The organism is Sulfuritortus calidifontis (genome assembly GCF_003967275.1).
GTDB lineage: Bacteria > Pseudomonadota > Gammaproteobacteria > Burkholderiales > Thiobacillaceae > Sulfuritortus > Sulfuritortus calidifontis.
The window spans coordinates 437,524-547,886 of record NZ_AP018721.1 but is presented as its reverse complement, the minus strand read 5'-3'; the positions used below and the strand labels follow the sequence as shown (position 1 = coordinate 547,886).

Annotated in this window: 113 protein-coding genes, 2 tRNA genes and 1 pseudogene (2 of these 116 only partly in view); 44 read left to right on the top strand and 72 right to left on the bottom strand. The window is 66.0% G+C overall.

Annotated features, from left to right (window positions below):
* The 4 genes from EL388_RS03020 to ppa all read right to left on the bottom strand — a co-directional run.
* Positions 1–1,796, bottom strand: the 5' portion of a protein-coding gene (locus EL388_RS03020) for an FAD-dependent oxidoreductase (protein WP_126459394.1). Its footprint begins 448 nt before the window's first position; the window shows 1,796 of its 2,244 coding nt (coding positions 1–1,796); its start codon is at positions 1,794–1,796; its stop codon lies off the left edge, out of view.
* 3 nt (positions 1,797–1,799) lie between these two features.
* A complete protein-coding gene (locus EL388_RS03015) occupies positions 1,800–3,083 on the bottom strand; it encodes a CoB--CoM heterodisulfide reductase iron-sulfur subunit A family protein (RefSeq protein ID WP_126459391.1) in 1,284 nt (427 codons plus the stop codon).
* A 212-nt stretch (positions 3,084–3,295) separates the two neighbouring features.
* Positions 3,296–3,853 (bottom strand): metallophosphoesterase family protein, encoded by a 558-nt coding sequence (locus EL388_RS03010; RefSeq protein ID WP_126459388.1) that lies wholly within the window; start codon positions 3,851–3,853, stop codon positions 3,296–3,298.
* A gap of 70 nt (positions 3,854–3,923) precedes the next feature.
* On the bottom strand, positions 3,924–4,472 hold the full coding sequence (ppa, locus tag EL388_RS03005; protein WP_126459385.1) for an inorganic diphosphatase: 549 nt from the start codon (positions 4,470–4,472) through the stop codon (positions 3,924–3,926).
* A gap of 115 nt (positions 4,473–4,587) precedes the next feature.
* On the opposite strand from ppa, the gene EL388_RS03000 reads away from it, so the two are divergent.
* Positions 4,588–4,875, top strand: coding sequence for a DUF3579 domain-containing protein (locus EL388_RS03000; protein ID WP_126459382.1), 288 nt, complete (start codon positions 4,588–4,590; stop codon positions 4,873–4,875).
* 304 nt (positions 4,876–5,179) lie between these two features.
* Here EL388_RS03000 and rpsT read toward each other — a convergent pair whose 3' ends face one another.
* Positions 5,180–5,443: a 30S ribosomal protein S20 gene (rpsT, locus tag EL388_RS02995; protein WP_126459379.1), complete on the bottom strand. Its 264-nt coding sequence runs from the start codon at positions 5,441–5,443 to the stop codon at positions 5,180–5,182.
* Positions 5,444–5,558: 115 nt separating this feature from the next.
* Here rpsT and murJ point away from each other — a divergent pair, with 115 nt between their 5' ends.
* The 6 genes from murJ to ispH all read left to right on the top strand — a co-directional run bounded on the left by murJ (position 5,559) and on the right by ispH (position 13,237).
* Positions 5,559–7,097 (top strand): murein biosynthesis integral membrane protein MurJ, encoded by a 1,539-nt coding sequence (murJ, locus tag EL388_RS02990; RefSeq protein ID WP_126459376.1) that lies wholly within the window; start codon positions 5,559–5,561, stop codon positions 7,095–7,097.
* A 53-nt stretch (positions 7,098–7,150) separates the two neighbouring features.
* The gene (locus EL388_RS02985; RefSeq protein WP_126459373.1) at positions 7,151–8,071 is read left to right on the top strand and encodes a bifunctional riboflavin kinase/FAD synthetase; all 921 of its coding nucleotides are present in this window, start codon (positions 7,151–7,153) and stop codon (positions 8,069–8,071) included.
* A gap of 527 nt (positions 8,072–8,598) precedes the next feature.
* A complete protein-coding gene (ileS, locus tag EL388_RS02980) occupies positions 8,599–11,367 on the top strand; it encodes an isoleucine--tRNA ligase (RefSeq protein ID WP_126459369.1) in 2,769 nt (922 codons plus the stop codon).
* Entirely contained in the window at positions 11,354–11,863 is a 510-nt protein-coding gene (lspA, locus tag EL388_RS02975) for a signal peptidase II (RefSeq protein WP_126459367.1), read from the top strand. The genes ileS and lspA overlap by 14 nt, the downstream gene beginning before the upstream one ends.
* Entirely contained in the window at positions 11,860–12,321 is a 462-nt protein-coding gene (locus tag EL388_RS02970; protein ID WP_126459364.1) for an FKBP-type peptidyl-prolyl cis-trans isomerase, read from the top strand. Before lspA ends, EL388_RS02970 begins: the two co-directional genes overlap by 4 nt.
* Entirely contained in the window at positions 12,311–13,237 is a 927-nt protein-coding gene (gene ispH / locus EL388_RS02965; protein ID WP_126459361.1) for a 4-hydroxy-3-methylbut-2-enyl diphosphate reductase, read from the top strand. The genes EL388_RS02970 and ispH overlap by 11 nt, the downstream gene beginning before the upstream one ends.
* 64 nt (positions 13,238–13,301) lie before the next feature.
* Here ispH and EL388_RS02960 read toward each other — a convergent pair whose 3' ends face one another.
* Positions 13,302–14,105, bottom strand: a complete 804-nt coding sequence (locus tag EL388_RS02960) for a cytochrome C assembly family protein (RefSeq protein WP_126459358.1) — start codon at positions 14,103–14,105, stop codon at positions 13,302–13,304.
* Positions 14,106–14,164: 59 nt separating this feature from the next.
* Between EL388_RS02960 and ffh the strand changes: the two genes are divergently transcribed.
* The 5 genes from ffh (at position 14,165) to rplS (ending at position 17,652) form a co-directional block, all read left to right on the top strand.
* Positions 14,165–15,517, top strand: coding sequence for a signal recognition particle protein (gene ffh / locus EL388_RS02955; RefSeq protein WP_126459354.1), 1,353 nt, complete (start codon positions 14,165–14,167; stop codon positions 15,515–15,517).
* A gap of 181 nt (positions 15,518–15,698) precedes the next feature.
* A complete protein-coding gene (gene rpsP / locus EL388_RS02950; RefSeq protein ID WP_126459350.1) occupies positions 15,699–15,950 on the top strand; it encodes a 30S ribosomal protein S16 in 252 nt (83 codons plus the stop codon).
* Between the two features lie 13 nt (positions 15,951–15,963).
* Positions 15,964–16,443: a ribosome maturation factor RimM gene (rimM, locus tag EL388_RS02945; protein ID WP_232019164.1), complete on the top strand. Its 480-nt coding sequence runs from the start codon at positions 15,964–15,966 to the stop codon at positions 16,441–16,443.
* Between the two features lies 1 nt (position 16,444).
* Positions 16,445–17,221 carry a tRNA (guanosine(37)-N1)-methyltransferase TrmD gene (gene trmD, locus EL388_RS02940; RefSeq protein ID WP_197721812.1) on the top strand — a complete coding sequence of 259 codons (777 nt, stop codon included), beginning with the start codon at positions 16,445–16,447 and terminating at the stop codon, positions 17,219–17,221.
* Positions 17,222–17,283: 62 nt separating this feature from the next.
* The gene (gene rplS / locus EL388_RS02935; RefSeq protein ID WP_126459344.1) at positions 17,284–17,652 is read left to right on the top strand and encodes a 50S ribosomal protein L19; all 369 of its coding nucleotides are present in this window, start codon (positions 17,284–17,286) and stop codon (positions 17,650–17,652) included.
* 51 nt (positions 17,653–17,703) lie between these two features.
* On the opposite strand, the gene EL388_RS02930 is transcribed toward rplS, so the two are convergent.
* Positions 17,704–20,937 carry an EAL domain-containing protein gene (locus tag EL388_RS02930; protein ID WP_165919078.1) on the bottom strand — a complete coding sequence of 1,078 codons (3,234 nt, stop codon included), beginning with the start codon at positions 20,935–20,937 and terminating at the stop codon, positions 17,704–17,706.
* A 222-nt stretch (positions 20,938–21,159) separates the two neighbouring features.
* On the opposite strand from EL388_RS02930, the gene EL388_RS02925 reads away from it, so the two are divergent.
* A complete protein-coding gene (locus EL388_RS02925) occupies positions 21,160–22,167 on the top strand; it encodes an RNA methyltransferase (protein ID WP_126459338.1) in 1,008 nt (335 codons plus the stop codon).
* A 60-nt stretch (positions 22,168–22,227) separates the two neighbouring features.
* Here EL388_RS02925 and EL388_RS02920 read toward each other — a convergent pair whose 3' ends face one another.
* Positions 22,228–24,300, bottom strand: coding sequence for a methyl-accepting chemotaxis protein (locus EL388_RS02920; protein ID WP_232019163.1), 2,073 nt, complete (start codon positions 24,298–24,300; stop codon positions 22,228–22,230).
* A 102-nt stretch (positions 24,301–24,402) separates the two neighbouring features.
* Positions 24,403–24,495 (bottom strand): annotated as a pseudogene (locus tag EL388_RS14395) (hypothetical protein); the annotation flags it as partial.
* A 355-nt stretch (positions 24,496–24,850) separates the two neighbouring features.
* Here EL388_RS14395 and EL388_RS02915 point away from each other — a divergent pair.
* On the top strand, positions 24,851–25,183 hold the full coding sequence (locus tag EL388_RS02915) for a hypothetical protein (protein WP_126459333.1): 333 nt from the start codon (positions 24,851–24,853) through the stop codon (positions 25,181–25,183).
* Between the two features lie 70 nt (positions 25,184–25,253).
* Here EL388_RS02915 and EL388_RS02910 read toward each other — a convergent pair whose 3' ends face one another.
* The 7 genes from EL388_RS02910 to rpsU form a co-directional block, all read right to left on the bottom strand.
* On the bottom strand, positions 25,254–26,879 hold the full coding sequence (locus tag EL388_RS02910) for a tetratricopeptide repeat-containing response regulator (RefSeq protein WP_126459330.1): 1,626 nt from the start codon (positions 26,877–26,879) through the stop codon (positions 25,254–25,256).
* 22 nt (positions 26,880–26,901) lie between these two features.
* Complete coding sequence (locus EL388_RS02905; protein WP_232019161.1) at positions 26,902–27,534, bottom strand: sensor histidine kinase; 633 nt, start codon at positions 27,532–27,534, stop codon at positions 26,902–26,904.
* A 217-nt stretch (positions 27,535–27,751) separates the two neighbouring features.
* A tRNA-Ile gene (locus EL388_RS02900) sits at positions 27,752–27,828 on the bottom strand.
* A gap of 20 nt (positions 27,829–27,848) precedes the next feature.
* Entirely contained in the window at positions 27,849–29,858 is a 2,010-nt protein-coding gene (gene rpoD, locus EL388_RS02895) for an RNA polymerase sigma factor RpoD (RefSeq protein ID WP_197721847.1), read from the bottom strand.
* Between the two features lie 659 nt (positions 29,859–30,517).
* Positions 30,518–32,290 (bottom strand): DNA primase, encoded by a 1,773-nt coding sequence (gene dnaG / locus EL388_RS02890; protein ID WP_126459321.1) that lies wholly within the window; start codon positions 32,288–32,290, stop codon positions 30,518–30,520.
* 39 nt (positions 32,291–32,329) lie between these two features.
* Positions 32,330–32,773 (bottom strand): GatB/YqeY domain-containing protein, encoded by a 444-nt coding sequence (locus EL388_RS02885; protein WP_126459318.1) that lies wholly within the window; start codon positions 32,771–32,773, stop codon positions 32,330–32,332.
* 21 nt (positions 32,774–32,794) lie between these two features.
* A complete protein-coding gene (gene rpsU, locus EL388_RS02880; RefSeq protein ID WP_126459315.1) occupies positions 32,795–33,007 on the bottom strand; it encodes a 30S ribosomal protein S21 in 213 nt (70 codons plus the stop codon).
* A gap of 101 nt (positions 33,008–33,108) precedes the next feature.
* On the opposite strand from rpsU, the gene tsaD reads away from it, so the two are divergent.
* Complete coding sequence (gene tsaD, locus EL388_RS02875) at positions 33,109–34,122, top strand: tRNA (adenosine(37)-N6)-threonylcarbamoyltransferase complex transferase subunit TsaD (RefSeq protein WP_126459312.1); 1,014 nt, start codon at positions 33,109–33,111, stop codon at positions 34,120–34,122.
* A 14-nt stretch (positions 34,123–34,136) separates the two neighbouring features.
* Here the strand turns inward: tsaD and EL388_RS02870 are convergent, their stop codons facing one another.
* Genes EL388_RS02870 through plsY form a run of 3 tightly spaced genes read right to left on the bottom strand, consistent with a single transcriptional unit; the run spans position 34,137 to position 35,989 of the window.
* A complete protein-coding gene (locus tag EL388_RS02870; protein ID WP_126459309.1) occupies positions 34,137–34,553 on the bottom strand; it encodes an MAPEG family protein in 417 nt (138 codons plus the stop codon).
* A gap of 43 nt (positions 34,554–34,596) precedes the next feature.
* Positions 34,597–35,382, bottom strand: coding sequence for a hypothetical protein (locus EL388_RS02865; protein ID WP_126459306.1), 786 nt, complete (start codon positions 35,380–35,382; stop codon positions 34,597–34,599).
* A 1-nt stretch (position 35,383) separates the two neighbouring features.
* Positions 35,384–35,989, bottom strand: a complete 606-nt coding sequence (gene plsY, locus EL388_RS02860) for a glycerol-3-phosphate 1-O-acyltransferase PlsY (protein WP_126459303.1) — start codon at positions 35,987–35,989, stop codon at positions 35,384–35,386.
* A gap of 38 nt (positions 35,990–36,027) precedes the next feature.
* Between plsY and EL388_RS02855 the strand changes: the two genes are divergently transcribed.
* Both EL388_RS02855 and EL388_RS02850 read left to right on the top strand, forming a co-directional pair.
* Positions 36,028–36,384 carry a dihydroneopterin aldolase gene (locus EL388_RS02855; RefSeq protein WP_126459300.1) on the top strand — a complete coding sequence of 119 codons (357 nt, stop codon included), beginning with the start codon at positions 36,028–36,030 and terminating at the stop codon, positions 36,382–36,384.
* A gap of 22 nt (positions 36,385–36,406) precedes the next feature.
* A complete protein-coding gene (locus EL388_RS02850) occupies positions 36,407–37,150 on the top strand; it encodes a sulfite exporter TauE/SafE family protein (protein WP_126459297.1) in 744 nt (247 codons plus the stop codon).
* A gap of 26 nt (positions 37,151–37,176) precedes the next feature.
* On the opposite strand, the gene xerD is transcribed toward EL388_RS02850, so the two are convergent.
* The 4 genes from xerD to EL388_RS02830 all read right to left on the bottom strand — a co-directional run bounded on the left by xerD (position 37,177) and on the right by EL388_RS02830 (position 41,520).
* Positions 37,177–38,076, bottom strand: a complete 900-nt coding sequence (gene xerD / locus EL388_RS02845; RefSeq protein ID WP_126459294.1) for a site-specific tyrosine recombinase XerD — start codon at positions 38,074–38,076, stop codon at positions 37,177–37,179.
* Entirely contained in the window at positions 38,060–38,533 is a 474-nt protein-coding gene (locus EL388_RS02840; protein WP_126459291.1) for a methylated-DNA--[protein]-cysteine S-methyltransferase, read from the bottom strand. The genes xerD and EL388_RS02840 overlap by 17 nt, the downstream gene beginning before the upstream one ends.
* A complete protein-coding gene (locus EL388_RS02835) occupies positions 38,520–40,346 on the bottom strand; it encodes a L,D-transpeptidase family protein (RefSeq protein WP_126459288.1) in 1,827 nt (608 codons plus the stop codon). The genes EL388_RS02840 and EL388_RS02835 overlap by 14 nt, the downstream gene beginning before the upstream one ends.
* 67 nt (positions 40,347–40,413) lie before the next feature.
* Positions 40,414–41,520, bottom strand: coding sequence for an aromatic ring-hydroxylating oxygenase subunit alpha (locus EL388_RS02830; protein WP_126459285.1), 1,107 nt, complete (start codon positions 41,518–41,520; stop codon positions 40,414–40,416).
* 200 nt (positions 41,521–41,720) lie between these two features.
* Between EL388_RS02830 and EL388_RS02825 the strand changes: the two genes are divergently transcribed.
* From EL388_RS02825 to EL388_RS02780, 10 genes are all read left to right on the top strand, one after another.
* Positions 41,721–41,966, top strand: a complete 246-nt coding sequence (locus EL388_RS02825; RefSeq protein WP_126459282.1) for an exodeoxyribonuclease VII small subunit — start codon at positions 41,721–41,723, stop codon at positions 41,964–41,966.
* Positions 41,959–42,849 (top strand): polyprenyl synthetase family protein, encoded by an 891-nt coding sequence (locus tag EL388_RS14175; RefSeq protein WP_126459280.1) that lies wholly within the window; start codon positions 41,959–41,961, stop codon positions 42,847–42,849. Before EL388_RS02825 ends, EL388_RS14175 begins: the two co-directional genes overlap by 8 nt.
* Positions 42,846–44,687, top strand: coding sequence for a 1-deoxy-D-xylulose-5-phosphate synthase (gene dxs, locus EL388_RS02815; protein ID WP_232019160.1), 1,842 nt, complete (start codon positions 42,846–42,848; stop codon positions 44,685–44,687). The genes EL388_RS14175 and dxs overlap by 4 nt, the downstream gene beginning before the upstream one ends.
* Positions 44,688–44,755: 68 nt before the next feature.
* Entirely contained in the window at positions 44,756–45,595 is an 840-nt protein-coding gene (gene folE2 / locus EL388_RS02810) for a GTP cyclohydrolase FolE2 (RefSeq protein WP_126459273.1), read from the top strand.
* Between the two features lie 481 nt (positions 45,596–46,076).
* The gene (locus EL388_RS02805) at positions 46,077–46,784 is read left to right on the top strand and encodes a type 1 glutamine amidotransferase (protein ID WP_126459271.1); all 708 of its coding nucleotides are present in this window, start codon (positions 46,077–46,079) and stop codon (positions 46,782–46,784) included.
* A complete protein-coding gene (locus EL388_RS02800; protein WP_126459267.1) occupies positions 46,777–47,046 on the top strand; it encodes a hypothetical protein in 270 nt (89 codons plus the stop codon). The genes EL388_RS02805 and EL388_RS02800 overlap by 8 nt, the downstream gene beginning before the upstream one ends.
* Before the next feature lie 112 nt (positions 47,047–47,158).
* On the top strand, positions 47,159–48,391 hold the full coding sequence (locus EL388_RS02795) for a diguanylate cyclase domain-containing protein (RefSeq protein WP_126459264.1): 1,233 nt from the start codon (positions 47,159–47,161) through the stop codon (positions 48,389–48,391).
* Between the two features lie 7 nt (positions 48,392–48,398).
* Positions 48,399–49,436 carry a glucokinase gene (glk, locus tag EL388_RS02790; protein WP_126459261.1) on the top strand — a complete coding sequence of 346 codons (1,038 nt, stop codon included), beginning with the start codon at positions 48,399–48,401 and terminating at the stop codon, positions 49,434–49,436.
* Positions 49,433–50,143, top strand: a complete 711-nt coding sequence (locus tag EL388_RS02785) for a hypothetical protein (RefSeq protein WP_126459258.1) — start codon at positions 49,433–49,435, stop codon at positions 50,141–50,143. Before glk ends, EL388_RS02785 begins: the two co-directional genes overlap by 4 nt.
* A 22-nt stretch (positions 50,144–50,165) precedes the next feature.
* Complete coding sequence (locus EL388_RS02780) at positions 50,166–50,528, top strand: Mth938-like domain-containing protein (protein ID WP_126459255.1); 363 nt, start codon at positions 50,166–50,168, stop codon at positions 50,526–50,528.
* 12 nt (positions 50,529–50,540) lie between these two features.
* On the opposite strand, the gene moaA is transcribed toward EL388_RS02780, so the two are convergent.
* Positions 50,541–51,518, bottom strand: coding sequence for a GTP 3',8-cyclase MoaA (gene moaA / locus EL388_RS02775; RefSeq protein ID WP_126459252.1), 978 nt, complete (start codon positions 51,516–51,518; stop codon positions 50,541–50,543).
* Positions 51,519–51,587: 69 nt separating this feature from the next.
* Between moaA and mobB the strand changes: the two genes are divergently transcribed.
* From mobB to EL388_RS02750, 5 genes are all read left to right on the top strand, one after another.
* Positions 51,588–52,094 carry a molybdopterin-guanine dinucleotide biosynthesis protein B gene (gene mobB / locus EL388_RS02770; protein WP_126459249.1) on the top strand — a complete coding sequence of 169 codons (507 nt, stop codon included), beginning with the start codon at positions 51,588–51,590 and terminating at the stop codon, positions 52,092–52,094.
* Positions 52,088–53,290 carry a molybdopterin molybdotransferase MoeA gene (locus EL388_RS02765; protein ID WP_126459246.1) on the top strand — a complete coding sequence of 401 codons (1,203 nt, stop codon included), beginning with the start codon at positions 52,088–52,090 and terminating at the stop codon, positions 53,288–53,290. Before mobB ends, EL388_RS02765 begins: the two co-directional genes overlap by 7 nt.
* 185 nt (positions 53,291–53,475) lie before the next feature.
* Positions 53,476–53,733: a molybdopterin converting factor subunit 1 gene (gene moaD, locus EL388_RS02760; RefSeq protein WP_126459243.1), complete on the top strand. Its 258-nt coding sequence runs from the start codon at positions 53,476–53,478 to the stop codon at positions 53,731–53,733.
* Positions 53,734–54,186 carry a molybdopterin synthase catalytic subunit MoaE gene (gene moaE / locus EL388_RS02755; RefSeq protein ID WP_126459239.1) on the top strand — a complete coding sequence of 151 codons (453 nt, stop codon included), beginning with the start codon at positions 53,734–53,736 and terminating at the stop codon, positions 54,184–54,186.
* Between the two features lie 116 nt (positions 54,187–54,302).
* Complete coding sequence (locus tag EL388_RS02750) at positions 54,303–54,656, top strand: glycine zipper domain-containing protein (protein ID WP_126459236.1); 354 nt, start codon at positions 54,303–54,305, stop codon at positions 54,654–54,656.
* 63 nt (positions 54,657–54,719) lie between these two features.
* Here the strand turns inward: EL388_RS02750 and EL388_RS02745 are convergent, their stop codons facing one another.
* The 3 genes from EL388_RS02745 to EL388_RS02735 all read right to left on the bottom strand — a co-directional run bounded on the left by EL388_RS02745 (position 54,720) and on the right by EL388_RS02735 (position 58,395).
* Entirely contained in the window at positions 54,720–57,476 is a 2,757-nt protein-coding gene (locus tag EL388_RS02745; RefSeq protein ID WP_126459233.1) for a valine--tRNA ligase, read from the bottom strand.
* Positions 57,477–57,568: 92 nt separating this feature from the next.
* Positions 57,569–57,967 (bottom strand): hypothetical protein, encoded by a 399-nt coding sequence (locus tag EL388_RS02740; protein WP_126459230.1) that lies wholly within the window; start codon positions 57,965–57,967, stop codon positions 57,569–57,571.
* A complete protein-coding gene (locus EL388_RS02735) occupies positions 57,964–58,395 on the bottom strand; it encodes a DNA polymerase III subunit chi (protein ID WP_126463981.1) in 432 nt (143 codons plus the stop codon). Before EL388_RS02735 ends, EL388_RS02740 begins: the two co-directional genes overlap by 4 nt.
* A gap of 86 nt (positions 58,396–58,481) precedes the next feature.
* Between EL388_RS02735 and EL388_RS02730 the strand changes: the two genes are divergently transcribed.
* Positions 58,482–59,291 (top strand): ABC transporter ATP-binding protein, encoded by an 810-nt coding sequence (locus EL388_RS02730; protein WP_126459226.1) that lies wholly within the window; start codon positions 58,482–58,484, stop codon positions 59,289–59,291.
* 149 nt (positions 59,292–59,440) lie between these two features.
* Here the strand turns inward: EL388_RS02730 and sucD are convergent, their stop codons facing one another.
* Both sucD and sucC read right to left on the bottom strand, forming a co-directional pair.
* The gene (sucD, locus tag EL388_RS02725; protein WP_126459223.1) at positions 59,441–60,319 is read right to left on the bottom strand and encodes a succinate--CoA ligase subunit alpha; all 879 of its coding nucleotides are present in this window, start codon (positions 60,317–60,319) and stop codon (positions 59,441–59,443) included.
* A complete protein-coding gene (gene sucC, locus EL388_RS02720; protein WP_126459220.1) occupies positions 60,316–61,479 on the bottom strand; it encodes an ADP-forming succinate--CoA ligase subunit beta in 1,164 nt (387 codons plus the stop codon). The genes sucD and sucC overlap by 4 nt, the downstream gene beginning before the upstream one ends.
* Before the next feature lie 97 nt (positions 61,480–61,576).
* On the opposite strand from sucC, the gene wrbA reads away from it, so the two are divergent.
* From wrbA to EL388_RS02700, 4 genes are all read left to right on the top strand, one after another.
* Positions 61,577–62,173 (top strand): NAD(P)H:quinone oxidoreductase, encoded by a 597-nt coding sequence (wrbA, locus tag EL388_RS02715; RefSeq protein WP_126459217.1) that lies wholly within the window; start codon positions 61,577–61,579, stop codon positions 62,171–62,173.
* A 13-nt stretch (positions 62,174–62,186) separates the two neighbouring features.
* Entirely contained in the window at positions 62,187–62,885 is a 699-nt protein-coding gene (locus EL388_RS02710) for a HugZ family pyridoxamine 5'-phosphate oxidase (protein WP_126459214.1), read from the top strand.
* Positions 62,873–63,235, top strand: a complete 363-nt coding sequence (locus EL388_RS02705; protein WP_126459211.1) for a DUF2069 domain-containing protein — start codon at positions 62,873–62,875, stop codon at positions 63,233–63,235. Before EL388_RS02710 ends, EL388_RS02705 begins: the two co-directional genes overlap by 13 nt.
* Positions 63,236–63,328: 93 nt before the next feature.
* Positions 63,329–64,096, top strand: a complete 768-nt coding sequence (locus tag EL388_RS02700; RefSeq protein WP_126459208.1) for a hypothetical protein — start codon at positions 63,329–63,331, stop codon at positions 64,094–64,096.
* 74 nt (positions 64,097–64,170) lie between these two features.
* Here EL388_RS02700 and EL388_RS02695 read toward each other — a convergent pair whose 3' ends face one another.
* The 28 genes from EL388_RS02695 to EL388_RS02555 form a co-directional block, all read right to left on the bottom strand.
* Positions 64,171–65,736, bottom strand: coding sequence for a 2-isopropylmalate synthase (locus tag EL388_RS02695; protein ID WP_126459205.1), 1,566 nt, complete (start codon positions 65,734–65,736; stop codon positions 64,171–64,173).
* Between the two features lie 204 nt (positions 65,737–65,940).
* Positions 65,941–66,705: a CDP-diacylglycerol--serine O-phosphatidyltransferase gene (gene pssA, locus EL388_RS02690; RefSeq protein ID WP_126459202.1), complete on the bottom strand. Its 765-nt coding sequence runs from the start codon at positions 66,703–66,705 to the stop codon at positions 65,941–65,943.
* A 2-nt stretch (positions 66,706–66,707) separates the two neighbouring features.
* Complete coding sequence (locus EL388_RS02685; protein WP_172599378.1) at positions 66,708–67,367, bottom strand: phosphatidylserine decarboxylase; 660 nt, start codon at positions 67,365–67,367, stop codon at positions 66,708–66,710.
* A 102-nt stretch (positions 67,368–67,469) separates the two neighbouring features.
* Complete coding sequence (gene ilvC / locus EL388_RS02680; protein WP_126459196.1) at positions 67,470–68,486, bottom strand: ketol-acid reductoisomerase; 1,017 nt, start codon at positions 68,484–68,486, stop codon at positions 67,470–67,472.
* 39 nt (positions 68,487–68,525) lie between these two features.
* Positions 68,526–69,020: an acetolactate synthase small subunit gene (ilvN, locus tag EL388_RS02675; protein WP_126459193.1), complete on the bottom strand. Its 495-nt coding sequence runs from the start codon at positions 69,018–69,020 to the stop codon at positions 68,526–68,528.
* Positions 69,017–70,726, bottom strand: coding sequence for an acetolactate synthase 3 catalytic subunit (locus EL388_RS02670; RefSeq protein ID WP_126459190.1), 1,710 nt, complete (start codon positions 70,724–70,726; stop codon positions 69,017–69,019). The genes ilvN and EL388_RS02670 overlap by 4 nt, the downstream gene beginning before the upstream one ends.
* Positions 70,727–70,828: 102 nt before the next feature.
* Positions 70,829–71,191 carry a Rap1a/Tai family immunity protein gene (locus EL388_RS02665; RefSeq protein ID WP_126459187.1) on the bottom strand — a complete coding sequence of 121 codons (363 nt, stop codon included), beginning with the start codon at positions 71,189–71,191 and terminating at the stop codon, positions 70,829–70,831.
* A 73-nt stretch (positions 71,192–71,264) separates the two neighbouring features.
* A tRNA-Lys gene (locus EL388_RS02660) sits at positions 71,265–71,340 on the bottom strand.
* 88 nt (positions 71,341–71,428) lie between these two features.
* On the bottom strand, positions 71,429–72,697 hold the full coding sequence (locus EL388_RS02655) for a YeeE/YedE family protein (RefSeq protein ID WP_126459185.1): 1,269 nt from the start codon (positions 72,695–72,697) through the stop codon (positions 71,429–71,431).
* Between the two features lie 142 nt (positions 72,698–72,839).
* A complete protein-coding gene (gene queC, locus EL388_RS02650) occupies positions 72,840–73,547 on the bottom strand; it encodes a 7-cyano-7-deazaguanine synthase QueC (protein ID WP_126459182.1) in 708 nt (235 codons plus the stop codon).
* A 54-nt stretch (positions 73,548–73,601) separates the two neighbouring features.
* On the bottom strand, positions 73,602–74,249 hold the full coding sequence (queE, locus tag EL388_RS02645) for a 7-carboxy-7-deazaguanine synthase QueE (protein ID WP_126459179.1): 648 nt from the start codon (positions 74,247–74,249) through the stop codon (positions 73,602–73,604).
* Between the two features lie 12 nt (positions 74,250–74,261).
* Positions 74,262–75,008 carry a tol-pal system protein YbgF gene (gene ybgF, locus EL388_RS02640; RefSeq protein ID WP_165919080.1) on the bottom strand — a complete coding sequence of 249 codons (747 nt, stop codon included), beginning with the start codon at positions 75,006–75,008 and terminating at the stop codon, positions 74,262–74,264.
* 34 nt (positions 75,009–75,042) lie between these two features.
* The gene (pal, locus tag EL388_RS02635) at positions 75,043–75,594 is read right to left on the bottom strand and encodes a peptidoglycan-associated lipoprotein Pal (protein WP_126459173.1); all 552 of its coding nucleotides are present in this window, start codon (positions 75,592–75,594) and stop codon (positions 75,043–75,045) included.
* 49 nt (positions 75,595–75,643) lie between these two features.
* Positions 75,644–76,924, bottom strand: coding sequence for a Tol-Pal system beta propeller repeat protein TolB (tolB, locus tag EL388_RS02630; protein WP_126459170.1), 1,281 nt, complete (start codon positions 76,922–76,924; stop codon positions 75,644–75,646).
* Between the two features lie 15 nt (positions 76,925–76,939).
* On the bottom strand, positions 76,940–77,755 hold the full coding sequence (locus EL388_RS13795) for an energy transducer TonB (RefSeq protein ID WP_165919081.1): 816 nt from the start codon (positions 77,753–77,755) through the stop codon (positions 76,940–76,942).
* Entirely contained in the window at positions 77,752–78,159 is a 408-nt protein-coding gene (gene tolR, locus EL388_RS02615) for a protein TolR (protein ID WP_126459161.1), read from the bottom strand. The genes EL388_RS13795 and tolR overlap by 4 nt, the downstream gene beginning before the upstream one ends.
* A 5-nt stretch (positions 78,160–78,164) precedes the next feature.
* A complete protein-coding gene (gene tolQ / locus EL388_RS02610) occupies positions 78,165–78,854 on the bottom strand; it encodes a protein TolQ (protein WP_197721810.1) in 690 nt (229 codons plus the stop codon).
* Positions 78,855–79,259: a tol-pal system-associated acyl-CoA thioesterase gene (gene ybgC / locus EL388_RS02605; protein WP_126459158.1), complete on the bottom strand. Its 405-nt coding sequence runs from the start codon at positions 79,257–79,259 to the stop codon at positions 78,855–78,857.
* Positions 79,252–80,289: a Holliday junction branch migration DNA helicase RuvB gene (gene ruvB / locus EL388_RS02600; protein WP_126459155.1), complete on the bottom strand. Its 1,038-nt coding sequence runs from the start codon at positions 80,287–80,289 to the stop codon at positions 79,252–79,254. Before ruvB ends, ybgC begins: the two co-directional genes overlap by 8 nt.
* Before the next feature lie 49 nt (positions 80,290–80,338).
* On the bottom strand, positions 80,339–80,917 hold the full coding sequence (gene ruvA, locus EL388_RS02595; protein ID WP_126459152.1) for a Holliday junction branch migration protein RuvA: 579 nt from the start codon (positions 80,915–80,917) through the stop codon (positions 80,339–80,341).
* 10 nt (positions 80,918–80,927) lie between these two features.
* The gene (gene ruvC, locus EL388_RS02590; RefSeq protein ID WP_172599377.1) at positions 80,928–81,485 is read right to left on the bottom strand and encodes a crossover junction endodeoxyribonuclease RuvC; all 558 of its coding nucleotides are present in this window, start codon (positions 81,483–81,485) and stop codon (positions 80,928–80,930) included.
* The gene (locus tag EL388_RS02585; protein ID WP_126459149.1) at positions 81,485–81,841 is read right to left on the bottom strand and encodes a four helix bundle protein; all 357 of its coding nucleotides are present in this window, start codon (positions 81,839–81,841) and stop codon (positions 81,485–81,487) included. Before EL388_RS02585 ends, ruvC begins: the two co-directional genes overlap by 1 nt.
* 26 nt (positions 81,842–81,867) lie before the next feature.
* Positions 81,868–82,596, bottom strand: a complete 729-nt coding sequence (locus EL388_RS02580) for a YebC/PmpR family DNA-binding transcriptional regulator (RefSeq protein WP_126459146.1) — start codon at positions 82,594–82,596, stop codon at positions 81,868–81,870.
* A gap of 57 nt (positions 82,597–82,653) precedes the next feature.
* Entirely contained in the window at positions 82,654–83,223 is a 570-nt protein-coding gene (locus EL388_RS02575) for an NADPH-dependent FMN reductase (RefSeq protein ID WP_126459143.1), read from the bottom strand.
* A gap of 10 nt (positions 83,224–83,233) precedes the next feature.
* On the bottom strand, positions 83,234–83,935 hold the full coding sequence (locus EL388_RS02570) for a pirin family protein (RefSeq protein ID WP_126459140.1): 702 nt from the start codon (positions 83,933–83,935) through the stop codon (positions 83,234–83,236).
* 10 nt (positions 83,936–83,945) lie between these two features.
* Positions 83,946–84,515, bottom strand: a complete 570-nt coding sequence (locus EL388_RS02565) for a YceI family protein (protein ID WP_126459137.1) — start codon at positions 84,513–84,515, stop codon at positions 83,946–83,948.
* A gap of 26 nt (positions 84,516–84,541) precedes the next feature.
* Positions 84,542–85,111, bottom strand: a complete 570-nt coding sequence (locus EL388_RS02560; protein ID WP_126459134.1) for a YceI family protein — start codon at positions 85,109–85,111, stop codon at positions 84,542–84,544.
* Complete coding sequence (locus tag EL388_RS02555; protein ID WP_126459131.1) at positions 85,108–85,662, bottom strand: cytochrome b; 555 nt, start codon at positions 85,660–85,662, stop codon at positions 85,108–85,110. Before EL388_RS02555 ends, EL388_RS02560 begins: the two co-directional genes overlap by 4 nt.
* A gap of 101 nt (positions 85,663–85,763) precedes the next feature.
* Between EL388_RS02555 and EL388_RS02550 the strand changes: the two genes are divergently transcribed.
* From EL388_RS02550 to EL388_RS02540, 3 genes are read left to right on the top strand one after another with little or no spacing between them, the layout of a single operon-like run.
* On the top strand, positions 85,764–86,684 hold the full coding sequence (locus tag EL388_RS02550) for a LysR family transcriptional regulator (RefSeq protein ID WP_126459128.1): 921 nt from the start codon (positions 85,764–85,766) through the stop codon (positions 86,682–86,684).
* A 15-nt stretch (positions 86,685–86,699) separates the two neighbouring features.
* Positions 86,700–88,145 (top strand): helicase HerA-like domain-containing protein, encoded by a 1,446-nt coding sequence (locus EL388_RS02545; protein ID WP_126459125.1) that lies wholly within the window; start codon positions 86,700–86,702, stop codon positions 88,143–88,145.
* 10 nt (positions 88,146–88,155) lie between these two features.
* Positions 88,156–88,785 (top strand): class I SAM-dependent methyltransferase, encoded by a 630-nt coding sequence (locus EL388_RS02540; RefSeq protein WP_126459122.1) that lies wholly within the window; start codon positions 88,156–88,158, stop codon positions 88,783–88,785.
* An 85-nt stretch (positions 88,786–88,870) separates the two neighbouring features.
* Here EL388_RS02540 and clsB read toward each other — a convergent pair whose 3' ends face one another.
* The 15 genes from clsB to EL388_RS02465 all read right to left on the bottom strand — a co-directional run bounded on the left by clsB (position 88,871) and on the right by EL388_RS02465 (position 104,722).
* The gene (gene clsB / locus EL388_RS02535) at positions 88,871–90,073 is read right to left on the bottom strand and encodes a cardiolipin synthase ClsB (RefSeq protein ID WP_126459119.1); all 1,203 of its coding nucleotides are present in this window, start codon (positions 90,071–90,073) and stop codon (positions 88,871–88,873) included.
* Between the two features lies 1 nt (position 90,074).
* Complete coding sequence (locus tag EL388_RS02530) at positions 90,075–90,854, bottom strand: endonuclease/exonuclease/phosphatase family protein (protein ID WP_126459116.1); 780 nt, start codon at positions 90,852–90,854, stop codon at positions 90,075–90,077.
* A 26-nt stretch (positions 90,855–90,880) separates the two neighbouring features.
* Entirely contained in the window at positions 90,881–91,369 is a 489-nt protein-coding gene (locus tag EL388_RS02525) for a hypothetical protein (protein WP_126459113.1), read from the bottom strand.
* A 73-nt stretch (positions 91,370–91,442) separates the two neighbouring features.
* Positions 91,443–91,952 (bottom strand): O-acetyl-ADP-ribose deacetylase, encoded by a 510-nt coding sequence (locus tag EL388_RS02520; protein ID WP_126459111.1) that lies wholly within the window; start codon positions 91,950–91,952, stop codon positions 91,443–91,445.
* Positions 91,949–92,389, bottom strand: coding sequence for a dihydroneopterin triphosphate diphosphatase (gene nudB, locus EL388_RS02515; protein ID WP_126459109.1), 441 nt, complete (start codon positions 92,387–92,389; stop codon positions 91,949–91,951). The genes EL388_RS02520 and nudB overlap by 4 nt, the downstream gene beginning before the upstream one ends.
* Positions 92,390–92,510: 121 nt before the next feature.
* On the bottom strand, positions 92,511–94,316 hold the full coding sequence (aspS, locus tag EL388_RS02510; protein WP_126459107.1) for an aspartate--tRNA ligase: 1,806 nt from the start codon (positions 94,314–94,316) through the stop codon (positions 92,511–92,513).
* Positions 94,317–94,335: 19 nt separating this feature from the next.
* On the bottom strand, positions 94,336–94,956 hold the full coding sequence (locus EL388_RS02505) for a DUF502 domain-containing protein (RefSeq protein WP_126459105.1): 621 nt from the start codon (positions 94,954–94,956) through the stop codon (positions 94,336–94,338).
* A gap of 81 nt (positions 94,957–95,037) precedes the next feature.
* Positions 95,038–95,292, bottom strand: a complete 255-nt coding sequence (locus EL388_RS02500) for an FmdB family zinc ribbon protein (protein ID WP_126459103.1) — start codon at positions 95,290–95,292, stop codon at positions 95,038–95,040.
* A gap of 86 nt (positions 95,293–95,378) precedes the next feature.
* Positions 95,379–97,427 (bottom strand): TonB-dependent receptor plug domain-containing protein, encoded by a 2,049-nt coding sequence (locus EL388_RS02495; RefSeq protein WP_126459100.1) that lies wholly within the window; start codon positions 97,425–97,427, stop codon positions 95,379–95,381.
* A gap of 42 nt (positions 97,428–97,469) precedes the next feature.
* Complete coding sequence (locus EL388_RS02490) at positions 97,470–99,074, bottom strand: AMP-binding protein (RefSeq protein ID WP_126459097.1); 1,605 nt, start codon at positions 99,072–99,074, stop codon at positions 97,470–97,472.
* A gap of 17 nt (positions 99,075–99,091) precedes the next feature.
* A complete protein-coding gene (locus EL388_RS02485; RefSeq protein WP_232019159.1) occupies positions 99,092–100,282 on the bottom strand; it encodes an OmpP1/FadL family transporter in 1,191 nt (396 codons plus the stop codon).
* Between the two features lie 30 nt (positions 100,283–100,312).
* Complete coding sequence (locus tag EL388_RS02480) at positions 100,313–102,181, bottom strand: ATP-binding protein (RefSeq protein WP_126459094.1); 1,869 nt, start codon at positions 102,179–102,181, stop codon at positions 100,313–100,315.
* Positions 102,182–102,217: 36 nt separating this feature from the next.
* Complete coding sequence (locus tag EL388_RS02475) at positions 102,218–102,841, bottom strand: response regulator (protein ID WP_126459091.1); 624 nt, start codon at positions 102,839–102,841, stop codon at positions 102,218–102,220.
* A gap of 15 nt (positions 102,842–102,856) precedes the next feature.
* Positions 102,857–103,309: a single-stranded DNA-binding protein gene (ssb, locus tag EL388_RS02470; RefSeq protein WP_126459088.1), complete on the bottom strand. Its 453-nt coding sequence runs from the start codon at positions 103,307–103,309 to the stop codon at positions 102,857–102,859.
* Entirely contained in the window at positions 103,310–104,722 is a 1,413-nt protein-coding gene (locus EL388_RS02465; protein ID WP_420856662.1) for an MFS transporter, read from the bottom strand.
* Positions 104,723–104,829: 107 nt separating this feature from the next.
* Here EL388_RS02465 and EL388_RS02460 point away from each other — a divergent pair, with 107 nt between their 5' ends.
* From EL388_RS02460 to EL388_RS02445, 4 genes are all read left to right on the top strand, one after another.
* A complete protein-coding gene (locus EL388_RS02460) occupies positions 104,830–106,773 on the top strand; it encodes a TonB-dependent receptor plug domain-containing protein (RefSeq protein ID WP_165919082.1) in 1,944 nt (647 codons plus the stop codon).
* A gap of 2 nt (positions 106,774–106,775) precedes the next feature.
* Positions 106,776–107,309, top strand: a complete 534-nt coding sequence (locus EL388_RS02455) for a YfiR family protein (RefSeq protein WP_126459080.1) — start codon at positions 106,776–106,778, stop codon at positions 107,307–107,309.
* Between the two features lie 77 nt (positions 107,310–107,386).
* Complete coding sequence (gene uvrA / locus EL388_RS02450; protein WP_126459078.1) at positions 107,387–110,197, top strand: excinuclease ABC subunit UvrA; 2,811 nt, start codon at positions 107,387–107,389, stop codon at positions 110,195–110,197.
* Between the two features lie 25 nt (positions 110,198–110,222).
* Positions 110,223–110,363, top strand: the 5' portion of a protein-coding gene (locus EL388_RS02445) for an ORF6N domain-containing protein (RefSeq protein ID WP_126459075.1). Its footprint extends 411 nt past the window's final position; 141 of the gene's 552 nt are visible here — the first part of the coding sequence; the start codon lies at positions 110,223–110,225; its stop codon lies off the right edge, out of view.

The following is a 110,363-nucleotide window of genomic DNA, read 5'->3' as shown; positions in this document are numbered from 1 at the left end:
TGGGCGCCGACGGTGTTGACCGAGTAGTTCTCGAACGAGATCACCCGCACCGGGCAGGCGCCCATGCAGGTGCCGCAACGACGGCAACGCGACTCGTTGAACAGCGGGAAGCGTTTCTCGTCCTCGTCGATGGCGCCGAACGGGCACTCCACCGTGCAGCGTTTGCACTGGGTGCAGCCTTCCAGACGCGCGGTCGGGAAGGACAGGTCGCCGGCGCGCGGGTGCGCGGCCTTGCCCAGGCCGGCGTTTTCCATGGCCTGGATCGCCTTCATCGCGGCGCCAGTGGCATCCTCGATCGCCTGCACGGTGTCCATCGGCCGGCGCACGGGGCCGGCGGCGTAGATCGCGGTACGGCGGGTCTCGTAGGGGAAGCAGATGAAGTGGCTGTCGTTGAAGCCGTGCTTGAACTGCGGTATGTCCGGACCCTGGCGATAGTTCAGGTTCAGGACGGAGGTGGACATCATCTGCACGACCTGCTGCTTGGCACCCTCGTCGCCGCCCTCGGCCGCGCGATTGGCCTCGGCCAGGGCATCGAGGTCGGGGCCGGAGGTCGGCACCATGCCGGTGGCCAGTACCACCAGGTCGGCATCGGTCTCGGTCTCCTCGTTCAGGATCAGGTCCTTGAACTTGACCTTGCAACCGTCGCCGCTGCTCTCCACCTTGGACACCACGCCCTTGGAGAAGATCACGCCCTTGTTCTGGGCGGAGCGGTAGAAGTCCTCGCCGTTACCGGGGGTGCGCAGATCGGTGAACAGCACCACGGTGTCGATGTCCGGGTTGCTGTCCTTGAAGTACATGGCCTGCTTGATGCTGGTGTTGCAGCAGTGGCCCGAGCAGTACTGCAGGTGCTCGCCGGTGGTGTCGCGCTGGCCGGCGCACTGCACGAACACGACGGACTTCACTTCCTTGCCGTCGGCGCGCTTGATCGGGCCGCCGTTGGCCGCCTTCGCCAGTGCCTCGAGGCCGGCCTGGTCGACCACATGGGCCTGGCCGCCGCCCAGGTGCGGCAGCTTGTTCATGTCGTAGAGTTCGAAGCCACTGGCCTGGACGATGGCGCCGATGTCCTCGGTCGCGGTCGGGCCGCTCTCGATCGCGATCTCGACCTTGAACCGGCCGGGTGCGCCGGCGGTTTTGGCCACGGTCGCGTTAAGATAGACCTTGATGTTGGCGTCGGCCTCGATCTGGGCGACGAGGTCGGCGATGCCGTTGTCCTCCGGCGCCTTGAACGGCTCACGCGTGGGGATGCGCTTGTGCAGCTTGGCGGTCCAGCCGCCCAGGGCGCCGGTCTTCTCGACCAGCACAACCTTGTAGCCGGCCTTGGAGGCCTCGCGCGCGGCAGTCATGCCGGAGATGCCGCCGCCGACCACGAGCAGGGTCTTGACGCCGCCGGTGTTGGGGTTGCCCTTGGGCTGGGTCATGGCCTTCACCTCGGCGCAGGCCATGCGCACGTAGTCCTCGGCCATCTCCTGGGTGGTCTCGCGCGCCTCGTCGGTGTCGGGCCGCACCCAGATCACGCCCTCGCGCAGGTTGGCGCGGGAGATGGCGGTGGTCGGGAAGTTGAAGGCCTCGGTCTTGGCCCGGCGGGAGCAGGCGCAGATCGCGGCGTGAGTGACACCTTCGTTGTCGATGTCGTTCTGGATCATCGCCACGCCCTCGGCGGAGCAGAGGAAGTCGTGCTCGCGCACGAGGTTCATCTTGCCTTCCTTGGTGGCGACCTTCACGAGGGACGCGGCATCCAGGCGATTGCCCAGTTCGCAGCCCTTGCAGATGTATGCAGCGGTTTTCATATCAGCCATGGCTTAGGCCTCCGCACGGGCGACTTTGTTGACGACTTGGATGGCGCGCAAGGCGGCGGCGGTGGCGCTCTGCACCGCCCGGTTCACATCCAGGGCATTGGTGGCGCAGCCGGCACCGAAGATGCCGGCGTTCTGCGGGTCGGCCATGATGAAGCCGGAGGAATCGGCCATCACCTCGGCCGGGATGTCCACCCCCTTGACCGACGGCTGCATGCCGACGGCGAGCACCACCAGGTCGTGCGGGTTGGAGTAGCGGACATAGCCTTCGGTATTGACGCCCCAGCACACCGGGTTGCGGTCCTTGTCCTCGCTGATGCGCGCGACCTTGGACTTGACGAAGCTGACGTTGGGGTTGGCCTTGACCTTGGCGTAGAAGTCCTCGAAGCGGTCGATGGCGCGGATGTCGATGTAGTAGATGGTCGACTTGCCCTCGTCGCCGTAGGCCTCCTGCACATAGTGGGTCTGCTTGAGCGAGCCCATGCAGCAGAAGCGCGAGCAGTGGCGCAGATGGTTCTCGTCGCGCGAGCCGGCGCATTGGATGAAGGCGATGTTCTTCGCCTCCTTGCCGTCGGACGGCCGCAGGATCTTGCCGCCGGTCGGGCCGTGCGGGTCGGCCAGGCGCTCGAACTCGACGTTGGTGATGACGTTGGGGAACTCGCCATAACGATACGGGGTGATCTTCTCCGCATCGTAGGGCTGCCAGCCGGTGGCCCAGACGATGGCGCCGGCCTTGAGGCTGACGGTCTCTTCCTTCTGGCCGAGGTCGATGGCGTTGTACTTGCAGGCGGCCTTGGCCTTGTCGGCGTCCGGGGTGCCGATGATCGAGGCATCCAAGACATAGCGCTGGGGATAGGCCATGGCGTGCGGCAGATAGGCCGCCTTGATCTTGCCCAGGTTGTAGTTGAAGGCGTCGTCGATCTCGGCCGTCACCACCTTGGCGCATTCGCCGCAGGCAGTGCAGTTCTCGTTGACAAAGCGCGGCGTGGTCTTCAGGTTGACCGTGTAATCGCCCTTGGTGCCGGAGATGCCGGTCACCTCGGCCATGGTCAGGACCTGGATGCGCGGATTGGCCTTGAGCCGGCGCAGATTGATTTCCAGGCCGCAAGTGGGATGGCACATCTTGGGGAAGTACCGGTAGAGCTGCGCGGTGCGACCGCCCAGGTACGGGTTCTTCTCCACCAGTACGACATGCTTGCCGGTTTCCGCCGCTTCGAGCGCCGCGGTCATGCCGGAGATGCCGCCGCCCACGACCAGGATGGTCTGGTTGGTCGCCACAACTGACGTCATGAATCGCCTCCGATGGGTGAAGACAGAAAATCGGGCAGCCCAGAATATATCGGGCTGAAGATGTCTCGAATGTTACTCGCAATGGCCCTGCTATTGGCCGGACATCAAGATCGAATGTGCTTATATGCAAATAGATTGCATAAATTGGACTGATGCGGAGGGTTTAAAAACCCGGTGACGCCAGGTGGCCTTGGTGACGACCGAAACGGCTGTCAGGAGTGGACGCTGACCGGCTGCGCGTTGCAGGCCTCGCCCTGCTCGGTCGGCACCGAACGAATCTCGAAACTGAGATCGACCAAGTCGGCCAGGATATAGGTCGGCGGCTTGCCGACACCGCCCACGGTACCCGGATTGATCAGATGGGTGACACCGCCCTTGACGTTGGCGACGGCATCGATGCTGACCTTGTGGTCGTGGCCGCAGCAGACCAGATCGTAGTCGCCGGTCAGCGCCAAGGCGGCGGCGTAATGCGGGTAATGCACCAGAAAAATCGCGCGCCCGGCCAGGTGCAGCACGGCATCCTGGCCGTGATAGCGCACCGGGCTGTCCGGCTCGGCCGCCAACCGGGTCATGCTGTAGAGGTCGCCGGTATTGTTGCCATGGATGACATGCACCGGCAGGCCGTATTTTTTCAGCACCCTGAGCGTGGTCGGCGCCACGACGTCGCCGCAGTGCAGCACGGCCTCGGCACCGCAGCGCGCGGCGTCCTCCACCGCGTGATCAAGCAGGCGGCGGTTATCGTGGCTGTCGGAGAGGATGCAGACTTTCATGGGAGTCGGCAGTATGCAGTCGTCAGCCGTCAATATCTGACGACTGCCAACTGATGACTGAGCACCTGGATTAGAACATCGGCTTCTCGGGCGCCACCTTGTAACGCTCGACGCCGGCGATGATCTCGGCGCGGGCCGCGTCGGCGCCGACCCAGCCTTCCACCTTCACCCACTTGTTGGGCTCCAGATCCTTGTAGTGCTCGAAGAAGTGGGCGATCTGGTTGAGCAACAGCGGCGGCAGGTCTTCCGGCTTCTGCACCTGGGTATAGAGGTTGCACAGCTTGTCGACCGGCACCGCGATCAGCTTGGCATCGACCCCGGCCTCGTCGGTCATCTTGAGCATGCCCACGGGGCGGCAGCGCACCACCACGCCGGTGATCAGCGGGATGGGCGTGATCACCAGGACGTCGACCGGGTCGCCGTCGTCGGACAGAGTGTGCGGGATGTAGCCGTAATTGCAGGGATAGTGCATGGCGGTGGACATGAAGCGGTCGACGAACATGGCGCCGGTTTCCTTGTCCACCTCGTACTTGATCGGCTCGCCGTGGGCGGGGATTTCAATGATGACGTTGAAGTCGTTCGGCACGTCGCGGCCGGAAGACACTCGATCCAGATTCATGCTTTCCTCGAAACAAAAACAGCCTAACGGCTGCCGGTCAAAACCCATTCAGCTCGCCTGAAACCGCCCGGTTGCTGGTACAATTGCGCCCCCAGGGAGACTCGCCTCATCCAGCATGCCCAACCAGGAAGAACTCGTCATTCGCGGCCTGACCAACGCCGGCAAGAAATTCCGCCCCAGCGACTGGGCCGAACGGCTCTGCGGCGTCTTCGCCACAATCGGGTCGGACAACCGCACCCGCTATTCCCCGTACATCTCCCCCATCACCCGCGAGGGTCTGTACTGCGTCGTGGTCAAGCGCCAGCTGGAAGAGGCGGACCCGATGGCGTTCCGGTTCTTGATGGATTTCGCCCGGGACAACGACCTGCAAGTGGTGGAAGGCCGCCACGTCCCCCGGGACTAAGAATGACGTACCGCCCGTCGGAACGGGCGGCAGGCTCAGAGCCTGCCTCACAAAATCCCGCGGGCGCGACGGCGGCGATTTTGATGCAGGCCGCGAAGCGCAACGCGCGGTTTGGTCATTCCAAACAAGCGGGGCGCGACAAAGGCATGCGGCAAAATCGCCCCGTCCCGAAGGGCTGCCGCCAGAAACGGCGTCTGCCGCGTTGCGGCGCTTGGCAATGGAACAACCATTGCCGGCGCACCGCGCCTTGCATCCATCCGTTTCTGGCGGCAACGCGCTCCGCGGGATTTTGTGAGACAGGCTCTCAGGCCATCGCCTTGATGGCGGCGGAGAGACGGCTCTTGTGGCGAGCAGCCTTGTTCTTGTGAACGATCTTCTTGTCGGCGATGCGGTCGATCACGCTCATCGAGGTCTGGAACAGGGCCTGAGCGGCGCCTTTGTCACCGGCCTCGATCGCCTTCTGAACCTTCTTCACCGCAGTGCGGTAAGCGGAACGCAGGGCCATGTTATGCAGGCGCTGCTTGGCGCTCTGACGGGCACGTTTCCGGGCCTGGGCACTGTTGGCCATAATTCGATACTCCTGTTGCCTGGACGCAATTGAAAGGCGCGGATTATATTGCCTTTGTTTAGGGCAGACAAGCCTAAATCACAACAGCCAACCAACGAAAACCAACGATAAGCCCATGAATCTGCTCAAAGCCCTTGCCGCCGTCAGCTCCATGACCCTGATCTCCCGCATCCTGGGCTTCGTCCGCGACGCCGTGATCGCCCGGGTCTTCGGCGCCGGCGCCGCCACCGATGCCTTCTTCGTCGCCTTCAAGCTGCCCAACCTGCTGCGCCGCCTGTTCGCCGAAGGCGCCTTCTCCCAGGCCTTCGTCCCGGTCCTGGCCGAATACAAGCACAAACGCGGGGTCGAGGCCACCCACGTCCTGGTCAACAAGGTCGCCACCGCCCTGTTCCTGGCCCTGATCGTGGTGGCCGGCCTCGGCATCCTGGCCGCCCCGCTGGTGGTGGCGATCAGCGCCCCGGGTTTCCTCGCCTCACCGGACAAGTTCGACCTCACGGTCGACCTCCTGCGCATCGTCTTTCCCTACATCCTGTTCATCTCGCTCACCTCGCTCGCCGCCGGCGTGCTCAACACCTACAGCCGCTTCTCGCTGCCGGCGCTCACCCCCGCCCTGCTCAATGTCGCCATGATCCTGGCCGCCACCGTGGCCGCGCCCTGGTTCGACCCGCCGGTGCTGGCCCTGGGCTGGGGCGCCTTCCTGGGCGGCCTCTTGCAGCTGGCCATCCAGCTGCCGGCCTTGAAGCGCCTGGGCCTGATCCCGCGCTGGGACCTCGACCTCAAGGACGAGGGCGTACGCCGCATCCTGAAGCTGATGGGCCCGGCCGCGGTCGGCGTCTCGGTCGCCCAGGTGTCTTTGCTGATCAACACCCTGTTCGCCTCCTTCCTGGTCACCGGCAGCGTGTCCTGGCTCTATTACGCCGACCGCCTGATGGAGTTCCCCACCGGCATGCTCGGCGTCGCCCTGGGCACCATCCTGCTGCCCAGCCTGGCCAAGCACTATGCCGACAACGACGGCGGCGAATATTCCCGCCTGCTCGACTGGGGCCTGCGCATGACCCTGCTCCTGGCCGCGCCCTCGGCCGTGGCCCTGGCCGTCCTGGCCGTGCCCTTGATCGCCACCCTGTTCTTCTACGGCGAATTCACCGTGCACGATGTCGAGATGACCCGCACCGCCCTGGTCGCCTACAGCGCCGGCCTGGTCGGCCTGATCCTGGTCAAGGTGCTCGCCCCCGGCTTCTACGCCCGGCAGAACATCCGCACCCCGGTCAAGATCGCCATCTTCACCCTGCTCGCCACCCAGGCGATGAACCTGATCTTCATCTGGCCGCTCAAGCACGCCGGCCTGGCCTTGGCCATCGGCCTGGGCGCCTGCATCAATGCCGGCATCCTGTTCCATCAATTGCGCAAGCAGCGGATCTACCAGCCGCAACCGGCCTGGGCGACCTTCCTGCTCAAGCTCGCCCTCGCCTTGCTGGCGATGGCGGCCGTGCTCTGGTTCGGCATGGGCAGCGAGGCGCAATGGCTGGGTTATCGCGCTGGCGAACGGGTGGCCCATTTGAGCGGACTGGTCGCGGGCGGCGCCGGCAGCTATTTCGCCACGCTCTGGCTGCTCGGCTTCAGGCCCAGCCAGTTCCGCCGGCGGGCCGCCGAATAGACGCGAATCCCGCCCGGCGGCTAAAATTCCAGTTTTTTCATAAACATATTCCCATGCGCATCACCCACGGCTGGCCCCATGCCTTGCGTCCGAACGCGGTCACCATCGGCAACTTCGATGGCGTCCATCTCGGGCATCAGGCCATGCTCGCGCGGCTGACCGCACGGGCCGCCTCGGTCGGCGCCCTGCCCACGGTGCTGACCTTCGAACCGCATCCGCGCGAGATCTTCACTCCCGCCGCCGCGCCGACCCGACTGACCTCGCTGCGGGAAAAACTGGAGATCCTGCGCAACCTGGGCGTGGCCCACGTCCACATCTGCCGCTTCACCCGCGCCTTCGCCGCCCTCTCCGCCGAGGACTTCGTCCGGCGCATCCTGGCCGAGGGCCTGAAGGCGCGCTATGTCCTGGTCGGCGACGACTTCCGCTTCGGCGCCAAGCGCGCCGGCGACCTGGCCCTGCTCAAGCAGATGGGCGCGCAGCTCGGCTTCGAGGCCGAGGCCCTGCCCACCGTGGCCGCGGCCGGCCAGCGCGCTTCGAGCACCGCCGTGCGCGAGGCCCTGGCCGCCGGCGACATGGCGCTGGCCGCCCAGCTCCTGGGCCGGCCCTACTCGATCTCCGGCCGGGTGATCGGCGGCGACAAGCTCGGCCGCAAGATCGGCTACCCCACGGCCAACATCCAGCTCAAGCACAACCGCCCGCCCATCGCCGGTATCTTCGCCGTGCGCGTGCAGGGCCTCGACACCCCCGACTGGCCGGGCGTCGCCAGCCTGGGCACCCGGCCCACGGTGCACGCCAACGGCCGAGCGACGCTGGAGGTCCACCTGTTCAATTTCGACCGCAGCATCTACCGCGACCACCTGCGGGTGGAGTTCCTGCACAAGCTGCGCGACGAAGCCAAATTCGACAGCCTGGAGGCCCTGGTCGCGCAGATCGACAAAGATGCGCAGCAGGCGAGGGAGCTGTTGAATGTGTGAGTTGGGCTTGGCTAACGATCGCCGTCATACGGTTATTGGAGCGCAGTTGGCCGGGGGCGCCCGGCAGCGCGTTACTTTCTTTGCTCGTGCAAAGAAAGCAACCAAAGAAAGCACGCCCCGCTTCGTCGCCCTTCGGGTGCCCAATTTTCCCGCGCCTGTTCGGGCGGCTGCGCAACTCGCCCTGCGGGCTCAGACAGTGCTCGCCGACACCCCCCGAACAGCCGCGAGAAAATTGGCGACTCAGAGGGGACTAGAGGGGGTGCTCGGAGCGCTTTATCCCCCTCTTCCGGAGCCAAGGATTTTGGCTTTGACTGGTGAAACCGAAGGCCAGCGAAAGCTGTCTGAGCGAAGCGAGTTCTTTCGCTGCCCAGGCAAAGCCAAAATCCTCGGGGTTTCGACGGCAGCGGGGCGGCCTTCTTTGGGTTACTTTTCTTGGCCGAGCAAGAAAAGTAACCCGCTGCCGGGCGGCCCCCGGCCAATCCACGCAGCACAACACTTGACTCGCCATTTCTAGCGAACAGCGCACCATGCCCGACTACAAAGACACGCTCAACCTGCCCGACACGCCCTTCCCCATGCGCGGCGACCTGCCCCGCCGCGAGCCGGGCTGGATCAAGCAGTGGCAGGAGAAGAAACTCTACGAAAAGATTCGCGCCCAGAGCGCCGGCCGACCCAAGTTCATCCTGCACGACGGTCCGCCCTACGCCAATGGCGACATCCACATCGGCCACGCGGTGAACAAGATCCTCAAGGACATCATCGTCAAATCGAAGACCCTGGATGGCTTCGACGCCCCCTATGTACCGGGCTGGGACTGCCACGGCCTGCCGATCGAGCTGATGGTGGAGAAGACCCACGGCAAGGACATCCCGGCCGCCAAGTTCCGCGAGCTGTGCCGCGAATACGCCGCGAGCCAGATCGAGCGGCAGAAGGCCGACTTCATCCGTCTGGGCGTGCTCGGCGACTGGGACAATCCCTATCGCACCATGGACTTCAGGTTCGAGGCCGACATCATGCGTAGCCTCGGCCGCATCTTCGAACGCGGCTATCTCTACCAGGGCGCCAAGCCGGTGCACTGGTGCGTCGATTGCGGCTCGGCCCTGGCCGAGGCCGAGGTGGAGTACGAGGACAAGACCTCGCCGGCGATCGACGTCGCCTTCCCCGTCGCCGACCTCACCGACCTCGCGAAACGCCTTGGCCTGCCCGCATTGAGCGAGCCGGCCTACCTGGTGATCTGGACCACCACGCCCTGGACCCTGCCGGCCAACCAGGCCGTGTGCGCCCACCCCGAGTTCATCTACGACCTGATCCAGACGCCCAAGGGCCTGCTCATCCTGGCCCGCGACCTGGCCGAGGCGGCGATCAATCGCTACGGCTTCGAGACGGTGGAGGTGGTCGGCCAGTGCACCGGCGAGCTGCTTGAAGGCTTAAAGCTCTTGCACCCCTTCTACGAGCGCCAGGTGCCGGTGATCCTGGGCGATCACGTCACGCTGGAGGCCGGTACCGGCCTGGTCCACACCGCACCCGGCCACGGCCTGGAGGACTACGTCGTCGGCATGCGCTACGGGCTCAAGGTCGACAACCCGGTCGGCAACGACGGCAGGTTCTATCCGGATACCCCCCTGGTCGGCGGTCAGTCGATCTGGGAGGGCAACAAGACCGTGCTGGCGACGCTCGAAGCGAACGGCCTGCTGCTCGCCCACGTCAAGCTGAGTCACAGCTACCCGCATTGCTGGCGGCACAAGACCCCGATCATCTTCCGCGCCACCCGCCAGTGGTTCATCGGCATGGAGGTCGCCGAGAAGGGCAACCCCGCCCTGCGCGACCTGGCCATGCAGGCGGTGGAGCAGACCCGCTTCTACCCGGCCTGGGGCCGCGAGCGGCTCACGGCGATGATCAAGAACCGGCCCGACTGGTGCGTCTCGCGCCAGCGCAACTGGGGCGTGCCGATGCCGCTGTTCGTGCACAAGGTGACCGGCGAGCCGCACCCGCGCAGCCTGGAACTCCTGGAGCAGGTCGCCCGCCGGGTCGAGAAGATCGGCATCGAGGCCTGGTTCAGCCTCGATGCGGCCGAATTCCTCGGCGCCGAGGCGAACGAGTACGAGAAGGTGAAGGACACCCTCGACGTCTGGTTCGATTCCGGCGTCACCCACGCCTGCGTGCTCAAGCAGCGGCCGGCGCTGGCCCATCCGGCCGACCTCTATCTCGAAGGCTCGGACCAGCATCGCGGCTGGTTCCAATCGAGCCTGCTCACCGGTTGCGCCACCGACGGCCACGCCCCCTACGGCGCCCTGCTCACCCACGGCTTCGTGGTCGACGGCAAGGGCCTGAAGATGTCCAAGTCCAAGGGCAACGTCATCGCGCCGCAGAAGGTGTCCGACAGCATGGGCGCCGAGATCCTGCGCCTGTGGGTGGCCACGACCGACTATTCGGGCGAGCTGTCGATCTCCGATGAAATCCTGAAACGCGTGGTCGAGGCCTATCGCCGCATCCGCAACACCCTGCGCTTCCTGCTGGCCAACACCGCCGATTTCGACATCGCGAAGGATGGCCTGCCGGTCCAGCAGTGGCTGGAGATCGACCGCTACGCCCTGGCCCTGACCCGCACCCTGCAGGCCGAGGTGGCCGGCGAATATCGCAACTACAGCTTCCATACCGCTGTGCAGCGCCTGCACAACTTCTGCTCGGAAGACCTCGGCGCCTTCTACCTCGACATCCTCAAGGACCGGCTCTACACCACGGCCAAGACCGGCCGCCCGCGCCGCTCGGCGCAGACCGCGCTGTGGCACATCACCCAGAGCCTGAGCCGGCTGCTGGCGCCCATCCTCTCCTTCACCGCGGAAGAGGTCTGGGCCCTGGTCGGCCACTCCGAGAGCGTCTTCCTCGACCAGTGGCATGTGCTGCCGGAGCAGGCCGACGAGGCCGTACTGCACGCGCGCTGGACCCGCCTGCGCGAACTGCGTGGCCTGGCGACCAAGCGGCTGGAAGAGCTGCGCGCCGAGGGCAAGCTCGGCTCCTCCCTGCAGGGTGAACTCAGCTTCCATGCCGATGGCGAGGATTACGCGCTGCTCAAGTCGCTGGGCGACGACCTGCGCTTCGTGCTGATCACCTCCAGCACCCGGGTGGTGCAGAGCGCGGGCGAGCCGCGGGTGGAGGCGGTGCCCAGCACGCATGGCAAATGCGAGCGCTGCTGGCACTACCGCGCCGATGTCGATGCCGATCCGGCACATCCCGGCCTATGCGGCCGCTGCGTGAGCAATCTGTTCGGCGAAGGCGAACCGCGTGAACACGCCTGACATCAGGGGTCAGAAGTCCGAAATCAGGAATCGGCAAAGTGGCCTGGCCTGGCTCTGGCTCGCCGCCCTGGTGCTGGTGCTCGACCAGATGACCAAGCTGGCGGTGATCCAGACCATGGCCCTGCACGACGCCATCCCGGTCACCGACTTTTTCAACCTGGTGCGCGCGCACAATACCGGCGCCGCCTTCAGCCTGCTGGCCGACCAGCCCGGCTGGCAGCGCATCTTTTTCCTCGCGATCGGTCTGGTCGCCAGCGGCGTCATTCTCCATCTGCTGCGCAAGACCCGGGGCCGGCCGCTGTTCTGCCTCGCGCTGGCCCTGATCCTGGGCGGCGCCGTGGGCAATGTGATCGACCGCCTCGCCTATGGCCACGTCGTCGACTTTCTCGATTTCCACCTGGGCGACTGGCATTGGCCGGCGTTCAACGTGGCCGATTCCGGCATCACCGTCGGCGCCGTCCTGCTGGTCTGGCAAAGCCTGCGCAAGCAACCATGAGCGAGTCAGCGCCCGCCGGCCTGCGCCTGAACGACCAGGTCACCCTGCACTACCGCATCCGCTGCCTGGAGCAGGAAGTGGCCAGCACCCATGAGACCGGGCCGGAGACCTTTCGCCTGGGCCAGGGCGAGATCGATCCCCGTCTGGAACTGTGCCTGACCGGGCTGCGCAAGGGCGAGCATCGCCTGTTCCAGTTGGCGCCCTGGCAGGCCTTCGGCGAGCGCCACGCGGAACTGGTGCAGCGCCTGCCGCGCAGCGACTTCCCGGCCGACATGGAACTCGCAGTCGACCATCTGGTCGATTTCGAGCTGCCCAATGGCGAGACCGTGCAAGGCCGCATCCTGGCGCTCGACGCCGACAGCGTGCAACTGGATTTCAACCACCCGCTGGCCGGCCTGCCGGTCGAATTCGAGGTGGAGATACTGGACATCGTGAAAGGCCACCCCCATGCCGAGTGAAATATTGCTGGCCAACCCGCGCGGGTTCTGCGCCGGGGTCGACCGCGCCATCGCCATCGTCGAGCGCGCCCTGGAAAAATTCGGCGCGCCGATCTACGTTCGGCACGAGGTGGTGCACAACCGATTCGTGGTGGAAAACCTCAAGACCAAGGGCGCCATCTTCATCGAGGACCTGGCCGACGTGCCCGACGGCGCCACCCTGATCTTCAGCGCCCACGGCGTGCCGCTGTCGGTGCGCGAGGAGGCGGCCCGGCGCGGCCTGACCGTGTTCGACGCCACCTGCCCGCTGGTGACCAAGGTCCATGTCGAGGTGAAGAAGCTGCGCGAACAGGGCTTCGAGATCATCATGATCGGCCACAAGGGCCACCCCGAGGTGGAGGGCACCATGGGCCAGAGCCAGGGCGGCATGTATCTGGTGGAGACACCGGATGACGTGGCCCGCCTTGAGGTGGCCGATCCCGAAAAGCTAGCCTATGTCACCCAGACCACGCTCTCGGTCGACGATGCCGCCCGCGTGGTCGAGGCGCTGCGCGCCCGCTTCCCCCGCATCGTCGGGCCGAAGAAGGACGACATCTGCTATGCCACGCAAAACCGGCAGGACGCGGTCAAGGTGCTGGCCAGGCAAAGCGACCTGGTGATCGTGGTTGGCTCGCCCAACAGTTCGAATTCCAATCGCCTGCGCGAGGTGGCCGCCAATCTGGGCGTGGCCGCCTACATGGTCGACAATGCCGACCAGATCGATCCGGCCTGGCTGGCCGGCAAGCAGAAGGTCGGCGTCACCGCCGGCGCCTCGGCCCCGGACGTGCTGGTCCAGGGCGTTATCGCCCGGCTGGGCGAATTGGGGGTCAAACGGGTCGAGCCGCTGGCCGGCATCGAGGAGAAGATCAATTTCCCGCTGCCGAAGGGCCTGGCGTAGGGTGCCCTTTGCGCACCAGACCAAATCGGCCCTAGGTGCACAAAATGCACCTTACCACCCAGATTCAGATGCGGTGCAGCACCATTTCCAGCACGAACTGGACGCCGACGTAGGCCAGCAATAGGCTGACAAAGCCGGCCAGGGTCCAGACGATTGCCCGCTGGCCGCGCCAGCCGTAACGCCGGCGCCCCCAGAGCAGGGCGGCGAAGGTCAGCCAGGACACCACGCCGAACACCGTCTTGTGGTTCAGCGGTAAGGGCTTGCCGAAGATCGCTTCCGAAAACACGATGCCGCTGACCAGGGTCAGGGTCAGCAACACGAAGCCGGCCTCGATCAGATAAAACAACATTCTTTCCAGCGTCAGCAAGGGCGGCAGACCGGCAACGATGGCCGGCGGCACCGGCTTGTGCAGGTGGTGGTCGGCCAGGGCGATCAGCACGGCATGCAGGGCGGCGATGGTGAAAAGGCTGTAGGCGGTCATCGCCATCAACAGGTGCAGGCGGAATATCGGCTGCTCGCTGTAGGGAATCATGTGGGCGGCCGGCAGCACGGCATGCAAGAGCACGCTGGCCCCGGCAAAGGCGAGGACGAAGGCGGTGAGCCCCGCGATGGGGTAGAGCCAGCAGGCCAGGCTGTAGATCAGCACCGTCAGCGCCGCGATGGCGGACAGCGAGCTGGCCAGACCCAGGCTGACCCCGCCGGCGCCCAGGACGTCCTGCTGCAGCAGGACAAGATGCAGGGCCAGCGGCGCCAGGGGCAGCAGTCGGCTCCAGGTCCGGTTACGCTCGCCCGGACGGCCCGGCCAGAGCCAGGCCGCCAAGCCCAGGTAGGCAAATGCGGCAATCAGATAAAGCGCAGTGTCCGGCATAAGGGCATCGAGGAAATTTGTTAGACTTTGGCAGTTTAACGCATCACCATCCTCCGATCATGTTCGACAACCTCTCCCAGCGCCTCGGCGCCGTCGTCAAAAACCTGCGCGGCCAGGGCCGGCTGACCGAATCCAACATCCAGGACGCCCTGCGCGAGGTGCGCGTGGCCCTGCTCGAGGCCGACGTCGCCCTGCCCGTGGTGCGCGACTTCATCGCCCGGGTGAAGGAACGGGCGCTGGGCCAGGACGTGCTCTCCAGCCTGACCCCGGGCCAGATGCTGATCGGCATCGTGCAGAAGGAACTGGCCGCGCTGATGGGCGAGCAGGCGGCGCCGCTCTCCTTCGCCGCCCAGCCGCCGGTGGTCTATCTGATGGCCGGCCTGCAGGGCGCCGGCAAGACCACCTCGAGCGGCAAGCTGGTGCGCATGATCCGGGCCCAGGGCAAGAAGAAGGTGCTCCTGGTCAGCTGTGACGTCTACCGCCCGGCCGCCATCGAGCAATTGAAGACCGTGGCCGCCCAGGCCGAGGCCGACTTCTTCCCCTCCTCGCCCGACCAGAAGCCGCTCGACATCGCCCTGGCCGCGCTCGACTACGCCCGCCGCCACTTCTTCGACGTGCTCATCGTCGACACCGCCGGCCGCCTGCACGTGGACGAGGCGATGATGCAGGAGATCCGCGAGCTGCATGCGGCGCTCAAGCCGGTCGAGACCCTGTTCGTGGTCGACGCCATGCAGGGCCAGGACGCGGTCAACACCGCCAAGGCCTTCGGCGACGCCCTGCCGCTGACCGGCATCATCCTGACCAAGCTCGATGGCGACGCCCGCGGCGGCGCCGCCCTCTCGGTGCGCCAGATCACCGGCAAGCCGATCAAGTTCGTCGGCGTGGGCGAGAAGCTTTCCGGCATCGAGGTCTTCCACCCCGAGCGCATGGCCTCGCGCATCCTGGGCATGGGCGACGTGCTCTCCCTGATCGAGGAGGCGCAGAAGGGCGTCGACCAGGCCGAGGCGATCAAGGTCGCCAAGAAGCTCAAGACCGGCAAGGGCTTCGACCTCGACGACTTCAAGAGCCAGATCCAGCAGATGCAGAAGATGGGCGGCCTGGGCGGCCTCATCGACAAGCTGCCGGGCATGGGCCAGCTCAAGGCCGGCGACCTGGCCCAGGGCGAAAAACAGATGCGCCGGATCGAGGGCATCATCAATTCCATGACCCCCAAGGAACGGCAGCAGCCCGAGATCATCAAGGCCTCGCGCAAGCGCCGCATCGCCGCCGGGGCCGGGGTGCAGGTGCAGGACGTCAATCGCCTGCTGACCCAGTTCGAGCAGATGCAGAAGATGATGAAGACCTTCTCCAAGGGCGGCATGGCCAAGATGATGCGGGGCATGAAGGGCATGCTGCCGGGGATGCCTCGCTAAACCATTGAAAGCAATGGGTTTTCAGATTTCACCGGCAGGACGAGGCCCCGCCTTGCCGGACAAAACCGCCGACAAAACATAAGCTTGCCCACCCCCCTGGCTTTCGCGTAGAATCCGAGGTTTTCCGTTTTCGGTTTGCCGCCTGGTTTGGCGGTAATTTAACAAAGGTTAGGAACACATCATGGTCGTGATCCGTCTTGCTCGCGGCGGCGCCAAAGGGCGTCCCTTCTACAACATCGTGGTGGCCGATTCCCGCTGCCGCCGTGACGGCCGCTTCATCGAGCGCATCGGTTTCTACAACCCAGTCGCTTCCGGCAAGGAAGAAGGCCTGCGCGTGAACAGCGAGCGTCTGGCCTACTGGCAGGGCAATGGCGCCCAGGTCTCCGACACCGTGGCCCGTCTGGTGCGCAGTGGCCAGGCCAAAGCCGCCTGAAGACCTAGTCGTAATGGGGCGGGTGGCCGCCCCCTACGCAATACGCGGCTGGATCAAGGTCCAGCCCTTTACCGAATACCTCGACAGCCTGCTGGACTATCCGGTCTGGCGGCTGGGCAAGAAGACGGGCTGGCAGGAATACCGCGTCCTTGACGCCAGGATCCACAGCAACAGCCTGATCGCCCAGCTGGAAGGCGTGAACGACCGCAGCCAGGCCGAGGCCCTGCAGGGCCTGGAGATCGCGGTGGCCCGGGACGAACTGCCCGAGGCCGAGGAAGGCGAGTATTACTGGGACGACCTCATCGGCCTCGACGTGGTCAACCTGGACGGGGTGAACCTGGGGAAGGTCACCGGCCTCTTGGAAACCGGGGCCCACGACGTGCTCGAGGTCGAAGGCGAACGGCCGCGGCTGATTCCCTTCACCGAGCCGATCGTGGTGGAGGTCGACCTGAAGGCCGGTCGCATCAAGGTCGACTGGGGCGCGGACTACTGACGTGAAGCCGCATTATCACGTCATCACGCTGTTCCCCGAGATGTTCACGGCGCTGAGCGGGTTCGGCGTTAGCGGCCGGGCCTTGCGCAACGGCCTGTGCGACCTGAAGTTGTGGGATCCGCGCGAGTTCACGCAGGATGCCTACCGCACGGTGGACGACCGGCCCTTCGGCGGCGGCCCCGGCATGTTGATGCTGGCCGAGCCGCTGGATTTGGCCCTGACCGCGGCCAAGACGGCGCTGCGGGCGGCAGGCGTGGACCAGTCGCGCATGGTGTATCTCTCGCCCCAGGGGCGGCGGCTAGACCATGCGCTGGTGCTGGAACTGGCGACCGAACCGGGCCTGATTCTGCTGGCCGGCCGCTACGAGGGCATCGACGAACGGGTGTTTCAGCGCCATCCGCTTGAGGAGGTGTCGATCGGCGACTATGTCCTCTCCGGCGGCGAGCTGCCGGCGATGGTGCTGCTCGACAGCGTGATCCGGCACCTGCCCGGCGCGCTGGGCGATGCCGATTCGGCCAAGGAAGATTCCTTCGCCGACGGCCTGCTCGATTGCCCGCACTACACCCGGCCCGAGGATTACCAGGGGCTGAAGGTGCCGCCGGTGCTGCTCAGCGGCAACCACGCCGCGATCCGGCGCTGGCGCCTGAAGCAGGCCCTGGGCCGCACCTGGCAGCGCCGGCCGGACCTGCTGCAAGACCGCAGGCTGAGCCCGGAAGAACAGGATTTGCTCGACGAGTTTCGCCGAGCGCAGGAAGCAGGCGGGAATGACCCGGCCTGATGAAGAAACGGTGTGCATGTCTTGCGAGACCTCTGGCACCAACAATGTGAAAGGAAGCAGCAATGAACCTGATCGAACAACTGGAACAGGAAGAGATCGCCCGCCTGGGCAAGACCCTGCCCGACTTCGCGCCCGGCGACACCGTGGTGGTGCAGGTAAAGGTGAAGGAAGGCAACCGCGAGCGTCTGCAGGCCTATGAGGGCGTGGTCATCGCCAAGAAGAACCGCGGCCTGAACTCCGCCTTCACCGTGCGCAAGATCTCCGCCGGCGAGGGCGTCGAGCGTACCTTCCAGACCTACTCCCCGCTGGTGGCCGCCGTCGAGGTGAAGCGTCGCGGCGACGTGCGCCGCGCCAAGCTGTACTACCTGCGCGAGCGTTCCGGCAAGTCGGCCCGGATCAAGGAAAAGCTGTCCTCCGCCAAGAAGGACTGACCGGTTCCCTGCCAGCTCCAAGCAAAAGGTCGCTCCCCGGAGCGGCCTTTTTCATTTCGGCGGGCCCTTGAGCCTCTGCGGGGCGTCGACCAGCCACTCCACCCGCTCCCCCGCCGACAGCCGCTGGCCGGTCACCAGCATCTGCAGGGCGCACAGTCGCATGAGAATCCGATCCCGCTGCTCCATCAGCTGGGGCAGACGGGCACGCGCCTTTTGCACCTGCTCGGCCGCCATCAAGCCCAGGATTTCGTGCCCGATGCGGTGCACCTCTTCGTGGATCGCCTCGATCTCGATGAATTCCGCCAGCTTGCCATAGCGCTGCCGGCCTTCGCCGTAATACCAACGGCCAAAGCGGCAGTGATGGTTGTCTTCCACTTCCCGCATCTCGAGATAGGGCGACTCGCCCTCGACGTAGCGAGTGATCTGCTTGATCCAGCGGTAGTGCTCGCTTTGCGCCACCAGCAAAGGAAAATCCGCGTAATCCCAAGGCACGTCGGCCCAGATCGACCATTGGGGGTCGGGTTGGAAGCGGCGGCACCAACCGGCCACCTCGGCCGCCGGCATGGGGCGGGCGATGCCATAGCCCTGGGCCTGGTCGCAGCCCAGGCGCATCAGCATCACGCCGTGCTCTGGGGTCTCCACCCCTTCGCCGACCACGCGCAGCCGGAAGATGCGGGCCAGGCTGACGATGCCCTCGACGATGGCCAGGTCCTCCGAGTTGTCGAGCAATTCACGGATGAAGGTCTGGTCGATCTTGACCACATCGACGGGCAGACGCTTGAGGTAGGACAGCGAGGCATAGCCGGTGCCGAAATCGTCGAGGGCGAAATCGACGCCCATCACCCTGCAGGCATTGATCACGTCGTGCATGCCGCTCACGTCTTCCAGGGCGGCCGATTCCAGGATCTCCAACTCCAGCCGCCCGGGATGGACCTCTGGATGCTGCAGCAGTTGCAGACGCAGATCCTCGACGAAACCCGGCCACTGCAGCTGGCGTGCCGCGACGTTGACCGAAACCTTGAGGTCCAAGCCGGCGCGCAGCCAGGCCTGGAGCTGATCGAGCGCCTCGGACAGCACCCGGCGGCCGATTTCGATGATGACCGGGTCATGCTCCGCCAGCGGCAGGAACTTGGCCGGCGGCAACAAGCCGAGCGAGGGGTGCTGCCAGCGGATCAGAGCCTCGACGCCGATCACCCGCCCGGCGCGCATGTCAACCCGGGGCTGGTAATGCAGAACGAACTCGCCGTCCCGAAGGGCGGAGCGGATGCGTTCCAATTCATGCATCCGCGCCTCGACCAGCCGGTCTTCCCGGCTGTCGAACAGCTTGAACCGTCCGCGCCCGGCCCGCTTGGCCATGTACATGGCCTGGTCGGCGTGGCGGATCAAGAGCTCCGGCTCGGCCTGATCCAGCGGGTAGAGACTGACCCCGATGCTGGCGGAAACGGATAGCTTCAGCTCGCCGATCTGGCAGGGGGTCTCGATGGCCTCGATGACGCGCGACACCGTCTGCTCCATCTCCTCGACATCCTGGACATCGGTGATGAGCAGGACGAATTCGTCGCCACCCAGCCGGGCCACGGTATCGACGCCGCGTAGTTTGGCCTTCAACCGCGCCGCGATCTCGATCAGCAGCTTGTCGCCGATGTGGTGACCGTAGTTGTCGTTGATCGGCTTGAAACCGTCGAGGTCGAGGAAGCAGACGGCGAGCAAGCGGCCGGAGCGGTCGGCCTGGGCCATGGCCTGCTGCAGGCGATCGGCCAGCAGCACCCGGTTGGGCAGGTGGGTCAGCGCGTCGAAATGGGCCAGCTGCTCCAGCTTGTCCTGGCTTTGGCGCAGATCGGTGACGTCGCTGAACACCCCGACATAGCGCACGACCTCGCCAGCCGCATTGCGAATGGCCGTGATATCGAGCAGCTCGACATAGAACTCGCCACTCTTGCGTCGGTTCCAGATTTCGCCCTGCCAATGCCCGGTCTCATCGATCTGCTTCCACATCGCCTGATAGAAGGCACGATCGTGTCGGCCGGACTGCAGCATGCGCGGATTGCGGCCCACGGCCTCCTCGCGGCTGTAGCCGGTGACGCGGGTAAAGGCGGTATTGACTTCGAGGATGCGGCCTTGGGCATCGGCAATCACGATGCCATCGTTGGAATGCTCGAACACACTGGCCGCCAGATGCAATTGCCCCTCCGCCTCGGCCCGCGCCGCCGCTTCGCGTTCCAGCTTTTCGGCATGCCAGCGAATATCGCCTAACTGCGACTGGATCACATGGTTGAGCCGCTGGAAGCGACCGATCACTAACAGGGCGAGCAACAGGGCGGCAACCAGCGCGGTGAAGATTGCCGCCTCGTACTGATGGACGACATCCCATAGGGAGAAACGCTGCGGCCCGTCGTAGGGCGGCTGGCGCAGCTCACGCATCAGGTCATGTACCGACTGGTAGTCATCCGGGATCGTCCAGCCGTAATAGCCACCTCGGCGTGCCGCCTGCTCGGTCGGCGCCATGCCGAGCAAGGCCACGGCAACACGCCCGGCCAGCTCACTATCGGTGTGGGGGCAGGCGGAAAACGGCCATTCGGGGTAGAGCTGGGTCGACAGCCGCAGCGGGAAACCCGGCCGATACTGGGCATTGAGAATGCGGAAATCCGCCAGCCGGATCCGGCCTTCGTGGGCCATCTCCTCGAGGATGCCGGTGCGGACGAAACCGGCCGCCGCCCGACCGGTAGCCACGTCCATCACCACGGCATCCTGCGGTTCGCCACGGAAATAGATGCTGACGTCACGCTCGAGATCGATCCCGGCCCGTTGCAACTCGGCGGCCTGGGCATGGTAGCCGCCCAGCCAGCTCGATCCCACGGCGGCAATGCGACGCCCCTTCAGATCGGCCAGGCCGCGAATCTCCGGATGCGTTTCGGCATGGACCAGGATCACCCCGCCGAACTGGTGCAGGGCATGGCCACCCGCCGCATTGACCAGGGTGGCGATGCGGCGCACCCGATGACTCGCTTCCAGCGCGACGTAATGCGACGGATTGGTCAGGACGAAATCGAGGCGGCCGCCGGCCACGGCCTGCGTCAGCCGCTCGGTATCCAGCGCCTCGACCCGGAAATGATAACCGGGCGATTGCCGACTCAGATAATCGGCGGTGGGCTGCCAGTCCGCGCGCGTTTGCTCCGGCGAACGCAGGGTCTGGACGCCGATGACCACCTCCCGCAAAAACCGTTCCGGCTCGGCAGTGAAGGCCGGCGTCGGCCAGCCGACGAACAAGGCCAGGGCATGGAGCAAGACCCTGCCGGAATGCCTCCGCAAGAAGGGATAAACGGACAAGTTCAAGTGGGGAGGCCCGATAAGCGCCGGCAATCTGGTGACAGTGGCCTCCAAGCTACCGGGAAGCCGAGGCTACCGAATTGATTCAGCTCAATTTTCCTTCTGGCTGGTACGAAACTCCCAGCGCCGACAAGGCTATGCAGACGCCGCCCCGGGCCGATGCTAGCATTCGGCCCTTCCATGCGAATCGAACAAATCCGACAGCGCTTGCGCGAGCATGGCGCCAGACCCTGCCACGAAAGCCGCGTCTTGCGCGCCTGGGCCCAGGTGCGCCCGCTCGACAAGCGCCGGCAAAAGGCCGAGGACTTCCTGCCGCTGGCATTGCGTCATGCCCTCCCCGCGCTCGAAGCGGACCTGGATCGGCTCGCCCGCCTGCATTCCCAGCACGCCGGCGCGGACGGCGCGGCCCGGCTGCTGGTCGAACTGGCCGATGGCCAGACGGTGGAGAGCGTGCTGCTGCCGCGCCAGGGGCTGTGCGTCTCCACCCAGGTCGGCTGCGCGGTCGGCTGCGTTTTCTGCATGACCGGCCAGGGTGGCCTGCTGCGCCAGCTCGGCAGCGCCGAGATCGTCGCCCAGGTCGTGCTCGCCCGCGGCCTGCGCAACGTGAACAAGGTGGTGTTCATGGGCATGGGCGAGCCGGCGCACAACCTGGACAACGTGCTGGAAGCGATCGAACTGCTCGGCACGGCCGGCGGCATCGGCCACAAGAATCTGGTCTTCTCCACGGTGGGCGACCGACGCGTGTTCGAGCGCCTGCCTCTGGGCGCGGTCAAGCCGGCGCTCGCGCTCTCCCTGCATAGCACCAACCCCGACTTGCGCGCCCGGCTGCTGCCGAAGGCACCCCGCATCGACCCGGCCGAACTGGTCGAGCTCGGCGAGCGCTATGCCCGGGCGACGGGCTACCCCATCCAGTACCAGTGGACCCTGCTCGAAGGGGTCAACGACAGCGACGAGGAGGTGGCCGGCATTGTCCGCCTGCTCGCCGGCAAGTATGCGCTGATGAACCTGATCCCCTACAACAGCGTGTCCGGCCTCGGCTTCCGGCGCCCCGCCTGGGAACGCGCTGCCGAGATGGCTCGCCGCCTGCACCGCCAGGGCATCCTGACCAAGCTGCGGCATTCGGCCGGCCAGGACGTCGAAGGCGGCTGTGGCCAGTTGCGGGCGCGCCTGGCTAGCCAACCGGCATGAAAAGGGGCCGCCCGCAGGCGCCCCCAGCCACCTCGCGTGCTGCCGGCCTGCCGCCGCCCACTATGCCTTGAAGTGCGCCACCGCCCGCTGCATGCCGTCGGACAGGCGCTTGAGTTCCACCGAGGTCTCGGTGATGCCGCTGACGACGCCGTGGTTCCGTTCCGCCATCTGAGCGATATGCTCCACGCTGCCGGCGATCTGCTGGGTCGCGCTGTTCTGCTCCCGTGCGGCATGGGCGATCTCGGCAATACGCGCCCCCATCTGGCGGATATTGTCGCTGATCAGGGCCAGGGCCTCACCGACCTCCCGGGCCATGGTCCGCCCCTTGCCGGCCTGCTCCTTGGACAACGTCATGCTGGAGACGGCGACATCGGTTTCCTTCTGCATGCGCTCGATCAGGCTGGCGATTTCCGAGGTCGCCTTGGTCGTCCGCTCCGCCAGCTTGCGCACCTCATCGGCCACCACGGCAAAGCCGCGCCCCTGCTCGCCGGCCCGGGCCGCCTCGATGGCGGCATTCAGCGCCAAGAGATTGGTTTGCTCGGCAATGTCCTGAATCACGCCGACGATGCCGCTGATCTGGCCGGAGTGTTCGGCCAGCGACTGGATATGTTGCGCTGAGCTGTCCACGCTCGAAGCGATCTGCGCCATCTCCTCGGCCGCCCGTTGCACCACCTGCTCACCGGCCTGGGATTCCTCCGTGGCCTTTTCCGATAGCTTCTCCGTCTCCGAGGCATTGTCCGCCACCATGCCGATGCTCACCGCCATCTCTTCCACCGCCGCAGCCATCGAAGCCGCCGCCTCGGACTGCTCGCGGGAGCTGGCCAGCAAACTGTTCAGGGCGGCGGTCATCTCGTCGGAACTGCCGACCACCATGCGCGAGGCATAGCTGATCTCGGTCTCGACGGCCTGGAAGGAATCCATCAGGTTGTTGAACGCCTTGGCCGCCATGGCGATCTCGTCGCTGCCGGCGACATGGGCCCGCAGGCTGAAGTCGCCGCTCTGTTCAACGCCCTGGATGCTGTTGGTCAGGCCCCTGAGCGCCCGCTGGATATGGTTCATCACCCAGAAGCCGAAGAAGATGGTCAGGGCCAGCACGACGAGTCCGACGCCGCCCTGGACGAACAGCGTGATCTTGGCGTGGGCGATGAGTTCATCGCTGCGCGCCTTGATCTTTGCCGCAGCGAAATTTTCCACCTCGTTCAGCAGGTTGATCCGCTCGGTGGCCGACTTGAACCAGGCCTCCGCATCGGGCATCGCGCCCCCTTCGCCGTCGATCGCTTTGCGCATTGCGTCGACGGTGGCGAAGGCCGCGGCCTTGGATTTATCCTGGTAATAGGCCTTGACCTCCGGCGTGGCATAGGCCTCGAACTGCCGGAAATAGGCCTGCTGCTTGGCCAGCAGTTCCCGCCACTTGCGCGCCTGCTCCGGCTCGAACTTGCCCGCCGTCACCACCGCCGTCATCAGCGCCCGCTCCTGCCCGGCATTCTCCTTGCCCAGCATCAGCGCGTTATAGGCGGCGACCGCCAGGGCGATCTTGGCGTCGCTGCTGTGTTCCGCAATGCCTGGGACCGTATTCAGCAACTGGCCGATCAGGCTGGTATAGACGCTGGTCGCGGCAGCAGGGGTGAGGGCAAGCTGGCCGATCTTGTCCCGATGGCCCGGCAGTTGCTCCAGCGCCTGCAAGGCGCCGGCCAAGGATGCCGCCACCGTTTCGGGCATCCGGTCCTTCACCTGGTCGGAGGCCTGACGCAAACCGCCTACCGCCTCATCGCTTTCGCTGCGCGCCGCCTTCACCTCGTTGCCGAAACGCTCTCCGTGCGACTGGACGAAACCGCTGCTCAAGCCGCGCTCGACCTGCAGCTTGTGCACTAGCGCGCCAATGCTGACCGAGACATCCATGCTGCGCCCCAAGGTGGAATATAACTGCCACTCCTCGGCATGCTCCTTGACCACCATGGCCGAATAGACCGCCAGAGCCAGAATAGGGGTAGCCAGCAGATACATGAGTTTGGTGCGCAGGCTCTTGTTCGCCAGCCCCTTGGTCGATTGGCTGAGCGTTTCCTTGAACTGCTTGATGGCGGCGATGGTGCGCTTCGAGGCCAGGTTAAAATCCGAGTTTTCATCGTCGAGCAAGATATTGGCCTGCTTGACCTCGCCATCGCTGATTTTTTGCGCGATGGCGCCGGCACAACGGTGAAAATTGGCATGTTCCGACTTGAGCTGGCTAAAGCCCTCCTTATTGGCAAGCTTCGCCCCTTCGCCATAAATCCACTTGCCAAGGGCGCAAAGACAATCCTTCGAAGCATCGTCCGGGTTAATCGCCTCCATGCCAGCAGCAAAATTGCGCAAACGCACTTTCCACCTGCCATGAGCCGTCACCGCTTCATCCAAAAAATTTTTCTGTTCTGCGGCCATAACCGTCCCCCTGAGTCAGCGATCGAATTGACAACGACACTTGCCATCCAAGCCGGCAATCTATTGGCAATGTCGCCAGAAGTGATTGATTAAAATCAACAAATGATGAATGAGGTTGCGTCGAAACCGCAGCCAGAAAGCCAATCGCCAGACGCTAGACAGCTCCTTCTGCAACGCCCTGTAACAACTTGATGCGTTTGCATACCACCACGACATGGCAGCGAAACGCCGGGCAGTGAGGATGACGTCATCGCCCGCTGGCGATGCAATGCCCCTTGAAACCACACAGGAGTTCACCATGAAAATCACCCTTGCCGCAGTGCTGCTTGCCGCAGCCGCCCTCACCAACGCCGCCTTTGCTGATGACGCCGCCCCGCTGCCGCCGAGCCCGGCCACGCAAGCCTGGCAGCAGATCAGCCTCGAGCAAAAACAGGCCATGAGGGCCGAACACAGGGAGGCCGCCTTGGCCAAAAAAGAGACGCGATCGCAGATGTCGCCCGAAGAAAAGGCCGCGATGCAGCAGAAGATGCACCGCCAGATGGAGATGCGCCACGAACAGCACCAGCATCGCCGTGAAATCGGCCACCGCATGGGCCGCTGAGACGTCCCACCTCCGCACCCAATAAAAAGGCCGCCCGAAGGCGGCCTTTTTGCTGCCAGTTGGCTGCATCTCAACCGGCAGCAGCGATCTCCTCGATCATCGCCCGGTAATCGGCACAAAGCTTCTCGCCGGGATCCAGCTTCTGGATGCGGTCGAGACAGTCGCGGGCCTCGCGCTCCAGGGCGGCCTCTCGGCCGTTCTTCTTCAACAGCAGGATCATGGCGTAGGTCAGGTTGAGCAGCACCCGCTTGTTATTCGGCATCATGCCCTTGGCATTGCGCATGAGCGAAACGGCCTCTTCCAGCTTACCCTCCTTGGCCAGGGCCACGGCCTTGTTGTTGGTCTGCACCACCTCCCGGCGCATGTCCTCGACCATGGCGCCGCCCTGTTCCTCCATGTTGCCCTTGGCGAAGACCCCTTTCACCTGATCGATCAGCGTCTCGTTCTCGTGGTTGTTCTTGACCACGACCTTGAGCAGTTCCGAGGCCGTGTCTTTGTCACCGGTGCCCATGATCAGGTCGGCCGCCTCGAGGGTCACCTGGGCCGGCAGACGGGCCGCCGATTCCTTCATGATCGTGGCCACCTCCGCCGCCAGTTTGCGGGCGTTGTTGAGGTCACCGCTCTTGCTGTAGACCGCGCCTTCGATGATCTTGGCATGCAGAGTCGCCTCTGGGTCGTCGAAGGTTTTGTGCACTTCGCCGAGCAGACGTACCGCCTCGGAGGTATTGCCCTTTTCCGAGCAGACCTTGGCCAGGCCAAGATAGGCCGCAGGCGTCTTCAGGATGGAGTTCTCGCCGAGCGAGATGGTCTTGCGGAAGGCCTTCTCCGCCACCTCGAGATCACCGCGCTTCTGGGCGATCTCGCCCAACGACTTCTGCCGGCTGATCGAGTTGGGCGACAACTCGGCGCTGCGGATCAGCACATATTGGGCCTCGTCGAGTTCGCCGATCTCCTCCAGCATCTTGGCCAGCAGATCGTAGCCTTCCAGATAGGTGCGGCTTTCCTCGACCACCTCGTTCAGCAGACGGCGCGCTTCGTCGTATTCCTTGTTCAGCAGATGGATCTTGGCCAGGCCGGTCTTGGCCCAGGGGATGTCGCGCTGGGCCAGAATCTGCTCGAATACCGCCTTCGCCTTGTCGCGCTGCCCCGACTGCAGCAGGAGGTTGGTCTTCATCCGCAACAAATCCGAGGTATAGCCGGAACGCTCGGCCAGCTTCTGGTCGCACAAGGCGATCGCCTGCTTGTAGTCCTTGGCCTTCACCGCCTTCTCGATATCCAGCAGCGCCGCCTTACGGTCCATCACCTTGGCCAGGCGGGCGCGAACGGTGGCCTCGTTGACCGGCTTGACGATATAGTCGTCCGGCACATACTCCGCCGCGCCGATCACCATTTCCGCGGTTTTCTCGGCCGAGACCACCACCCAGGCCGTTGCCAGGCCGATCAGATTGCGGAACTTGGCCTCCTCCATCACCTGCTGGCCGTTACGACCGAGGCCGAGGTTGTAGTCGCAGAGGACGACGTCGTACTTGTTCTTTTCCAGGATGGAGATGGCCTCGGCGCCGTTCGAGGCGGCGTCGATGTCCTTGGCGCCGCAGGACTTGAGCATCTCCCGGAACATGGAGCGCATGCCCTGGAAGTCGTCGATGATCAGGAACCGTTTGTTGGCGAATGCCGCATGCGTATCGCTGGTAAACACGATCTATCCCTCTCGCCGGTATTCAGGGAAGCCAAAGCACGAAACAACCGCCGCCCAGCCGGCCGCCGTTTTCCAGCCGGATTCGCCCGGCCTGGCCGCGGTTCTTGTGCATCTGGGCGACGAGGGCGGAGAAATAAAGTCCGAGGCCGGTGCTGCCGTCGCCGAAGCTGACGCCGCGGTTGGCGGCATGACCCGCCTCGATCATGGCCTGCGGATAGCCGCTGCCATTGTCCTCGACCCGGATCTCCAGGCCGCCGTCGGCCTCGGCCGCCGAGAGATGGAGTTTGCCGCGGCTGTAGCGCGAGGCATTGTTGAGGGCATGCGAGACCACGCCGGTGACCAGGTCGCGGTCGAAATACCAGTAGAGAGCGGAATCGACATCGATTGCCAGTTCGGCGTTGTGGGTGGACAGCAGGGTTGCGCTCTGCTGTCCGATCTCGACCAGGAATTCCTCAAGCGAATTTTCCGCCAAGTCGAAGGGATAGAACTTCTGGTCGACCTTGTACAGGGTAAGCAGCTGGATGAGGTTGCCGTTGAGGCGCTTCACCTCGTAGAGCATCGGTGCCATCTGCTTGCCCAGGGGGTGCTCGCGCACCTCCGGCTTGTTCAGGTTCTCCTCCATGAAGCCCACCAGGATGTTGAGCGAGTTCTTCATGTCGTGAATCGCCGACGCGAGAAAGGTCGTAATGTCGGGTCGTTCGGTTGTTTCCGTTGGCTCCATCCGCAGTCCCCTTGGCTGTGTCCACCCGATTAAAGCACAGCCCACGACTATTGTTCAGGCAAACCCGGCCCTGACGGCCGCCGCGGCCGCCGCGATCTATGCGCGGCTGCAACACGAAGCAAAAGGCCGCCAGAAGGCGGCCTTTTGTCTTTGGTGGGCCCGCTGGGGCTCGAACCCAGGACCAAAGGATTATGAGTCCTCTGCTCTAACCGACTGAGCTACAGGCCCGGCAGGCAAGCCCGCGCGGCTTATTCGAGGAAGCTGCGCAGGCGCTCCGAGCGGGAGGGGTGGCGCAGCTTGCGCAGCGCCTTGGCCTCGATCTGACGGATGCGCTCGCGGGTGACGTCGAACTGCTTGCCGACTTCCTCAAGGGTGTGGTCGGTGTTCATTTCGATGCCGAAACGCATGCGCAGTACCTTGGCCTCGCGCGGGGTGAGACTGTCGAGGATCTCCTCGGTGACGTTCTGCAGGCTGGAATACAGCGCGGCGTCGACCGGCGCCATGGTCGCCGAGTCCTCGATGAAGTCGCCCAGGTGGCTGTCCTCGTCGTCGCCGATCGGGGTTTCCATCGAGATCGGCTCCTTGGAGATCTTCATGATCTTGCGGATCTTCTCCTCGGGCATCTCCATCTTCAGCGCCAGTGTGGCCGGATCCGGCTCCTGGCCGGTCTCCTGCAGAATCTGGCGGGAGATCCGGTTCATCTTGTTGATGGTCTCGATCATGTGCACCGGGATGCGGATGGTGCGCGCCTGGTCCGCGATGGAGCGGGTGATCGCCTGGCGGATCCACCACGTGGCGTAGGTCGAGAACTTGTAGCCGCGCCGGTATTCGAATTTGTCCACCGCCTTCATCAGGCCGATGTTGCCTTCCTGGATCAGGTCGAGGAATTGCAGGCCGCGGTTGGTGTATTTCTTGGCGATGGAGATCACCAGACGCAGGTTGGCCTCGATCATCTCGCGTTTGGCGCGGCGCGCCTTGGCCTCGCCGGTGGACATCTGCTTGTTGATGTCCTTCAGCTCCTTCACCGGCAGGCCGGCCTTCTCCTGCAACGCCTTGAGTTTTTCCTGGTGCTCGTTGACGTCGTACTGCACGCGCTCCAGGGCGGTACTGTAGCCGTGGCCGGCCTTGATCTCCTTGGCCACCCAGTTGGGGTTGCCCTCGTTGCCCGGGAAGGTCTTGATGAAGTGGGCACGCGGCATGCCGCACTTGGTCACGGCCAGTTCCATGATCGCGCGCTCGTGGCCGCGGATCTCTTCCACCAGATTGCGCAGGCCGTCGCTCAGATTCTCGACCTGGCGCGCGGTGAAACGGATGCCCATCAGGTGGCCGGACAGCTCGTCCTGCAGCTTCTTGTATTGCGGGCTGCTGTAACCATATTTGGTCATGGCGTTGCGCATCTTGTTGTAGCACTTGCGCACGGCGGCAAAGCGCTCCAGGGCATCGGCCTTGAGCTGGGCCAGGTTGGCCGCGCTCATGCCGCCGCTGCCGCCCTCGTCCTCTTCGTCCTCGTCACTCTCGGCCGCCTCGCTCACTTCCTCCTCGGCCATTTCCATGACGATATCGGCGCCGGCGCTGTCCATCAGGCCGTCGACCAGCTCGTCGATGCGCATCTCGTCCTTCTCGACCTTCTCGGCCATCTCCAGGATGTGGGCGATGGTCAGCGGGCAGGCGGAGATGGCCTGCACCATGTGCTTGAGGCCTTCCTCGATGCGCTTGGCGATTTCGATCTCGCCTTCGCGCGTGAGCAGCTCGACCGACCCCATTTCGCGCATGTACATGCGCACCGGGTCGGTGGTGCGACCGAACTCGGCGTCCACGGTCGACAGGGCGGCCTCGGCCTCCTCGGCGGCATCCTCGTCGGCAACCGGCGCCGGGGCCTCGGACATCAGCAGGGTCTCGGCGTCGGGCGCCTCGTCATAGACCTGGATGCCCATGTCGTTGATCATGCTGATCACGCTCTCGATCTGCTCGGCGTCGAGCATGTCGTCCGGCAGGTGGTCGTTGATCTCGGCGTAGGTCAGATAGCCGCGCTCCTTGCCCAGCAGGATCAGGGCCTTGAGCCGGGTGCGGCGGGTCTCGGTGTCCATGCTGGAATTGGCCATGGCGGCCATGGCGACCTGCTCGGCCTTCTTCATGGCGGCCTTGGACAGCTTCTTGCCCTTGGTCAGGGCGGCCAGCTGCTCTTCGGTGGAAGGCGCGGGTGCTGCTTTGTTCTCCTGTACTGCAGTTGCTTGCGGTTTCTTGGTTTCTTTCGACATGGTTCTCTTTTCTGGCACGGCCGCCTTCGGGGCGGGCACGGCGGTTTTATGCGCCGGCACGGCCGCCTTGGCGGGCTGGGCTGGCTTCTTCTTGAGTGCGGCGGCGGGCTTCTTCGCCTGCACGACGGGCTTCTTCGCCGGGGCTGCCGCTTTTTTCACGGCAACGACAGACTTCCCCTTGGCCGGGGCCGTCTTCTTTTGAACTGGAACCTTCTTCGCCGGCTTGGCCTGGGCCTTGACCGGCTTCTTGGCCGGCACGGCCTTCTTCGCCACCACTTTCTTCGCGGCAGGCTTTTTCACCGCCGGCTTTTTCACGGTGGCGGTTTTCTTGGCGGGGGCCGCCACCTTCTTGACCGGCTTCTTGGCGACAGCGGGCTTCTTGGCGAGGACAGCCTTCTTCACCGGCTTTTTGGCCGCAGCGGCCTTGGCAACGGGCTTTTTCACCGCCGTTTTCTTTTGCGCCGCCTTCACTTGCGCGGAGGTCTTCTTGGCGACCGCCTTCTTGACCGGAGCCGCTTTGGCCGCCGTCTTCTTGGCCTGCGTCGCCGGCTTCTTCGCGGATTTCTGGACCGGTCGTGCCGCCTGCTTCTTTGCCGTCGCCATGGTCTCAATACCCCCTGATCGCAAGTGAAACTAAAAAGTTGTGCATTCTATAACAATCAACTAGTTAAGTCACCCTGCCCGGGAGCCGCGTCGGTCGGGGCCAGGGCCGAAAGCTTCTTGGCTTTCAGCGATTCCAGGAAGCGCGCCTTCTCTTCCGGCGTCATCTCGCTCGGCCGCTTATGACTCAGCGTCTTCGCCTGCTGACGGCCGGCCTGTTCCTGCAGGGTGGCCAGGGCACCCAGGAAATCGGCCTCGACATCATGGCCGACCTCTTCCCAAATCAGCACCGCCGCCTCGGCCGCTTCCATCACGGCCTGCTCCGGGCTGTCGCGGAAGCTTTCGACCAGCTGCCGGGCATTGCCGGAATCAGGCCGCTCGCGCAGCAGTGCCACGGCACGGGCCAGGGCGGCCGCCTCGGGGCTGGCGTCCGCCGGCAATTGGGCCGGCAATTGGGCCACGCGCTCCGGCTTGTGGATCAGGGCCTGGAGCACCACGCGGTAAGGGCTGAGCAAGCCGCCACGCTTCGGTATAGACGCTGCCCGCGAACCCGGCGTGAAGCGGGCGCTGTCGCGGCCGGCCTCCCGGCTGGCCATGCCGCTCTGGGCGGCCAGCTGTCGGCGCAGGCTGCGTGCGAGCAGGGGGGCCTTGCGCATCTGGTCGAGATAGGGCTCGGTCAGCTTGACCAAGCGCACCCGGCCTTCGGGGCTGTTGAGATCGGTCTTGGCGCCCATCTCGTCGAGCAGGAACTGCGACAGCGGCACGGCCTTGTCCAGGAGTTGCTCGAAGGCGGCGCGCCCCTGGGCACGGACGAAGCTGTCCGGGTCCTCGCCCTCGGGCAGGAACAGGAAACCCAGGCGCTTGCCGTCGACCACCTGGGGCAGGCTGTTCTCCAGGGCGCGCCAGGCCGCCTTGCGGCCGGCGGCGTCGCCGTCGAAGGCGAAGACGATGGCGTCGGCCAGCCGGAGCAGGCGCTCGACCTGGTCGCTGGTCACCGCCGTGCCCAGGGTGGCCACGGCATTCTCCACCCCGTGCTGGGCGAGCATGACCACGTCCATGTAGCCCTCGACCACGACCACCCGGCCGGCCGCCTGGATCGCGCGGCGCGCTTCAAACAGGCCGTAGAGTTCGCGCCCCTTGTGGAACAGCGGCGTTTCCGGCGAGTTGAGGTATTTGGGCTCACCCTTGTCCAGCACCCGGCCGCCGAAGGCGATGACCTTGCCCCGCTCGTTGCGGATGGGGAACATCACCCGGTGGCGGAAGCGGTCGTAGCGCTTGCCGGCCTCGCCGGCGATGACCAGGCCGGTCTCCTCCAAGGCCTTGTCCTGGTAATCGGCCACCGCCCGCGCCAGCCCCTGCCAATCGTCCGGGGCATAGCCCAGACCATAGCGGGCGGCGGTCTCGCCGGTCAGGCCGCGGTTCTTCAGATAGGCCACCGCCGCCTCGCTCGATTTCAGCTCGCCCTTGTAGAAATGGGCGGCCATTTCCATCAATTCGTAGAGCTGTTCGCGCCGACCGTCTTCCGGGTCGCTGCGACTGCCGTCGTCGGGCACGGTCATGCCGACCCGGCCGGCCAACTCCTTCACCGCCTCGACGAAACCCATGCCGGTGTGCTGCATCAGGAAGGTGATGGCGCTGCCGTGGGCACCGCAGCCGAAGCAGTGATAGAACTGCTTGGTCGGACTGACCGTGAAGGAAGGGGTCTTCTCGTTGTGGAAGGGGCAGCGCGCCTGATAGTTGGCGCCCGCCTTCTTCAGCGGCACATAGCGTTCGACGACATCGACGATGTCGACGCGGTCGAGGAGGGTATCGAGAAAATCCTGGGGAATCATATCGGCCTTCCCAGGATTGTAGACGGGATTTTCAGAGAATCAGCTAAGCGCGGCTTTGACCTGCGCAGACACCGCCTGCATGTCGGCACGGCCGGCCAGCTTCGGCTTGAGCCAGGCCATGACCTTGCCCATGTCCTTGGGGCCGGCGGCGCCGGTCTCGGCCACGGCCTCGCGGATCAGCGCGGCGATCTCGTCGGCGGACAGGGCTCGGGGCAGGTAGGCGGACAGGACGGCCAGTTCGGCCCGTTCCTTGTCGGCCAGATCGGTGCGGCCGGCGCCATCGTATTGGGCGATGGAGTCTCGACGCTGCTTGATCATCTTGTCGATGACCGCAGTGACCCCGGCGTCGTCGAGCGCGATGCGCTCGTCGATCTCTTTCTGCTTGATCGCCGCCAGGAGCAGGCGCACCGTCGACAGGCGCTCGGCCTGCTTGGCCCGCATGGCGGCCTTCATGTCCTCATTGATGCGCTCTTTGAGGGACATGTCGATGCCAACGGAACGAAATCAGTACAGTTTGGGCGGGAGGGTCTGGCTGCGCAGGCGCTTGTGATGGCGCTTGACCGCGGCGGCCAGCTTGCGCTTGCGCTCCTGGGTCGGCTTCTCGTAGAACTCACGGGCGCGCAGCTCGGTCAGCAGACCGGTCTTCTCGATGGTGCGCTTGAAGCGGCGCATGGCGACTTCAAACGGCTCGTTTTCCCTAACGCGTACACTCGGCATGTGAAAAACACCTAAGGCGGTAAAAAAGACCGTGAATTATATCCACTTGGGCGATTCGATCAAGGCAAAATACGGTTTTTTTTGACCCCCGCCCTAAGCCAATGCGTGTCCTCGGCATCGAATCCTCCTGCGACGAGACCGGGCTGGCCCTGTACGACACCGAGGCCGGCCTGCTGGCCCACGCCCTGCACTCCCAGGTCGCCATGCACGCCGAATATGGCGGCGTGGTGCCGGAGCTGGCCTCGCGCGACCACATCCGCCGGGCCCTGCCCCTGCTCAAGCTCGTGCTGACCGAGGCCCGGGTCGAGCTGGCCGACATCGACGCGATCGCCTACACCCAGGGTCCGGGCCTGGCCGGCGCCCTCTTGGTCGGCGCCAGCATCGCCAGCGGCCTCGCCCTGGCCCTGGGCAAGCCGACCATCGGCATCCATCACCTGGAAGGCCATCTGCTCTCGCCCCTGCTCTCCGAGCCGCGGCCCGAGTTCCCCTTCGTCGCCCTGCTGGTCTCCGGCGGCCATACCCAGCTGATGCGGGTGGACGGGGTCGGCCGCTATGAACTCCTGGGCGAGACCGTGGACGACGCCGCCGGCGAGGCCTTCGACAAGACCGCGCAACTGCTGGGCCTGGGCTATCCCGGCGGCCCGGCCCTGTCCAAGCTGGCCGAGCAGGGCGACGCCTATCGGTTCAAGCTGCCCCGGCCCATGCTCAACAGCCACAACCTGGACTTCAGCTTCGCCGGACTCAAGACCGCGGCCCTCACCCTGGTACGCAAGGAAGGCATGGCCGCGGCGGCCGACATCGCCGCCGGCTTCCAGGCGGCCGCGGTGGAGGTGCTGGCCGCCAAGTGCCTGGCGGCCCTGAAACAGACGGGGCTGCAGCGGCTGGTGGTGGCCGGCGGCGTCGGCGCCAACCGCAGCCTACGCAGCCGGCTCGACGCCGAGGCCGAGCAGAAACGGTTTGCGGTGTTCTACCCGCCGCTGGCGCTGTGCACCGACAACGGCGCCATGATCGCCTTCGCCGGCGCCATGCGCCTGGCCGAGGCCCGGAGCCGCGACGGCCGCTTCACCGTGAAGCCGCGCTGGGATTTGGGCAGCCTAAGCGCACCGCGTGCCTGAAGCCCCTGGTTGCCTTAACCCAGCAAAGGGATCGTGAATGCGATCCACATGCCGAACAGCCAGAGCGCACCCACCGTCCAGACAAGAAAGCGATGCATCACGCGGTTGTAGGTCAGGTGGATCAGGCTGTGCACGACACGCAAGCCGACAAAGACCCAGGCCGCACCGACCAAGGCGGGCGTTTCTGCGCCGACCACCGCCACCGCCAGACACAGCACATAAAACAGCACGGGCAATTCGAATAGGTTGGTGAAGTTGTCCAGGGCCTGCACCCGGCGCAGGGTTCTCGCCCGTTCGCGCGAGGTCGCCAGGGTCTGCGGCGAAATGGCACGGGCACGCATCTCCCCGATCCGTTCATAAAGGGCCAGCGCCCAAACTACGGCGGTCAGGCCGACCAGCGCCGCGCTGGCAAGCAAAATCGGATGTGCCATAAAACCTCCTCCTCTATTTTATTGATTGGCTTGCTTCGCCGGCTCAGCGCCCGGGCATCACCATCGGCACCCACTCGGGCCGACCGAACAGCTTCAGCGTCTCCAGCGGGAAGACCAGGATCAGGCTGAGGATGGCGAGGATGATCAGGGTAAGAAAGGTGGCGAACACGCTGGAGGGCCGCAACCAACCCCAATAACGGGCGGCCAGGAACACCATGTCCTTCTTGTGCTCGGCCATGGCCAGCCAACGCCGCAGCAGACTGGCGATCAGATAGACCGCATAGCCGCCGGCCAAGGAGCCGAGCACGATACGGAAGACCGTCAACATGTCGAGCGGCGCCCGATCCAGCCGCTTGTAGAACAGCGACACGGCACCTACCGCCACCGAGGCAACAAAGGCCAGGGCGATGTTGATCGCCAGCCGCCGGCGTTCGCGCGCCAGGTCCTGCTGGCGCTGGATGAAGAAGTTGTCGACCTCGCGCTTGAAGTACTCGGTTCGGTCCTGCACCAGGTCGGAGATCTCGCGCTTCATCAGCTGGATGCGGTCGTCGAGCACGGCGGACAGCTTGTCCGCGGCGTAGTCGACCAGTTCCTTCACGTCGTCCTTGGTGAACTGACGCTGGTTGTGCAACTCGGCCGAGATCTTGTCGAGCTTGCTGTCGATCTCCTGGCTGGCGCCCTGGACGACCTCCTTGAGCTCGTCGCCGGCGTGCTTCACACCCTCGCGCATCACCTCGCCCAGCTTGTCGCCGGCACGCTCGATCGCCGCCTGGGAGACCTGGGTCAGGCTCTCCCGCGCGTAATCCATCTCTTTCTCGAACCAGGCCATGTCAGCTCCGTTTCTTGAACACCGCCTCCTCGCCTCGTATCAGCCGACGGATATTGCCGTGATGCCGGGCCAAGACCATCGCGCTCAACACCACCAGCAAGGCTGTCTCGGCCGCACCGCCCACCAGCCAGTAACCATACAGCGGCGCCAGCGCGGCCGCCACCAGGGCCGAGAGCGAGGACACCCGGGTGAGGGCGAACATGAGCAGCCAGGTCGCCGCGCAGGCCAAACCGACCCCGAGGTTGAGCGCGAGCAGCACGCCCAGGGCGGTGGCCACGCCCTTGCCGCCTTGGAAGCCGAAGAAGACCGGGAACAGGTGACCGAGGAACACGGCCAGGGCGGCCAGATAGGGCGCATAGCCGGGCAGGCCCCAGGCCTCGCTTGCCCACCTGGCCAGCAGCACCGCGGCCACGCCCTTCAGGGCATCGCCCAGCAGGGTCAGGGCCGCCGCCGACTTCCTGCCGGTGCGCAGGACATTGGTCGCGCCCGGGTTGCCCGAGCCGTGGCCGCGCGGGTCCGGCAGGCCGTAAAGACGGCTGATCACGATGGCGAAGGAGATGGAGCCGATCAGATAAGCGGCAATCAGAAGCAGCGCGAGTTCGGTCATGTGCGTAAAATGGCGGCCTTTGCCTGTTGGATGTCGTGATGGATATTCTGTTTTTGCGGGATTTCCGCCTGGAGATGATTATCGGTCTTTACGAATGGGAGCGTAAAGCGCCGCAGCCCGTCATCCTGGACCTGGAGATCGGCCTCTACGACCACAAGGCGGGCCATACCGACAACGTGGTCGACACCATCGACTACGCCAAGGTCGCCGCCCGCATCCAGGAGAGCATCGCGACCAAGGAATTCCAGCTGGTCGAGGCCCTGGGCGAGCACATCGCCGAGATCGTGCGCGGCGAGTTCGGCGCGCCCTGGGTGCGCATCGCCGTGCGCAAGCAGGCCATCCTGCGCAACGTGAAGGAACTGGGCATCATCATCGAACGCGGCAGCCGGATCTGATCCGGCCCGATGGCCTGAGCGCATGGACGGCCTCAGCAGTCTCGATCTTTTCTCCGCCGGCGGCATCCTGCTGCTGGCCTATTTCATCCGCGGCATCTCCGGCTTCGGCTCGGGCCTGGTCGCGGTGCCGCTGCTGGCCCTGTTTCTGCCGCTCACCTTCGTCGTGCCGTTCATGCTGGTCATGGACCTCACCGCCTCGGCCGCGCTCGGCCACCGCAACCGGCAGCAGGTCGACTGGAGCGAACTCAAGCCGCTGATCCCGGGCAGCATCATCGGCGTCGTCGCCGGCGCCACCCTGTTGCTCAATCTCGACCAGTCGGCCCTGCTCACCACCTTGGGCCTGTTCGTTCTTGCCTTCGCCCTGCGCAGCCTGCTCTACCTGCATGGCGACAAGCGCATCTCCCGACTCTGGGCCTGGCCGGCCTCGCTGGTCGGCGGTACCGTCAGCGCCCTGTTCGGCACCGGTGGACCTCCCTATGTGATCTACCTCTCGCACCGCATCCGGGACAAGGGCGTGTTCCGGGCGACCACCTCGCTGCTTTTTCTCATGGAAGGCGGCCTGCGCAGCGCGGTCTTCATTGCAACCGGCCTGCTCTTGCAAAAGGAACTGCTGCTCGCCTTTCTCGGCAGCCTGCCCATGCTGGCGCTCGGCCTCTGGCTGGGCAGCAAGGTCCACGTCGGCCTGTCCAACGCCCAGATGACGCGGATCATCGGCGCGCTGCTGCTGTTGAGCGGCGGCTCGCTGCTGTGGAAGGCCTGGACCTAGGGAAGGTCGGACTTTTTCGGAGGCTCCTAGCCGCGCGGATGATGCCGGGCGTGCAGCTGTTTCAGCCGCTCGCGCGCGACGTGGGTGTAGATCTGGGTGGTCGAGATGTCGGCGTGGCCGAGCAGCATCTGCACCACGCGCAGGTCGGCACCGTGATTCAGCAGATGCGTGGCGAAGGCATGGCGCAGGGTGTGCGGCGATAGCGGCGCCGTGATGCCGGCCTGCCGGGCATAGCGCTTGATCAGATACCAGAAGGCCTGCCGGGTCATCGCCCCGCCGCGGGCGGTGACGAACAGGGCCTCGCTCGCGCGCGGGCCGAGCAGCGCCGGCCGGGCCTGCTTCAGGTAGCGCTTGAGCCAATCCAGCGCCACCTCGCCCACCGGCACCAGCCGTTCCTTCGCCCCCTTGCCGAAGACGCGCACCACGCCCATGTCCAGGCTCACCGCCGCCACCGGCAGCTGCACCAGTTCCGAGACGCGAAAGCCGGCGGCATAGAGCATCTCCAGCATGGCGCGGTCGCGCAGGCCCAGCGCCGTGTCGGTGTCCGGCACATCGAGCAGGGCCTCGACATCGGCCTCGGTCAGGCTCTTGGGCAGGGCGCGCGGCAGGCGCGGCGGCTCGATGGTGAGCGTGGGGTCGTCGGCCTTGCGCCCCTCGCGCAGGCAGTGGCGATAGAAGCGCTTCAGGGCCGAGAGCTGGCGCGCCAAACTGCGCGCCGCCACGCCTTGACCCAAAGTGCGGTGGGCGAGGAATTGCTCGATATCGGCCTTGCCGGCCGCGAGCGGATCGCTGCTACGTTCGTTCAGCCAAGCAAAGAATTGCGCCAGGTCGCGGCGATAACTTTCCAGCGTACGCTGCGACAAACCATCTTCCAGCCAGAGGGCATCGCAAAAGCTGTCGAGCAGCGAATCAGGTGGCGTGCTCATGGCGCAGCAGCCAGCGCTTGACCTCGATCGCGGCGCCTGCCGCGTGGTGATTGAAGCCGCCCAGGCCCGCGCCCGACACCACGCGATGACAGGGCAGGACGATGGGCACCGGGTTGTCGCCCAGCGCCTGGCCGACCGCGCGCGGGCTCGAGCGCAATTGCCGGGCAAGCTCGCCGTAGGTGCGGGTCTCGCCCGCCGGGATTTCGCGCAAGGCCTGCCACACCCGCTGGCGGAAGGGCGTGCCGGCAAGACGCAAGGGCAGGTCGAAGACAAAATGCGGGTCGGCCAGATAGGCCTGCAACTGGCGGCACACTTCCGTAACCAGCGGGTCCCGGCCGGCGAAGGCCGGGGTGCCCGCCGGCAGGAATTCCAGCCGAGTCAGCTCGCCCGCCTCGACACGCACGCCCAGCGCACCGAAGGGCATGGCCAGGCAGGCATCGTAGTCAGCGTGCGGCATTGGCCTTCCTCGACGGCTTGCTCTTGATAACCGGCTTGCTCTTGTTCACCGGCTTGGCCGTGCCCGACGGCTTGGCCGGCGCTGTGGCCGGGATCTGCGCCTTGACCTTGGCCTGCGGCTGGGCAGGTGGCGGCACGATCGGCTGAACGGGTGCCTGGGCCGACGGCTGGGCGGCTGCCTGGACTGGCGCCGGGGTCATCGCTTCGACCGGCATCTGGACCGGCGCACTCGCCGGCTCGCCCAGCCGGGCCGCGTCGTCATGCAGGCCCGCCCGCTCCAGATTGCGCACGGCCCGGCTGCGGGTCGCCTGCGCCTCCTTGTCCGCCGGCTCGCCGGCCGACAGCAGTTGCCGCGCGGCCGCCTCTGCCCAGGCGCCCTGCAATTCCTTGAGTTCGCCGATGAGCTGCATCGCCTTGCGCTGCTCGGCCGGCGGGGCGATCGCGATGAGCCTGCCGGCCAGCACCTCGACCTGGTCGGTTCGGCCCTGGCGCAGGCGCTGCTGCAACTGGGTCAGGGCGGTGCGGGCCTCGTTGGCGCTCAACGTCGCGCCCGGGGCCAGGGCATGGTCCAGCCATTGCAGGGCCGCGGCCTCGCGGCCGGCGCGGCTGTTGATCTCGGCCTGGCTGAGATACCAGTTGCGCGCCGGCCGGCCCGCCTCGGTCGCGCTCACCCCCTGCCACCAGCCGGCCGCCAGGCGATCGTCGCCGCCGGCGCGGGCCTGCTCGCCCAGGCGATAGCGCAGGCTGGCCGGCAGGCGGGGCAGGCCGACCGGTGCATTGCCGAGCAACCGGGCGGCGAGCAACCCCGGGGAGGCGGACAGGCTCTCGGCCAGGGCCTCGACGGCCTGGATGCGCAGGGCTATGTCGCTGCCCTGCCGCGCCAGCCAGGCCAGCAAGGCACGGCCCTCGCCGGCGTTGTCCTTCAAGGCCAGCCGGGCCTCATCCAGCCAGGCGGCCTCCATGCCGACCAGCAGTTGCCGCCGGTTGGCCGCCTGCTCGGCCAAGGCCTGATAGGCCGACCACAGGGCATGGGCATGGCGCTCGCTGTCGACGCCGAGTCCGATCAGGGCCTCCAGCGCCGCCACCCGCAGGCCGGCGTCGTTGCGCGTTTCCGCCAGGCGCAGCAGGGCCTGCCAGGCCGCCGGCTTGGCCGGCCCGCTCGCCTCGGCGCGCAGCCGGGTCTCGGCCTGCTCCTCGGTCAGCGCGCCCAGTCGCTGCTGCGCCAGTACGCGCAGGGGGCTTTGCGGCGCCAGGGTGTCGAGCAGCTCCAGCGCTGGTTGCGGCCGATCGAGGTCGAGCAGGCGCAGGGCCGCCGCCTCGGCCACCGGCAGCTGTTTGGGGTCGTCCTGCAGCAGGCGCAGGACCACGGGATTGATCAGTTCCGGCTGCGCTTGCGCAGGCTGCAGCCAGGACTGGGCGATGGTAGCGCGCAGGGCGTTGACGGTCTCGGGCGCCAGACCACCCCGCCACAGGGCCTGGGCCCACTGTCGGCGCGCGGCCGGCCAGTCGCCGCGAGCCACCGCCTGCCGGGCCAGGGTCAGCCGATAGCCGGCCCAGGCCGCAGCCGGCGCCTGTTCGCCCGGCGGTAGCACCTTCGGGTCGGCCGGCCGCCGCGACTGGGCGGCCGCCTGCCAGTAGGCATCGCGCCAGGCGGCATCGTGTGGCGTCTTCTCCAGGGCGGCTTGAGCCAGTTGCAGGGCGAGATCGGGCGCGCCGACGGCGGCCAGGCGGCCGACCTGGGCCGGGTCGTCGAGGGCGTGCACCGGCAGGGCCGCGAGGCAGAGCAGCGCAAGAGGGATGGGGGTCAACCGCATGCAACCATTCTAACCCGCCAAGAAAAAAGGCCGCGCAGGCGGCCTTTTTTCCGATGACGCAGCGTGGTCAGAGATGCGGCTCGATCTGCCGGCGCAGGAACTCGTGGAAGTGGACCATGCCGTCCTCCATTGGCGACTGGTACGGCCCCTCCTGGCTGATGCCCTGCTCGTACAGCGCGCGGCGCCCCTTGTGCATGCCGTAGCAGATGTCGTCGTCCTCGATCGCGGTCTCGCGATAGGCCGCCTGCTCGGCCGCGACGAACTCGGGCTCGAACAGGGCGATGTCCTCGGGGTAGTAGTACTCGACCACGTTCAGGCAGGACTCGATGCCGGTCGGAACGATGTGCGACACCACCAGGGTATGCGGATACCACTCGACCATGATGTTCGGGTAATAGGTCAGCCAGATGGCGCCGTGGGCCGGGTCCTTGCCTTCGTAATAGCGCTTCACCTGCTCGTGCCACTGGCCGTAGACCGCGCTGCCGGCGCGGGCCAGGTGGTTGTTCACGCCCACGGTCTGCACCGAATACCACTCGCCGTATTCCCACTTGAGGTCGTCGCAGTTGACGAAATTGCCCAGGCCGGGGTGGTAGGGCACCACATGGTAGTCCTCCAGATACACCTCGATGAAGGTCTTCCAGTTGAAGTTGTAGGGCGTGACCACCGTGCTGTGATAGACGAAGCCGGAGAAGTCGAGGTCGGCCGCGGCCGCCATACCGGACAGGTCCTTGAGCACGTCGCGCCGGCCGTTGAACAGCAGGCCGTGCCAGGACTGCAGCTGGCTCTTGTTCAAATGCAGGCAGGGGTTGTTCGGGAAGTGCGGCGCCCCCTTGAGCTGGCCGTCCAGGCCATAGGTCCAGCGATGGAAGGGGCAGACGATGTGCTGGGCATTGCCTCGGCCCTTGAGCATCAGCGCCTGGCGATGGCGGCAGACGTTGGACAGGAGCTCGACACCGCCGTCGTTGCGCACCAGCATCTTGCCGCCGCCGCTGAGCCAGTCCAGCACCTGATAGTCACCCAGGCCCGGCACCATCAGCTCATGGCCGACATAGCCCGGCCCCTGCCGGAACAGCAGCTGCATCTCCAATTCGTAGATCTTGGGGTCGAAATACCAGTCCACGCTCAGGGCGGGGCTGGTTTTCGTGAGAACAGAAGCGCGAGTCAGGTCGGACATGGCCCATTCCCAATCAGGAATCGCGGTTGATCAAGGGGGAGGGGATTATGCCCCCCTCCCCCCCCCGGGGCAAGCCGATTCGCTGCAAATATCGCTGTCAAACCAAACCCATAGCCGCGTTTCGGCATCATGCCGGATTTGAAGGGGCCGGCGCCCATCGGCTAATATTCGATGTTTCCACCGAACCCTGCAGGCCGCCGATGAGCAAGACCGGCAAGACCACCCCACCCAAGGATTTCGAGAGCGCGCTGGCCGAACTCGAAGGCCTGGTCGAGCGCATGGAATCCGGCCAGCTGCCGCTGGAGGAGTCGCTCGCCGCCTACCGGCGCGGCATCGAGCTCACCAGCTATTGCCAGCAGAAGCTGAACGCGGCCGAGCAGCAGGTGAAACTGCTCGAAGACGGTCGCCTGAAGGACTTCCAAGCGGAAAGCAGCAACGATGACTAGCTTCGCCGCCTGGGCCAAGAGCGCCCAGGAGCGCACCGAGGCCGCCCTGGCCCGCTGCCTGCCCGCCGCCAGCATCGCCCCAGAACGCCTGCACGATGCCATGCGCTACGTCTGTCTGGGCGGCGGCAAGCGCATCCGGCCCATGCTCGCCTTCGCCGCCGGCGCGGCGGTCGGCGCCGAAGTTGAAAAGATCGAACCGGCGGCCTGCGCGGTCGAACTGATCCACGTCTATTCGCTCACCCACGACGACCTGCCCTGCATGGACGACGACGACCTGCGCCGGGGCAAGCCGACCTGCCACGTGCATTACGACGAGGCCACCGCGCTGCTGGTGGGCGATGCGTTGCAGAGCCTGGCCTTCGAGCTGCTCGCCGCGCCCGGTCTGTATGCCGATGCTGCGGTCCAGGTCGAGATGCTGCATCTTTTGGCCCACGCCGCCGGCTCGCGCGGCATGTGCGGTGGCCAGGCGGTCGATCTGGCCAGCACCGGCAAGCAATTGGAACTGGCCGAGCTGGAGTTCATGCACATCCACAAGACCGGCGCACTGATCCGCGCCGCCGTCCTGCTCGGCGCCCTCGCGGCCGGCCGGCTCGACGCCGCTGCCCGTGCCCGGCTGGAACACTATTCAAAATGCATCGGCCTCGCCTTCCAGGTGATGGACGACGTGCTCGATGCCGAGGCCAGCACCGCCACCCTGGGCAAGACCGCCGGCAAGGACGCCGCCCAGGGCAAGGCGACCTATCTCACCCTGATGTCGGCCAAGGATGCCCGCGCCTACGCCCAGGAGCTGGTCGAGGACGCCGTCGTCGCCGCCAGCCACTTCGGTGCGCGCGGCGAGCGTCTGGCCGACATCGCCCGCTTCATCGTGGAGAGGTCCTATTGAGCCTGCTCGAACGCATCGATTCGCCGGCTGATCTCAAGCAGCTCTCGCGCGCCGAACTGAAGGAACTGGCGGGCGAGATCCGCGCCTTCATGATCGACTCGGTGTCCAAGACCGGCGGCCACCTCGCCTCCAACCTGGGCGTGGTCGAACTCACCCTGGCCCTGCACGCGGTCTACGACACCCCGAGCGACCGCATCGTCTGGGACGTCGGCCACCAGACCTATGTCCACAAGATCCTCACCGGGCGGCGCGAGCGCATGCACACCCTGCGCCAGACCGACGGCCTGTCCGGCTTCACCAAGCGCGAGGAAAGCGAATACGACGCCTTCGTCGCCGGCCATTCCAGCACCTCGATCTCGGCCGCGCTGGGCATGGCCGCCGCGGCCAAGGTGAAGGGCGAGGACCGCCGCTGCGTCGCGGTGATCGGCGACGGCGCCATGAGCGCGGGCATGGCCTTCGAGGCCCTGAACAACGCCGGCGCCATGGATGCCAACCTGCTGGTCATCCTCAACGACAACGAGATGTCGATCTCGCCCAACGTCGGCGCCCTGTCGAACTACCTCACCCGCCTGCTCTCGGGCCGGGTCTACAACACCATGCGCCGCCAGAGCGAGAAGCTGCTCTCGGGCCTGCCCGTGCTGCAGGAGCTGGCGAAGAAGGCCGAGGAACACATGAAGGGCATGGTCATGCCCGGCACCCTGTTCGAGGAATTCGGCTTCAACTATCTGGGCCCCATCGACGGCCACGACCTCGACGCCCTGATCGCGACGCTCACCAACTTGAAGCAACTGAGCGGCCCGCAGTTCCTGCACGTGGTCACCCGCAAGGGCAAGGGCTATGTGCCGGCGGAAGAAAACCCGCTCGGCTACCACGGCGTCGGCAAGTTCGACCCGGCCCAGGGCGTCACCGCCAAGGCCGGCGGCAAGCCGAGCTACACCCAGGTCTTCGGCAACTGGCTGGTGGACATGGCGGCGGCCGACAGCCGACTCATCGGCATCACCCCGGCGATGTGCGAAGGCTCGGGCCTGACCCGCTTCGCCGAACAATTCCCCGGGCGCTATTACGACGTCGGCATCGCCGAGCAGCACGCCCTCACCTTCGCCGCCGGCATGGCCTGCGAGGGCCTGAAGCCGGTGGTGGCGATCTACTCCACCTTCCTGCAGCGGGCCTACGACCAGCTCATCCACGACATTGCACTGCAGAACCTGCCAGTGATGCTTGCCATCGACCGCGCCGGCCTGGTCGGCGCCGACGGCCCCACCCATGCCGGCGCCTTCGACCTCTCCTTCCTGCGCTGCGTGCCCAACATGCTGATCGCCGCGCCCTCGGACGAGGCCGAATGCCGCCGCCTGCTGACCACGGCCTACCGGCATGACGGCCCGAGTGCCGTGCGCTACCCGCGCGGCACCGGCCCGGGCGCCGAGATCGAGCCGGATCTGGAGCCGCTGCCCATCGGCAAGGGCCTGTTGCGTCGCCAGGGCCGGCGCGTCGCCATCCTCGCCTTCGGTGCACCGCTGACGGCCGCCCTGGCGGCAGGGGAAAACCTCGATGCCAGCGTGGCCGACATGCGCTTTATCAAGCCGCTCGACCGTGAACTAATCCAGCATTTGGCCGAGACACACGCGCTGCTGGTGACGGTGGAGGAGAACGCCGTGGCCGGCGGCGCCGGCGAGGCGGTGGCCGAGCTGCTGGCCGAACTGGGGCTGGCCACGCCCATCGTCCACCTGGGCCTGCCCGACCGCTTCATCGAACAGGGCGAGCCGACCGTGCTGCTGGCCCGGGTCGGGCTGGATGCCGCCGGCATCGAGCGAAGCGTGCTGGCCGCGCTGAAAAAATAGTATCCGAGTAGTTTACTCAACTATTCGGCTGGCTTATACTTGGTCTACTTTATTCAAGGAATTTCGCCATGAGCACCACCTGCGACGCCGTCTGCCATACCGCGGCCCCTTGCCCGACCAAGGACGCCATCCCCGATGTCCAGAACTATCCGGACTCGCGCAAGCTGGCCATCGACAAGGTCGGCATCAAGTCGATCCGCCACCCGGTGCGCGTCGCCGACAAGAACGGCGGCGTCCAGCACACCATCGCCAGCTTCAACATGTACGTGTACCTGCCGCACCACTTCAAGGGCACCCACATGTCGCGCTTCGTCGAGATCCTCAACAGCTACGAGCGCGAGATCTCGGTCGAGAACTTCGAGGACATGCTGCGCCAGATGGTCAAGCGGCTGGAGGCCGAATCCGGCCACGTCGAGATGAACTTCCCCTACTTCATCAACAAGAAGGCCCCCGTCTCCGGCGTCGAGAGCATGATCGACTACGACGTCACCTTCATCGGCGAGATCAAGGACGGCGAATACATCCAGACCATCAAGGTCGTGGTGCCGGTGACCAGCCTGTGCCCCTGCTCGAAGAAGATCTCCGACTACGGCGCCCACAACCAGCGCTCGCACATCACCATCGCCGCCCGCACCAACACCTTCGTCTGGATCGAGGACATCGTGCGCATGGCCGAGGACAACGCCTCCTGCGAGTTGTACGGCCTGCTCAAGCGCCCCGACGAGAAGTACGTCACCGAGCGTGCCTACGACAACCCGAAGTTCGTCGAGGACATCGTGCGCGACGTCGCCGCCACCCTGAACGCGGACGACCGGATCGACGCCTATGTGGTGGAGAGTGAAAACTTCGAATCCATCCACAACCATTCCGCTTATGCCCTGATCGAGCGCGACAAGAAGGCCAGCTAAGCCGAAGGGTGCATTCCATGCACCTTGTCCCACCAAAACTTCATCCCCACCCCAACCCTCCCCACCTGTGGGGAGGGAGTATCACCCCCCACTCGTGCACCCTTGAGGGCATAAAGGGGAGGCTGGGAGGGGGAATTCCCACCTCCGAGGTGGGAAGCCGCCGGCCTCCCTGCATAGGCTAAGAGCCTGTCTCATAAAATCCTGTGGGCGCGATGGCGGCGATTTTGACGCAGGCCGCGAAGCGCAACGCGCGGTTTGGTCGTTCCAAACAAGCGGCGCGCGACAAAGGCCTGTGGCAAAATCGCCCCATCCCGAAGGGTTGCCGTCAGAAACGGCGTCTGCCGCGTTGTGGCGCTTGGCAATGGAACGACCATTGCCCGCGCACCACGCCTTGCATCCATCCGTTTCTGACGGCAACGCGCTCCATAGGATTTTATGAGATAGGCTCTAATATGCAGATGGCATTAGCCGACCCCGACCCATGAAACCCGTCGCCATCTTCCGCCACACCGAAACCGAAGGCCCCGGCACCCTCGCCGACTTCCTCGACCGCCACGGCATCCCCCACCGGCTGATCCGCATCGACGCCGGCGACCCGGTGCCCGACGCCCCCACCGCCTTCTCCGGCCTGGTCTTCATGGGCGGGCCGATGAGCGTCAACGACGACCTGCCCTGGATTCCCCGCAGCCTGCGCCTCATCCGCCGCGCCGTCGACCACGACATCCCGGTGCTCGGCCACTGCCTGGGCGGCCAGCTCATGGCCAAGGCCCTGGGCGGCACGGTCGGCCGCAACCCGGTGAAGGAGATCGGCTGGGGCAAGGTGGCGGTGCTCGACCGGCCCGAGGCCCGCGCCTGGTTCGGCGACATCGAAGGCTTCGAATCCTTCCACTGGCACGGCGAGACCTTCAGCATCCCCGAGGGCGCCGTGCGCGTGCTGGAAAGCCCCTACTGCGCCAACCAGGCCTTCGTCCTGGGCAAACATCTGGGCATGCAATGCCATGTCGAAATGACCGAGGCCATGATCCGCGCCTGGTGCGACAACGGCGCCGACGAGATCGCCGGCTCGCCCGGCCCCGCGGTGCAGGCCCCCGCCACCATCCTGGCCCAAACGCCGCAACACCTGGCACCGCTCAACCGGGTGGCCGAGCGGCTGTATGGCCACTGGATCAAAGGACTTGATCATGACTGAACTCAATCTTCGCCACCTGCCCAATCTGCACGGCCTGGTCGGCGTCAAGGTGAGATACGAAGGCAAGGTCTGCTGCGTCGTCGAAATCCTCGACGACCCGCTCGCCCTGGTGCTGGAGCCGATCGACGGTGCCCTGGTGATCCACGCCGACGCCTACGGCCAGGCCTCCGAGATGGGTCAGGACAACCGCCTGGTCCACGTCATCGGGCCGGACCACGAAAGCCTCAGCGACGACCTGCTCGGCCTCGAAATCCTCGACTGAGCGTCCCGCCTCTGCCCTGGCCGATTGCCAACGGCCGCGGTTTTGTTCAGTATCGGGGCGAACCGAGAAGAACCGCGGCGGGCGCCCGCGCCCGCAAGGCACAGGAGGCGACATGACCCAGACCCCCCCATCGATCACGGCCCGCGCCGGCAAGGCCGTCGCGCTCTTGCTGCTCGTCGCCGCCGTGTTCGGCGTCTTCCACATCTACGCCCTGAGCAGCCGCCTGCAGGTCGCCGCCAGCGTGCACAAGGTGCTGCTCGAACAGCCGGCCGAGGGCGCGCGCCAGCAGATGCAGCACCTGCGCCAGCAGGCCCAGGCCGAGCAGGTGATGGCCCTGGCCGACCAGTTGCAACAACGCGCCCGCTGGCTCACCTGGGGCCTGGCCGGCCTCGGCCTCTGGCTCGCTGTCCTGGGCGTGGCCGCCTATCTGCGCGGCGGCCGCGTCGGCGGCGGCATCGTCGGCGCCAGCGAGGCCGACCTCACCCTCAACGCCCTGCCCAGCGCCGTCATCCGCTTCGGCCTCGACGACCGCATCCGCCAGCTCAACCCCGCCGCCGAGCGCCTGCTCGGCATCAGTCAGGCCGAGGCCGCCGGCCGCCGCGTGCACGACAGCCTCAGGCTGATCGAACACGAAAGCCGGCAGCCGCTCACCGCCGACCTGCTCGACGCGCTCAGGCAGGGCAACCTCGCCGGCCTGGGCGAGCAGGCCTGCCTGATCACCCACGAAGGCCTGGAGCTGGAAGTCGAAGGCGAGGCCGCACCCATCCTCTCGGCCAAGGGCCGGGCCATCGAGGCGGTACTGATCATGCGCGACGTCACCGAGGCGCGCGAGCAGGGCCGCAAGCAGGCCTGGCTGGCCGAGCACGACGCCCTCACCGGCGCGCTCAACCGCAAGGCCTTCGAAGCGCACCTGGCCAAGTCGATCAACAGCAAGCGCGCCAGCGAATACCCCATGACCCTCCTGGTGGTCGGCGTCGACAGCCACGCCGCCGTGCTGCAGCGCGAAGGCCAGGCGGCCGCCAACGAACTTTTGATCCAGATCGCCCGCCTGATCCAGACCCGCGTGCGGGATACCGACCTGGTCGGCCGCCTGGACGACACCCAGTTCGGCGTGCTGCTGCCGGCCTGCCCGGACGAGATCGCCCAGCGCATCGCCCGCACCCTGCACGAAAGCCTGAGTCACCACAAACTGCTCTGGGGCAAGGCCGACTACCTGGTCAGCACCAGCCTGGGCGTGGTCCACATCCCGCGCAACTGGGAAACCCTGGACCGGGTGATGAGCGCCGGCCTGGCCGCCTGCGCCCAGTCGCGCGCCAGCCGCGACATCGCCATCCACGTCCACTGAGCCGCCGATGCGGGTCCTCGCAGGCGACATCGGCGGCACCCACACCCGGCTCGCCCTGTGCGAGCTCGACGGCGGCGTCCACATCCTGCACCGCGAGCGCTATCTCAACGCCAACGCCGCCGGCCTGGCCGAGCACCTGCAGACCTTCCTCGGCCACCTGCCGGCACCCGAGGCCGCCTGCTTCGCCGTCGCCGGCCCCACCGACGGCCGCCACGCGCAGCTGACCAACCTGGCCTGGGCCATCGACGCCGAGGCACTGCAAGCCCGGTTCAGGATTCCGCGCGTGCGCCTGGTCAACGACTTCCGCGCCGTCGGCCACGGCATCGACGCCGTCGATCCACACCACCTCGCCGTACTCCAGACCGGCCATGTCGTAAAAGAAGCACCTCGCGTCGTGCTCGGCGCCGGCAGCGGCCTGGGCGTCTCGCTCTGCGTCTGGGATGGCAGACGCCACCAGCCCCTGCCCTCCGAAGGCGGCCACATCGGCTTCGCCCCGGCCGATGCCGAGCAGGACCGCCTGCTCGCCTTTCTGCGCGCCGAATACAAGCGCGCCTCGGTCGAGCGCATCCTCTCCGGCCCCGGCATCGTCGCCCTCTACCGCTTCCGCCTGCGCGAGGCCGGACGCAACCCGCTCGAGCCCGATACCCTGCTGCACGACAAGCTGCCCGCCGCCGCCATCACCCAGGCGGCACTCGCTCAAAGCGAGCCGCAAGCCATCGAGGCCATGCGCCTGTTCTGCCGCATCTACGGCCAGACCGCCGGCGACCTCGCCCTGCTCGGCCAGGCCCTGGGCGGCGTCTTTATTGCCGGCGGCATCGCGCCCAAGATCCTGCCCCTGCTCAAGCACGCCGAATTCCTGGAGGGCTTCCACGCCAAGGGCCGCTTCGCCGAGTGGACCCGGCAGCTGCCGGTGAGCGTGGTGCTGGACGAGGACGTGGGCCTGAAGGGCGCGGCGCTGGCGGCAGCTGAGCCGCAGTCCGATGATCGAGCTTCTGACTGCTTTAGTCAGACCCGCACACCACCCCCAAAGGGAGTATCGAATTGATCCAACCGCAAATGTTTGCCCGCACCGCCGCCGTTCTCGCCCTTGCCGCCACCGCCGCCCAGGCCGAAACCGTCAACGTCACCAACGACCTGCTGCAAAGCCCGAAGACCGCGGCCTATATGTATTCGCGGCCGATGATGGAGAACATGTACCGGCTGGGCGTGGCCCAGGACCGCAAGTTCGGCCTGCAGCCGGAGTGCAAGACGCAGTACCAGGTGAAGCCGGTCAGCATCAGCGTGCTGGCGCCCATCGACTTCCCCGACGACAAGCCGCACCCGACCAAGGGCGCCTGGAATTCCCGCTACCAGTTCGAGCGCTGCGGCGAGAGCAAGGTCTACAACGCCATCCACCTTGCCGCCGACAACGGCCAGCCGCCCGCGGTGCGGCCTTTTTATCCCGGCACCAGCAACGCCAACCTGGTGCTGATCAAGGACGCCCTGCCGGCCGCCCTGATGGGCGCCATGATTCGCTCCGGCCTGAAAGACTGCAAGGAGATCGACGTGTTCGACATGAAAGTCAGCGCGCCGCCGCACGACGTGAGCGAAGGCGGCAAGACCCTCAAGGGCGTCTGGACCGAGGACTGGACCTTCCGCCTGTGCGGGCAGCTGGTCGAGGTGCCCATGATCTTCACGCCCAACCCGGCCACCGGCGGCACCAATTTCTCGACGGCGCCGTTCACGATGAACGAGAACAAGGCCAAACCCTGAACGGGCCTGGCCGGGTTTGCCCATGAAACCCAGGATCGACGCCACCGCATTCGGCTCGATCACCATCGAGGGCGAGACCTTCGACCATGACGTGCTGATCCGGCCCGATGGGGCGGTGAGGAAGCGCAAGAAGCAGCTGTCGAAGGCGATCTACGGCACCTCGCACACCATCTCGCTGGACGAGGCCGAGCACATCTTCAAGGACCGGGCCGATCAGTTGATCGTCGGCGCCGGGCAGAACGGCATGGTGCAGCTATCGGACGCGGCGGCCGCCTTTTTCAAGCAGCACCATTGCAAGGTGACGCTGCTGCCGACACCCGAGGCGATCGAACTCTGGAACCAGGCAAAGGGCCGGGCAATCGGCCTGTTCCACGTGACCTGCTAGTGGACGACCGGCTCAGCCGCCGGTCATGCTCATGAAGCGCACCAGCTTCTGCGGCTGTTCGCGGAATTCGTGGCGCTCGGGTTTTCTGGCGATGGCGGCGCGGATGGCCTCGACGATCTCGGCGTCGGTGGCGCCGCCGCGCAGCAGGGGGCGCAGCTCGAAGCGATCCTCCTGGCCCAGGCAGAGATGGAGCACGCCGTCGACGGTGAGCCGTACCCGGTTGCAGGTGGCGCAGAAGTGCTGGGAGATGGGGGTGATGAAGCCGACGGTGAAACGACCGTCGGGCGTGCCCAGGTAGCGGGCCGGGCCGCCGCCGGGCAGCACGGTCTCGACCAGGTCGAAGCGCCGGCGGATCTGCTCCTTCACCGGCTGCAAATCCAGGTAGCGCACGTTGCGGCCGGTGTCGCCCATGGGCATGTTCTCGATCAGGCGCAGGACGAAGCCCTGGGCCATGCACCACTCGACCATGGCGTCGATCTCGTCGTCGTTGTCGCCTTCCAGCGCCACCATGTTGATCTTGATCGGGGCGAAGCCGGCGGCCTTGGCGGCCGCAATGCCGGCCATGATCCTGTCGTAGGCGGGCCGGCCGTTGATGCGGGCGATGCGCTCGGGCCGGAGCGAATCGAGGCTGACATTGAGCCGGGTGACGCCGGCCGCCTTGAGCGCGACGGCGTGTTTTTCCAGCTGGGTGGCATTGGTCGACAGCGACAGGTCTTCGATGCCGGGCACGGCGGCGATGCGGCCGGCCAGGTCGGCGATGTTGCGGCGCAAGAGCGGCTCGCCGCCGGTGAGGCGCACGCGTTTCAAGCCGAGCTGGGCGAACAGGCGGACCAGGCGTGCGATCTCGTCGAAGGAGAGCCAGTGCTCGGGCTCCTCGAAGTCGGTAAAGCCCTCCGGGATGCAGTATTTGCAGCGCAGGTCGCAACGATCCGTCACCGAGATGCGGAGGTATTCGATGCGCCGGCCGAAGGGGTCGATCAGTTCACTCATCTGCGTAGAAATTGAGCGTTATATCTGACAGAATATAACACCATCGAATTCCGGACAAGGAAGTCAGTTATGCAGGCCTTCGGCATCGTCGGCTACAGCGGCAGCGGCAAGACCACGTTGATCGAGCGGCTATTGCCCTGGTTCCTGGCGCGCGGCCTCAAGGTGGCGGTGATCAAGCAGAGCCACCACGACTTCGAAGTGGACGTGCCGGGCAAGGACAGCTGGCGTCATCGCCAGGCCGGGGCCTATGAGGTGCTGATCAGCTCGCCCTACCGCTGGGCGCTGATGCACGAGCTGCGCGGCGCGCCGGAGCCGAGCCTGGAAGAACACCTGGCCCGGCTGTCGCCCTGCGACCTGGTGCTGGTGGAGGGTTTCAAGCGGGCGGAGCTGCCCAAGCTGGAGGTCTGGCGCAGCGCCAACGCCAAGCCCTGGCTGCACCCGGAGGACGGGCGCATCCTGGCCGTGGCCGCCGACCAGGCGCCGCCGGGCCTGCGCCATATCGATTTGAACGATGTCGAGGCCATTGGCCGCTTCATCCTCACCACCCTGAACATCGAAGGACACGAGACATGCTGAGCGCAGACGAGGCCCGGGCGAAACTCCTGGACAACGCAAGGCCGGTGCGGCAGACCGAGGCCATCCCCCTTGAGGCGGCCCTGGGCCGGGTGCTGGCCGAACCGCTGATCGCGGCGGTGACGGTGCCGCCGCTCGACAACAGCGCCATGGACGGCTACGCCCTGCGCCTGGCCGACTGGGCCGAGGACAAGTGGCTGCACGTGGCCCAGCGCATCCCGGCCGGCCAGCTCGGCCACCCGCTCACGCTCGGCACCGCCGCCCGCATCTTCACCGGCGCGCCCGTGCCCGAGGGCGCCGACACCGTGGTGATGCAGGAGGACTGCGAGGTGCGCGACGATCACGTGCGCATCGCCAAACCGCCCAAGCTGGGTGCCCATATCCGCCGCGCCGGCGAGGACATCGCCCATGGCCAGACCGTGCTGCAGGCCGGCGAGCGCCTGAACGCGGCCAGGCTCGGCGTCGCCGCCTCGGTGGGGGCCACCGAGCTCACCGTGCATCGCAAGCTGAAGGTGGCGCTGTTCTTCACCGGTGACGAGATCGTCCTGCCCGGCCATCCGCTCAAGGCCGGCCAGATCTACAACTCCAACCGCGCCACCCTGCTCGCCCTGCTGCAAGGCCTGGGTTGCGAGGTGCACGACCTCGGCATCGTCGCCGACAACCTCGACGCCACGGTGAACGCCCTGGAACAGGCCAGCCGCCATGCCGACGTGGTGATCACCAGCGGCGGCGTCTCGGTCGGCGAGGAGGACCACGTCAAGGCGGCGGTGGAAAGGCTCGGCCGCATCGAGATGTGGAAGGTGGCGATGAAGCCGGGCAAGCCCCTGGTCTATGGCCGCCTGAACACTATTGCGGGGGTGGACACCGATTTCCTCGGCCTGCCGGGCAACCCGGTCTCGGCCTTCGTGGTGTTCTGCCTGTTCGTGCGCCCCTTCCTGCTGGCACGCATGGGTGCCGCCCGGGCCGAGGCGCTGAGCTTCACCGTGCCGGCCGGCTTCGACTGGAAAAAACCAGGCGAGCGGCGCGAGTTCCTGCGTGCCAGAATCGAGCACGGCCGCGCCGTGCTCTACCCGAACCAGAGCTCGGGCGTGCTCACCTCGGTAGCGTGGGCCGACGGTCTGGTCGACATCGAGAGCGGCCACACCGTGCGCGAAGGCGACGACGTGCGCTTCTGGCCGCTGACGGAGTTGCTCAAATAATGAGTGCCGTGCACTCATTTCCCTCACCCCTACCCTTTATGCCCTTCAGGGTGCTCTCCCGGAGGGAGAGGGATTCCATATTGCCTCTCCCGCCGGGAGAGGCCGACGCGAAGCGGCGGGTGAGGGAAACCCACACACTTATTTCATTGCCATTGAATTGAGCCAAATCACCGAGGCTGATTAGGATGAACGTCACTCTGCTCTATTTCGCCCGCCTGCGCGAACAGTTCGGCACCGCCTCGGAGGCCGCCACCCTGCCGGCGGAGGTGAAAACCCTGGGCGATCTCGTCGCCTGGCTGCGCGCCCGCGGCGGCCACTGGGCGACCGAGCTGGCCGAAGGCCGCGCCTTTCGCCTGGCGGTGAACCAGGACATGGCCGATCCGGCCACCGCGCTGAAAGACGGCGACGAGGTGGCGATCTTTCCGCCGGTGACGGGTGGCTAAGTGAAAATCCAAGTCCAGACCGCCGCCTTCGACCTCAACGCCGAGCTTGCCGCGCTCTACGCCGCCAACCCCAAGGTCGGCGCGGTGGCCAGCTTTCTCGGCCTGGTGCGCGACGTGAACGAGGGCGACGGCGTGGCCACGCTGACCCTGGAGCACTACCCGGGCATGACCGAGAAGGCGCTGGCCAGGATCGTCGAGGAAGCACGGTCGCGCTGGGACATGCTCGACTGCACGGTGATCCACCGCGTCGGCGAACTGAAGCCGACCGAGCCCATCGTGCTGGTGGCGGTTGCCTCCAGCCATCGGCAGGATGCCTTCGCCGCCTGCGAGTTCGTCATGGATTATCTGAAGACCCAGGCGCCGTTCTGGAAGAAGGAGATGACGCCGGACGGCGCGCGCTGGGTAGAGGCGCGGGAGTCGGACGACACCGCCGCCGCCCGCTGGCAGAAATAAGAGCCTATTCCAGTAGGAAACACCTGGTAACAATCGGAAACGCCGCCCTTTCGGCCATCGCCATTGCCACGCGATTAAGCTGGAGGCGTCTTCAACCCAGTCGTAAAGGAAACACCATGTCTTATCGCCCACTCACTGTCCTCGTGCTCAGCCTCGGTTTGTCCCTGCCCGCCCTGGCCGATTCTTCGATCGACGGCGGCGCCGTCGTCGGCAGCGCCATCGGCGCCGCGGCCGGCGCGGCCGTGGGCTCGGCCTCCGGCGGCAAAAACGGCGCCGTCGTCGGTGGCGCCATCGGCGGCGCGGTCGGCGCCAGCATCGGCAGCCAGCAGACCCAGGCCAAGGAAAAAGTCGTGGTCCGGAAGGAAGTGATCGTGGTGAGCGGCAAGCACCCTCACGACCACGGCAAGAAGCTCGGCCACTACAAGCACAAACACAAGCACCAGCATGGCCACGGTCATGACCACGATTGATTGAGCGCCGAGCCAAGAAAAGGGGCGGCCGCGGCCGCCCCTTTTCCTTGCAGGGCTCGCGGATCAGCCCAGGCGGCGGCGCTGGGCCTCAACCTTCGCCAAGGTGGCCTCGAAGTCGGCCAGGCGCTTTTTCTCCTGCTCGACCACGGCGGCCGGGGCCTTGTCGACGAAGCTGGCGTTGGACAACTTGCCCCTGGCCTTTGAAATCTCGCCGCTGAGGCGGGCGATCTCCTTGTCCAGGCGGGCGATCTCGGCGGCGCGGTCGATCTCGACCTTGAGCATCAGGCGCCAGTCACCCACGATCGCGACCGGCGCGTCGCCCTCGGGCAGCGTGGCCACGGCCTGCACCTCGGACAGGCGGGCGAGCAGCTGCATGTAGGGGGCATAGACAGCCACGCGCTCGGCATCGCCCTCGACGATGAGCGGCACCTTCTGCGCCGGCGAGAGATTCATCTCGCCGCGCAGGTTGCGACAGGCGTTGATCAGGGCCTTGAGCGTGGCCATCTCGGCATTGGCTGCGGCATCGATCCGGCCTGGGTTCGGCGCGGGATACTCGGCGAGCATGATGCTCGGCCCGGCCGCCCCGGCCAGCGGCGCCACCGCCTGCCACAGCTCCTCGGTGATGAAGGGGATGATGGGATGGGCCAGGCGCAGCACCGCCTCCAGCACCCGCACCAGGGTGCGTCGGGTGGCGCGCCGGGCGGCCTCGCTGCCGTTGGCGATCTGAGTCTTCGCCAGTTCCAGATACCAGTCGCAGTACTCGTCCCAGACGAATTCGTAGATGGCGCGGGCGGCCAGGTCGAAGCGGTAGTGGTCGAAGCCGTCGCGCACGGCGGCCTCGGCCTCCTGCAGACGGCCGATGATCCAACGGTCGACGAAGCTGTATTCCAGCGGCAGCGCCTCGTCCTGGCCGACGTCCTGGCCTTCGCAGTTCATCAGCACGAAGCGGGTGGCGTTCCACAGCTTGTTGCAGAAGTTGCGGTAGCCCTCGCAGCGCGCCAGGTCGAACTTGATGTCGCGGCCGTGGGTGGCGAGGCTGGCGAAGGTGAAGCGCAGGGCATCGGTGCCGAAGCTCGGGATGCCCTCGGGAAACTCCTTGCGGGTGGCCTTGGCGATGCTCTCGGCCTGCTTGGGATTCATCAGGCCGGTGGTGCGCTTGGCCACCAGGTCGTCCAGACTGATGCCGTCGATCAGGTCGATCGGATCGAGCACGTTGCCCTTGGACTTGGACATCTTGTTGCCGTGCGCGTCGCGCACCAGACCGGTGACGTAGACCTCGCGGAACGGCACCTTGCCGGTGAAATGCAACGACATCATCACCATGCGCGCGACCCAGAAGAAGATGATGTCGAAGCCGGTGACCAGCACCGAGGTCGGCAGGTAGTGCTTGAGTTCCCAGGTGTCCTGCGGCCAGCCCAGGGTCGAGAATGGCCACAAAGCGGAGGAGAACCAGGTGTCGAGCACGTCCTCGTCCTGCCTGAGCACCGCCCCGGGGCCGGCCTGGCGGCGCGCCTCGTCCTCGCTGCGGGCAACAAAGACGTTGCCGGCCTCGTCGTACCAGGCCGGGATGCGGTGGCCCCACCAGAGCTGGCGCGACACACACCAGTCCTGGATGTTCTCCAGCCACTGGCGGTAGGTGGTGGTCCAGTTCTCCGGCACGAACCTGAGCTCGCCGCTGTCGACCACGGCCAGGGCCTTTTTCGCCAGGCCTTCCATGCTCATGAACCACTGGTCGGTGAGCATGGGCTCGATCACGGCATGGGTGCGGTCGCCGCGCGGGATCATCAGCTTGTGCGGTTTCGCCGATACAAGAAGCCCCTTGGCTTGCAGCTCTTCCAGGATCTTCTTGCGCGCCTCATAACGGTCCAGGCCCTGATATTCGGCCGGGGCGAAGTCGTTCATCCGGGCATCCGGCGTGAACACGTTGATTGCCGGCAGCTTGTGCCGCTGGCCGACCTGCCAGTCGTTGAAGTCGTGGGCCGGGGTGATCTTCACCACGCCGGTGCCGAATTCCCGATCGACATAGTCGTCGGCGATGATGGGAATGCTGCGCTCGGCAATCGGCAGGCGTACGCGCTTGCCGATGAGGTGCTTATAGCGTTCGTCCTCGGGGTTGACCGCGACGGCAGTATCGCCAAGCAGGGTCTCGGGGCGGGTGGTGGCGACGGTGAGCATGCCCGAGCCATCCTCCAGGGGATAACTGATCTCCCAGATGAAGCCATCTTCCTCCTCGCTCACCACCTCCAGGTCGGACACCGCGGTCTGCAGCACCGGGTCCCAGTTGACCAGGCGCTTGCCGCGGTAGATCAGGCCTTCTTCGTAAAGCTTGACGAAGACCTCGGTCACCGCGTGGGAGAGCCCGGCGTCCATGGTGAAGCGCTCACGCGACCAGTCGGGCGAGGTGCCCAGGCGGCGCATCTGGCGGGTGATGGTGGAGCCGGAGCGCTCCTTCCACTCCCACACCTTTTCCAGGAATTTTTCCCGGCCGAGCGCATGGCGCGAGAGGCCCTGGGCATCGAGCTGGCGCTCGACGACGATTTGCGTCGCAATGCCGGCATGGTCGGTGCCCGGCTGCCACAGGGTGTTGTCGCCCTGCATGCGGTGGTAGCGGGTCAGCGCGTCCATCAGGGTGTGCTGGAAGGCATGGCCCATGTGCAGGGTGCCGGTGACGTTGGGCGGCGGCAGCATGATGCAGTAGAAGGGCTTGCCCTCCTCGCGGCCCATGCCGAACCAGCCGGACTGCTCCCAGGTCCGGTACCAGCGTTTTTCGATCTCGTGGGGTTCGAAGCTCTTGGCGAGCTCGCGCTTTTTGAATTCCATGGTGCCTGCCGAAAATGAAAGGCGCCGGCCCGTGCCGGCGCACTAAAAGGCTGAATTATAAGGGCGTTGAGGCCGGCCCCGCGAGGGCCGGTTCACTTGCCGGGGCGCTTGGCCAGCTCTTCCTGGACGATGCGGCGCACGGCCGCGTCCACCTCCTGCTGGTGCCGGGCCAGGAGGTCGAACAGCCGGGATTCGATGGCGGCCATCAACTCGGGCGACGGCTCATGCAGCGGGGCGGGATCGGCCGCCTTGGCAGGCACCGGGCCGGACAGGGCCTGCCTGACCCGGGGCGGGAAGCGGGGCGCATCGGCTGCCGGCCGGGATGTCGGCAGGGGTCGCCCCGCCTCGACCACCTCGGTCAGCCGGGGAAAATCGAGATCGCCCAGGTCGTGCTCGGCCAGGGCATCGGGCGCCCGCCGGACCAGCATCTGGTCCAGCTTGCCGTAGAGGGCGTCGATTTCGCCGTAGAGGTCCGACTCGTCCTTGGTCATCGGCTGTTCTTCTTGTCCAAGTCCACATTGTGCAAAGGATAGCCGCGTTCCTGGTAGAAGCGATAGCGTTCGCGCGCGCGCTCGCGGTCGGCCGGGTCGCGGCTGACGATCTCGATCAGCCGCTCGAAGCGGCTGAACTGCGGCGGCCGCTCATCGGCCAGATTGATCAGCAGGTCGTGCGTCTTCAAGCCCTCGTCGCTGGCGCCGATCAGGATGGGAGTTGCCGCCGCCTGGGGGTGGCCGCAACGGACATGGGGGATGAAGGCGAGCGGCTGGGCAGTCCACAAGCCCTCGTCGAGCTCGCCCGCCAGGCGTTCGTCGGCGGTATAGAGCAGCGCGCACTGGCCGGCCTGATAGGCCTTGGCCGCGAGCTTGCGCGCCACCTCGGCCTTGTCGTCGGCGTTGAAATAGAAATCGACCCGGGTCATGGCCGCCAATCATACTGCATGGCCGGCTTCTAGCGCGGACCGGCCGGCCGATGGTTTAATTGGGCCATTCCCACCCGGGCTAGATCATGACTTCCGAATCGGCACCCCTGATCGAAATCCAGAACCTGCACTTCGCCTACGGCCACCACCATGTGCTCAAGGGCATCAACCTGTCGGTCCATCGCGGCCAGCTGGTCGCCTTCCTCGGCGTTTCCGGCTGCGGCAAGAGCACCCTGCTGCATCTGATGACCGGCCAGGAAAAGCCCAGCAAGGGCAGCGTCCATATCGACGGCCAGAACGTGCACGAGCTGGACAACGAGGGCCTCTACGCCCTGCGCCGCAAGATGGGCATGATGTTCCAGGTCAGCGGCCTGTTCACCGACCTTTCGGTCTACGACAACCTGGCCTTCCCTTTGCGCGAGCACACCGACCTGCCGGAGCGGATGATCCGCGACCTGGTGCTGATGAAGCTGCACGCGGTCGGCCTGCGCGGGGCGCACGGCCTGATGCCGGCCGAGCTGTCGGGCGGCATGGAGCGGCGGGTGGCCCTGGCCCGCGCCACCGTGCTCGACCCCATGCTGATCATGTACGACGAACCCTTCGCCGGGCTGGACCCGATCTCGCTCAACGTCATCGCCAACAAGATTCGCAACCTGAACGAGGCGCTGGGCGTCACCTCCATCGTGGTGACCTACGATGTCTCGGAATCGCTCAAGGTGGTCGACTACGTCTACTTCATCGACGGCGGCGTGGTCGTGGCCGAAGGCCCGGCCAAGGAAATGCTGGAGTCCCGCGACCCCTTCGTCCATCAGTTCATCCACGCCGAGGAAGACGGTCCGGTCGCCTTCCACATGCGCGCGCATTCCTTCGCCAAGGAACTGGGCCTGCGCCGCTAGTCAACGAGTAGCCCCTCTCCCTCCGGGAGAGGGTGGCGGAGCCGGGTGAGGGAAAGTGGCGCCTGTCAGATACCTAAGCGCCACACGGTGACACAGCCTTTCAGGCTGTATGCCCTCACCCTACCCTCTCCCGAGGGGAGAGGGTGTATTCAAGCACCTCGGCGCATCGCCTCCGCCACCGCCGCGCCCAGGCCGGCCGGCGATTGCGCCACGACGACCCCCGCCTGCTCCAGCGCCGCGATCTTCTCGGTGGCGGTGCCCTTGCCGCCGGCGATGATCGCGCCGGCATGGCCCATGCGCTTGCCCTTGGGCGCGGTGAGGCCGGCGATGTAGGCCGCCACCGGCTTCTTCACATGGGCCTTGATGTATTCGGCCGCCGCCTCTTCCGCCGTGCCGCCGATCTCGCCGACCAGGATGATGGCCTCGGTCTGGGCATCGTTCTGGAACAGCTCCAGGCAGTCGATGAAATCGAGGCCCTTGATCGGGTCGCCGCCGATGCCGACGCAGGTGGATTGGCCGAGGCCGAGCTGGGTGGTCTGCCACACCGCCTCGTAGGTGAGCGTGCCCGAGCGAGAGACGATGCCGACCTTGCCCGGCTGATGGATGAAGCCGGGCATGATGCCGATCTTGCATTCGCCGGGGGTGATCAGACCCGGGCAGTTGGGGCCGATCAGCTTGGCGCCGTTGGCCCGCAGCGCGGCCTTGACGTTGATCATGTCGCGCACCGGGATGCCCTCGGTGATGCAGGCGATGACCTCGATGCCGGCATCGGCCGCCTCCAGGATGCCGTCGGCGGCGAAGGCCGCCGGCACGTAGAGCATGCTGGCATTGGCGCCGGTTTCGCGCACCGCGTCGCGCACGGTGTTGAACACCGGCAGATTGAGGTGGGTCTGGCCGCCCTTGCCCGGGGTGACGCCGCCGACCATCCAGGTGCCGTAGCGAATCGCCTGCTCGGAATGGAAGCTGCCCTGCTTGCCGGTGAAGCCCTGGCAGATGACCTTGGTGTGCTTGTTGACCAGGATGCTCATTTCGCCGCCTCCTCCACGGCGCGCTTGGCGGCCTCGGTCAGATCGTTCGCCGCGATGATGGCCAGACCCGAATTGGCCAGCAGCTCGCGGCCCTTGTCGGCATTGGTGCCCTCCAGGCGCACCACCACCGGCACCTTGACGCCGACCTCGCGCACCGCCTGGATGATGCCCTCGGCGATCAGGTCGCAGCGGACGATGCCGCCGAAGATGTTGATCAGCACCGCCTTGACGTTGCTGTCGGCCAGGATGATCTGGAAGGCACGGGCCACCGTCTCGGCCGTGGCGCCGCCGCCGACGTCGAGGAAGTTGGCCGGCATGCCGCCCGAGAGCTTGATCAGGTCCATGGTCGCCATGGCCAGACCCGCGCCGTTGACCATGCAGCCGATGTTGCCGCTCAAGGCAATGTAGTTGACGTTGTGGGCGTGGGCCTCGGCCTCCTTGGGGTCGATCTGCGACAGGTCGGCCTGGCAGGCCAAGTCCTTCTGGCGATAGAGCGCGTTGTCGTCCAGCCCCATCTTGCAGTCGAGCGGCAGCAACTGGCCGTCATTGGTGACGATGAGCGGGTTGATCTCGATCAGCGCCAGGTCTTTTTCCAGAAAGACGCGATAGCAGGCCTTGAGCAGCTTCACGAAGGCGCTGATCTGGTCGCCCGCCAGCCCCAGGCCGAAGGCCAGGTTGCGCCCCTGATAGTCCATCAGGCCGGTGATCGGGTTCACGGTCTCGCGCAGGATCTTCTCCGGTTCGCGGGCGGCGACCTCCTCGATCTCCATGCCGCCAGAGGCCGAGGCGACGATGCCGATGCGCTCGGCCGCGCGATCCACCGTGATCGAGAGGTACAGCTCGCGCGCGATGGCCAGGGTCTCTTCGATCAGCAGGGTGTTCACCGGCTGGCCGTCGGGCGCGTTCTGGTAGGTCACCAGCCGCTTTCCGAGCAGGCCCTTGGCCGTGGCCGCGAGCTCGTCGACCGACTTGCAGACCTTGACGCCGGCGGCCTTGCCGCGGCCGCCGGCGTGGATCTGGGCCTTGGCCACCCAGGCGCTGCCGCCCAGCTGGCTGGCCGCCTGGGCGCAGTTGGCCGGATCGGTGAGGGTGACGCCGCGCGGGGTGGCGATGCCGTACTCGCGCAGCACCGCCTTGGCTTGGTATTCGTGCAGGTTCATGAAGCGAATCCGCTCAATGGCAAAGCCGCTATTTTACGCGCGAAGGCAGGCCAGGGTGGAATCCGGTAGCATTGATGCCCTCGCGAAGGATTACGCCATGAAAGACATCCTGGTTCTCTACTACAGCCTGCACGGCTCGGTGAAGCAGCTGGCCAGCCACATCGCCCATGGCATCGAGTCGGTGCCGGGCACCCAGGCCCGCCTCCGCACCGTGCCCAAGGTGGCGGCCGAATCGGAAGGCCCGGCCAGACTGGTGCCGGACGCGGGCGCGCCCTATGTCAGCCACGCCGATCTCGAGCAGTGCATCGGCCTCGCCCTGGGCTCGCCCACCCGCTTCGGCAACATGGCGGCGGCGATGAAATACTTCTGGGATTCGACCTCCGGGCTTTGGCTGAACGGTGCCCTGGCCGGCAAGCCGGCCTGCGTCTTCACCTCCACCGCCAGCCTGCATGGCGGCCAGGAGAGCACCCTGCTCTCCATGATGCTGCCGCTGATGCATCACGGCATGGTCATGGTCGGCCTGCCCTACACCAATCCGGAACTCAACCAGACCCGCGCCGGCGGCACGCCCTACGGCGTTTCCCACTATGCGGGCCCGGACGGCAAGCAGCCGGTCACGGACGAGGAGCGCAAGCTCGCCTTTGCCCAGGGCAAGCGCCTGGCTGAAATCGCGTTGAAACTGGCAGCGACATGAGCGGATATACGAGATGACAGAATTGGGCAACGAGGCCCGCCGCTTCGTGCGCGGTCAGCACAACGGCGTGCTCTGCACGATCTCGCAGCGCATCGCGGGCTACCCCTTCGGCTCGGTGGCGCCCTTCATCCTGGATGCGCAGGGCCGGCCGGTGGTCCTGATCTCGACCCTGGCCGAGCACACCCGGAACATCGTGGCCGACCCGCGCGTGTCGCTGATCGTCCAGCCCTTCACCCCGGACATGCAGGGGGCGGGCCGGGTGACCCTGGTCGGCCGGGCCGAACGACTGGAGAGCAAGGACGCGCTCGGCCCGCGCTATCTGCGCTACTTCCCCCAGGCCGAGGCCTATTTGGCCATGCACGATTTCGCCTTCTACCGGATCGGGCCGGAGCGCATCCGCTACATCGGCGGCTTCGGCAAGATCCACTGGATCGAGGCGGCCGCCTATCTGGCCGGTGCCAATCATCTGGCCGAGGCAGAGGCCGGCATCCTCGATCACATGAACCGCGAGCACAGCGACGCCCTGTTCGAGTATTGCCGGCATTTCCATGGTGCCACCCCGGAGGCGGTCGAGATGATCGGCATCGATGGCGACGGCTTCGATTGCCGCGCCGATGGCCGCGTCCTGCGCTTCGACTTTCCCCAAGCCATCGTCGATGCCGGCGGGGCACGCCAGGCCCTGGTCGAAATGGTGCAGCAATGCAGAATCTGAGGACCGTCACCCATTGGCTGAGCATTGCCAGCCTGATCGCCCTGATCGGGCTCTGCCTGGCCTGGGAGCTGTGGCTGGCCCCCCTGCGGCCGGGCGGCTCCTGGTTGGCGCTCAAGGCCCTGCCCCTGCTCGCCCCCCTGTTCGGCATCCTGCGCGGCCGGCTCTATACGTATAAATGGTCCAGCCTGTTGATCTGGCTATACTTTACCGAGGCCACGGTGCGGGCCTGGTCGGATACCGGCCTCTCGGCCCGGCTGGCCTTGGCGGAACTGGTCCTGTCCCTGCTGTTCCTGGTCTCGGCGGTGCTGTTCATTCGGGCCAGTCGGGCGTTAAGCCAACAAAAAATCTGATTTAAGTCAGTTTTTTCTCAAACCGGGTGGACAGGACAACCAGGACCTCAGTATCCTTTTTGCGCTGTCGTTCTTACCCGCGAAGGAGCCACAATGACGAAAGTTAGCTCGACCCATTTCACCTACCTGCCGATGTCGATGCGCGTGCTGTTCACCATGGTGCTGCTGGTGTTCGGTACCGGCTACCTGATGGCCATGATCCAGGTCTGGGAATCCCACGCCGGCCGCGACGGCAACCCGATGATCTCCGGCAAGGATCTGATGATCGCCTATGGCGGCAACCCGGAAGGCACCAAGCTGGAATCCGCCCTGCGCGGCCCCATGGCCGACATGCTGCCGCCGGAAAAACGCGAGGTGATCTTCACCTGGCTGCACGAAGGCGCCAAGGGCGAGGAATTCGACAGCAAGATCAATCCCATCCTGCAAGAGCATTGCGTGATGTGCCACTCCCCCTCGGTCAACCCGCACCTGCCGGACCTGACCAACCAGGATGGCGTGATGAAGGTGGCGGCCAAGGACACCGGCATGACCATTCCGACCCTGGTTCGGGTCTCCCACATCCACCTGTTCTCGATCACCTTCATCTTCTTCATCACCGGCTTCATCTTCAGCCACGCCTACGTGCGGCCGACCTGGGTCAAGTGCGTGGTTCTCGCCGCCCCCTTCGTGGTGCTGATCACCGACGTCGGCTCCTGGTACCTGACCAAGGTCTGGCCCGGCTTCGCCTGGGTGGTGATCGGTAGCGGCGCGGTGATGGGCCTGTCCTTCGCCACCATGTGGCTGATCTCCATGTACCAGCTCTGGTTCTACAAGCTGCCCAAGGAGATCGTCGAGGAGGAAGGTCGGCTGCCGAGCATCTAAGACAGCCTGACTTCACCCCATGAAAAAGGGCGACCCGCGGGTCGCCCTTTTCTATTGTTGCCGTACCCGTGAAATCAGACTTGTGGGTGTGCCCGGGTCTCGTCCGAGGCCAGCTTGTTCAAGGCATGCAGATAGGCCTTGGCCGAGGCGATGACGATGTCGGTGTCGGCACCCTGGCCGTTGACGATACGGCCGCCGCGGTTGACTCGCACGGTGACTTCGCCTTGGGCATCGGTGCCGCTGGTGATGTTGTTGACCGAGTAGAGGGTGAGGTCGGAGCCGCTCTTGACCAGGCTCTCGATCGCCTTGAACGCCGCATCGACCGGACCGCCGCCATCGGCCTGGGCCCGCTTCTCCACACCGTTGTCCGACAACACCACGACGGCATGGGGGATCTCGCCCGTCTCCGAGCAGACCTTGAGCGAGACCAGCTTGTAGCGGTCCTGGGTGGCGAAAGTGGCTTCGTCGGAGACCAGGGCATGCAGGTCTTCGTCGAAGATCTCATGTTTCTTGTCGGCCAGATCCTTGAACCGGGCGAATGCCGCGTTCCAGGCCTCCTCGCTGTCCAGCTCGATGCCGAGTTCCTTCAAGCGGGTCTTGAAGGCGTTGCGGCCGGAGTGCTTGCCCAACACCATCTTGTTCGTGCTCCAGCCCACGTCTTCGGCCCGCATGATCTCGTAGGTCTCGCGGTGCTTGAGCACGCCGTCCTGGTGGATGCCCGACTCGTGGGCGAAGGCGTTGGCCCCGACGATAGCCTTGTTCGGCTGCACGGCAAAGCCGGTGATGCCCGAGACCAGGCGCGATGCCGGCACGATCTGGGTGGTGTCGATGCGGCTGTCGCAGCTGAACATGTCCTGCCGGGTACGTACCGCCATCACGATCTCCTCGAGCGAGGCGTTGCCCGCCCGCTCGCCCAGGCCGTTGACGGTGCACTCGACCTGGCGGGCGCCATTCAACACGGCCGAGAGGGAGTTGGCCACGGCCAGGCCGAGGTCGTTGTGGCAGTGCACGGAGAACACCGCCTGGTCCGAATTCGGAATCTTCTCCCTAAGATTCTTGATCAAGCCACCGAACTGCCAGGGCATGTTGTAGCCCACGGTGTCCGGTATGTTGACCGTCCTGGCGCCGGCGGCGATCACCGCCTCGAGCACGCGGCAGAGGAAGTCCAGGTCGGAACGGCCGGCGTCCTCGGGCGAGAACTCGACATTGTCGGTCCACTGCCGCGCCCACTGTACCGCCTTGACCGCCTGCTCGACCACCTGGTCCGGCGTCATCCGCAGCTTCTTCTCCATGTGGATGGGGCTGGTCGCGATGAAGGTGTGGATGCGGCCGGAGTTGGCGCCACGCAAGGCCTCGCCGGCACGGGCGATATCCTTCTCCAGGGCGCGGGCCAGGCCGCACACCGTGCTGTCCTTGATGACATCGGCCACCGCCTTCACCGACTCGAAGTCGCCGTTGCTGGCGGCCGGGAAGCCGGCCTCGATGACGTCTACCCGCATCCGCTCCAGCTGCTTGGCGATGCGGACCTTCTCTTCCTTGGTCATCGACGCGCCAGGGCTCTGCTCGCCGTCACGCAAGGTCGTATCGAAAATGATCAACTGGTCTTTGGCTGCGCCGAAACGCACTTCGTTTGTTTTCATGGCACGCTCCAATGGGTGCTCTGCCGCACACTCGGCAGGAAGTTATAACCGAAACCGCGAACTACAAGAGAGGGAGAGAGATTAGCGCCCGCGCGGGGGCAGCAGCAGGCGCGTGGCGTGCCGAACCAGGAAGTGGAATTGGAACGAGTCAAAATCGGTTCGCATGGCCTTGAATATAAACGTGGATTCAAAATCAGGCAAGGCCTATTTCGGGTCCTGCTCCACACTGCTCTGGCGCCCCCGCAGGCGGCGAAACAGCCAGAGGCCGTAGCCGGACAGGCCGTAGCCGACGAAGAGGGCGAACAGCACGGTCGGCGGATCGGCCGAGACCAGGATGAAGCCCAGGGCGACCAGGACCACGGCGATGAAGGGCACGCTCTTGCGCAGGTTGATGTCCTTGCCGCTGTAGAAGGGCAGGTTGCTGACCATGGTGAGCCCGGCGACCACGGTCAGCACCCAGGCCAGCCAGCGGATGCTGTGGCCGGCCACCTCGTAGTCGTGCATGACCCAGACCAGGCCGGCGACCAGGGCCGCGGCCGAGGGGCTGGGCAGGCCCTGGAACCAGCGCTTGTCCTGCACCTCGATCTGGGTGTTGAACCGAGCCAGGCGCAGGGCGGCACCGACGCAGTAGACGAAGGCGGCCAGCCAGCCCAACTTGCCCATGTCCTTCAGGGCGAAGGTATAGATCACCAGCGCCGGCGCCACACCGAACGAGACCATGTCGGACAGCGAATCGTACTCGGCGCCGAAGGCACTCTGGGTGCGGGTCAGCCGCGCCACCCGGCCATCGAGGCCGTCGAGCACCATGGCGATGAAGATGGCCACGGCGGCATGCTCGAAGCGGCCGTTCATGGCCTGGACGATGGCGTAGAAGCCGGCGAACAGCGCGCCGGTGGTGAACAGGTTGGGCAACAGGTAGATGCCCCCGCGGGCGAAGGGATTGGGACGGTGGCTCGGCTGTTCAGCCATGCTCAGACCAGCTCCGCCAGCACGGTCTCGCCCGCCCGGGTCTTGTCGCCCAAGGCGACGCGCGGCCGGGCATCGGTCGGCAGGTAGACGTCGACCCGGGAGCCGAAGCGGATGAAGCCGTAGCGCTGGCCCGGCTGCAGGCTGTCGCCCGGCTTGGCATAGCAGAGAATGCGCCGTGCGATCAGGCCGGCGACCTGGACGCAGGTGATGTCGACACCGGCCGGCGTCTTGATCCAGATCGCGTTGCGCTCGTTCTCGACCGAGGCCTTGTCCAGCACCGCGTTGACGAAGGCCCCGCCGTGATACCACTGCTGCTTCACCTCGCCGGTGACCGGGCTGCGGTTGGAATGGACGTTGAACACGTTCATGAACACGCTGATCTTCAGCGCCTCGCGCTTGAGCCAGGGATCCTCGGTCTTTTCCACGGCGACGATGCGGCCGTCGGCCGGGGCGATGACCAGCTTGTCGCCCACCGGCGCCTGACGGGCCGGATCGCGGAAGAACTGCAGGACGAAGACCAGGAAGGCCCAGAACGGCAAGGCCCAGAGCCAGCCGGCCAGCCAGGTGACAAGCAGCGCCAGCGCCACGGCCAGGGCGAGATGCCCCCAGCCCTCACGGGCAATCAAGGGGTGAGGCCAGGGGGTCTTGGCTTGAGGTGCCATACCGATGCACATAGGAGTGAGGAGTAAGGAGTAAGGAGTAAGGAGTAAGGAGCAAGGCGAGAGGGCGAAACGGCCCCTGACTCCTCACTCCTCTCTCCTCACTTAGTTTTTCGACTTGTCGACCAGCTTGTTGGCCTTGATCCAGGGCATCATGTCGCGCAGCTTCTCGCCCACCACCTCGATCGGGTGCTCGGCGGTCAGGCGACGACGGGCGGTCATGGCCGGGTAGTTGGTCTTGCCTTCCAGGATGAACATCTTGGCGTACTCGCCGGTCTGGATGCGCTTGAGCGCATTGCGCATGGCGGCGCGCGACTGCTCGTTGATCACCTCGGGGCCGGTGACGTACTCGCCGTACTCCGCGTTGTTGGAGATGGAGTAGTTCATGTTGGCGATGCCGCCCTCGTACATCAGGTCGACGATCAGCTTCAGCTCGTGCAGGCACTCGAAGTAGGCCATCTCCGGGGCGTAGCCGGCCTCGGTCAGGGTCTCGAAGCCCATCTTCACCAGTTCGACGGCGCCGCCGCAGAGCACGGCCTGCTCGCCGAACAGGTCGGTCTCGGTCTCTTCGCGGAAGCTGGTCTCGATCACGCCGGCGCGGGCACCGCCGTTGGCGGCGGCATAGGCCAGGGCGATGTCCTTGGCCTTGCCCGAGGCGTTTTGGTAGATGGCGATCAGGGAAGGCACGCCGCCGCCCTGCAGATAGGTGGAGCGCACGGTATGACCGGGGCCCTTGGGCGCGACCATGATCACGTCGAGGTCAGCGCGAGGCACGATCTGGTTGTAGTGGATGTTGAAACCGTGGGCGAAGGCCAGCACGGCGCCCTTCTTGATGTTGGGCTCGATCTCGCCGTAGTAGACGGCCGGCTGCTGCTCGTCCGGCACCAGGATCATCACCACGTCGGCGTCCTTCACCGCGGCGCCGACCTCTTTCACGGTCAGGCCGGCCTTCTTGGCCTTGTCCCAGGAAGCGCCGCCCTTGCGCAGGCCGACGGTCACGCTGACGCCGGAGTCCTTCAGGTTGTTGGCATGGGCGTGGCCCTGGGAGCCGTAGCCGATGATGGCAACCTTCTTCTTCTTGATCAGGGACAGGTTGGCGTCTTTTTCGTAGTAGACCTTCATGGTGCTTCCTTTCGACAACGATTTAGTGAATTCGCGGGTTCAGATCTTGAGCATGCGGTCGCCGCGACCGATGCCGGAGGCGCCGGTGCGCACCGTCTCCAGGATGACGCCGGGCTCGGCGGCATCGAGGAAGGCATCCAGCTTGGAACCGGGGCCGGTCAGCTCGATGGTGTAGGTCTTGTCGGCGACGTCGATGACGCGGCCGCGGAAGATGTCGGCCAGGCGTTTCATCTCCTCGCGCTGTTCGCCGGTGGCGGCGCGGACCTTGACCAGCATCAGCTCCCGCTCGATGTGGTCGCCGTCGGACAGGTCCTGCAGCTTGATCACGTCGACCAGCTTGTTCAGCTGCTTGGTGATCTGCTCGATGATTTCATTGGAGCCGGTGGTGACGATGGTCATGCGCGACAGGGTGGCGTCCTCGGTCGGCGCCACGGTGAGCGACTCGATGTTGTAGCCGCGGGCCGAGAACAGGCCGGCGACGCGGGACAGGGCGCCCGCCTCGTTCTCCATCAGGATGGAAATGATGTGCCTCATACCAGGATCATCTCCGACAGGCCCTTGCCGGCGGGAATCATCGGGTAGACGTTCTCGCGCGGGTCGGTGATGAAGTTCATGAACACCAGCTGGTCCTTGTGCTCGGTGAAGGCGCGGCGCAGGGCCGGCTCGACGTCCTCCGGCTTCTCGATACGCATGCCGACGTGGCCGTAGGCCTCGGCCAGCTTGGCGAAGTCGGGCAGCGAGGCGACGTAGGACTCGGCGTAGCGTTCCTCGTAGAAGAACTCCTGCCACTGGCGGACCATGCCGAGATAGCCGTTGTTGAGCAGGATGATCTTGAGCGGCAGCTTGTATTCCTTGCAGGTCGACAGCTCCTGGATGTTCATCTGGATGCTGCCCTCGCCGGTGACGCAGGCCACCATGGCATCCGGGTGGGCGAACTGCACGCCCATGGCGTAGGGCAGACCGACGCCCATGGTGCCCAGGCCGCCGGAGTTGATCCAGCGGCGCGGCTGGTCGAATTTGTAGTACTGCGCCGCCCACATCTGATGCTGGCCGACGTCGGAGGTGACGAAGGCGTCGCCGCGGGTCACTTCGTATAGTTTTTCCACGACATACTGCGGCTTGATCACGCTGGCACCGCGGTCGTACTTCAGGCAATCCTGGGCCCGCCACAGCTCGATCTGCGCCCACCAGGCCTTGAGCGCCTGCGCATCGGGCCGCTCGCTGCTGGCCTTGAGCAGGCGATTCAGTTCTTCCAGCACCTGGCCGACATCGCCGACGATGGGCACGTCGACCCTCACCCGCTTGGAGATCGACGAGGGGTCGATGTCGATGTGGATGATCCGGCGCGCCTCCTTGGCGAAGTGTTTGGGATTGCCAATCACCCGGTCGTCGAAGCGGGCGCCCACCGAGATCAACACGTCGCAGTGCTGCATGGCCATATTGGCCTCGTAGGTGCCGTGCATGCCGAGCATGCCGAGGAACAGCGGGTCGTTCGCCTTGTAGCCGCCCAGGCCCATCAGGGTGCTGGTGACCGGGTAGCCCAGTTCGCGGCAGAGTTCAGTCAACTGGGCCGAGGCATCGCCCAGGATGACGCCGCCGCCGGTATAGATCACCGGCCGCTTGGCCTCGAGCAGCATCTGCATGGCACGCTTGATCTGGCCGGCGTGCCCCTTGCTGGTCGGGTTGTAGGACCGCATGCTGATGGTTTCCGGATACTCGAAAACGCAGCTGTGCTGGGTGATGTCCTTGGGGATGTCGACCAGGACCGGGCCGGGCCGGCCGGTGGCGGCGATGTAAAAGGCCTTTTTGATGGTCGGCGCGATGTCCTTCACGTCCTTGACCAGGAAGTTGTGCTTGACGCAGGGCCGGGTGATGCCGACGGTGTCGACCTCCTGGAAGGCGTCCTGGCCGATGGCGGCGGTCGGCACCTGGCCGCTGATCACCACCATGGGGATGGAATCCATATAGGCCGTGGCGATGCCGGTCACCGCATTGGTCGCGCCGGGGCCGGAGGTGACCAGGGCGACGCCGACCTTGCCGGTCGCTCGGGAATAGGCGTCGGCCGCGTGCACAGCGGCCTGTTCGTGGCGGACCAGGACATGCTCGAATTCCTGCTGCTTGTAGATCTCGTCGTAGATATTGAGTACCGCGCCGCCGGGATAACCAAAGACATACTTCACGCCTTCGGCATGCAGACAGCGGATCACAATCTCCGCACCGGTCAATTCCAACTCGGCCATGAAATTCTTGTTCTTTAAACAGAAACAGGGAAAGCTTGGAACAGTATCGTTAGCGGCCTGATCGGTCAAGCCGCCGCCTGGGTCGATCGTCCGGGACCCGGGCTACTTCTTGCAGGGAAAACGGTTGACCAGCACCTCATTCAACACGGCGGCGGCCGGCTGTTTGGCCTGTTCCGGATGCGCCTGCAGCCAGGTCACGATCTCGCCCGGCAACCGGGCGTGGTCCGCCTCGCTCAGACAGAAGGCCCTGCCCGGCTTGGCCCCGTTCCCGGCATGGAAGCGGGTGGCCTCGATGAAGCCGTTGGCGTAGCTGTGGCACATGACCGACAGCACCTGCACCTTGCCGGCACCGCGGCACATCTGCAGCAGCGAGGCGCCGTTCTGCCCGGTCTCCGCCACGGCGGCCCCGGACGCCAGGCCCATGGCCATGATCCAGGCTGTCAGATATCGTTTCCCAGTCGGCATCGCCATCCCCCACAACGCAAAGGGCCGTCAAAAACAAAAAGGGCTAGACGCCTTAAGCGCTAACCCTTGAATTTGGTGGGTCGGGCGAGATTCGAACTCGCGACCAACGGATTAAAAGTCCGCTGCTCTACCGGCTGAGCTACCGACCCCCGAAAAGCCGTGCATTATAAAGCGCACAGAAATACTGTCAACAAAAAGCCCCGCCGAAGCGGGGCTTTTTGCTGGGCCGAACGTCGCTTATACCGCGTCCAGCTTGCGCATGCTGGTCGGCAGCAGCTTGAGGTCGACCAGGCCGGTGATCAGAGCCTTGAAGAAGGTGGCCTCGTCTTCGTAGACCATCTTGTAGTACTGCACCTTCATGGTCAGGGCGCTGCCGAGCACGATGGCGACGAAGGTGATGATGGAGCCCACGGCCAGGGTGGAGACGCCGGTCACGGCCTGGCCGATGGTGCAGCCCATGGCCAGCACGCCGCCGAAGCCCATCAGGATCGCGCCGATCAGGTGATTGGCGAAGTCCTTGAAGCTGGCGAACCACTCGATGCGGAAATTGCGCGAGATCAACGACCAGAGCAGGGAGCCGGCGATGACGCCGAACAGCGACATCAGGCCGAAGGTCAGCAGGGTCTTGTCGAAACCGCCGGCCACGTAGCCGTAGGCCTGGCCCATGGGGTTGATGAAGGTGAACGACTGCGGCGCCAGGGAGCGGCTGTCGGCCGGCTTGACGTCACCCTCGCCGGCATACAGGTCCCACTGCTCGGCGACGAAGTTCTGCAGGGCATAGGGCTGACCATCGGCCGAAACTGCCAGGTTGCTGGTGACATACCAGGCCGCCAGCACGGCCAGGCCGACCACCAGGCCGCCCAGGATGTTGTCGAAGCTCTTGCGGAACTCTTCCGACTTGAAGACGTAGATCAATACCAAAAGACCGATCGCCAGGCCGGCCACCAGGCGGGCGATGGCACTGCCGCCGGCACCGCCGACGATGGCACCGACGTCCTGGCTGGTGTTCAGGTTGACCGCCAGGGGACGGATCCAGTCATAGAACAGGACGCTGAACAGGGTCTTGTCCGAGCCCGGGAAGGGATTGACCATGTAATAGGCAATCAGCGCGATCACGACCAGCACCATGATGGACTTGATGTTGCCGCCGCCGATGCGGATCAGGGTCTTGTTGCCGCAGCCGGAGGCCAGGGTCATGCCGATGCCGAACAGCAGGCCGCCGAGCAGGTTCTCGGCCCAGACCAGCTGGCTGGCGCGATAGGGCGGGAAGGCCGCATCCGGCTTGGCCATGCCGGCATATTCCAGCCCAGCGACGCCGATCATGGCGATGGCGATGGCGAACAGCCAGGCACGCAGACGGCCGGTGTCGCCCATGTTGACCCAGTCGGACACCGCACCCATGGTGCAGAAATTGGTCTTGTTGACCACCGCGCCCATGACCAGGGCGATGGCGAAGGTGACCCAGAGCAACATCGACTGGGCCTGTGCGAAATGTTCGAAAACCATGCTGATTGTCTCCTTATCGAGCTTGATGCGCACCCGCCGACCGGGGAGCGCGTCTGACCGCGAATTATCGTTATTGCTTGGCGCCGGGCAAAGAAAAATTACTGATTCAGCCGCCGTTTGGTTCGATCATACCAAGCCGGATTCAGACTTGGTAACGGGTCGGGTCGGTGACGCCGGCATCAAGGAATCCCTGACGCCGCAGGCGGCAGGAATCGCAACGGCCGCAGGCCCGGCCCCGGTCATCGGCCTGATAGCAGGACACGGTCAGGCCATAGTCGACGCCCAGGCGCTGGCCCAGGCGGATGATCTCGGCCTTCGACAGATGGATCAGCGGCGCGGCGATACGCAAAGGCTGGCCCTCGACCGCGCGCTTGGTCGCCAGATTGGCCATGCGCTCGAAGGCCTCGATGTATTCGGGCCGGCAGTCGGGATAGCCCGAATAGTCCACGGCGTTGACACCGAGGTAGATCGCCTCGGCCGCCAGCACCTCGGCCCAGGCCAGGGCCAGCGCGAGCATCACGGTGTTGCGGGCCGGGACGTAGGTGATCGGGATGCCCTCGCTCGCCTGCTCGGGCACAGCGAGGCTGCGGTCGGTCAGCGCCGAGCCACCGAACTGGGCCAGATCCAACGAGAGCACCCGATGCTCGCAGGCGCCGAGTTGCTTGGCCACGGCGCGCGCCGCATCCAGTTCGGCGCCGTGGCGCTGGCCGTAATCGAAGCTCAAGGCAAAGCACTCGCAGCCCTCGCTGCGCGCCACCGCCAGGGTGGTGGCGGAATCGAGGCCGCCGGACAGGAGCACGACCGCACGCTGTTGGCTCCGGCCGCTTCGCTTAACGTGTGCTTCGCTCACATTAGCCTCCGCCGAAACTCGCCCCAAGACGCTGTTTGCGCGGGCTCGTTTTCATTAGCGCCCTGGCTCCTCGCCCCAGAGGACCTTGTGCAACTGCACCTGCAGGCGCACGGGCAAGCGGTCGCGCAGGATCCATTCGGCCAGCTGGCGCGGCTGCAATTTTCCGAACACCGGCGAGAACAGCACCTCGCAGCGCTCGGCCAGGCGATGCTGGCGCAACAGCTCGACCGCCCAGCGGTAATCGGCCTCGTCGACGATGACGAACTTGACCTCGTCATGCGGCGTCAGCTGCTCGATGTTGGACCAGAGATTGCGTTCGACCTCGCCCGAGCCCGGGGTCTTGATGTCGACGATGCGCGCCACCCGCTTATCCACCGGGGCGATGTCCAGGGCGCCGCTGGTCTCGAGCGACACGTCGTAACCGGCATCGCACAGCGCCGTGAGCAGGGCCGGGCAATCGCGCTGGGCCAGGGGCTCGCCGCCGGTCACCGTGACCTGGCGCAGGGCATAGGCCGCCACCGCGGCAAGGATCTGCGCCAGGGTCATCCACTCGCCACCCTGGAAGGCATAGGCGGTGTCGCAATAGCCGCAGCGCAGGGGGCAGCCGGTGAGGCGGACGAAGACCGTGGGCAGACCGACGCGGCTGGTCTCGCCCTGGATCGAATAGAAGATTTCGGTGACCCGAAGCCGCGGTTCAGACACGATGGGCTTGGCTTATTTCAGGGTGGACAGCAGCTTCTGGGCGCTCTCGGCCGCCCGGCTGCCGGCATGCTGCTTGACGATCTGCTCCAGGGTCGCCTGGGCGGCCTTGGTCTCGCCCAGCTGCATCCTGGCCCGGGCCAGGCCGAGCATGGCGTCCGGCGCCTTGGGGCTGTCCGGATACAGCTGCAGCAGCCGCTGGTGCGACTCGACCGTGGCCTTGTAGTCGCCCAGGGAGAATTGGGAAAAACCGATCCAGTACTGGGCATTGCTGGCCAGGGCACTGTTCGGATAGGCCTTGAGGAAGGCCTGGAAATCCTTGATCGCGGCCTGATAGTTGCCGGCACGGATCGCGGCGAAGGCATCCTGGTAGACCTTGGTCTCCTGCTCGGAAGCGCCGGCATCGGTCGCCGGCGTTGCGGCGACCGGGGCAGTGGCGGCGGGGGTCGGCCTCGCGGCCAACTCCTTCAACCGGTCATCCAGGTCGGTATAAAAGTCCTTCTGGCGTTTCTCGGCGGCGGCCAAACGATGGACCAGTTCCTCCTGGACCCCCTTCAGCTTCGCCAGTTCCGCCTTCAGCTGTTCGACCTCGTTGAACAGGGCGAGCACGCCCTGGTTCTCCAACTGGCCTTCAAGCTTGTTGAAACGATCCTCCAGCGCCTTGAACGCCTGCATCAGCGCTGCCGGCTGCGGCTGGCCCGCCTCGATCACCGGCGCAGGCGCCGCCCCTGCCGTGCCCCAGACGAGGCACAGCAGGGACACAAGGCTACGCTGAAAGACGTTCATGCCTTACTGCTCACTCTCCGTCGTAGCGAATCTCGACCCGACGGTTCTTGCTCCAGGCCGCTTCGTCATGCCCCGGCACGGCGGGCTTCTCCTCGCCGAAGCTGACCGACTCCATACGCTCCTCGGGCGCACCCAGCAATTGCATGGCCTTGCGCACGCTGTCGGCACGGCGCTGCCCCAGGGCGATGTTGTAGTCGGGGCTGCCACGCTCGTCGGCATGGCCTTCCAGGTTGACCTTGGCCTTGGCGTTGGCCTTGACGAAGCCGGCATGGGCCTCGAGCACGGCGCGGTATTCATTGCGGATGGCCGAGCTGTCGTAATCGAAATAGATCACGCGCTGACCCAGGGCGCCGGGCGCATTCTTGGGCGGGGCAACCAGATTACCGGCGCCCAGGGCGGTGCCACTGGCGTCGCTGCCGGCCAGGCCCTGGGTCTGCACCGTCGACTGGGCGCCACCGGCGCCACCGGCCGAACGGTCCTCGATCGCGGCATCCTTGCCCGGCTGCTGGGCACAACCGGCCAGCATCGCGGCCAGCACCACACCGTAGACTGCATATTTCATCTCAAGCACTCCTCTGCAAATCGTTCAAATTGGAAACAGCATCCCTGCCTTACTGATTCTTCAGCGGCGCCCAGGCGGGCTCGCGCAGATCGCCCGACTGCGACAGCCGCTGCTTGACCTGGCCGTCGACGCTCACCGTCGCCAGCGTGGCCTGATTGCCGGTCCGGGTGGCATACAGGATCATCCGGCCGTTGGGTGCGAAGCTGGGCGACTCGTCGTGGTCGGTATCGGTCAGCACCTGGCTCTGGCCAGTGGCCAGGTCCATCACCGCCACCAGAAAGCGGCCATCGCGGCGATGGAGAAAGGCCATGGTCTTGCCGTCCGGCGACAGGGCGGGCGACACATTGTACCCCCCCTCGAAGGTCAGGCGCTGGGCCGCGCCGCCAGCCAGCGGCATCCGGTAGATCTGGGGGCTGCCGCCGCGATCGGAAGTGAAGTACAGCCAATGGCCGTCCGGGCTGAACGCCGGCTCGGTATCGAGCCCGCTGCTGCTCATCAGGCGGCGGGGCGCGCCGCCCTCCAGGTCGATCAGGTAGATCTGCGAAGACTCGTCCTTGGATAGCACCACGGCCAGCTGCCGGCCGTCGGGCGACCAGGCCGGCGCCGAATTGGAGCCCTTGAACCGGGCCACGGCACGGCGCCGGCCATCGAAGATATTCTGCACGTAGACCACCGGCTTCCTGTCCTCGAAGGAGACATAGGCCAGGCGGCTGCCGTCGGGCGACCAGGCCGGCGACATCAGCGACTCGGGCGAACTGGCGATGGTGACCGCGTTGTAGCCATCGACATCGGCCACCTGCAACTCATAACGGCCGCCGCGCTTGAGCACATAGGCGATGCGGGTGCTGAAGACGCCGGGCTCGCCGGTCAGCTTCTCATAGACGGCGTCGGCGATCTTGTGCGCGACCAGGCGCAGGTTCTGCGCCGGCACCGTATAGCTCATGCCCAGGAGTTGCTGACCCTTGACCACATCGAGCAGGCGGAAACGCACCTCGTAGCGGTTGCCGGCCTGGGCGATGACCTGGCCGATGACCAGGGCGTCGGCACCCTTGCCGCGCCAGACGGGAAAACTGACCTGCTGCGGCTCGACCGGCTGAGGCCGCACATCCTGGCCGTCGACCAGGCGAAACAGGCCGCTGCGCTGCAGATCGGCGCCGATCACCTCGGCCGGATTGAGCACGCCGGCCGGCGCGGCGAACGCGGCGGCGGCGATGGGGATGCGGTTGGCCCCGCCGCCGACGATCTCGATGGTCATCGCTGCCCAGGCCGGCATGGCACACAGGGCGAGGAGCAGCAGACAAGCGCGGCGGGAGAGGGAACGAATCAACATTTTCAGCCTATTGTATCAGCCCTCCTGGGGCCGGAATTTCAGGGTCAGACCGCTGCGGAAGCTGGCTGCGGCGGCCGGGTCGGGCGGCATCGGCAGGGGCGAGGCCTTGAGGATGGCCCGCTCCACCTCCTGGTCGTAGGCGGTCTGGCCGCTGGTCCTAACCAGCACCGCCCGCTGCACCTCGCCGTTGGGCAGCAACTCGACCCGGAACACCGCCTCCGGGTTCCCGGTCAGATTGCGCGGCAGGCGGATGTAGCTGCGAATCTTCTGCCGGATGCGCTCCTGGTAGTCTGCGATCAATTTGTTGCGCGCCGCGCTGGCCTGCTGTTGCTGGCGCATCTGGTTCAGCTGCGCGGCCTCCTGCGCCAGTTCGCTGTCCATCTGCTCGGCCAGTGTCCTGTCCAAGGCGCGCTTGCGCTCCTCCATCGCCTTCTTGCGCGCCGCCTCTTCCTTCTGCCTGCGCTCGGCCTCCAGCTTTTTCTCCTGCTCGAGCTTGAGCCGTTTTTTCTCTTGCTCGATACGCTGCAACTCGGCCTCGCGCTGCTTGGCCGCCTCCTTGGCCTTGAGCGCAATGTCGGCCTTGCTCGGCTCCGGCTTCGCCGGGCTTGGTTCCGGATTTACTTCGGCCGGCTTGGGCGGCGGCGGCGGCAGGGGCCTGGGCTCGGCCTGCACCGGCGGCGCCGGCAGGCTGGTCCAGAGCTCGGCCATCACCGGCAGACTCGGCGCCTGCCGCCAGGACACGCTGAACACCAGGGCCAGAAAAAACACGGCGTGGAACAGCAGGGCCAGGGCCCCGGCCGACCACTGCTGACGACTGGTCAGCGGGCTCACGGCACCGGCTTCACCAGCAGGCCGACCCGGGCGATGCCGGCACGCTGCAGGACATCCATCGCCCGCATCACCGCTTCGTAGCGCACCGATTTGTCGGCGGCGATCACTACCGGCTGTTCGGCCTTGGCCCGCCGGCGCACGCTGTCGGCCAAGTCGGCCTCGGCCACCCGCACCGGGTCTGCCGAACCATTGCGGTCGCGCAGCCAGTAGGAGCCATCGGCCTTGATCGTCAGCTCCAGCGGCGGCACCGGCGGCGTTGCGCTCTTGCCGACGCTGGGCAGCTCGACCTGGGCGGGATTGATGAAGGGCGCCGTGACCATGAAGATCACCAGCAGCACCAGCATCACGTCGATGTAGGGCACGACGTTGATCTGGTTCATCGCCTTGCGCGGGCGGCGGCTCATGACGCTCAGGCCTTCAGGATCTGGCGTTGCAGGATGTTGGAGAACTCTTCCATGAACACGTCGAAGCGGTTGGCCAGGCGGTCGATGTCATGGGTGAAGCGGTTGTAGGCGACCACCGCCGGGATGGCGGCGAACAGGCCGATGGCAGTGGCGATCAGGGCCTCGGCGATGCCGGGCGCGACGTGGGCCAGGGTGGCCTGGGAGACGTTGGCCAGGCCGCGGAAGGCATTCATGATGCCCCAGACCGTGCCGAACAGGCCGACATAGGGCGAGACCGAGCCGACCGTGGCGAGGAAGGGCAGGTGCGACTCCAGCGCATCCATCTCCCGCTGGTAGGCAGCGCGCATGGCACGCCGCGAGCTGTCGAGGATCGCCTGCGGGTTCAGGCCCGGCTGCCGGGTCTGCTTGAGGAATTCACGGAAGCCGGCGCTGAACACCTGTTCCATGCTGCTCGCCTGGTCGCCCAGTTGGCTCACGTCCTGATGCAGGGTTGTGAGCTCGCCGCCGCTCCAGAATTCCTTCTCGAACTCGTCGGCCAGCTGCCGTTCGCGCTTGAGCGTCATGTACTTGGTGAAGATCATCCACCAGGACACGAAAGAGGCGGCCAGCAAGAGCAGCAGCACCAGCTTGACCACCCAGCTGGCGTTGGCCACCAGACTGATCAGCGACATTTCGGTTTCGAGCGACAGCGCCATTCAGCACCCCAAGCGTTGTTGGATATGGACCGGGATTTTAGCGGGGCGGAATTGCTCCCGCGTGACACAGGCGATCTTGACCCGGGCCGTGACCAAAGGTTCGCCTGCACGTTCGATGCGCTGGGCCATGGCCAGGCTGGCCTTGTTCAGCTCGGCCAGACTGCAGACCACATCGAGTGCATCGTCGAAGCGCGCAGGCTTCAGGTAATCGACCTCGACATGGCGCACAACGAAGACCAGGCCGTCCTGCTCCGCCAGATCGGTCTGCTCGATGCCCAGACCGCGCAGCCACTCGCTGCGGGCGCGTTCCATGAACTTGAGGTAATTGGCGTAATAGACCACGCCGCCGGCGTCGGTGTCTTCCCAATACACCCGCACCGGCCAGACGAACTGCGCCTCACTCATCGAACAGATCCTGATTCTGGATCCGGGTCGGCGCGGCCAGGCCGAAGTGGCGATAGGCCAGCGGCGCGGCCACCCGGCCGCGCGGGGTGCGGGCGAGAAAGCCCTGCTGGATGAGATAGGGTTCGAGCACGTCCTCGATGGTGTCGGCCGCCTCGCCGATGGTGGCGGCCAGATTCTCCAGGCCCACGGGCCCGCCGGCGAACTTCTCCAACAGGGCATGCAAGAGCTTGCGGTCCATCACGTCGAGGCCGCCCTGGTCCACCTCCAGCATCACCAGCGCGGCATCGGCCACCTCGGCGGTGATGCGACCGCCGGCCTTGACCTCGGCATAGTCGCGCACCCGGCGCAGCAGACGGTTGGCGATGCGCGGCGTGCCGCGCGAGCGGCGAGCGATCTCCAGCGCGCCCTCGGGCGAGATCTCGATATTGAGCAGCCGGGCCGAGCGAGTGACGATATGGGTCAGCTCCTCGGCGTTGTAGAACTCCAGGCGGGCGACGATGCCGAAACGGTCGCGCAGCGGGTTGGTCAGCATGCCGGCCCGGGTGGTGGCGCCGACCAGGGTGAAAGGCGGCAGGTCGAGCTTGACCGAGCGCGCGGCCGGGCCCTCGCCGATCATGATGTCGAGCTGGTAGTCCTCCAGCGCCGGGTAGAGGATCTCCTCGACCACCGGCGACAGGCGGTGAATCTCGTCGATGAATAGGACATCGCGCGGCTCCAGATTGGTCAGCAGCGCGGCCAGGTCGCCGGCCCGTTCCAAAACCGGGCCGGAGGTGACGCGCAGGTTGACCCCCATCTCCTTGGCGATGATGTGCGCCAGGGTGGTCTTGCCCAGGCCGGGCGGGCCGAACAGCAGCACGTGGTCGAGCGCCTCGCCCCGGTTCTTGGCAGCGGTGATGAAGATGTCGAGCTGTTCGCGGGCGCGGGCCTGGCCGACGTATTCGGACAGTTTTTGCGGGCGCAGGGCGCGTTCGAAGGCCTCTTCCTCGCGGGAAGTGGCGGCGGGCGAGATCAGGCGGTCGGGTTGCAGCATGGCGGGAACTTAGCGGAGTCGCGGGGCCGGGTCAAACCTTGGAGCCGGCTCAGACCTTGGCCAGGGACTTGAGCGCCAGACGGATGCCCTCCTCCACCGCGACACCCTCGGGCAGGGCCTTCACCGCAAGCGCCGCCTCCTTCTCGCTGTAGCCCAGGGCGATCAGGGCGTTGAGCACGTCGCCGCCGGCGCGCGGCGCGACAACGCCGGTGGCGCCGACGATCTCGTCGGCCAGCTTGCCCTTGAGTTCCAACAGCAGGCGTTCGGCGGTCTTCTTGCCGACGCCGGGAATCCGGGTCAAGCGCCCCACCTCCTGCAAGGCCACCGCCTCGGCCAGATCGGCCACCGACAGGCCGGAGAGCACGGCCAGGGCGAGCTTCGGGCCAACGCCGCTGATCTTGATCAGCTGACGGAAGGTCTCGCGCTCGGTCGCGGTGAGAAAGCCATACAACTGCTGGGCGTCCTCGCGCACGGCGAAATGGGTGAGCAGGGTCACCCGCTCGCCGGTGGCCGGCAGGTTGTACAGGGTGCTCATGGGCACATCGAGCTCGTAGCCGACGCCATTCACGTCGATCAGGATCTGCGGCGGGTGTTTTTCCAGCAGGGTGCCGGTGAGGCGTCCGATCAATTTTGTCTCCTCACAACATGCGCCCGGCGCGCCGACGGCGAGCGGCGGTGACCAGGCCACCCAGGCCCTGGCCGCCGTGGGCATGGCAGATGGCGCAGGCCAGGGCATCGGCCGCGTCGGGGCTGGGTTCGCCCGGCAGTTTGAGCAGGCGCATCACCATGTGCATGACCTGCTGCTTGTCGGCGTGGCCGTTGCCGACCACGGCCTGCTTCACCTGCAAGGCGGTGTATTCGTAGACGCTCTGGTCGGCATGGGCCAGGGCGGCCAGCGCCGCGCCCCGGGCCTGACCGAGCAACAGAGTGGATTGCGGATTGACGTTGACGAACACCTTTTCCACCGCGCAGGCCTCGGGCTTGAAGGTCTCGATGATCTCCTGCAGCCCGGCGAACAGGATCTTGATCCGCGCCGGCAGTTCGCCGTCCTGGGTGCGCACCACGCCGCTGGCGACGTAACTCAGCTTCTGGCCATCCTGGTCGATGACCCCATAGCCCGTCGCGCGCAGGCCGGGGTCGATGCCCAGGATGCGGATTCGTGAGGGGTGAGGCGTGAGGCGTGAGGAGGAAGGCATCAGGATTCCTGGCGTTGCGCCTTGATTAGGCCAGCAAGCAATTTAAACATCTCGTCCACAATCCCATCCGCTTTATTCTCGCGCGGACAGAAACCCAGCTCCACGCTGATTCGTATCTGGGTTTCCAATTCGCTAAGAGACCCTCTGGCGATTATCAGAAACTGGGCAAATTCCTTGGATGTCTCTCTGGCCGCGCCTTCTGCAATATTGCTCGGCACCGAGACTGCCGCCCGTCGCATCTGGGCGACAAGGCCATACATTTCGGATGGTGGGAAAGAGGCCGTCAGCGTATAAATCGCCTTCACCAACTCGATAGCCTGTTGCCAGGCCTTGAGGTCGTGATGTCTACGCCTCACTCCTCACTCCTCACTCCTCACTCTGATCACTCCGGCAGGATGGCGGAGGTGTAGACCTCCTGGACGTCGTCGAGGCCTTCCAGCATGTCCAGCAGCTTCTGGAATTTCACGGCGTCCTCGCCGCTGACCTCGGTCTCGTTCAGGGGCTTCATCACGGTCTCGGCCATGGCCACTTTGAAGCCGGCCTTCTCCAGGGCCTCTTTCACATTGGTCAGGTCGTCGTAGGGCGCGGTGATGACTTCGATCGAGCCGTCCTCGTTCGGGATCACGTCCTCGGCGCCCGCCTCCAGCGCGACCTCCATCACGGCGTCCTCGCTGGCGCCCGGCTCCAGGATGATCTGGCCGCAGTGCTTGAACTGGAAGGCGACGCAGCCGTCGGTGCCCATGTTGCCGCCGTTCTTGGCGAAGGCGTGACGCACATCGGCCACGGTGCGGGTCTTGTTGTCGGTCAGGCAGTCGACGATCACCGCGGCGCCACCCGGACCATAGCCCTCGTAGCGCACCTCTTCGTAGTTCACGCCCTCGAGCTGGCCGGTGCCGCGCTTGATCGCGTTCTCGATGTTGTCCTTGGGCATGGACTCGGCCTTGGCCTTGTCGATGGCCAGGCGCAGGCGCGGGTTGGCGCCGGGGTCGCCGCCGCCCAGCTTGGCGGCCACGGTGATTTCCTTGATCAGTCGCGTGAAGATCTTGCCCCGCTTGGCGTCCTGACGGCCCTTGCGGTGCTGGATGTTCGCCCATTTCGAATGTCCGGCCATGATTCCTGCCTAATGCCACAAAAATGAAAGCCGGTATTCTACTCCGCCGCAGGGGCTTCAGGCCGACAGGGCGCGGCTCATGCGCACGGTCTCGGCGGTCAGATCGCGCAGGCGCCTGGCCAGATCGGCATCCTTCAGCCCGCCGTCTTGATCGAAGGCCTGGTCGGCATGGCCGACCGCGACCATGCCCGGCAGCACCAGCATGCCCACGGTGTTGAGCACATTGCGCACGGCATCCAGGCCGCGCAGGCCACCCAGACTGCCGGGCGAAGCGGAAATCAAGGCCGCCGGCTTGCCGGCGAAGGGATTGGTGCCGCGCACCCGCGGCGTGCGCGAGACCCAGTCGATCGTATTCTTGAGCACGGCCGAGATCGAGTTGTTGTATTCGGGCGAGGCAACGATCAGGCCGTGGTGCTGGGCCACGATCTCCTGCAGGCGGAAGGCGTGCTGGGGCGGGCCGTCGCCGGCCTCGAGGTCGCCGTCATAGAGCGGCATGGGGAATTCGCGCAGGTCGAGAAAAGTCGCCTCGGCCCCGTTGGCTGCCACCTCGCGTGCGGCCAGGCGGGCCAATTGTTTGTTGAAGGAGCCCTGCCGGGTGCTGCCGGCAAACACCAGAATGCGGGTCATGCAAAAGTCCTTAAGCGGGTAAATCGAACAACAGGATTTCGGATTCGGCCTCGCCGACGAGTTCGAGCCGCGCCTCCTCGACGACCTTGGCGCCGTCGCCGGTCGCCAGCGGCCGGCCGTTGAGGCGCATCTTACCGCGAGCCAGATGCAGATAGGCCTTGCGGCCAGGAGAAAGATCGAAGGCGAGGCTTGCGCCCGGGCCGAGCAGACCGGCATACAGGGCCGTGTCCTGATGGATGCGCACGCTGCCCTCGCGCCCGTCGGGTGAGGCCACCAGGCGCAGCCGACCGCGTTTCTCCTCCGGCGCGAAGGACTTCTGCTCGTAGCCCGGCGCGATGCCGCGCGCCGCCGGCTGAATCCAGATCTGCAGGAAATGCACCGGCGCCGCATCCGAGGCATTGAACTCGCTGTGGCGGATGCCGCGCCCGGCACTCATGCGCTGGACGTCGCCCGGCCGGATGACCGAGCCGTTGCCCAGGCTGTCCTTGTGTTCCAGCGCACCTTCCAGGACATAGGAAATGATCTCCATGTCCTGATGGCCATGGCTGGGGAAGCCGGCGCCCGGCGCCACGGTGTCGTCGTTGATCACCCGCAGCACGCCAAAGCCCATCTCCTGCGGATCGTAGTAATCGGCGAAGGAGAAGGTATGCCAGGAATCGAGCCAGCCGTGGTCGGCGTGGCCGCGGGCATGGGCGGGTCGCAGGGTGATCATGATGCCCGCCTTAGTCCTTGAAGGCCTCGACCGGGATGTTGATCCGCACCTCGTCGCCCACCGCCGGCAGGTATTTGGTCATGCCGAACTCCGAGCGCTTGATGCTGGTGCTGACGTCGGCCGCGCACAGTTCCTTGCGATTGAGTGGATGGAAGCCGCAAGTGAAGCCGGCGATGGCGAGGCGCACCGGCTTGGTCACGCCGAGCAGGGTGAGGCTGCCCTCGGCCGCCACCGGCTTGTTCGCGTTGAACACGAACTTGTCCGACTTGAAGCGCATGGTCGGGTATTGGCCGACGTTGAAGAAGTCCTCGCTCTTCATGTGCTTGTCCCAGTCGTCCAGGCCCATGTCGATGGAATCGGTGGCGATGGTCACGTCCACGCTGCCTTTCTGCTTGGCAAGGTCGAGCGTGATCTTGCCGCTCACCTGATTGAAGCGGCCGCGCTGGGTGGAAAAGCCCAGGTGATTGACCTCGAACACCGGGAAGGTGTGGCGCGAATCGATGCTGTAGCTGTCGGCGGCGAAGACGGGGGCGGTCAGGGTGATGCCGATCAGGCCGGCGATGATGGTCTTCTGGTTCATGGTCTGTCCTCTCTTGGGTGGTGGCTTCAGGGTTTTCGGGCGGGCCGGGTACTGGCCGCCACGATGCGGAACTTGATCTGGACCTCGTCGGCGACGATGCCGGTGTCGCCCCAGGGGCCTTCGCCGATGCCGAAATCCAGGCGCTTGAGGGCGAAGCCGCCCTCGAACACGCCTTGGCCGCCGGCCGGGCGGAAGCTGAAGGGCGCCGTCACCTCGCGGCTCTTGCCCTTGATGGTGAGCGTGCCGCGCACCTCGTAGCGGTCGCCGCCCAGGGGCCTGACACCGGATGAAACGAAACGAGCCGTGGGGTACTGGCGCACATTGAACCAGTTCCTGCCCACCACTTCCTCGTTCGCCTCCCTGGAGCCGGCGTCGATGCTGGCCAGGTCGATCTCGATGCCGGCCTGCGCCGCCTGCGGCCGGGCCGGGTCGAAACTGAGCTGGGCATTGAAGCGGCGGAACTGGCCTTCCACCGGCACCGCCATCTGTTTGGAGACGAAGCCGAGCCGGCTCTGGTCCAGGCGGACCTGATCGAACGGCGCGGCCTGGACCGCGAGCGACAGGGGCATGAGCAGGATCAGGGCAAAACGTTTCATGGCGCCTCCCGGGCCTTGTTCAACCAGGGCAACATGCGGCCCAGCACGGCGTCGCGCTCGAGCCATTGGTGTTTCAGCGCGGCCCCGACATGGGCGAGCAGCAGGACGATCAGACCGTAGTTGAGCGTCGTGTGCAGGGCGGCCAGGGTCTCGGCCAGGGCCGCGTCCTTGACCAGCAGATCGGGGATGGGCAGCAAGCCCAGATAGACGGTCTGAAAGCCCTTGGCCGAACTCATCAGCCAGCCGGAGAGAGGGATCGCCAGCATCAGGACATAGAGCAGGCCGTGCAGGACATGGGCGGCGGTCTGCTGCCAGGCCGGAATCGTCGCCGGCAGCGCGGGGGCCGGGTGGGTCAGGCGCCAAAAGACGCGGACCAGGGCCAGGCCGAATAGCGTCACCCCCAGCCACTTGTGCCAGGCGTATAGCTTGAGCTTGGTCGGCGACAGCGCCAGCTCGGTCATGGTCAGCCCCAGGGGCAGGGCGGCCAGGATCAGGCCGGCCATCAGCCAGTGCAGGGCGATGGCGGTGCGGTTGTAGGCGGCCGGTTTCATCTATTTCGTGCAAATATAAAGAATGACAGGAACCATGTTAGGCACTATAAGTCACCATTGATACCGAAATGATTTGAGTGAATCATTCAGTTTTTTAGAACATGAAGCTCTCGCTCGAGGCCCTCGAGGCCCTGGACGCCATCGACCGCCACGGCAGCTTCGCCGCAGCCGCCCGCGCCCTGCACCGGGTGCCGTCCGCCCTCACCTACACCATCCAGAAACTGGAGCAGGATCTCGACGCCCTGCTGTTCGACCGCCGCGGCCACCGGGCGGTTCTGACCGAGGCCGGAGCGGAGTTGCTCAAGGAGGGCCGGCACCTGCTCAATGCCGCCGGCGCCCTGGAGTGCCGGGTGCGCCAGGTGGCCAAGGGCTGGGAGGCCGAGCTGGTGATCGCGGTCAACAGCCTGCTGCCGATGGCGCCCGTGCTCGAGCTCTTGGCCGAGTTCTATGCGGCACACGGCGAAACCCGGATCCGCCTGATCGAGGAGACCCTGACCGGCGCCTGGGACGCCCTGGCCGACAACCGGGCCGATCTGGTGCTGGGCGCCAGCGGCGATGCGCCGCCGGGCGGCGGCTATCGCAGCCAGGTCCTGGGCGAGCTGGATTTCGTCTTCGCCGTCGCACCCCACCATCCGCTGGCGGCGCTGCCGGACCCCCTGCCCGCCAGCGAGCGCGGCCGCCACCGCGCCGTGGTGGTGGCGGACAGCTCGCGCCGGCTGCCGGCGCGCAGCGTCGGCCTGCTCTCCGGCCAGGAGACCCTGACCGTGCCCGACATGGCGGCCAAGCTGGCGGCCCAGATCGCGGGCCTTGGCGTGGGTTTCCTGCCGGAATATCTGGCCCGGCCCGAGATCGCCGCCGGCCGGCTGTTGGAAAAAACGCCGGAGGAAGGCAAGCCGCGCGAGATGCTGGCCCTGGCCTGGCGTGCCAGCCACCGCGGCCGCGCCCTGGCCTGGTTCCGCGAACGCGCCCTGAGCGCCGGGTTCCGTGCCCGCTTGCTGCCCGGCGGTAAAATCGAAGCCTAGTTTTCAGGAGATTCCATGACCGCCCCCCTGCTCATCGCCCAACGCGACGACCACGAGATTTACCTGCTGCCGCAGATGGCCAACCGCCACGGCCTGATCACCGGCGCCACCGGCACCGGCAAGACCGTCACCCTGCAGACCCTGGCGGAAGGCTTCAGCCGCATCGGCACCCCGGTGTTCATGGCCGACGTGAAGGGCGACCTCTCGGGGGTGGCCAAGCCGGGCGGGGTCGGCAAAGCGACCGAACGGGCCCGGCAATTGAATCTCGCCGATTACGCACCGGAAGCGTTCCCCGTGGTGTTTTGGGATGTCTGGGGCGAACAGGGCCACCCCATCCGCGCCACGGTGTCCGACATGGGCCCCCTGCTGCTCGCGCGCATGCTGGGTCTGAACGAGACCCAGGAGGGGGTGCTCAACCTGACGTTCAAAATCGCCGACGACGAAGGCCTTTTGCTGCTCGATCTCAAGGACCTGCGCGCCCTGCTCCAATACGTCGGCGAGAACGCCAAGCGCTACACCACCGAATACGGCAACCTCTCCGCCGCCAGCATCGGCGCCATCCAGCGCGGCCTGTTGGCACTGGAAAGCCAGGGCGGCGATCGGCTGTTCGGCGAGCCCATGCTCGACATCCACGATCTGATGCAGACCGACGACAAGGGTCGTGGCGTGATCAACCTGCTCGCCGCCGACCGGCTGATGCAATCGCCCAAGGCCTACGGCACCCTGCTCCTGTGGCTGCTGGCCGAGCTGTTCGAGAACCTGCCCGAGGCGGGCGATCTCGATAAGCCGAAACTGGTGTTCTTCTTCGACGAGGCGCATCTTTTGTTCAAGGACGCGCCCCAGGCCCTGCTCGACAAGATCGAGCTGGTGGTGCGGCTGATCCGCTCCAAGGGCGTCGGCGTCTACTTCGTCACGCAAAACCCGGCCGACATCCCCGACAGCATCGCCGGCCAGCTGGGCAACCGGGTGCAACACGCCCTGCGCGCCTTCACCCCGAAGGACCAGAAGGCCCTGCGCGCCGCAGCCGAAACCCTGCGCGACAACGTCGAACTGGACGAGGCCGCGGCCATCGCCGAACTCGGCGTCGGCGAGGCGCTGGTCTCCTGCCTCGACGCCAAGGGTCAGCCCACCATCGTCGAGCGCGCCCTCGTCGTGCCGCCGCGCGGCCAGATCGGACCGCTCACGGCGGCCGAGCGCGCCGCGCTGATCCAGGGTTCCGTGCTCTACGGCCATTACGAAAAGGCGGTGGATCGGGAATCGGCCTACGAGTTGCTCAAAGGCCGAAGCGAACAACAGCAAACTGCGGCCGAACCCGCGGCCAAGCCCGGGCGCGCCCCGGCCGCCGGCCGCCAGACCGTGGCCGAGGCCATGGTCAAGAGCGCGGCCCGCGCCATCGGCAGCCAGCTCGGCCGCGCCATCATCCGCGGCGTGCTCGGCTCGCTGCTCGGCGGCCGGCGTTAGAGGAAAAGACATGACCATCGACTTCGACAGCAAGGCCCGTCAGTGGGACGGCAACCCCGTCTTCGTCGAGCGCGGCCGCAAGATCGCCCAGGCCATTCGCGCCCGGGTGCCGCTCGACCGAACCATGCGCGCCCTGGACTACGGTTGCGGCACCGGCCTCTTGAGCTTTCCGCTCAAGGAGGCGCTGGGCCACATCACCCTGAAGGACAGCTCGGCCGGCATGCTCGAAGTGCTGCGGGAAAAGATCGCCGCGCAAAACGTCACCAACATGACGGTGCGCCAGGCCGACCTCACCGCCGAACCCCTGCCGGAGGAGCGCTACGACCTGATCTACAGCGCCATGACCCTGCACCACATCCCGGACACGGCCAAGATCCTGCGCGTCTTCCATGCGCTGCTCAACCCGGGCGGTTACCTGTGCATCGCCGACCTCGACCAGGAGGACGGCTCCTTTCACGGCCCCGAGATCGAGGTGCACCACGGCTTCGACCGCGCCAACCTCGCCGCCCAGGCCGAACAGGCCGGCTTTGCCGACATCCAGTTCGACACCGTGTTCGAGATCGTCAAGGAAACCGGGGCAGGCAGCCGCGCCTACCCGGTGTTTCTGCTGACGGCGCGCCGCGCTGCGGGGCGCTTGTAGTGGCCCGCACTACGGCGCGCCCCGCCGCCTTGCGCTGCATCCCGCAGCGGGCCGGCGCGCACGGGGTGTTAAGTCCGACAGGCTCCTAGGCTGCCACCGGCTTGGCTCGCCTGCGCTGCCGGCGGCCGCCCGCCTCGAAGCGCTGGGCATAACCGAGCCAGCCCATGAGCAGGCGCACCAGCCCCAGGCTGGCGCCATGCAGCCAGCGGACATACCAGGGCAGCCGGTGCCAGTCGCCGCGATGCACCTGGTGCGCGCCCTCGGCCATGGCCCGGCGCAGGCTGGCGCCGAGTTCGGCGGCGAAGCCGGCATCGTGCACCACGACATTGGCCTCGCGCGCGAGCAGCAGGCTGAACGGGTCGATGTTGCTGGAGCCGACCGTGGCCCACCTGGCGTCGATCACCGCCACCTTGGCATGCAGGTAGCTGCGCCGGTACTCGTAGATCTCGATGCCGTGCTCCAGAAACTGCCGGTACAGGGCCCGGGTGGCATAGTGCTGCAGGCGGTACTCCACCAGGCCCTGTAGCAGGAGCGTGACCTTCACCCCGCGCCGGGCGGCATCGAGCAGGGCGTGGCGAAAGCGCCGGCCAGGCAGGAAATAGGCGTTGGCGATGAGGATCTCCGCGCGCGCGTGGCCGATCGCCCAGAGATAGGACCGCTCGATCCGCCGCCGGTTGCGCAGGTTGTCGCGCACCAAAAATTCCGCGCGCTGGTCACCGGCCTTGCCGGGCTGCGGCGTGAGCCAGGGCTCCTGCAGCGCGCGCACGTGCAGGCGGCTCCATTGCACCAACTGCCAGAGGTGGCGCGCGGCCTGGTGCACCCGCGCCACCAGCGGGCCCTCCACCTGGACCGCATAGTCGTAGCGCGGCGCGGTCATGGCCGGGCCGTTCAGATCGTCGATGATGTTGATGCCGCCGACGAAGGCGAGGCGGGCGTCGATCACCGCCAGCTTGCGATGCATGCGCCGCAGCCGGTGCCGGCGCAGCTTGAACGGGGCCAGCTCGGGCCGGTAGAACAGCAGCTCCACCCCGGCCGCCCGCCACATTGCCTGGATGGCCTGCGGCAACAGACGAGCGCCGAAACCGTCGAGCAGCACCCGCACCCGCACCCCGCGCCGGGCCGCCTGGGCCAACGCCTCTGCCACCGCCAGGCCGAGCGCATCGGCCTCGAAGATGTAGCTTTCCAGGTGGACCTCCTGTTCGGCAGCGGCAATGGCCACGAGCAGGGCGGGAAAATATTGGCCGCCGTTCTCCAGCAGGGTGATGCGGTTACCGCCGACCCCTCGCATCTCAGGCGGCGGCAGACACGGACTGCAATGGCGCCAGACGCAATTGCGCGGTGAGCGGCGCGTGGTCGGACAGCCGGCGCCAGCGGCTGCCATGCAGGACCTGGGCCGACTCGACCTCGAAGCCACGGACGTAGATGCGGTCGAGGGTGAACAGCGGAAAGGCGGCCGGGAAGCTGCGCGCCGGCCGGCCATGGGCCACCTCGAACACCTCTTTCAATTGCAGCTCGTGCGCCATGTAGCTGGCCGCCTTTTGGCGCCAGTCGTTGAAGTCGCCGGCGATGATCAGGGGCGCATCGTCCGGCACCAGGGCATGGATGCGCTCGGACAGGATGCGCAGCTGCTTGCGCCGGCCCGCCTCGTTCAGGGCCAGGTGCAGACAGATGGCGTGCAGCGGCTGCTCATAACCGGGCACGGCGATCTCGCAGTGCAAGAGGCCGCGGCTTTCGAACAGATGGGCCGAGATGTCCAGGTTGTCCCAGCGCAGGATGGGGTAGCGCGACAGGATGGCATTGCCGTGGTGGCCGTGGTCGTACACCGCGTTCTTGCCGTAGGCGAACTCCGGCCAGATCTCATCGGCCAGGAATTCGTATTGCGGCTCGACCGGCCAGGTCTCGAAGCGGCCGGCATGCAGGGCGTGCTCGCCGACCACTTCCTGCAGGAACACCAGATCGGCATTCAGGCTGACCAGACGGTCGCGCAGTTCGTGCACGACCATGCGGCCGTTGAAAAAGGACAGGCCCTTGTGGATGTTGTACGAGGCGACGCGCAGCGGCTGGCTCATGTGCCCATTTTACGCCGAGCCGGCGCTTAGCGTTTGGCGGCCGCCGCCTCCTTGGACAGATCGGGCTTCAGCTTGGGCCGGATGTCCTTGCCCGCCTCCTGGCCGGCCTCGGTCTTGGCCGCCGCGCTCTTGCCGGCTTCCTTCACCGGCTCTTTGGCCGATTCCTTGCCACTCGCGTCGGCCTTGGCCGGCTCCTTGTCGCCGGATTTCGTCGCCTCGTCGTGCGCGGCGATCGGCTTGCCTTCCGCGTCCAGTTCAGGCGGCTGGGCCTCCATCTTGCGCTCGGCCATGTATTCGTTCATTTCGCGCCAGCCGGCGTAGATCGCCGCACGCGGCGATCCAGGGTTGAGGTTGTAGCAGTCTTCCAGGCCACGGCCGGACAAGCGGCAGGAGGCGCCGATCGCCTTGGCCTCGGCCTCGACCTTGACCGGGTCCTTGATCCCCATGCGGTCCTTGACCACATCGCAACCGGCGAGCAGGAAGGGGATCAGCAGCAAGGCGGCAATTCGCATCATGGCAGTCATGGACAGTCGGATAAGTTGTTATCGGTGGCTCCGGCCAAAACTATAACGCGAAAGCCGCGCCGAATCAGTCCTCGGCCAGGATCTGGCGATAGGCCTGGCAGATGGTGTCGCCGAAACAGACGAAGATCACTTCGTCCAAACCGGGATGTTCGCGGCACCAGGCCCGCACCGTATCGACCGCGATGCGCGCCGCCTCAACCAAGGGATAACCGTAGACGCCGCAGCTGATGGCCGGGAAGGCCACCCGCCGGGCCCCCTGCTGCACGGCCAGGGCCAGGCTCTCGCGATAGCAGCTCGCCAGCAGCTCGGCCTCGCCGTGCCCGCCGCCACGCCAGATCGGGCCGACGGTGTGGACGATCCACTTGGCGGGCAGACGGAAACCGGGCGTGAGCCGCGCCTGCCCGGTCGGGCAGCCGCCCAGGGTGCGGCAATGCGCCAGAAGTTCCGGCCCCGCCGCTCGGTGGATGGCGCCATCCACCCCGCCGCCGCCGAGCAGGCTTTCGTTGGCGGCATTGACGATGGCGTCCACCTCGAGCGTCGTGATGTCGCCCTGCCAAAGGCTCAACCGGGTCATTGCCCGCCTTCCCCCAGCCGGCGGATCGCCGCGGCATTGCTTGGCGAGAAGCAGGCCTCGGCCGCCTCGCGCCAGGGCAGCCACTGGTAACGCAGATGCTCGCGCGGGGCGAGCGTGACCGGCAATGGCTCGGGCACGAGCAGGCCGAAGACGTGTTCGGTGTTGTGCGTGGTGCCCGGAGGGTAACGGTGCCGGTAGCAGTCGTAGATTTCGTAGACGGTGTGATAGCCCCAGTCGCTCAGCACGAACTCGGCCACGTCCAGGCCGGTCTCCTCGCGCACCTCGCGCCGGGCGGTGTCGATCAGGGTCTCGCCGGCATCCTGGCTGCCGGTGACCGACTGCCACCAGCCGGGGTGGTCGGCCCGCTCCAGCAGCAGGACTTGCCGGTCCGGCGTATGGATCACCACCAGGACGGAAACGGGGATCTTGTAGGGCATGGCCCGATTGTTTCAGCCTGCCGCAGGCCGGGCAAGCCCTGCCGCCCTTCCGGCCGATCCGACGCCGAAGAAAGCAAAAGGGCGGCCAAGCCGCCCCTTTGCCGGGCCGAAACGCGGGCGCTCAGCCCTTGGCGGCCTCGGCCGGCGACGCGGCCACCGGGTTGCGCAGGCGGATGTGCAGCTCGCGCAGCTGCTTCTCGTCGACCACGTTGGGCGCCTGGGTCATCAGGCAGTTGGCGCGCTGGGTCTTGGGGAAGGCGATGACGTCGCGGATCGACTCGGCGCCGGTCATCAGCGCGACCAGGCGGTCCAGGCCGAAGGCCAGGCCGCCGTGCGGCGGCGCGCCGAACTTCAGGGCATCGAGTAGGAAGCCGAACTTCTCGCGCCGCTCTTCTTCGCCGATGTTGAGCGCGGCGAACACCTTCTCCTGCACCGCCTCGCGGTGGATACGGATGGAACCGCCGCCCACCTCCCAGCCGTTGAGCACCATGTCGTAGGCCTTGGACAGGGCGCGGCCCGGGTCGCTGGCGAGATAGTCCTCGTGGCCGTCCTTGGGGCTGGTGAAGGGGTGGTGCAGGGCGTCCCAGCGATTCTCGTCCTCGTTGAACTCGAACATGGGGAAGTCGACCACCCACAAGGGCGCCCAGGCGCGGCCGTCGAGGTAGCCCTTCTCGTGGCCGAGCTTGAGGCGCAGCGCGCCCAGGGCGTCGTTGACGATCTTGGCGCGGTCGGCGCCGAAGAAGATGAGATCGCCGCTTTGCGCCCCGGTGCGCTCCATGATTGCACGCAGGGCCGCCTCGTTCAGGTTCTTGACGATGGGCGATTGCAGGCCGGTTTCATTGAGCTGGGTGACGTCGTTCACCTTGATGTAGGCCAGACCCTTGGCGCCATAGATCTTCACGAACTCGGTGTAGGCATCGATCTCGCCACGGCTGAGGGCGGCGCCCCCGGGCACGCGCAGGGCGGCGACGCGGCCCTTGGGATCATTGGCCGGGCCGGAGAAGACCTTGAAGGCGACATCCTTCACCGCATCGGTCACCTCGGTGATCTCCAGGGTGACGCGCATGTCCGGCTTGTCCGAACCGTAGCGGTTGATCGCCTCGGCGTAGGCCATGCGCGGGAAGGGCTTGGGCAGGTCGACGTCGATGGCGGCCTTGAAGGTCTCGCGGATCATGCCTTCGACCAGGTTCATCACGTCGTTCTCTTCGACGAAGGACATTTCCAAATCCACTTGGGTGAACTCGGGCTGGCGGTCGGCGCGCAGGTCCTCGTCGCGGAAGCACTTGGTGATCTGGAAGTAGCGGTCGAAGCCGGACACCATCAGGAGCTGCTTGAACAGCTGGGGCGACTGCGGCAGGGCGTAGAACATGCCGTCGTGCACGCGCGACGGCACCAGGTAGTCGCGCGCGCCCTCGGGCGTGGAGCGGGTGAGCATGGGGGTCTCGACCTCGATGAAGCCGTTGCCGTCGAGATGGTCGCGCATCAGCTTGGCCGTGCGGTAGCGCAGCATCATGTGCCTCTGCATCACCGGCCGGCGCAGATCGAGATAGCGGTAGGTCAGGCGCACGTTCTCCGACAGGTTCTCGTCGTCGAGCAGGAAGGGCGGCGTCACGCTGGGGTTGAGCACCTCGATCTCTTTGGTCAGCACCTCGATCTCGCCGGTGCGGATGTTCGGGTTCTCGGTGCCGGCCGGACGGGCGCGCACGCGGCCGGTCACCTTGAGCACGTACTCGGCGCGCACCTCCTCGGCGATCTTGAACGCCTCGGGGGTGTCGGGGTCGATCACCACCTGCACCGTGCCCTCGCGGTCGCGCAGGTCGATGAAGATCACGCCGCCATGGTCGCGTCGGCGATGGGCCCAGCCGCAGAGGGTGACGGTTTGATCGATGTCCGCGCGGGTGACCGCGCCGCAGTGATGACTACGCATTCGGAAAATCCTTGAGAGTTCAGTCGCCGGGGTAGTTGGCCGCCTTGGCTTGCGGCACCACCATGCCCATGGACACGATGTATTTCAGGGCCGTGTCGACCGAGATGTCGAGTTCGATCACCTCGTCACGTCGCACGTAGAAGTAAAAACCGTTGACCGGGCTGGGCGTGGTCGGGATGAAGGCTGCCACGTACTCGGCGTCGAGCTTGGCCGCCACCTCGTCCGGCACATTGGTCTGGAAGGCGAGCGACCAGGCCTCGGGGTGGGGATAGCGCACCAGCAGCACCTTCTTGAAGGCCATGCCGGAACCCGACAGCAGGCTGTCGGACACCTGCTTGACGCTGCCGTAGATCGACTTCACCACCGGGATGCGATTGAGCAGGGCCTCCCAGAAGCGCAACAGACGCTGGCCGATCAGGTTGGCGGCGAGCAGGCCGGTGAGGAAGATCACCAGGGCGGTGAGCAGCACGCCCAGGCCGGGCAGGCGAAAGCCCAGCCATACCTCCGGTCGCCACTGCTCGGGCAACAGCAGCAGGCTCTGGTCCATGGCGCCGATCAGGGCATCGAGCACCCAGGCCGTGATGCCGAGCGGAACCCAGATCAGCAAACCGGTGATGAAGTAGCGCCTGACAGAGGCCATATGACCTATTCAAAAAATGCTTGCGTTAAAACGAAGGGCGGAGCCGCGCCCCGCCCTGTGTGCCGAACTGCCTTGCCCGCCTCAGGCCGCGCAGCCGCCGCAGCCGCCGGCGCCGCAGGCATGGGCCGGCGCCTCTTCCTTCTTGGGCGCGCTGCCGCCCTTGAAGTCGGTGGCGTACCAGCCGGAACCCTTCAGCTGGAAACCGGCCGCCGTCAGCATCTTGCCGTAGCTCGCCTGGCCGCACTTGGGGCAGGTGGTCAGCGGGGCATCGGAAATCTTCTGCATGACATCTTCCTGGTGCCCGCAGGAAGCGCACTGATAAGCATAAATCGGCATGGTTGCCTCCAGATTGCCAAGTTTGGGGGGAATTATATCAACGAATTCTTATATTTAGGCAGTCCGGCCGGATTTCAATGGCCGGTTCACCAGCCCAGGCGGAGGCTAACAAAGGCCTGGCGTTCGGCGGTGTAATCGGAGAATTCCATATGCTTGTCGCCCAGATTCTGCAGCGTCAGGGCGATCTCATCCTCCGAACCGGCCTTGCCCAGCCGTTTGGCGAGCTTCAGGTCGATTCGGCGGTAGCCGGGCTGCACGTCGCCGTCGCTCGGCCACATCATGTCGCCCAGCCAGTAGGCCGCGACGCTGACTTGCAGGCCACGGGAAAAACCGCGGGACCAGAGCAGACTGGTCGACTGCATGGGGGCCGAATCGCGCCAATCGACATCGACCTCGCCCTGGGTGGAGATAGTGGTCACCGCGTGGGACAGGACGAAGCGGCCAAACTGCGGATGCCGCCAATCCAGACTGGCATCGCCGCCACGCACGCGGACATCGCCGGCGTTGTAAAAGTAGTAGGCCTTGGGATTGCCGAATTTGTCGCCGATCAGGAACTTGCCTGGATAGCCGAAGGGTCGAGCATAACCGGCCGGCGCGGTGAACGGGCAGGCGGCGGTGTCGAGCGTACAGGTCTTGGCATCGATGTAATTGCTGTGATCTTCCATGAACAGGCGCAGTCCCGCCTGTGCCCGCAGTTCGGGGAAGCGGCCGATGTAGGCCACCTCGCGGAAGGCCACGGCCTCCGGCAGCAGCGATTGATAGGACCAGTAGCCGACCTCTGCGATGCCGCCGCCGTAGGTGTAGACCTCGCGCGACTTCATCTCGAACAGGTTGGGCGCTCGATAGCCCCGGCCGACGCTCAGGCGCAGGCTGTGCAGGGGCGTCAGGGCATAGTTGAGGGCGAGGCGGGGCGAGAACAGGGTGTCGGTCAGATAGTGTTTTTCCACCATGCCACCAAGGTGCAGCAGCCAGCGCGGCAGGAACTGCCAGTCGATGTTGCCGAACACCTGCCACTGGGTGCCGCTGACCTCGCCCAGACCATGGAGATAATGCGCCGACTCCACCGCATCCCGGCGCACACCCAGGCCCCACACCCCCTTCAGCCGATCGTTCCAGACGTGGGCTTGCTGCAGCTCCAGGTCATCCCGCCGCATGTCGACATCGAGGTTGACCGGGATGAACGGCACCACCGCCGCTGGATCGGTCGGATACACCAGGTAACGCTCCCGCTCCGCGCGGCTGTAGTGGTAGTACTGCCAGGCGATCTCCGAGCCCTGGTCATAGGCCCGGCGCCAACCCAACTGGAGGAAAAGGTTGCGGTTGTCGCGGTCGTGGTGCGGCTCGATATTGGTCAGCTTGTTGCTGCCAACCTCGTCGGTGCCCTGGCTGAAGCCTAACTGGAGCCGCCACTCATCCGCCGCTCGCGGCCGGTAATGCCATTGGCCATAGAAGGTCTGGCGCTGGATGCCCTCTTGCCAGTCGTAATTCTGACGCCCAAGATCCTGGAAGTTGGTGGCCGCCCGGCTGGAGGCGCTGAACCGCCAGGCCGATTCGCCGTCGCCACCACCGGCCCGGGCATAGGCATCGTAGTGGCCCTGGCGGCCATAGGCGGCATAGGCGGCGATGCCGGCATCCTGGACAGGCAGCCGGGTGATGATGTTGATCACGCCCTGCAAGGCATTGGCACCGTAACTGGCCTGGTTGGGCCCGCGCACCACCTCGATGCGCTCGATGTCGTCGAGCCGCAGCGGCAGGTCCTGCCAGTCGACACCGCCGCGGAAGGGATCGAAGACCGAGTGGCCGTCGAGCAGCACCAGCAAGCGTCGGGAATAGCCGTCGCCCAGCCCACGGTTGACCACAATGGGCGATCCGTCCGGCCAGTCGGCCACCAGAAAACCGGGCGCCAGCCGGAACAGATCGTGGATCTCGCTGGCCCCCGAGGTCCGGATCATGTCCCGGTCGATCACCGTCACCGGCGCCGGCGCATCCAGCGGCGACTGCGCGATGCGCGCGGCGGTCAGCACCGTCGGCAGCTCCATCAGGAACAGGTCCTCGGACACCTCCGCCCAGACGGACTGCGCCATCAGCATGGGAGCCAGCACGGCAAGCTGGCACAGCATATTCAATCGGCTCATTCGCACGGGCGCTACTCTACCGCAGCCGGCCGCAAGGTCCGACTAGGCCCGCAAATAGGCATGGCGCAAGCGGGCATAGTCGACCTTGCCCGAGCCCAGCACGGGCAGGTTGTCGAGCACCCGGATCTGGCGTGGTACCGCCAGCTCCGGGTAGCCCAGGCCGTGGGCGGCGGCGGCGAGTTGCTCGCGGCTGAGCGCGGAATCGGTGGTGAACAGGATGATGGCCTCGCCGCGCGCCAGATCGGGCACGGTGAGCGCGGCATGCTGGGCCTGGCCCGAGGCGGCGCGGGCGATGGCCTCGGTCATCTCCAGGCAGATCAACTCGCCGGCCACCTTGGCGAAACGCTTGAGCCGGCCGACGATGGTGAGATAGCCCTCGGCGTCGATCTCGACCACATCGCCGGTGTTGTGCCAGCCGGGGCCGGCCTTCGATCCCGGCGGCTGCAGCAGCCCGGGGGCCTCGTAGCGGTAATAGCCGGACAGGCTGTTGGGGCCGCGCACATGCAGCTCGCCGCCGCCGGCGATGCCCTCCACCGGCAGCAGCTTGGCCTCGACGCCGGGCAACAGGGGGCCGACGGTGCCGGGTCGGTTGCGGCCGGGCGGATTCACCGCCAACACCGGCGCCATCTCGGTCGCGCCATAACCTTCGTGGATCTCGATGCCGAACTTCTCGTGCCACAGGCGATACACCGGCTCGGCCAGCTTTTCCGCCCCGGCGATGACGCAGCGCAGCGACTTGAAATCTGCCGGTTCGGCCGCTCGGCCGTACTGATTGAGGAAGGTGCCGGTACCGAACAGGGCGGTGCTGCCGTCACGCCGCACCAATTCGATGATGGTCTTGGCATGCAGCGGGCTGACATAGAGCAGCAGATGGCAGCCGGCGAACAGCGGCAACAAGGTGCCCGCGGTCAGACCGAAAGAATGAAAGATAGGCAGGGCATTGAAGAAACGGTCCTGCGTTGTGAACGGGAAAGCCTGGCGAATCTGGGCGATGTTGGCCAGGATGGCCCGATGCGAGAGCACCACGCCCTTGGGCCGCCCCTCGGTGCCCGAGGTGAACAGGACGACGGCCGGCGCCTCCGGATCGCCCTTGGCCACGGCCAGATTCGGCGCCCACAGGGCGAAACCCAGCAGCCACAGCCTGTCGAGCCAATTGAAACGGGGCCGCAGATCCTCCAGATAAATCAGCTGCACCCCCTTGAGCGCAGCGGCCACGCCGGCCAGGTTGGCCTTGGCCAGAAACTCGCGTGAGGTCAGCACGGTGCGGATGCAGGCGGTCTCGCAGGCGTTCTGGATCACTTCCGGCCCGGCCGTGTAGTTGAGCAGGCAGGGCACCCGGCGGAAGGCGCTGAGGCCGAAGATCAGGCCCAGGGTGGACACCATGTTGGGCATGAACACCCCGACATGCTCGCCCGCTTGAGTCAGCTTGCAGGCGAGGCGTCCGAGCGCCAAGCTGATCTTCAGCAGCTCGCCATAGCTGTACTGGCCGGGCCGCATATCCTCGACTCGGTCCGGTCGATGCCGGCCGTGGCGACGCATGGCTGCGACCAGAGCGGAAAACAGGGTATGACGGGAATCGAAATCGAACGGCTGCGCCGGCCAGACCGCGACCGAGTGGTCGCCGGCGGATGGGGCATCAGGGCACATCGGACCTACACGATGCGTCAGAAGGTGTGGGTGTACTGTGCGCTGAGGATGTCGACCTTGCCCTTGTATTCGCCTTTCACCAACACCGTTTCAGTATGGTTGATCTTCACCGTCTCGACGAAAAGGTGGGCATAGCCGACGTCGAGCCAGCCCTTGTCGGAGACCTTGTACTGGCCGCCGAAGGCCAGCCAGATACGGTCGCCATCGGGGATGCGCGGGGTGCGATGCTGGGCATCGGGCACCGGCCCCTGGTCATAGGCCATGCCCATGCGCCAGAGCCATTTCGGGTTCTGCCGGTAGTTGGCGCCGACCGAGATGCGCCAGGTGTCATCCCAGCTCTCGTCGATATCGGTCACAGTCGCACCGGTGGTGGCACGCACGACCTTCAGTCGATCGAAGGAACTCCAGCCAGTCCACGTCGCATCGGCCAGGAATTCCCAGGCATCGTTCAAGCGCGACACCACGCTCAGCGAAGCGCTGCCGGGCAGGTTGGCGTCCGCCTTGATCGGGCCATCTCCGCCAGGATGATTGCTGACCTTGCCCTCGAGGGTGTGGTCGATGGCGGAACGATAGGCCAAGCCGATGCGCGTGTTGTTGTCCAAACGGGCCAAGACACCCAGGTTGTAGCCGAAGGAAATGTCATCCCCTTTCAGGGTGGTCAGCTGGCCGGTCCACTGTGTCAACTCGGCCTCGATGTATTGCAGGCTGACACCTGCCCCCAAGGCGATCTTGTCGTTGAGCAGCCAGGCCAGACTGGGATTGAGGTTGATGGTCTTCAGGTCGGAAAGCAGGGCCTGCGAACGACCGGCCCAGGGGTTGTCGTATTCGGTTTTGAGGCCGAAGGGGCTGCTGATGCCAAAGCCGAATTTCCAGCCCGGCCCGACGTCGCGGGCATAGTAGGCATTGGGCACGAAATTGAGGCCGCCGATGTCGCCACCCGTCCCAAGCGCGGCCGCAGTACTGCCCTGATCGGTGAACTTGGACGAAGGCCGGATCAGATGACCGACGACGACCAGCTGTTCACCCTCGATGCGCAGCAGCCCGGCCGGGTTGAAATACACCGTGCTGGCATCCTGGGCCGAGGCGGCCTGGCCGGCATAGGCATTGCCGAGGCCGCTGGCGTTCTGCTCCATCAGCTTGAAGCCGGAGGCCCAAGCGCCGGCGCTCAGGCCCAGGCCGAGCATGGCACACAGCATCTTGATCCGCATTGCACCCTCCTAATCTTTTCTCGCGACGCTTCAGGCCGAAGCCGCTTCGCGCCGCAGCAACCGGGTTACCAAGGCCCGTAGTTTAGCCGGCTGCACCGGTTTGTGCAGCAAGGGATAGCCCTTGTCGGCGATGGCCTGCATGCCGGCCTCGGTGGTATCCCCGGTAACGACCACGACCGGGAATTCGCTCCCGCGCAGCCGATGGCGCAGGCGCTCCACGACATCAAGGCCGGTTTCGCCCGGGCCGAGGTGGTAATCGGTGAGCAGCAGGGAAGGCGGCCGCGGAGCCAGGGCCACGGCCTCGTCGCCGTTGCGCGCCATGACCACCTCCAGCCCCCAGCCCCGTAGCAGGGCGGCCAGGGCATCGAGCACGTTCTCATCATCATCCACCACCAGCACCCGACCGTGCAGTCGGGTATAGGCGGCTACCGCCGCCTGGCCCGCGATGGCGTGCGCCCCGGCTTCGATGCCGGCCAGGGGCACGTCGACACTGAACACGGTGCCCTTGCCCGGCGTCGACCGCACCTCAAGGTCGTGATCGAGCAGACGCACCAGGCGATCGACGATGGCCAGACCGAGGCCCAGCCCTTTGGCGCGATCGCGCTTCAAGGTCTGTACCTGGTAGAACTCGGCGAAGATATCGGCGAAATGCTCCGGCGCGATGCCGATACCGCTGTCCCACACCTGGAAGCGGATCATCTCGCCGCGGCGACGGGCGGCGATCAGAATGCCGCCGCGATCGGTGTAGCGCAGCGCGTTGGTCACTAGGTTGCGCAGGATACGGTCGAGCAGCACCGGGTCGCTCATCACCTGCAAGGGTAGACTGCGCAGCTTGAGCCTGAGCCCCTTGGATGCCGCCTCATACTGGAAGTCGTCGCGCAGACGATCAAGCAAGTGGGCCACCGACACCCTGCCCACTTGCGGGGTGATGATGCCGGCATCGAGCTTGGAGACATCGAGCACGGTACTGAACAGGCTCTCGGTGGCGGCGAGCGAAGCCTGAATCTTGTCCAGGATTGCCTTACCTTCGGTCGTCGTCACATGAGGCTGCAGTGCGGCTGCGAACAGGCCGATAGCGTGCATGGGCTGACGCAGGTCATGGCTGGCCGCCGCGAGGAATTTGGACTTGGCCCGGTTGGCCAGTTCGGCCGTCTCTTTTTGCCGCGCCAGCTCCGCGGTCGCCTCGGCCACCCGCTGCCGCATGTTGTCGCGCAGCGATTCGAGCGATTCGCCCATCTGGTTGATGCCCTGCTGCAACTGGCCGATCTCGTTGGTTTCGCTCAGGGCCACGCGGGCCTGCAGATCGCCGCCGGCGATGCGCCGCACCGTGGCAATCGCCTCCATCAGCGGCTTCAGCCCGGCCCGTGTCAGGTGATGCGCCAACAGGCCGGCCAACAACAGACCCAGGCCCAGGATCAGCAAGGCCACCCACAGCATCCCCCGCACCGTCTGCCAGTAATCGGCATAGCTCAGGGCCAACTCGACCCGGGCGATCGCGGGCGCTCCGGCCATGCCAAAACGCGACTCTGGCACCAGGGAGACAAACACGGCGCGTTTTTTGCCGCCCTGCCATAGCGGGCCAATTTCGCGGGCCAAGCCATCGGGGGCCGACACCTCGCCGATCAAGTGCCCCTGGTCCGACCAGACGCGGGCATAAAGCACGCCCTCTTCGGCCACCACCCGCCTGAGCAGTTGCGCCAAGGCAGGGGAACTCAGAGGACCATGCTGAGCCAGCACCTGGACATGCTGCGCCAGATGTTCCGAGAAGTATTGGCCACGCTGATGGATCGACTGCTCCAGATCCTGCAGGCGAGCCTGGATCAGATAGCCGCCAAGCAGCAGTGCCACGGCGATCATGGGCAGAAAGCCGAGCAGCAAGACCTGGGTGCGTACCTTCATGTCAGCACCCTCGCGCAGGGCATCGCCGGCCGCCCTTTACAGCACGAGATTGAGACGGCGCGCCAGGAGGGCGGCCTCGATGCGATTGGCCACGCCGAGCACGCGGTAGACGGCGTTGAGATGGACCTTGACCGTGCCTTCGCTCAGATTCAGCTCGCGGCAGATCTGCTTGTTGGTCCGGCCGCCCGCCAGCAGGCGCAGGACCTCGCGCTGACGCTCGGTCAACCGGGCCAGGACGCTGTCGTCAGGGATCGCCGGGCCGCTGGCGCCGACCAGTTGCGAGGGGACATAGACCCCGCCCGACAGCACCAGGCGCAGGGCGGAGAACATGACTTGGGAAGAAGAGGATTTGGGGATGAAACCGGCGACGCCCATCTCCATCAGCGCCTCGACCTGGGGCCGCGATTCCGAGGCGGAGAGGATGACCACGGGGATGTCCGGGTGCTGATCCAGCACCTGCTGCACGCTGTCGATGCCGTCCATGCCGGGCATCGACAGGTCAAGTAGGAGCAGGTCCGCCTCGGGGTGCTGCCGGGCCTGGAGCAAGGCCTCGTCCAGGCTGGCGGCCTCCAACACCTCGGCATCCGCCTCCAATTGTTTCAGCAACAGCGCGAAGCCGTCGCGGAACAGGGCGTGATCATCGGCCAGGATGGCCTTCATGGCAGGTCGCGCCGGTCAGAACGGGATGTCGTCGTCCAGATCGTCGAAGCCGCCGCCCGCACCACCGCCGGAACCGCCCGACTTGCGGCCGCCGCCGGATTCCTCGCTGCCGCTCCAGGAACCGCCACCGCCGCCCTCGCCGCGGCCGCCGAGCATCTGCATTTCGTTGGCGACGATCTCGGTGGAATAGCGCTTGACGCCATCCTTCTCCCATTCGCGGGTGCGCAGGCTGCCCTCGACATAGACCGAGCGCCCCTTCTTCAGATATTCCCCGGCGATCTCGGCCAGCTTGCCGAAGAACACCACCCGGTGCCATTCGGTGCGCTCCTGGCGCTCGCCGCTCTTGTCCTTGAACCGGTCGGTGGTCGCCAGCCGGATGGTGGTCACCGCGTCACCGCTGGGCATGTAACGGGTTTCCGGGTCCGCGCCCAGATTGCCGACCAGAATTACCTTGTTCACCGAAGCCATTCATTCTCCCCCTTGCAAGACATGCTTCACACCTTCTTCATCCCAGCCCAGCTGGCTCACCTTGAGCATCACCACGCCCTCGTCCACCAGCACGGTCACCGACTCGACCCCGGCGAACACCGAGAGCCGGGCGGCCAGCTGCTGCACGGCGGCGGCCTCCAGGTGGCCGACATGGAACATCTGGGTCTTCACCCGCAGCGGCGGCCGCATCCCCTTGGCCAGCACCAGCCAGACGCCGATCAGCGCGGCGCAGAAGACGAACACCGCGGATTGCCCCCAGCCCTTGGCCAGCCAGCCGCCGACTGCGCCGCCGAAGAACAGGCCCAAGGCCTGGGCGGTATTGTATACCCCCATCGCCGTGCCTTTGGCCTCGGCCGGGGCCACCTTGGACACCAGCGAGGGCAGGGTCGCCTCCAGGATGTTGAAGGCGACGAAATAGGCCAGCAGGGTGGCCACTACCGCCCAGAAATGGCCGATGAACAGGCTGAAACCAAGCTGGGCCAAAAACATAAGGCCGATGGCGGAGACGAACACCGGCTTCATCCGACCGTATTTCTCCCCATATATCACCGCCGGCACCAGGAAGACAAAGGAGCCGAGCAGGACCGGCAGATAGACCTGCCAGTGGGCGTCGGCCGGCAGGCCGCCGGCGTCGCTCAGGGCGAGCGGCACGATGAGGAACATGGCCATCTGCGCCGCATGCAGGGCGAAGATGCCGAAATCCAGGCGCAGCAGCTCGCCGTCACGCAGCACGTCGCCCAGGCGGCGGGGATTGGTCTGGGCGTCGGAGTGGAACACGGTCAGGCCGGGATTGGGCGTGACGAACTTGACGACGACGATGGCGAGCAAGGCCAGCACCCCGGTCATGGCGAAGATGCCGGGCACGCCGATCCAGCGATAGAACAGCGGGCCGGCAGCCAGGGAGAGGGCGAAGGCCAGGCCGATGGTGCTGCCGACCATGGCCATGGCCTGGGTGCGCTTCTCCTCGCGGGTCAGGTCGGCCAAGAGGGCGGTGACCGCCGCCGAAATCGCGCCCGCCCCCTGCAGGGCCCGGCCAAGGATCACCATGTAGATGTCGTCCGCCGCCGCCGCGACGAAGCTGCCCAAGGCGAACAGTAGTAGACCGGCGATGATCACCGGCTTGCGGCCCCAGCGGTCCGAGGCCATGCCGAAGGGCAGCATGAACAGGGCCTGGGTCAGGCCGTACATGCCCAGGGCCAGGCCGACCAGGGCATGGTCGTCGCCGCCCGGCAGGTCTTGGGCATAGAGGGCGAACACCGGCAGGATCAGGAACATGCCCAGCATGCGCAGGCCGAAAATGGCGGCCAGCGAAGCGGCGGCCCGGCGCTCGGAGCGGGTCATGGGAGCGACTTCGGAAGACATGGCTGAAGGTTTGCGCGAAAATGGCCATATATTAGCCGGTTTACGGCGCCAGACCGAGCCAGGAGTGGAAGATGGACAGGATTCGACCAAGCCGCGCCCCAGATTCAACCCGTTGCCACCGGTTCCGGCCCCACCTCTTGCCGGCCCTGCTCGCCGCCCTCGCCTGGCAGGCCGGCCCCGTCGCCGCGACGGCCGCGCCCCCCGATCTCGCCAGCTTCGCCCTGGAAGACCTGCTCAACATGGAGGTCTTTTCGGCCTCCAAATTCCAGCAAAAGGCGAGCGAGGCGCCCTCGGCGGTGACCGTGATCACGGCCGAGGAGATCATGGCCTATGGCCACCGCACCCTGGCCGACATCCTCAAGACGATCCGCGGCGTCTACGTCAGCTACGACCGCAACTACAGCTATGTCGGGGTGCGCGGCTTCGGCCGGCCGGGCGACTACAACACCCGCCTGCTCCTGCTGGTCGACGGGCACCGAGTCAACGACAACGTCTACGACGGCGGCCTGGTCGGCAGCGACTTCATCCTCGACGTCGACCTGATCGAACGGGTGGAGTTCGTGCCCGGCCCCGGCTCGGCCATCTACGGCAACAACGCCTTATTCGGGGTGATCAACGTGATCACCAAGCAGGGCCGCCAGCTCGACGGCGCCGAGGTCTCGGCCGAGGTCGCCAGCCACGATACCTGGAAGACCCGCGCCAGCTACGGCCGCCGGCTCGACAACGGCCTCGAGGTCCTGCTCTCCATCGGCCGCTACGACAGCCAGGGACAGAATCTCTTCTACCCGGAGTTCGGCGGCACCGCGGTCGGCCTCGATCACGACCGCGCCGACAACTTCTACGGCAAGTTCAGCTTCGCCGATTTCACGCTTTCCTTGGCCCATGCCGACCGCAAAAAGGGCGTTCCCACTGCCTCTTACGGCCAGGACTTCAACGATCCGCGCTCAGCGACCATCGACCGTCAGTCCTTCCTCGATCTTCAATACCAGCAGCGCCTGACCGAGCAGCTGGAGTTCACCGGCCGGGCCTACTATGGGCTGTATCACTTCAGCGGCGACTACCCCTATTCCGGGGTAGTCAACCACGACCGGACCGACGGCCGCTGGTGGGGCGGGGAACTGAAATTCGTGCACACCGCCTTCCAGAACCACAAGCTGGTCTTCGGTGCCGAGTACCAGCGCGATGGGCAGCGCGATCAGGCCAACTACGATCTCGACCCCTATGCGGTCTACCTGGACGACCGACGTCGGAGTCAGCGCTGGGGGCTATACCTCCAGGACGAATACAGCCTGAGCGAGCGCACCCTGCTCAGCGCCGGCCTTCGCTTCGACCGCTCGGCCGAAGGCCACGAGAGCGTCAATCCCCGCCTGGGCCTGATCCATCGATGGGACAACACGACCACGCTGAAGGCCCTCTATGGCACCGCTTTCCGTGCCCCTGATGCCTATGAGCTCTACTACACCGCCCTCGGCCCGCCAGACCAACTGGCCAACCCCAATCTGCGGCCGGAGAAGATCAAGACCTATGAACTGGTGCTGGAGAAGGTGATCGGCAGCGATATCCGGCTGACGGCAGCGACCTACCACTATGTCATCGACAATCTGATCGAGCAGGTAACCCTGCCGGGGGGCGACCTGATGTTCAACAACATCGCCCAGGCCAAGGCCAACGGCATCGAGCTCGAGGCCGAGCGCCGTTGGGCCGACGGCAGCCAACTGAGGGCAAGCTATAGCTGGCAACTGGCCGAGCGCGAGGATGGCACCTGGCTGGACAACTCGCCGCGCCATCTGGCCAAACTGAACTGGAGCCAGCCGATCCTGGGCAACCGCTGGCGCAGCGGCCTGGAGCTGCAATACCTCGGCAGCCGCCGCACCAGCCACCCGGGCATCAGCGCCGGCAGCAGCGTGGTGACCAACCTCACGCTCACCAGCAGCAAACTGGCCAAGGGCCTGGAGGTCTCCGCCGGCATCTACAACCTGTTCGACCAGGACTGCGTGGACCCCGGTTCGGACGAGCATAGCCAGGCCCTGCTGCACCAGGACGGCCGCACCTGGCGGCTGAAACTCGGCTACCGCTTCTGATCATGCCGCTTGGGCTCCGCCCGACCTGGTCAAACCGGCCCCTGCTCGCCTTGCTGGCGTTGCTGGCTGCCCTTGGCTCTGTGGCACGGGCCGAGGGCCTGACTGAATATCAGGCCAAGGCCGCCATGCTCTACAACTTTCCCAAGTTCATCGACTGGCCGGCCGGCACCCGCCCGGGCGCCATGCTTTGCGTGCTGGGCCCCGACCCTTTCGGCCCCGCCCTCGATTCCCTGCAGGGCAAGCCGCTCAGGAACGGCGCGGTCAGCATCGCCCGGCCGGCCAGCGTCCAGGCCGCCCTGACCTGTCAGGTGCTATTCATCGCCGGGGCCGACAACCTGAACCGGGTGCTGGCCGGACTGGGCACCGCGCCAGTGCTCACCATCGGCGAGGAGGAAGGCATGGCCGCGCGCGGCGTGATGATCGAGCTGATCCGGGAGGGCCCCCGCATCGCCTTCAAGATCAACCTGAGCGCCGCCCGGCGCGCGGGACTGTCGATCAGTTCCCAGCTGCTCAAGCTGGCCCGGGAAGTCTACTGAGGTCCCGTCCTGCCCATTTGGGCGAACCGGCTGAAACCGGTATATTGGCGGATTGTCCTGATTCCACATCGCACAGCATGATCCGCATCCGGGGCGCCCGCACCCACAACCTGAAGAACGTCAATCTCGATCTGCCGCATCACCAGTTGATCGTGATCACCGGCCTGTCCGGCTCGGGCAAGTCTTCGCTCGCCTTCGACACCCTCTATGCCGAGGGCCAGCGTCGCTATGTCGAATCGCTCTCGGCCTATGCCCGGCAATTCCTGCAATTGATGGAAAAGCCCGACGTCGACCTGATCGAGGGCCTGTCGCCCGCCATCGCAATCGAGCAGAAGACCGCCAGCCACAACCCGCGCTCCACCGTGGGCACGGTGACCGAGATCCACGACTACCTGCGCCTCCTGTTCGCCCGCGCCGGCACCCCGCGCTGCCCGGAGCATGGCATCGAGCTGGCGGCGCAGACGGTGTCGCAGATGGTCGACCAGGTGCTGAGCCTGCCCGAGGACACCCGGCTGATGATCCTGGCGCCCCTGGTGGTCGGCCGCAAGGGCGAGCAGCTGGCGCTGTTCGACGAGCTGCGCGCCCAGGGCTTCGTCCGCCTGCGCGTCGACGGCGAGGTCTACGACATCGACGCCCTGCCCAAACTCGACAAGAACAAGAAGCACACCATCGAGGCCGTGGTCGACCGGCTCAAGGTCCGCGCCGAGGTGAAGCAGCGCTTGGCCGAATCGTTCGAGACCGCCCTGCGCCACTCCGACGGCCGTGCCCTGGCGGTGGACATGGACAGCGGCCACGAGCAGCTGTTCTCGGCCAGGTTCGCCTGCCCGGTATGCGACTATGCCCTGCCCGAGCTGGAGCCGCGGCTGTTCTCGTTCAACAACCCCATGGGCGCCTGCCCCAAATGCGACGGCCTCGGCGCGATCACCTTCTTCGACCCCAAGCGGGTGGTCGCCTTCCCCCACCTCTCGCTCGCCTCCGGCGCGATCAAGGGCTGGGATAGGCGCAACGCCTTCTTCTTCCGCATGCTGACCGACCTGGCCCTGCATTACGGCTTCGACATCGAGGCGCCGTTCGAGGAGCTGCCCGAGCGGGTACGCGAGATCGTGCTCTACGGCAGCGGCGGCGAGGTCATCCCCTTCCACTACCTGGGCGAGGGCGGCCGCAAGGTCACCCGCCAGCACAGCTTCGACGGCGTCATCCCGATTTTGGAAAAGCGCTACAGGGACGCCGAATCCCAGCTTTTGCGCGAGGAACTGGCCAAGTACATCGCCAGCCGGCCCTGCCCCGAGTGCGAGGGCTCGCGTTTGCGGGTGGAGGCGCGCCACGTCACCATCGGCGGCCAGACCCTGCACGCCCTGTCGCGCCTGCCCATCCGCCAGACCCTGAAGTTCTTCGATGCGCTGAAGCTGACCGGCCACCGCGCCCAGGTGGCGGACAAGATCGTCAAGGAGATCGTCGCCCGCCTGTCCTTCCTCAACAATGTGGGCCTCGATTACCTCTCACTGGAGCGCTCGGCCGACACCCTGTCCGGCGGCGAGGCCCAGCGCATCCGCCTGGCGAGCCAGATCGGCTCCGGCCTCACCGGCGTCATGTACGTGCTGGACGAGCCTTCCATCGGCCTGCACCAGCGCGACAATGACCGCCTGCTCGGCACCCTGAAGCACTTGCGCGATTTGGGCAACACCGTGATCGTGGTCGAGCACGACGAGGATGCCATCCGCGCCGCCGACTACGTGGTCGACATGGGCCCCGGCGCCGGCGAGCACGGCGGCGAGGTGGTGGCCGAAGGCACGCCCAAGCAGATCATCGCCAGCAAGGCCTCGCTCACCGGCCAGTACCTCGCGGGCAAGAAGGCCATCGCCGTGCCGAAGAAGCGCAAGGCGCCGGACCCGGATCGCCAGCTGGTGCTGACCGGCGCCAGCGGCAACAACCTGAAAGAGGTCACCCTCAAGCTGCCGCTCGGCCTCTTCGTCGGCATCACCGGGGTCTCCGGCTCGGGCAAGTCGACCCTGATCAACGACACCCTCTACGCCGCGGTGTCCAACCTGCTCTACGGCTCGGCCCTGGAGCCGGCGCCGTTCGCGGACATCGACGGCGTCGAGTTCTTCGACAAGGTGATCAACGTCGACCAAAGCCCCATCGGCCGCACCCCGCGCTCCAACCCGGCCACCTACACCGGCCTGTTCACCCCGATCCGCGAGCTGTTCGCCGGCGTGCCCCAGGCGCGCGAGCGCGGCTACGGGCCCGGCCGCTTCTCCTTCAACGTCAAGGGCGGCCGCTGCGAGGCCTGCCAGGGCGACGGCATGATCAAGGTGGAGATGCACTTTTTGCCCGACATCTACGTACCCTGCGACGTCTGCCACGGCCAGCGCTACAACCGCGAGACTTTGGAGATCCAGTACAAGGGCAAGAGCATTCACGACGTCCTGCAGATGACGGTGGAGGAGGCCTACGAATTCTTCAAGCCGGTGCCCACCGTGGCGCGCAAGCTGAAGACCCTGATCGACGTCGGCCTCACCTACGTCCGCCTGGGCCAGTCGGCCACCACCCTGTCGGGCGGCGAGGCGCAGCGGGTGAAGCTGGCCTTGGAGCTGTCCAAGCGCGACACCGGCCGCACCCTGTACATCCTGGACGAGCCGACCACCGGCCTGCACTTCCATGACATCTCGCTGCTGCTCGATGTGCTGCATCGCCTGGTCGGCCACGGCAACACGGTGGTGGTGATCGAACACAACCTCGACGTGCTGAAGACCGCCGACTGGATCATCGACCTCGGCCCCGAAGGCGGCGAGGGCGGCGGCCGCATCATCGCCGAGGGCACGCCGGAGCAGGTGGCCAAGCACCCGGACAGCCATACCGGCCGGTATCTCAAGGCAGTTTTACGGTAAGCTTCCCCGCAAAAAGGGAGGAACCATGCCAAAAAAGACCCTTGCCGTATCTGCCCCACTTGTCGAGCATCTGACCCATTCCATTCTTGTCCTGCGCGGCCAGCGCGTTCTGCTGGACTCAGACCTGGCCGCGCTCTATGGCGTGGAGACGAAACGGCTCAACGAG

Excerpts from the sequence above, each read along its gene's own strand:
- EL388_RS03015 (WP_126459391.1), bottom strand. The coding sequence starts at position 3,083 with ATGACGTCAGTTGTGGCGACCAACCAGACCATCCTGGTCGTGGGCGGC.
- EL388_RS03010 (WP_126459388.1), bottom strand. The coding sequence starts at position 3,853 with ATGAAAGTCTGCATCCTCTCCGACAGCCACGATAACCGCCGCCTGCTT.
- ppa (WP_126459385.1), bottom strand. The coding sequence starts at position 4,472 with ATGAATCTGGATCGAGTGTCTTCCGGCCGCGACGTGCCGAACGACTTC.
- EL388_RS03000 (WP_126459382.1), top strand. The coding sequence starts at position 4,588 with ATGCCCAACCAGGAAGAACTCGTCATTCGCGGCCTGACCAACGCCGGC.
- rpsT (WP_126459379.1), bottom strand. The coding sequence starts at position 5,443 with ATGGCCAACAGTGCCCAGGCCCGGAAACGTGCCCGTCAGAGCGCCAAG.
- murJ (WP_126459376.1), top strand. The coding sequence starts at position 5,559 with ATGAATCTGCTCAAAGCCCTTGCCGCCGTCAGCTCCATGACCCTGATC.
- EL388_RS02985 (WP_126459373.1), top strand. The coding sequence starts at position 7,151 with ATGCGCATCACCCACGGCTGGCCCCATGCCTTGCGTCCGAACGCGGTC.
- ileS (WP_126459369.1), top strand. The coding sequence starts at position 8,599 with ATGCCCGACTACAAAGACACGCTCAACCTGCCCGACACGCCCTTCCCC.
- EL388_RS02970 (WP_126459364.1), top strand. The coding sequence starts at position 11,860 with ATGAGCGAGTCAGCGCCCGCCGGCCTGCGCCTGAACGACCAGGTCACC.
- ispH (WP_126459361.1), top strand. The coding sequence starts at position 12,311 with ATGCCGAGTGAAATATTGCTGGCCAACCCGCGCGGGTTCTGCGCCGGG.
- EL388_RS02960 (WP_126459358.1), bottom strand. The coding sequence starts at position 14,105 with ATGCCGGACACTGCGCTTTATCTGATTGCCGCATTTGCCTACCTGGGC.
- ffh (WP_126459354.1), top strand. The coding sequence starts at position 14,165 with ATGTTCGACAACCTCTCCCAGCGCCTCGGCGCCGTCGTCAAAAACCTG.
- rpsP (WP_126459350.1), top strand. The coding sequence starts at position 15,699 with ATGGTCGTGATCCGTCTTGCTCGCGGCGGCGCCAAAGGGCGTCCCTTC.
- rimM (WP_232019164.1), top strand. The coding sequence starts at position 15,964 with ATGGGGCGGGTGGCCGCCCCCTACGCAATACGCGGCTGGATCAAGGTC.
- rplS (WP_126459344.1), top strand. The coding sequence starts at position 17,284 with ATGAACCTGATCGAACAACTGGAACAGGAAGAGATCGCCCGCCTGGGC.
- EL388_RS02925 (WP_126459338.1), top strand. The coding sequence starts at position 21,160 with ATGCGAATCGAACAAATCCGACAGCGCTTGCGCGAGCATGGCGCCAGA.
- EL388_RS02915 (WP_126459333.1), top strand. The coding sequence starts at position 24,851 with ATGCCCCTTGAAACCACACAGGAGTTCACCATGAAAATCACCCTTGCC.
- EL388_RS02905 (WP_232019161.1), bottom strand. The coding sequence starts at position 27,534 with ATGAAGAACTCGCTCAACATCCTGGTGGGCTTCATGGAGGAGAACCTG.
- rpoD (WP_197721847.1), bottom strand. The coding sequence starts at position 29,858 with ATGTCGAAAGAAACCAAGAAACCGCAAGCAACTGCAGTACAGGAGAAC.
- dnaG (WP_126459321.1), bottom strand. The coding sequence starts at position 32,290 with ATGATTCCCCAGGATTTTCTCGATACCCTCCTCGACCGCGTCGACATC.
- EL388_RS02885 (WP_126459318.1), bottom strand. The coding sequence starts at position 32,773 with ATGTCCCTCAAAGAGCGCATCAATGAGGACATGAAGGCCGCCATGCGG.
- rpsU (WP_126459315.1), bottom strand. The coding sequence starts at position 33,007 with ATGCCGAGTGTACGCGTTAGGGAAAACGAGCCGTTTGAAGTCGCCATG.
- tsaD (WP_126459312.1), top strand. The coding sequence starts at position 33,109 with ATGCGTGTCCTCGGCATCGAATCCTCCTGCGACGAGACCGGGCTGGCC.
- EL388_RS02870 (WP_126459309.1), bottom strand. The coding sequence starts at position 34,553 with ATGGCACATCCGATTTTGCTTGCCAGCGCGGCGCTGGTCGGCCTGACC.
- EL388_RS02865 (WP_126459306.1), bottom strand. The coding sequence starts at position 35,382 with ATGGCCTGGTTCGAGAAAGAGATGGATTACGCGCGGGAGAGCCTGACC.
- plsY (WP_126459303.1), bottom strand. The coding sequence starts at position 35,989 with ATGACCGAACTCGCGCTGCTTCTGATTGCCGCTTATCTGATCGGCTCC.
- EL388_RS02855 (WP_126459300.1), top strand. The coding sequence starts at position 36,028 with ATGGATATTCTGTTTTTGCGGGATTTCCGCCTGGAGATGATTATCGGT.
- EL388_RS02850 (WP_126459297.1), top strand. The coding sequence starts at position 36,407 with ATGGACGGCCTCAGCAGTCTCGATCTTTTCTCCGCCGGCGGCATCCTG.
- xerD (WP_126459294.1), bottom strand. The coding sequence starts at position 38,076 with ATGAGCACGCCACCTGATTCGCTGCTCGACAGCTTTTGCGATGCCCTC.
- EL388_RS02840 (WP_126459291.1), bottom strand. The coding sequence starts at position 38,533 with ATGCCGCACGCTGACTACGATGCCTGCCTGGCCATGCCCTTCGGTGCG.
- EL388_RS02835 (WP_126459288.1), bottom strand. The coding sequence starts at position 40,346 with ATGCGGTTGACCCCCATCCCTCTTGCGCTGCTCTGCCTCGCGGCCCTG.
- EL388_RS02830 (WP_126459285.1), bottom strand. The coding sequence starts at position 41,520 with ATGTCCGACCTGACTCGCGCTTCTGTTCTCACGAAAACCAGCCCCGCC.
- EL388_RS02825 (WP_126459282.1), top strand. The coding sequence starts at position 41,721 with ATGAGCAAGACCGGCAAGACCACCCCACCCAAGGATTTCGAGAGCGCG.
- EL388_RS14175 (WP_126459280.1), top strand. The coding sequence starts at position 41,959 with ATGACTAGCTTCGCCGCCTGGGCCAAGAGCGCCCAGGAGCGCACCGAG.
- folE2 (WP_126459273.1), top strand. The coding sequence starts at position 44,756 with ATGAGCACCACCTGCGACGCCGTCTGCCATACCGCGGCCCCTTGCCCG.
- EL388_RS02805 (WP_126459271.1), top strand. The coding sequence starts at position 46,077 with ATGAAACCCGTCGCCATCTTCCGCCACACCGAAACCGAAGGCCCCGGC.
- EL388_RS02800 (WP_126459267.1), top strand. The coding sequence starts at position 46,777 with ATGACTGAACTCAATCTTCGCCACCTGCCCAATCTGCACGGCCTGGTC.
- EL388_RS02795 (WP_126459264.1), top strand. The coding sequence starts at position 47,159 with ATGACCCAGACCCCCCCATCGATCACGGCCCGCGCCGGCAAGGCCGTC.
- glk (WP_126459261.1), top strand. The coding sequence starts at position 48,399 with ATGCGGGTCCTCGCAGGCGACATCGGCGGCACCCACACCCGGCTCGCC.
- EL388_RS02780 (WP_126459255.1), top strand. The coding sequence starts at position 50,166 with ATGAAACCCAGGATCGACGCCACCGCATTCGGCTCGATCACCATCGAG.
- moaA (WP_126459252.1), bottom strand. The coding sequence starts at position 51,518 with ATGAGTGAACTGATCGACCCCTTCGGCCGGCGCATCGAATACCTCCGC.
- mobB (WP_126459249.1), top strand. The coding sequence starts at position 51,588 with ATGCAGGCCTTCGGCATCGTCGGCTACAGCGGCAGCGGCAAGACCACG.
- EL388_RS02765 (WP_126459246.1), top strand. The coding sequence starts at position 52,088 with ATGCTGAGCGCAGACGAGGCCCGGGCGAAACTCCTGGACAACGCAAGG.
- moaD (WP_126459243.1), top strand. The coding sequence starts at position 53,476 with ATGAACGTCACTCTGCTCTATTTCGCCCGCCTGCGCGAACAGTTCGGC.
- EL388_RS02750 (WP_126459236.1), top strand. The coding sequence starts at position 54,303 with ATGTCTTATCGCCCACTCACTGTCCTCGTGCTCAGCCTCGGTTTGTCC.
- EL388_RS02745 (WP_126459233.1), bottom strand. The coding sequence starts at position 57,476 with ATGGAATTCAAAAAGCGCGAGCTCGCCAAGAGCTTCGAACCCCACGAG.
- EL388_RS02740 (WP_126459230.1), bottom strand. The coding sequence starts at position 57,967 with ATGACCAAGGACGAGTCGGACCTCTACGGCGAAATCGACGCCCTCTAC.
- EL388_RS02735 (WP_126463981.1), bottom strand. The coding sequence starts at position 58,395 with ATGACCCGGGTCGATTTCTATTTCAACGCCGACGACAAGGCCGAGGTG.
- EL388_RS02730 (WP_126459226.1), top strand. The coding sequence starts at position 58,482 with ATGACTTCCGAATCGGCACCCCTGATCGAAATCCAGAACCTGCACTTC.
- sucD (WP_126459223.1), bottom strand. The coding sequence starts at position 60,319 with ATGAGCATCCTGGTCAACAAGCACACCAAGGTCATCTGCCAGGGCTTC.
- sucC (WP_126459220.1), bottom strand. The coding sequence starts at position 61,479 with ATGAACCTGCACGAATACCAAGCCAAGGCGGTGCTGCGCGAGTACGGC.
- wrbA (WP_126459217.1), top strand. The coding sequence starts at position 61,577 with ATGAAAGACATCCTGGTTCTCTACTACAGCCTGCACGGCTCGGTGAAG.
- EL388_RS02710 (WP_126459214.1), top strand. The coding sequence starts at position 62,187 with ATGACAGAATTGGGCAACGAGGCCCGCCGCTTCGTGCGCGGTCAGCAC.
- EL388_RS02705 (WP_126459211.1), top strand. The coding sequence starts at position 62,873 with ATGCAGAATCTGAGGACCGTCACCCATTGGCTGAGCATTGCCAGCCTG.
- EL388_RS02700 (WP_126459208.1), top strand. The coding sequence starts at position 63,329 with ATGACGAAAGTTAGCTCGACCCATTTCACCTACCTGCCGATGTCGATG.
- EL388_RS02695 (WP_126459205.1), bottom strand. The coding sequence starts at position 65,736 with ATGAAAACAAACGAAGTGCGTTTCGGCGCAGCCAAAGACCAGTTGATC.
- pssA (WP_126459202.1), bottom strand. The coding sequence starts at position 66,705 with ATGGCTGAACAGCCGAGCCACCGTCCCAATCCCTTCGCCCGCGGGGGC.
- EL388_RS02685 (WP_172599378.1), bottom strand. The coding sequence starts at position 67,367 with ATGGCACCTCAAGCCAAGACCCCCTGGCCTCACCCCTTGATTGCCCGT.
- ilvC (WP_126459196.1), bottom strand. The coding sequence starts at position 68,486 with ATGAAGGTCTACTACGAAAAAGACGCCAACCTGTCCCTGATCAAGAAG.
- ilvN (WP_126459193.1), bottom strand. The coding sequence starts at position 69,020 with ATGAGGCACATCATTTCCATCCTGATGGAGAACGAGGCGGGCGCCCTG.
- EL388_RS02670 (WP_126459190.1), bottom strand. The coding sequence starts at position 70,726 with ATGGCCGAGTTGGAATTGACCGGTGCGGAGATTGTGATCCGCTGTCTG.
- EL388_RS02665 (WP_126459187.1), bottom strand. The coding sequence starts at position 71,191 with ATGCCGACTGGGAAACGATATCTGACAGCCTGGATCATGGCCATGGGC.
- EL388_RS02655 (WP_126459185.1), bottom strand. The coding sequence starts at position 72,697 with ATGGTTTTCGAACATTTCGCACAGGCCCAGTCGATGTTGCTCTGGGTC.
- pal (WP_126459173.1), bottom strand. The coding sequence starts at position 75,594 with ATGAAATATGCAGTCTACGGTGTGGTGCTGGCCGCGATGCTGGCCGGT.
- tolB (WP_126459170.1), bottom strand. The coding sequence starts at position 76,924 with ATGTTGATTCGTTCCCTCTCCCGCCGCGCTTGTCTGCTGCTCCTCGCC.
- tolR (WP_126459161.1), bottom strand. The coding sequence starts at position 78,159 with ATGAGCCGCCGCCCGCGCAAGGCGATGAACCAGATCAACGTCGTGCCC.
- tolQ (WP_197721810.1), bottom strand. The coding sequence starts at position 78,854 with ATGGCGCTGTCGCTCGAAACCGAAATGTCGCTGATCAGTCTGGTGGCC.
- ybgC (WP_126459158.1), bottom strand. The coding sequence starts at position 79,259 with ATGAGTGAGGCGCAGTTCGTCTGGCCGGTGCGGGTGTATTGGGAAGAC.
- ruvB (WP_126459155.1), bottom strand. The coding sequence starts at position 80,289 with ATGCTGCAACCCGACCGCCTGATCTCGCCCGCCGCCACTTCCCGCGAG.
- ruvC (WP_172599377.1), bottom strand. The coding sequence starts at position 81,485 with ATGCCTTCCTCCTCACGCCTCACGCCTCACCCCTCACGAATCCGCATC.
- EL388_RS02580 (WP_126459146.1), bottom strand. The coding sequence starts at position 82,596 with ATGGCCGGACATTCGAAATGGGCGAACATCCAGCACCGCAAGGGCCGT.
- EL388_RS02575 (WP_126459143.1), bottom strand. The coding sequence starts at position 83,223 with ATGACCCGCATTCTGGTGTTTGCCGGCAGCACCCGGCAGGGCTCCTTC.
- EL388_RS02570 (WP_126459140.1), bottom strand. The coding sequence starts at position 83,935 with ATGATCACCCTGCGACCCGCCCATGCCCGCGGCCACGCCGACCACGGC.
- EL388_RS02565 (WP_126459137.1), bottom strand. The coding sequence starts at position 84,515 with ATGAACCAGAAGACCATCATCGCCGGCCTGATCGGCATCACCCTGACC.
- EL388_RS02560 (WP_126459134.1), bottom strand. The coding sequence starts at position 85,111 with ATGAAACGTTTTGCCCTGATCCTGCTCATGCCCCTGTCGCTCGCGGTC.
- EL388_RS02555 (WP_126459131.1), bottom strand. The coding sequence starts at position 85,662 with ATGAAACCGGCCGCCTACAACCGCACCGCCATCGCCCTGCACTGGCTG.
- EL388_RS02550 (WP_126459128.1), top strand. The coding sequence starts at position 85,764 with ATGAAGCTCTCGCTCGAGGCCCTCGAGGCCCTGGACGCCATCGACCGC.
- EL388_RS02545 (WP_126459125.1), top strand. The coding sequence starts at position 86,700 with ATGACCGCCCCCCTGCTCATCGCCCAACGCGACGACCACGAGATTTAC.
- EL388_RS02540 (WP_126459122.1), top strand. The coding sequence starts at position 88,156 with ATGACCATCGACTTCGACAGCAAGGCCCGTCAGTGGGACGGCAACCCC.
- clsB (WP_126459119.1), bottom strand. The coding sequence starts at position 90,073 with ATGCGAGGGGTCGGCGGTAACCGCATCACCCTGCTGGAGAACGGCGGC.
- EL388_RS02530 (WP_126459116.1), bottom strand. The coding sequence starts at position 90,854 with ATGAGCCAGCCGCTGCGCGTCGCCTCGTACAACATCCACAAGGGCCTG.
- EL388_RS02525 (WP_126459113.1), bottom strand. The coding sequence starts at position 91,369 with ATGATGCGAATTGCCGCCTTGCTGCTGATCCCCTTCCTGCTCGCCGGT.
- EL388_RS02520 (WP_126459111.1), bottom strand. The coding sequence starts at position 91,952 with ATGACCCGGTTGAGCCTTTGGCAGGGCGACATCACGACGCTCGAGGTG.
- nudB (WP_126459109.1), bottom strand. The coding sequence starts at position 92,389 with ATGCCCTACAAGATCCCCGTTTCCGTCCTGGTGGTGATCCATACGCCG.
- aspS (WP_126459107.1), bottom strand. The coding sequence starts at position 94,316 with ATGCGTAGTCATCACTGCGGCGCGGTCACCCGCGCGGACATCGATCAA.
- EL388_RS02505 (WP_126459105.1), bottom strand. The coding sequence starts at position 94,956 with ATGGCCTCTGTCAGGCGCTACTTCATCACCGGTTTGCTGATCTGGGTT.
- EL388_RS02500 (WP_126459103.1), bottom strand. The coding sequence starts at position 95,292 with ATGCCGATTTATGCTTATCAGTGCGCTTCCTGCGGGCACCAGGAAGAT.
- EL388_RS02495 (WP_126459100.1), bottom strand. The coding sequence starts at position 97,427 with ATGAGCCGATTGAATATGCTGTGCCAGCTTGCCGTGCTGGCTCCCATG.
- EL388_RS02490 (WP_126459097.1), bottom strand. The coding sequence starts at position 99,074 with ATGTGCCCTGATGCCCCATCCGCCGGCGACCACTCGGTCGCGGTCTGG.
- EL388_RS02485 (WP_232019159.1), bottom strand. The coding sequence starts at position 100,282 with ATGCGGATCAAGATGCTGTGTGCCATGCTCGGCCTGGGCCTGAGCGCC.
- EL388_RS02480 (WP_126459094.1), bottom strand. The coding sequence starts at position 102,181 with ATGAAGGTACGCACCCAGGTCTTGCTGCTCGGCTTTCTGCCCATGATC.
- EL388_RS02475 (WP_126459091.1), bottom strand. The coding sequence starts at position 102,841 with ATGAAGGCCATCCTGGCCGATGATCACGCCCTGTTCCGCGACGGCTTC.
- ssb (WP_126459088.1), bottom strand. The coding sequence starts at position 103,309 with ATGGCTTCGGTGAACAAGGTAATTCTGGTCGGCAATCTGGGCGCGGAC.
- EL388_RS02455 (WP_126459080.1), top strand. The coding sequence starts at position 106,776 with ATGCCGCTTGGGCTCCGCCCGACCTGGTCAAACCGGCCCCTGCTCGCC.
- uvrA (WP_126459078.1), top strand. The coding sequence starts at position 107,387 with ATGATCCGCATCCGGGGCGCCCGCACCCACAACCTGAAGAACGTCAAT.